Source organism: Stenotrophomonas sp. 78350_Sma (assembly GCF_056482105.1).
Genome location: NZ_CM151182.1, coordinates 171,793 through 284,012 on the forward strand (window position 1 = coordinate 171,793; position 112,220 = coordinate 284,012).

General features: G+C 67.2%; 103 protein-coding genes, 1 tRNA gene, 1 pseudogene and 2 riboswitches (2 of these 107 only partly in view). Of the genes and pseudogenes, 62 read left to right on the forward strand and 43 right to left on the reverse strand.

Annotated features, from left to right (window positions below; translation table 11 throughout):
- A protein-coding gene (locus ACZK4H_RS00710; RefSeq protein ID WP_099551589.1) for a Dyp-type peroxidase crosses the window boundary here: on the forward strand, positions 1-374 show its end. It extends 601 nt beyond the left edge of the window; the window shows 374 of its 975 coding nt (coding positions 602-975); its start codon lies beyond the left edge, outside the window; the stop codon is at positions 372-374.
- A gap of 86 nt (positions 375-460) precedes the next feature.
- Positions 461-877 (forward strand): hypothetical protein, encoded by a 417-nt coding sequence (locus ACZK4H_RS00715; protein WP_099551588.1) that lies wholly within the window; start codon positions 461-463, stop codon positions 875-877.
- A 105-nt stretch (positions 878-982) separates the two neighbouring features.
- Here the strand turns inward: ACZK4H_RS00715 and pnuC are convergent, their stop codons facing one another.
- The 7 genes from pnuC to ACZK4H_RS00750 all read right to left on the reverse strand — a co-directional run bounded on the left by pnuC (position 983) and on the right by ACZK4H_RS00750 (position 9,829).
- A complete protein-coding gene (pnuC, locus tag ACZK4H_RS00720) occupies positions 983-1,552 on the reverse strand; it encodes a nicotinamide riboside transporter PnuC (RefSeq protein WP_099551587.1) in 570 nt (189 codons plus the stop codon).
- A gap of 8 nt (positions 1,553-1,560) precedes the next feature.
- Positions 1,561-3,750: a TonB-dependent siderophore receptor gene (locus ACZK4H_RS00725; RefSeq protein WP_099551586.1), complete on the reverse strand. Its 2,190-nt coding sequence runs from the start codon at positions 3,748-3,750 to the stop codon at positions 1,561-1,563.
- Between the two features lie 70 nt (positions 3,751-3,820).
- Positions 3,821-3,916: riboswitch (TPP riboswitch) on the reverse strand.
- 109 nt (positions 3,917-4,025) lie between these two features.
- Complete coding sequence (locus ACZK4H_RS00730) at positions 4,026-5,150, reverse strand: phosphotransferase enzyme family protein (protein WP_099551585.1); 1,125 nt, start codon at positions 5,148-5,150, stop codon at positions 4,026-4,028.
- Positions 5,151-5,278: 128 nt separating this feature from the next.
- Positions 5,279-5,686, reverse strand: a complete 408-nt coding sequence (locus ACZK4H_RS00735) for a glycine zipper 2TM domain-containing protein (protein ID WP_099551584.1) — start codon at positions 5,684-5,686, stop codon at positions 5,279-5,281.
- A 246-nt stretch (positions 5,687-5,932) separates the two neighbouring features.
- Positions 5,933-7,930 (reverse strand): peptidoglycan-binding domain-containing protein, encoded by a 1,998-nt coding sequence (locus ACZK4H_RS00740; protein ID WP_099551615.1) that lies wholly within the window; start codon positions 7,928-7,930, stop codon positions 5,933-5,935.
- A gap of 111 nt (positions 7,931-8,041) precedes the next feature.
- On the reverse strand, positions 8,042-8,812 hold the full coding sequence (locus ACZK4H_RS00745; protein WP_099551583.1) for a hypothetical protein: 771 nt from the start codon (positions 8,810-8,812) through the stop codon (positions 8,042-8,044).
- 378 nt (positions 8,813-9,190) lie between these two features.
- Positions 9,191-9,829 (reverse strand): response regulator, encoded by a 639-nt coding sequence (locus ACZK4H_RS00750; RefSeq protein WP_099551582.1) that lies wholly within the window; start codon positions 9,827-9,829, stop codon positions 9,191-9,193.
- A gap of 75 nt (positions 9,830-9,904) precedes the next feature.
- Between ACZK4H_RS00750 and ACZK4H_RS00755 the strand changes: the two genes are divergently transcribed.
- Positions 9,905-13,501 (forward strand): ATP-binding protein, encoded by a 3,597-nt coding sequence (locus ACZK4H_RS00755; protein ID WP_099551581.1) that lies wholly within the window; start codon positions 9,905-9,907, stop codon positions 13,499-13,501.
- Here ACZK4H_RS00755 and ACZK4H_RS00760 read toward each other — a convergent pair.
- Both ACZK4H_RS00760 and ACZK4H_RS00765 read right to left on the reverse strand, forming a co-directional pair.
- Positions 13,495-13,896, reverse strand: coding sequence for a c-type cytochrome (locus ACZK4H_RS00760; protein ID WP_099551580.1), 402 nt, complete (start codon positions 13,894-13,896; stop codon positions 13,495-13,497). The two genes, ACZK4H_RS00755 and ACZK4H_RS00760, sit on opposite strands and share 7 nt — an antisense overlap.
- 65 nt (positions 13,897-13,961) lie before the next feature.
- Entirely contained in the window at positions 13,962-15,638 is a 1,677-nt protein-coding gene (locus ACZK4H_RS00765) for an electron transfer flavoprotein-ubiquinone oxidoreductase (RefSeq protein ID WP_099551579.1), read from the reverse strand.
- 257 nt (positions 15,639-15,895) lie between these two features.
- On the opposite strand from ACZK4H_RS00765, the gene ACZK4H_RS00770 reads away from it, so the two are divergent.
- Positions 15,896-17,059, forward strand: a complete 1,164-nt coding sequence (locus ACZK4H_RS00770; protein WP_099551578.1) for an acyl-CoA dehydrogenase family protein — start codon at positions 15,896-15,898, stop codon at positions 17,057-17,059.
- An 83-nt stretch (positions 17,060-17,142) separates the two neighbouring features.
- On the opposite strand, the gene ACZK4H_RS00775 is transcribed toward ACZK4H_RS00770, so the two are convergent.
- Positions 17,143-17,622 carry a tRNA (cytidine(34)-2'-O)-methyltransferase gene (locus tag ACZK4H_RS00775; RefSeq protein ID WP_099551577.1) on the reverse strand — a complete coding sequence of 160 codons (480 nt, stop codon included), beginning with the start codon at positions 17,620-17,622 and terminating at the stop codon, positions 17,143-17,145.
- A gap of 69 nt (positions 17,623-17,691) precedes the next feature.
- Entirely contained in the window at positions 17,692-18,168 is a 477-nt protein-coding gene (locus tag ACZK4H_RS00780; RefSeq protein WP_049402662.1) for an XAC0231 family protein, read from the reverse strand.
- 416 nt (positions 18,169-18,584) lie between these two features.
- Between ACZK4H_RS00780 and ACZK4H_RS00785 the strand changes: the two genes are divergently transcribed.
- From ACZK4H_RS00785 to ACZK4H_RS00800, 4 genes are all read left to right on the forward strand, one after another.
- Entirely contained in the window at positions 18,585-21,434 is a 2,850-nt protein-coding gene (locus tag ACZK4H_RS00785; protein ID WP_099551576.1) for a M16 family metallopeptidase, read from the forward strand.
- A gap of 176 nt (positions 21,435-21,610) precedes the next feature.
- Complete coding sequence (locus ACZK4H_RS00790; protein ID WP_005407628.1) at positions 21,611-21,928, forward strand: DUF4156 domain-containing protein; 318 nt, start codon at positions 21,611-21,613, stop codon at positions 21,926-21,928.
- Between the two features lie 103 nt (positions 21,929-22,031).
- Positions 22,032-23,048, forward strand: coding sequence for a 3-oxoacyl-ACP synthase III (locus tag ACZK4H_RS00795; protein ID WP_004135358.1), 1,017 nt, complete (start codon positions 22,032-22,034; stop codon positions 23,046-23,048).
- Positions 23,049-23,189: 141 nt separating this feature from the next.
- A complete protein-coding gene (locus ACZK4H_RS00800; protein ID WP_099551575.1) occupies positions 23,190-24,080 on the forward strand; it encodes an alpha/beta fold hydrolase in 891 nt (296 codons plus the stop codon).
- Positions 24,081-24,180: 100 nt separating this feature from the next.
- Here ACZK4H_RS00800 and ACZK4H_RS00805 read toward each other — a convergent pair whose 3' ends face one another.
- Positions 24,181-24,612, reverse strand: a complete 432-nt coding sequence (locus ACZK4H_RS00805; RefSeq protein WP_088023282.1) for a YkgJ family cysteine cluster protein — start codon at positions 24,610-24,612, stop codon at positions 24,181-24,183.
- A gap of 104 nt (positions 24,613-24,716) precedes the next feature.
- On the opposite strand from ACZK4H_RS00805, the gene oleC reads away from it, so the two are divergent.
- From oleC to ACZK4H_RS00820, 3 genes are all read left to right on the forward strand, one after another.
- Positions 24,717-26,375 (forward strand): olefin beta-lactone synthetase, encoded by a 1,659-nt coding sequence (oleC, locus tag ACZK4H_RS00810; RefSeq protein WP_099551574.1) that lies wholly within the window; start codon positions 24,717-24,719, stop codon positions 26,373-26,375.
- A complete protein-coding gene (gene oleD, locus ACZK4H_RS00815; protein WP_099551573.1) occupies positions 26,372-27,364 on the forward strand; it encodes a 2-alkyl-3-oxoalkanoate reductase in 993 nt (330 codons plus the stop codon). The genes oleC and oleD overlap by 4 nt, the downstream gene beginning before the upstream one ends.
- 82 nt (positions 27,365-27,446) lie before the next feature.
- The gene (locus tag ACZK4H_RS00820) at positions 27,447-27,602 is read left to right on the forward strand and encodes a DUF1328 domain-containing protein (protein ID WP_049429804.1); all 156 of its coding nucleotides are present in this window, start codon (positions 27,447-27,449) and stop codon (positions 27,600-27,602) included.
- Positions 27,603-27,730: 128 nt separating this feature from the next.
- Here ACZK4H_RS00820 and ddlA read toward each other — a convergent pair whose 3' ends face one another.
- The gene (ddlA, locus tag ACZK4H_RS00825) at positions 27,731-28,816 is read right to left on the reverse strand and encodes a D-alanine--D-alanine ligase (protein WP_099551572.1); all 1,086 of its coding nucleotides are present in this window, start codon (positions 28,814-28,816) and stop codon (positions 27,731-27,733) included.
- A 371-nt stretch (positions 28,817-29,187) separates the two neighbouring features.
- Here ddlA and ACZK4H_RS00830 point away from each other — a divergent pair, with 371 nt between their 5' ends.
- The gene (locus ACZK4H_RS00830) at positions 29,188-29,823 is read left to right on the forward strand and encodes a ubiquinone biosynthesis accessory factor UbiJ (protein ID WP_099551571.1); all 636 of its coding nucleotides are present in this window, start codon (positions 29,188-29,190) and stop codon (positions 29,821-29,823) included.
- Entirely contained in the window at positions 29,820-31,475 is a 1,656-nt protein-coding gene (gene ubiB / locus ACZK4H_RS00835) for a ubiquinone biosynthesis regulatory protein kinase UbiB (protein ID WP_099551570.1), read from the forward strand. Before ACZK4H_RS00830 ends, ubiB begins: the two co-directional genes overlap by 4 nt.
- 52 nt (positions 31,476-31,527) lie before the next feature.
- Here the strand turns inward: ubiB and ACZK4H_RS00840 are convergent, their stop codons facing one another.
- Genes ACZK4H_RS00840 through ACZK4H_RS00855 form a run of 4 tightly spaced genes read right to left on the reverse strand, consistent with a single transcriptional unit; the run spans position 31,528 to position 34,660 of the window.
- Positions 31,528-32,313 carry a YaiO family outer membrane beta-barrel protein gene (locus ACZK4H_RS00840; protein ID WP_099551569.1) on the reverse strand — a complete coding sequence of 262 codons (786 nt, stop codon included), beginning with the start codon at positions 32,311-32,313 and terminating at the stop codon, positions 31,528-31,530.
- A 4-nt stretch (positions 32,314-32,317) separates the two neighbouring features.
- Positions 32,318-32,923 carry an LbetaH domain-containing protein gene (locus ACZK4H_RS00845; RefSeq protein WP_099551568.1) on the reverse strand — a complete coding sequence of 202 codons (606 nt, stop codon included), beginning with the start codon at positions 32,921-32,923 and terminating at the stop codon, positions 32,318-32,320.
- A complete protein-coding gene (locus ACZK4H_RS00850) occupies positions 32,910-34,049 on the reverse strand; it encodes a glycosyltransferase family 2 protein (RefSeq protein ID WP_099551567.1) in 1,140 nt (379 codons plus the stop codon). Before ACZK4H_RS00850 ends, ACZK4H_RS00845 begins: the two co-directional genes overlap by 14 nt.
- A complete protein-coding gene (locus tag ACZK4H_RS00855; RefSeq protein WP_099551566.1) occupies positions 34,049-34,660 on the reverse strand; it encodes a PIG-L deacetylase family protein in 612 nt (203 codons plus the stop codon). The genes ACZK4H_RS00850 and ACZK4H_RS00855 overlap by 1 nt, the downstream gene beginning before the upstream one ends.
- A 165-nt stretch (positions 34,661-34,825) precedes the next feature.
- Here ACZK4H_RS00855 and ACZK4H_RS00860 point away from each other — a divergent pair, with 165 nt between their 5' ends.
- On the forward strand, positions 34,826-35,413 hold the full coding sequence (locus ACZK4H_RS00860; RefSeq protein WP_099551565.1) for an O-methyltransferase: 588 nt from the start codon (positions 34,826-34,828) through the stop codon (positions 35,411-35,413).
- A gap of 130 nt (positions 35,414-35,543) precedes the next feature.
- Positions 35,544-36,287 (forward strand): pseudouridine synthase, encoded by a 744-nt coding sequence (locus tag ACZK4H_RS00865; protein WP_099551564.1) that lies wholly within the window; start codon positions 35,544-35,546, stop codon positions 36,285-36,287.
- A 76-nt stretch (positions 36,288-36,363) separates the two neighbouring features.
- Here the strand turns inward: ACZK4H_RS00865 and ACZK4H_RS00870 are convergent, their stop codons facing one another.
- The gene (locus tag ACZK4H_RS00870; protein ID WP_099551563.1) at positions 36,364-36,900 is read right to left on the reverse strand and encodes a DUF2059 domain-containing protein; all 537 of its coding nucleotides are present in this window, start codon (positions 36,898-36,900) and stop codon (positions 36,364-36,366) included.
- 133 nt (positions 36,901-37,033) lie between these two features.
- Here ACZK4H_RS00870 and arfB point away from each other — a divergent pair, with 133 nt between their 5' ends.
- From arfB to dcp, 3 genes are all read left to right on the forward strand, one after another.
- Complete coding sequence (gene arfB / locus ACZK4H_RS00875) at positions 37,034-37,465, forward strand: alternative ribosome rescue aminoacyl-tRNA hydrolase ArfB (RefSeq protein WP_032962216.1); 432 nt, start codon at positions 37,034-37,036, stop codon at positions 37,463-37,465.
- A gap of 46 nt (positions 37,466-37,511) precedes the next feature.
- Entirely contained in the window at positions 37,512-38,072 is a 561-nt protein-coding gene (locus ACZK4H_RS00880; RefSeq protein WP_239503795.1) for a lysophospholipid acyltransferase family protein, read from the forward strand.
- Positions 38,073-38,183: 111 nt separating this feature from the next.
- Entirely contained in the window at positions 38,184-40,340 is a 2,157-nt protein-coding gene (gene dcp, locus ACZK4H_RS00885; RefSeq protein ID WP_099551561.1) for a peptidyl-dipeptidase Dcp, read from the forward strand.
- Positions 40,341-40,721: 381 nt separating this feature from the next.
- Here dcp and ACZK4H_RS00890 read toward each other — a convergent pair whose 3' ends face one another.
- The gene (locus ACZK4H_RS00890; RefSeq protein WP_004153636.1) at positions 40,722-41,168 is read right to left on the reverse strand and encodes a 3-dehydroquinate dehydratase; all 447 of its coding nucleotides are present in this window, start codon (positions 41,166-41,168) and stop codon (positions 40,722-40,724) included.
- 3 nt (positions 41,169-41,171) lie between these two features.
- Positions 41,172-41,573 carry a hypothetical protein gene (locus ACZK4H_RS00895; RefSeq protein ID WP_099551560.1) on the reverse strand — a complete coding sequence of 134 codons (402 nt, stop codon included), beginning with the start codon at positions 41,571-41,573 and terminating at the stop codon, positions 41,172-41,174.
- A 247-nt stretch (positions 41,574-41,820) separates the two neighbouring features.
- On the opposite strand from ACZK4H_RS00895, the gene lepB reads away from it, so the two are divergent.
- Both lepB and ACZK4H_RS00905 read left to right on the forward strand, forming a co-directional pair.
- A complete protein-coding gene (lepB, locus tag ACZK4H_RS00900; protein ID WP_099551559.1) occupies positions 41,821-42,447 on the forward strand; it encodes a signal peptidase I in 627 nt (208 codons plus the stop codon).
- Between the two features lie 123 nt (positions 42,448-42,570).
- Positions 42,571-43,827, forward strand: coding sequence for an MFS transporter (locus ACZK4H_RS00905; RefSeq protein WP_099551558.1), 1,257 nt, complete (start codon positions 42,571-42,573; stop codon positions 43,825-43,827).
- 118 nt (positions 43,828-43,945) lie between these two features.
- On the opposite strand, the gene ACZK4H_RS00910 is transcribed toward ACZK4H_RS00905, so the two are convergent.
- On the reverse strand, positions 43,946-44,854 hold the full coding sequence (locus ACZK4H_RS00910; protein WP_099551557.1) for a LysR family transcriptional regulator: 909 nt from the start codon (positions 44,852-44,854) through the stop codon (positions 43,946-43,948).
- Positions 44,855-44,927: 73 nt separating this feature from the next.
- Here ACZK4H_RS00910 and ACZK4H_RS00915 point away from each other — a divergent pair, with 73 nt between their 5' ends.
- Positions 44,928-45,242: an immunity protein TriTu family protein gene (locus ACZK4H_RS00915; RefSeq protein WP_099551556.1), complete on the forward strand. Its 315-nt coding sequence runs from the start codon at positions 44,928-44,930 to the stop codon at positions 45,240-45,242.
- A gap of 343 nt (positions 45,243-45,585) precedes the next feature.
- Here ACZK4H_RS00915 and ACZK4H_RS00920 read toward each other — a convergent pair whose 3' ends face one another.
- Complete coding sequence (locus tag ACZK4H_RS00920; protein ID WP_099551555.1) at positions 45,586-46,554, reverse strand: LysR family transcriptional regulator; 969 nt, start codon at positions 46,552-46,554, stop codon at positions 45,586-45,588.
- A 110-nt stretch (positions 46,555-46,664) separates the two neighbouring features.
- On the opposite strand from ACZK4H_RS00920, the gene aceB reads away from it, so the two are divergent.
- From aceB to ACZK4H_RS00940, 4 genes are all read left to right on the forward strand, one after another.
- Entirely contained in the window at positions 46,665-48,302 is a 1,638-nt protein-coding gene (aceB, locus tag ACZK4H_RS00925; RefSeq protein WP_099551554.1) for a malate synthase A, read from the forward strand.
- A gap of 64 nt (positions 48,303-48,366) precedes the next feature.
- Positions 48,367-49,668 (forward strand): isocitrate lyase, encoded by a 1,302-nt coding sequence (gene aceA, locus ACZK4H_RS00930; RefSeq protein ID WP_069118153.1) that lies wholly within the window; start codon positions 48,367-48,369, stop codon positions 49,666-49,668.
- A 418-nt stretch (positions 49,669-50,086) separates the two neighbouring features.
- Positions 50,087-51,127 carry a GGDEF domain-containing protein gene (locus ACZK4H_RS00935; protein ID WP_099551553.1) on the forward strand — a complete coding sequence of 347 codons (1,041 nt, stop codon included), beginning with the start codon at positions 50,087-50,089 and terminating at the stop codon, positions 51,125-51,127.
- A 17-nt stretch (positions 51,128-51,144) separates the two neighbouring features.
- Positions 51,145-53,649, forward strand: coding sequence for a putative peptide modification system cyclase (locus ACZK4H_RS00940; protein WP_185959199.1), 2,505 nt, complete (start codon positions 51,145-51,147; stop codon positions 53,647-53,649).
- Positions 53,650-53,656: 7 nt separating this feature from the next.
- On the opposite strand, the gene ACZK4H_RS00945 is transcribed toward ACZK4H_RS00940, so the two are convergent.
- Positions 53,657-53,968 carry an NHLP-related RiPP peptide gene (locus tag ACZK4H_RS00945; protein ID WP_049452942.1) on the reverse strand — a complete coding sequence of 104 codons (312 nt, stop codon included), beginning with the start codon at positions 53,966-53,968 and terminating at the stop codon, positions 53,657-53,659.
- A 133-nt stretch (positions 53,969-54,101) separates the two neighbouring features.
- Here ACZK4H_RS00945 and ACZK4H_RS00950 point away from each other — a divergent pair, with 133 nt between their 5' ends.
- Positions 54,102-55,277, forward strand: coding sequence for a putative peptide maturation dehydrogenase (locus ACZK4H_RS00950; protein WP_088430670.1), 1,176 nt, complete (start codon positions 54,102-54,104; stop codon positions 55,275-55,277).
- A 21-nt stretch (positions 55,278-55,298) separates the two neighbouring features.
- On the opposite strand, the gene ACZK4H_RS00955 is transcribed toward ACZK4H_RS00950, so the two are convergent.
- From ACZK4H_RS00955 to ACZK4H_RS00965, 3 genes are read right to left on the reverse strand one after another with little or no spacing between them, the layout of a single operon-like run.
- A complete protein-coding gene (locus tag ACZK4H_RS00955; protein ID WP_099551551.1) occupies positions 55,299-57,281 on the reverse strand; it encodes an acetyl-CoA carboxylase biotin carboxylase subunit in 1,983 nt (660 codons plus the stop codon).
- Positions 57,282-57,322: 41 nt separating this feature from the next.
- Positions 57,323-58,933, reverse strand: a complete 1,611-nt coding sequence (locus ACZK4H_RS00960; protein ID WP_099551550.1) for a carboxyl transferase domain-containing protein — start codon at positions 58,931-58,933, stop codon at positions 57,323-57,325.
- A gap of 10 nt (positions 58,934-58,943) precedes the next feature.
- Positions 58,944-60,107 (reverse strand): isovaleryl-CoA dehydrogenase, encoded by a 1,164-nt coding sequence (locus ACZK4H_RS00965; protein ID WP_099551549.1) that lies wholly within the window; start codon positions 60,105-60,107, stop codon positions 58,944-58,946.
- A 159-nt stretch (positions 60,108-60,266) separates the two neighbouring features.
- Between ACZK4H_RS00965 and ACZK4H_RS00970 the strand changes: the two genes are divergently transcribed.
- From ACZK4H_RS00970 to ACZK4H_RS00980, 3 genes are all read left to right on the forward strand, one after another.
- The gene (locus ACZK4H_RS00970) at positions 60,267-60,875 is read left to right on the forward strand and encodes a TetR/AcrR family transcriptional regulator (RefSeq protein ID WP_099551548.1); all 609 of its coding nucleotides are present in this window, start codon (positions 60,267-60,269) and stop codon (positions 60,873-60,875) included.
- Positions 60,876-61,079: 204 nt separating this feature from the next.
- Positions 61,080-61,598 carry a c-type cytochrome gene (locus tag ACZK4H_RS00975; RefSeq protein ID WP_005407662.1) on the forward strand — a complete coding sequence of 173 codons (519 nt, stop codon included), beginning with the start codon at positions 61,080-61,082 and terminating at the stop codon, positions 61,596-61,598.
- Between the two features lie 136 nt (positions 61,599-61,734).
- Positions 61,735-63,180 (forward strand): ExeM/NucH family extracellular endonuclease, encoded by a 1,446-nt coding sequence (locus ACZK4H_RS00980; RefSeq protein ID WP_099551547.1) that lies wholly within the window; start codon positions 61,735-61,737, stop codon positions 63,178-63,180.
- 308 nt (positions 63,181-63,488) lie between these two features.
- Here ACZK4H_RS00980 and ACZK4H_RS00985 read toward each other — a convergent pair whose 3' ends face one another.
- Entirely contained in the window at positions 63,489-64,346 is an 858-nt protein-coding gene (locus ACZK4H_RS00985; RefSeq protein ID WP_099551546.1) for an EamA family transporter, read from the reverse strand.
- Positions 64,347-64,389: 43 nt separating this feature from the next.
- Here ACZK4H_RS00985 and ACZK4H_RS00990 point away from each other — a divergent pair, with 43 nt between their 5' ends.
- Together ACZK4H_RS00990 and zapE are read left to right on the forward strand one after the other, a co-directional pair.
- Positions 64,390-65,061, forward strand: coding sequence for an alpha/beta hydrolase (locus tag ACZK4H_RS00990; RefSeq protein ID WP_099551545.1), 672 nt, complete (start codon positions 64,390-64,392; stop codon positions 65,059-65,061).
- On the forward strand, positions 65,058-66,158 hold the full coding sequence (gene zapE, locus ACZK4H_RS00995) for a cell division protein ZapE (protein WP_099551544.1): 1,101 nt from the start codon (positions 65,058-65,060) through the stop codon (positions 66,156-66,158). Before ACZK4H_RS00990 ends, zapE begins: the two co-directional genes overlap by 4 nt.
- A 102-nt stretch (positions 66,159-66,260) precedes the next feature.
- Here the strand turns inward: zapE and ACZK4H_RS01000 are convergent, their stop codons facing one another.
- Complete coding sequence (locus ACZK4H_RS01000; RefSeq protein ID WP_099551543.1) at positions 66,261-67,067, reverse strand: DUF2884 family protein; 807 nt, start codon at positions 67,065-67,067, stop codon at positions 66,261-66,263.
- Positions 67,068-67,619: 552 nt separating this feature from the next.
- Between ACZK4H_RS01000 and ACZK4H_RS01005 the strand changes: the two genes are divergently transcribed.
- The 3 genes from ACZK4H_RS01005 (at position 67,620) to ACZK4H_RS01015 (ending at position 71,792) form a co-directional block, all read left to right on the forward strand.
- Positions 67,620-70,022 (forward strand): ribonucleoside-diphosphate reductase subunit alpha, encoded by a 2,403-nt coding sequence (locus ACZK4H_RS01005; RefSeq protein WP_032128210.1) that lies wholly within the window; start codon positions 67,620-67,622, stop codon positions 70,020-70,022.
- Between the two features lie 127 nt (positions 70,023-70,149).
- A complete protein-coding gene (locus ACZK4H_RS01010; protein ID WP_004153683.1) occupies positions 70,150-71,169 on the forward strand; it encodes a ribonucleotide-diphosphate reductase subunit beta in 1,020 nt (339 codons plus the stop codon).
- A 296-nt stretch (positions 71,170-71,465) separates the two neighbouring features.
- Positions 71,466-71,792: a hypothetical protein gene (locus ACZK4H_RS01015; RefSeq protein WP_241896737.1), complete on the forward strand. Its 327-nt coding sequence runs from the start codon at positions 71,466-71,468 to the stop codon at positions 71,790-71,792.
- A 39-nt stretch (positions 71,793-71,831) separates the two neighbouring features.
- Here ACZK4H_RS01015 and ACZK4H_RS01020 read toward each other — a convergent pair whose 3' ends face one another.
- Positions 71,832-72,467, reverse strand: coding sequence for a LysE family translocator (locus ACZK4H_RS01020; RefSeq protein WP_099551541.1), 636 nt, complete (start codon positions 72,465-72,467; stop codon positions 71,832-71,834).
- Between the two features lie 153 nt (positions 72,468-72,620).
- Here ACZK4H_RS01020 and ACZK4H_RS01025 point away from each other — a divergent pair, with 153 nt between their 5' ends.
- The 3 genes from ACZK4H_RS01025 (at position 72,621) to ACZK4H_RS01035 (ending at position 75,107) form a co-directional block, all read left to right on the forward strand.
- Positions 72,621-73,022 carry an acyl-CoA thioesterase gene (locus ACZK4H_RS01025; protein WP_049435481.1) on the forward strand — a complete coding sequence of 134 codons (402 nt, stop codon included), beginning with the start codon at positions 72,621-72,623 and terminating at the stop codon, positions 73,020-73,022.
- Positions 73,023-73,078: 56 nt separating this feature from the next.
- Entirely contained in the window at positions 73,079-73,885 is an 807-nt protein-coding gene (locus tag ACZK4H_RS01030; protein ID WP_099603873.1) for an NAD-dependent protein deacetylase, read from the forward strand.
- Between the two features lie 121 nt (positions 73,886-74,006).
- The gene (locus tag ACZK4H_RS01035; protein ID WP_099551539.1) at positions 74,007-75,107 is read left to right on the forward strand and encodes an NADH:flavin oxidoreductase/NADH oxidase; all 1,101 of its coding nucleotides are present in this window, start codon (positions 74,007-74,009) and stop codon (positions 75,105-75,107) included.
- Positions 75,108-75,125: 18 nt separating this feature from the next.
- Here the strand turns inward: ACZK4H_RS01035 and ACZK4H_RS01040 are convergent, their stop codons facing one another.
- The gene (locus tag ACZK4H_RS01040) at positions 75,126-76,037 is read right to left on the reverse strand and encodes a LysR family transcriptional regulator (RefSeq protein ID WP_099551538.1); all 912 of its coding nucleotides are present in this window, start codon (positions 76,035-76,037) and stop codon (positions 75,126-75,128) included.
- A 114-nt stretch (positions 76,038-76,151) separates the two neighbouring features.
- Here ACZK4H_RS01040 and purU point away from each other — a divergent pair, with 114 nt between their 5' ends.
- On the forward strand, positions 76,152-77,003 hold the full coding sequence (gene purU, locus ACZK4H_RS01045; RefSeq protein WP_099551537.1) for a formyltetrahydrofolate deformylase: 852 nt from the start codon (positions 76,152-76,154) through the stop codon (positions 77,001-77,003).
- A 70-nt stretch (positions 77,004-77,073) separates the two neighbouring features.
- On the opposite strand, the gene pncA is transcribed toward purU, so the two are convergent.
- Together pncA and ACZK4H_RS01055 are read right to left on the reverse strand one after the other, a co-directional pair.
- Positions 77,074-77,700 carry a bifunctional nicotinamidase/pyrazinamidase gene (gene pncA, locus ACZK4H_RS01050; protein WP_099551536.1) on the reverse strand — a complete coding sequence of 209 codons (627 nt, stop codon included), beginning with the start codon at positions 77,698-77,700 and terminating at the stop codon, positions 77,074-77,076.
- A 56-nt stretch (positions 77,701-77,756) separates the two neighbouring features.
- A complete protein-coding gene (locus ACZK4H_RS01055) occupies positions 77,757-78,443 on the reverse strand; it encodes an epoxyqueuosine reductase QueH (RefSeq protein WP_428843486.1) in 687 nt (228 codons plus the stop codon).
- Positions 78,444-78,605: 162 nt separating this feature from the next.
- Positions 78,606-78,820: riboswitch (cobalamin riboswitch) on the reverse strand.
- A gap of 261 nt (positions 78,821-79,081) precedes the next feature.
- Here ACZK4H_RS01055 and ACZK4H_RS01060 point away from each other — a divergent pair.
- Entirely contained in the window at positions 79,082-79,879 is a 798-nt protein-coding gene (locus tag ACZK4H_RS01060) for an aspartyl protease family protein (RefSeq protein ID WP_158230200.1), read from the forward strand.
- A 217-nt stretch (positions 79,880-80,096) separates the two neighbouring features.
- The gene (locus ACZK4H_RS01065) at positions 80,097-81,944 is read left to right on the forward strand and encodes a patatin-like phospholipase family protein (protein WP_197577890.1); all 1,848 of its coding nucleotides are present in this window, start codon (positions 80,097-80,099) and stop codon (positions 81,942-81,944) included.
- A gap of 96 nt (positions 81,945-82,040) precedes the next feature.
- Here the strand turns inward: ACZK4H_RS01065 and ACZK4H_RS01070 are convergent, their stop codons facing one another.
- Both ACZK4H_RS01070 and ACZK4H_RS01075 read right to left on the reverse strand, forming a co-directional pair.
- A complete protein-coding gene (locus ACZK4H_RS01070; RefSeq protein ID WP_099551533.1) occupies positions 82,041-82,994 on the reverse strand; it encodes a DUF1028 domain-containing protein in 954 nt (317 codons plus the stop codon).
- A 412-nt stretch (positions 82,995-83,406) separates the two neighbouring features.
- Complete coding sequence (locus tag ACZK4H_RS01075) at positions 83,407-84,774, reverse strand: helix-turn-helix domain-containing protein (RefSeq protein WP_099551532.1); 1,368 nt, start codon at positions 84,772-84,774, stop codon at positions 83,407-83,409.
- Between the two features lie 114 nt (positions 84,775-84,888).
- Between ACZK4H_RS01075 and ACZK4H_RS01080 the strand changes: the two genes are divergently transcribed.
- From ACZK4H_RS01080 to mmsB, 5 genes are read left to right on the forward strand one after another with little or no spacing between them, the layout of a single operon-like run.
- A complete protein-coding gene (locus tag ACZK4H_RS01080) occupies positions 84,889-86,394 on the forward strand; it encodes a CoA-acylating methylmalonate-semialdehyde dehydrogenase (RefSeq protein ID WP_099551531.1) in 1,506 nt (501 codons plus the stop codon).
- 14 nt (positions 86,395-86,408) lie between these two features.
- Positions 86,409-87,575 (forward strand): acyl-CoA dehydrogenase family protein, encoded by a 1,167-nt coding sequence (locus ACZK4H_RS01085; protein WP_099551530.1) that lies wholly within the window; start codon positions 86,409-86,411, stop codon positions 87,573-87,575.
- Positions 87,572-88,369: an enoyl-CoA hydratase gene (locus tag ACZK4H_RS01090; protein ID WP_099551529.1), complete on the forward strand. Its 798-nt coding sequence runs from the start codon at positions 87,572-87,574 to the stop codon at positions 88,367-88,369. Before ACZK4H_RS01085 ends, ACZK4H_RS01090 begins: the two co-directional genes overlap by 4 nt.
- On the forward strand, positions 88,366-89,541 hold the full coding sequence (locus ACZK4H_RS01095) for an enoyl-CoA hydratase/isomerase family protein (protein ID WP_099551528.1): 1,176 nt from the start codon (positions 88,366-88,368) through the stop codon (positions 89,539-89,541). The genes ACZK4H_RS01090 and ACZK4H_RS01095 overlap by 4 nt, the downstream gene beginning before the upstream one ends.
- Positions 89,538-90,428, forward strand: coding sequence for a 3-hydroxyisobutyrate dehydrogenase (mmsB, locus tag ACZK4H_RS01100; RefSeq protein WP_099551527.1), 891 nt, complete (start codon positions 89,538-89,540; stop codon positions 90,426-90,428). The genes ACZK4H_RS01095 and mmsB overlap by 4 nt, the downstream gene beginning before the upstream one ends.
- A gap of 251 nt (positions 90,429-90,679) precedes the next feature.
- Here the strand turns inward: mmsB and ACZK4H_RS01105 are convergent, their stop codons facing one another.
- On the reverse strand, positions 90,680-91,105 hold the full coding sequence (locus tag ACZK4H_RS01105) for an organic hydroperoxide resistance protein (protein ID WP_004153735.1): 426 nt from the start codon (positions 91,103-91,105) through the stop codon (positions 90,680-90,682).
- 111 nt (positions 91,106-91,216) lie between these two features.
- Complete coding sequence (locus ACZK4H_RS01110; protein WP_099551526.1) at positions 91,217-92,197, reverse strand: cation diffusion facilitator family transporter; 981 nt, start codon at positions 92,195-92,197, stop codon at positions 91,217-91,219.
- A gap of 208 nt (positions 92,198-92,405) precedes the next feature.
- On the opposite strand from ACZK4H_RS01110, the gene ACZK4H_RS01115 reads away from it, so the two are divergent.
- Complete coding sequence (locus ACZK4H_RS01115) at positions 92,406-93,860, forward strand: SulP family inorganic anion transporter (protein WP_099551525.1); 1,455 nt, start codon at positions 92,406-92,408, stop codon at positions 93,858-93,860.
- A gap of 56 nt (positions 93,861-93,916) precedes the next feature.
- Here ACZK4H_RS01115 and ACZK4H_RS01120 read toward each other — a convergent pair whose 3' ends face one another.
- From ACZK4H_RS01120 to ACZK4H_RS01130, 3 genes are all read right to left on the reverse strand, one after another.
- Complete coding sequence (locus tag ACZK4H_RS01120; RefSeq protein WP_239503726.1) at positions 93,917-94,126, reverse strand: addiction module antidote protein; 210 nt, start codon at positions 94,124-94,126, stop codon at positions 93,917-93,919.
- A gap of 70 nt (positions 94,127-94,196) precedes the next feature.
- The gene (locus ACZK4H_RS01125) at positions 94,197-95,978 is read right to left on the reverse strand and encodes a peptidoglycan-binding domain-containing protein (RefSeq protein WP_099551523.1); all 1,782 of its coding nucleotides are present in this window, start codon (positions 95,976-95,978) and stop codon (positions 94,197-94,199) included.
- Positions 95,979-96,020: 42 nt separating this feature from the next.
- Positions 96,021-96,440 (reverse strand): lysozyme inhibitor LprI family protein, encoded by a 420-nt coding sequence (locus ACZK4H_RS01130; protein WP_239503727.1) that lies wholly within the window; start codon positions 96,438-96,440, stop codon positions 96,021-96,023.
- Positions 96,441-96,661: 221 nt separating this feature from the next.
- Between ACZK4H_RS01130 and dusA the strand changes: the two genes are divergently transcribed.
- From dusA to ACZK4H_RS01150, 4 genes are all read left to right on the forward strand, one after another.
- Positions 96,662-97,693, forward strand: coding sequence for a tRNA dihydrouridine(20/20a) synthase DusA (dusA, locus tag ACZK4H_RS01135; RefSeq protein WP_099551521.1), 1,032 nt, complete (start codon positions 96,662-96,664; stop codon positions 97,691-97,693).
- Between the two features lie 213 nt (positions 97,694-97,906).
- Positions 97,907-98,281, forward strand: a complete 375-nt coding sequence (locus ACZK4H_RS01140) for a hypothetical protein (RefSeq protein ID WP_049431386.1) — start codon at positions 97,907-97,909, stop codon at positions 98,279-98,281.
- A gap of 73 nt (positions 98,282-98,354) precedes the next feature.
- Positions 98,355-99,038 (forward strand): response regulator transcription factor, encoded by a 684-nt coding sequence (locus tag ACZK4H_RS01145; RefSeq protein ID WP_004136763.1) that lies wholly within the window; start codon positions 98,355-98,357, stop codon positions 99,036-99,038.
- 25 nt (positions 99,039-99,063) lie between these two features.
- Positions 99,064-100,488: an ATP-binding protein gene (locus ACZK4H_RS01150; protein WP_099551613.1), complete on the forward strand. Its 1,425-nt coding sequence runs from the start codon at positions 99,064-99,066 to the stop codon at positions 100,486-100,488.
- 127 nt (positions 100,489-100,615) lie between these two features.
- Here the strand turns inward: ACZK4H_RS01150 and ACZK4H_RS01155 are convergent, their stop codons facing one another.
- Complete coding sequence (locus tag ACZK4H_RS01155; protein ID WP_185959196.1) at positions 100,616-101,407, reverse strand: M90 family metallopeptidase; 792 nt, start codon at positions 101,405-101,407, stop codon at positions 100,616-100,618.
- A complete protein-coding gene (locus tag ACZK4H_RS01160; protein WP_010486993.1) occupies positions 101,374-101,652 on the reverse strand; it encodes a hypothetical protein in 279 nt (92 codons plus the stop codon). Before ACZK4H_RS01160 ends, ACZK4H_RS01155 begins: the two co-directional genes overlap by 34 nt.
- 144 nt (positions 101,653-101,796) lie before the next feature.
- Here ACZK4H_RS01160 and birA point away from each other — a divergent pair, with 144 nt between their 5' ends.
- The 6 genes from birA to ACZK4H_RS01190 all read left to right on the forward strand — a co-directional run bounded on the left by birA (position 101,797) and on the right by ACZK4H_RS01190 (position 105,305).
- Positions 101,797-102,765, forward strand: a complete 969-nt coding sequence (birA, locus tag ACZK4H_RS01165) for a bifunctional biotin--[acetyl-CoA-carboxylase] ligase/biotin operon repressor BirA (RefSeq protein ID WP_099551518.1) — start codon at positions 101,797-101,799, stop codon at positions 102,763-102,765.
- Positions 102,762-103,493 (forward strand): type III pantothenate kinase, encoded by a 732-nt coding sequence (locus ACZK4H_RS01170; protein WP_099551517.1) that lies wholly within the window; start codon positions 102,762-102,764, stop codon positions 103,491-103,493. The genes birA and ACZK4H_RS01170 overlap by 4 nt, the downstream gene beginning before the upstream one ends.
- 9 nt (positions 103,494-103,502) lie before the next feature.
- Positions 103,503-104,357, forward strand: a complete 855-nt coding sequence (locus ACZK4H_RS01175) for an SPOR domain-containing protein (RefSeq protein WP_099551516.1) — start codon at positions 103,503-103,505, stop codon at positions 104,355-104,357.
- Between the two features lie 40 nt (positions 104,358-104,397).
- Positions 104,398-104,473 (forward strand) — tRNA-Thr (locus ACZK4H_RS01180).
- 183 nt (positions 104,474-104,656) lie between these two features.
- Entirely contained in the window at positions 104,657-104,944 is a 288-nt protein-coding gene (locus ACZK4H_RS01185) for a type II toxin-antitoxin system RelE/ParE family toxin (RefSeq protein ID WP_099551515.1), read from the forward strand.
- A 58-nt stretch (positions 104,945-105,002) separates the two neighbouring features.
- Complete coding sequence (locus tag ACZK4H_RS01190) at positions 105,003-105,305, forward strand: addiction module antidote protein (protein ID WP_099551514.1); 303 nt, start codon at positions 105,003-105,005, stop codon at positions 105,303-105,305.
- Positions 105,306-105,474: 169 nt separating this feature from the next.
- On the opposite strand, the pseudogene ACZK4H_RS01195 reads toward ACZK4H_RS01190, so the two are convergent.
- Positions 105,475-105,877: pseudogene (locus ACZK4H_RS01195) on the reverse strand (hypothetical protein).
- A 594-nt stretch (positions 105,878-106,471) separates the two neighbouring features.
- Between ACZK4H_RS01195 and ACZK4H_RS01200 the strand changes: the two are divergent.
- From ACZK4H_RS01200 to ACZK4H_RS01220, 5 genes are all read left to right on the forward strand, one after another.
- Complete coding sequence (locus tag ACZK4H_RS01200) at positions 106,472-107,248, forward strand: DUF3011 domain-containing protein (RefSeq protein WP_099551512.1); 777 nt, start codon at positions 106,472-106,474, stop codon at positions 107,246-107,248.
- A gap of 58 nt (positions 107,249-107,306) precedes the next feature.
- Positions 107,307-108,251, forward strand: coding sequence for an ankyrin repeat domain-containing protein (locus tag ACZK4H_RS01205; protein ID WP_099551511.1), 945 nt, complete (start codon positions 107,307-107,309; stop codon positions 108,249-108,251).
- Between the two features lie 104 nt (positions 108,252-108,355).
- Positions 108,356-109,276, forward strand: a complete 921-nt coding sequence (gene rocF, locus ACZK4H_RS01210) for an arginase (RefSeq protein WP_094001609.1) — start codon at positions 108,356-108,358, stop codon at positions 109,274-109,276.
- A gap of 160 nt (positions 109,277-109,436) precedes the next feature.
- Positions 109,437-109,574 carry an entericidin A/B family lipoprotein gene (locus tag ACZK4H_RS01215; protein ID WP_005407710.1) on the forward strand — a complete coding sequence of 46 codons (138 nt, stop codon included), beginning with the start codon at positions 109,437-109,439 and terminating at the stop codon, positions 109,572-109,574.
- A gap of 206 nt (positions 109,575-109,780) precedes the next feature.
- Entirely contained in the window at positions 109,781-110,002 is a 222-nt protein-coding gene (locus tag ACZK4H_RS01220; protein ID WP_004137109.1) for a CsbD family protein, read from the forward strand.
- 72 nt (positions 110,003-110,074) lie between these two features.
- Here ACZK4H_RS01220 and ACZK4H_RS01225 read toward each other — a convergent pair whose 3' ends face one another.
- Entirely contained in the window at positions 110,075-110,869 is a 795-nt protein-coding gene (locus ACZK4H_RS01225) for a hypothetical protein (RefSeq protein ID WP_099551510.1), read from the reverse strand.
- Positions 110,870-110,977: 108 nt separating this feature from the next.
- On the opposite strand from ACZK4H_RS01225, the gene ACZK4H_RS01230 reads away from it, so the two are divergent.
- Positions 110,978-112,220 carry the 5' portion of a tryptophan--tRNA ligase gene (locus ACZK4H_RS01230; RefSeq protein WP_099551509.1) on the forward strand. It continues 50 nt past the right edge of the window, so the window shows 1,243 of its 1,293 coding nt (coding positions 1-1,243); it begins with the start codon at positions 110,978-110,980; its stop codon lies beyond the right edge, outside the window.

Consider the following 112,220-nt stretch of genomic DNA (forward strand, 5'->3'; position numbering starts at 1 on the left):
ATGCGTGGCGCGCACAGAAGACCGAAGCGCAGGAAGCGATCATCGGCCGCACCAAGCACGACAACATCGAGCTGGACGATGCACCGGCGGATGCGCAGAAGTCGCACAAGACCCTGTGCACCATTGAAGACGCCGACGGCGAGCACGAGATCCTGCGCGACAATATGCCGTTCGCCAACCCGGGCCGTGGCGAGTACGGCACCTACTTCATTGGTTACACCCGCCGCCTGTGGGTGATCGAGAAGATGCTCGAGCGCATGTTCATCGGCAATCCCGCGCCGCTGCACGACCGCATCCTGGACTTCTCCACCGCCACCACCGGCGTGACCTTCTTCGCGCCCTCGCGCAAGGCGCTGGCCGACCTGGGCGATTGATCGCGCCGGGCCATCACGGCCCGCCATCTGCCTGTCATCTATGGCGCCGACCATGGCGCGCTGGATGGGAGTGCAGGAGGCCGGCGATGGCCAAGACTGGGAACGGGACCGGCGTGCGGCGCTGGTGGCGGCCACTGGCCGCGTTGTTCGGCGCGTTGGCACTGGGGAGTGCCAGCGTTTCCGCGCAGGATGCCCCTGCGCACTGGATGGCCTACGCCGCCGCCGTGGGTGGCCAGCTGCAGCAGCGCCTGCAGCAGGAACAGGATCCGCAGGCGCAGCGCGTGCTGGAATGGCTGCAGGCACATCCGGATGCGCCGACGCCGTTGCCGGTGAGCGTGTGGATCGCGGCGGATGGTCGCATTTCGAAGCTGGAATTCGACAGCCTGGGTGATGCCCAGGTCGACGCCGACCTGCGCGCGACCCTGCAGGCCGCGCCGTTGCAGGCGGCCCCACCGGCCGACATGCGCCAGCCACTGCGGCTGGGCCTGCTGCTTACCCAGTAGATCCACGCCATGCGTGGATGTGCCTGGTAACCGACCGTGGTCGGCAGGCGCGCGCCAACCACGGTTGGCGACTACCGGTGTTCCTCAGCCACGCATGGCGTGGCTCTACTGCGTTGCCACCTGCGGCTCGCGCGCGGCGGCGCTCCATGCACGCAGGCCGAACACGGCCAGGCCGAGGAAGAACACGTACAGCGCGGCGGTCACGTGCAGCGACTTGAACAGGTAGGCGCCCACGTAGACCACGTCCACCGCGATCCACACCCACCAGCAGGCCACGTGGCGGCGTGCCTGCCACCACTGGCCAACCAGGCTCAGTGCGGTCAGCATCGCGTCCAGCCACGGCAGCGCAGCGTCGGTGAAGGTGTGCATGCCGGCTCCCAACGCCACGCCACCGCACAGGCCGATGGCCAGGTCGCGCAGCAGCTTGCCGCGAGCCAATGGCACGATGCGGATGCTGCCGTCGTCGGCGGCGTGCTGCCGCCAGTTGAGCCAGCCATAGACCAGGAAGCCACCGAAGGCGATCTGCAGCAGGGTGTCCGAGTACAGCTTGGCCTCGGCGAACACCACGCCATACAGCGTCACCGACAGCAGGCCGACCGGCCACGCCACCAGCCGGCGCCTGGCCATCAGCCAAACGCCGAGGATGCTGCACAGCGCGGCGGTCCACTCCAGCATCGCGCCGCTCACAGCGCGAACGTCACCGACAGGCGGGCCTGTCGCGGTGCGCCGGGGAACAGGTAGTAGTCACCGCCGCTGCTGCCGGTATCGCGCCAGTAGAAGCGGTTGAACACGTTGTCCACCGACAGGTTCCAGGTCACCGCGCGCTCGTGCAGGCGATGCTGGAAACGCAGGCCCGCGTCGAACACCGAGTAGTCGGGCGCGCGCACGCCACCGTCGGCGCGGGCCACGTTGGCACCGGCATAGCGCCAGCCACCGGTCACATCCAGGCCCTGCACGAACGGCAGCGCATAGGCCACGTGCACGCTGGCGCGCACCTTCGGCACGTTCACCAGTTGATGGCCTTCATAGGCCGGTGTGCCGGTGTCGCGCGCGCGCGCCTGCAGCACGCTGGCGCTGGCCACGATCTGCAGCGCATCGGTCAGCTGGCCGTTGGCGGTCAGCTCCAGGCCGGTGTGGGTCTGCGTGCCTTCCTCAACGAAGGTGTAGCCGACGTCGCTGTTGTCGGGCTTGGCGTACTGGTACGGCTGCGAAATGCGGAACACCGCCGCGCCCAGCGTCAGTGCTTCGACCGGCACGTACTTCACGCCCACTTCCAGCTGCCGGGACTGCACCGATGGCAGGAAGGTATCGGCGTTGCTGGTCCAGAACGGCGCTTCCTGGCCCAGCGAAATGCCGCGCACGTAGCTGGCATAGGCGTTGAGCTGGTCGGTGGCCTTCCACACCACGGCGGTCTGCGGCAGGAAGCGCGACAGACGGCTGTGGCGCTGCGGGGTGCCGCGCTTGTCGTAGGCGCGCTCGTCCAGGCGCACGAAGCGGCCGCCGGCCAGCCACTGCCAGTCGTCGCCGAAGCTCATCCGGTCCAGCGCGAAGAACGCGGTCTGGCGGCTGTCCAGGCGCCGTGCGGACGGCCCCGGCATCTTCGGCGACGGCACGAACACCTGCACCGGTGCGTCGTGGATGTTGCTGGTGCCGACGTACTCGTTGACGCTCGGGCGCTTGTCCACGGTGCGGCGGAAGTAGTCGGCACCGAGGGTCAGCTCATGGCCGACGTTGCCGGTCTCGAAGCGGCCACGCAGTTCGGCACGCGCCTGCTGGTTGCGGCGGGTGTCGTCCGGGCTGCGGTAGTCGTAGACGTCGTAGTCGCCATTGGGCGCGAAGTAGTTGCCCGGCACGCTGCCATCGGCGCACTGCGTGGCGTAGTAGCAGCCATAGGCGAAGGCGACGTTGTCATCGATCACCGACCGGCTGTGGCCCACCGACACGCGCGACTGCCAGGCGTCGTTGAAATCATAGGTGTGCAGGGCGGTGATGTTGGTGCTGGCGATATCCACCGGGCGCTGCCACGGCTGGTAGCCGAGCAGGTGCTCGCGGTCGACGCCGCGCGGCAGGTCGCGCGCGCCCAGCAGCTGGTAACCCGACACCGAACGCTGCGAGCTGGTCTGGTAGTTGGCATCCACTTCCAGCTTGCCGCGCTCGCCGATCAGCCAGTCGGCGGCCAACGAGTAGAAATTGCGGCGGCCATCGGCGTGCTCGACATAGGAGTTGCTGGAATCCCACGCGGCATTCAGGCGCAGGCCGAAACGCGGGGTGATCCAGTGGCCGACATCGACGGCGACGTAGCGCGAGCCTTCCGAATCGGTGCCGAGCGTGGCAGTGCGTACCTCGGCCGGGCGCTTGCCGATGTAGTTGATGATGCCGCCCGGTGCCATCACGCCTGCGGCCAGGCCGGCTTCGCCCTTGAGAATTTCCACCGACTGCACATTCTCCAGCGCCAGGCGCTGTTCGCCGGCGATGGACAGGCCGTTGAAGCGGTAGCCGGTGGCGGCGTCCAGGGCGAAGCCACGGATGGCGATGTTCTGGTAGTAGCCCACCGGCGCGTAGGCATCGCCCAGTGAGGCATCGTTGCTGGCCAGCTCGGACAGCGAACGCACCTGGCGGCGGTCGAGGTAGTCACGCTCGAGCACGTTCACCGAGGCCGGCGTGTCCTTCCAGGAACCACCACCGAAGGCATTCACGCGCGAGGTATCGGCCTTCGGTTTGCCGGCCTGCACGCGCACTGCTGCCAGTTCGGTCGGCGAGCGTTCGGCGCCGGTGGCAGCCGCATCGGGGGACGCTTCGGCGTCGCTGGCGTGCAGCGGCAGCGCGGCGCAGAGGGCGAGGGAGAGCAGGGTGGGGCGCAGGCAGCGGTTCATTCGGTTCGTCTTCGGACAACAAGGGAGACGAAGCGACGGCGCGCAGGTGCACCGGCCCATGAAGGGGGTATGGCTGCGGCTCAAAGCTCCCTACGCCGGTGCAAACCGGATCAGGTTCCAAGGGACTCTCTCAGCCTGGCAGATCCAGGCACCCCCGCTTCAGGTGACCATTTCACTACAAATGGTACGGATTTGCGAGCCGGTGCCCTTCAGGCTGCGGGGTCAGATCCCTTTCCGCAGGAAAGGGATCTGACCCCAACGGTGTCCCAACCGGGTCACGCGACGGCATGCAGGGCCTGCAGCAGTGCCTGTCCCGGCGCGCTGTGGAACCATGCCGGATGCCCCAGCATGAAGGGCTGCCACGCTACGTCGGCATTGGCGGTCGAGCCGGTGACGCCTTCGAAGTACTCCACCTCGGACAGTGCGAAGTCGAAATGGACCATCGGCAGCAGGTCGGCCAGCAGGCGCACGCGTGCCGCCGACAGCGGCAGCACCTGGCGATAGCCGTCGAGCAGGGCCAGCGCGATATCGATGCGCACCGCCTCCATGCCGTGCTCCAGTTCCAGCCACGCCACCGCGTTGCGCTCGATCGCCGTGGCGAGGTCGAACAGCGCGCTGGTGGGCGAGGCCAGGCCGAAATCCAGCACGGTACTGATCTGCCCATCGCGCCACAGCAGGTTGGAGACATGCCAGTCGTTGTGCGCCCACAACCGTGGCTCGTCGCGCAGGCGCTGGGCCAGGCCGGCATGCCACGGCAGCACGTCGCGCCGCAGCTGCGCTTCCCATGGAATGCGCGCGAGATAGCGGGCCAGCCCGGGGCGCTCGTGCAGCCCTGCCTTGATGGCCGCGATCGGATCGTCGGCACGGATCAGATCGTCGCGCGCGACCAGCACATGGGTGCTGCGCTGAGGCGCGTGGTAGCTGGCCGCAGCACGGTGCAGCTGCGCGAGTGCACGCCCGGCCTCGCGGGCCTGCGCGACATCGGTCAGCAGCGACCACGACACGGCATCGCGGTACAGGTCCTCGCCGACGCCGATCGCATGCAGCTCGAAGGTCCATTCGCCGTGTTCGACCGCAGTGCGGCCATCGGTCGCCGGCAGCACCTGCACCACCGGTACGCCCGCTGCGGCGAGATGGGCGATGAAGCGGTGCTCTTCTTCCAGGCAGGCCGCGCTGCGCACGCTGTGGTGATGGCGCTTGACGAACACCGCGCCGTCCACGCCGCCGACGATGGCGGCGGCCGACAGCGGTCGCGGGCTGTGCCAGCGGGGATGGCTGTGCTCGTCCAGCTGCGGGTAACGCGCACTCAGCCATGCAATGTCCGCCGCGCTGATCGGCGGCCAGTCGGCAGCGACCTCGTCGTTGTTGAGGCCCTGCACGCGGTGGGAGGAAGAAGTCATGCCGCAGCCCCAGTGGGGAAAGTCACATCCAAGGCTGCGCATTCAACGCCATGCGCGCGGCCAACGCAAACGGGCGGGTCATCGACCCGCCCGTGCCTGCATCAGCTGCGATGATGCCGTCGCGCCGCTTACCAGCCGCGATGGCGGCCGCGGTCGTTGTAGTAGCGGTTGTCGTAGTAGCGCTGGCGCTGCCAGCGACGGTCGTCGCCACGCTCGTAGTAGCCGCTGCGGTAATAGCCACGATCGTAGCGGCGGTCGTAGCGGTTGTCGTAGTAACGGTTGTCGTAATAGCGACGGTCGCGGCGGTCGGACGTGGTCAGGTTGCCGATCGCGCCGCCGGCCACGGCACCGCCGACAGTGGCAGCGGGATCACCGTTGGAGAGCAGGTTGCCGGCCACGCCACCGACCACGGCGCCGACCAGGGTGCGCTTGTCCTTCCTCGACATCGCGCTGGCATCGCTGACCACGGCAACACCGGCCACCAGTGCCAGGGCCATCGCCAGACCACGGAAGCTGAGTGTGGAAGTACTGAGCATGTTCGTTCTCCTGTGGGGTGCATGCCACGCTGGGCAGGGAGGGCGCGGGCGCCCCGGCTGCCGTGGAGACCACGCTGACGTTCCAACATTGCCGGAACATTGCTTGGCCCACCGTGCGGCTTGCGCATTCATCTAGCGGCAGGCGGCATGAAGCAAGGCTGAAAGCGGCCGCGGCCGCTCAGCTGGCAGAAAGGGAAAGGGCCGCGCATGGCGCGGCCCTTCCCTGGTCTGCAAGGCGCCGGGGGCTCAGACGCCCATGGCCTTCTGTGCCTGCCGGGCCTGCTCCTGCTGGGCGTCCAGCTGCTGATGCAGCACGTTCGGCGCGCCCTGCACGGCACCGCTGCTGAGCGCCAGGCTCTGCTCGCTGGCTGCACGGGTCTCCACCGCCACGCGGCTGGCGGCGGGGTCGCCGATCGTGCCCTGCACGGCAAACAGGCGCTCACCGTTCGGGCTCGGCACCACCGTGTCGATGCGCTGCAGGCCGGCGGCATGCGCCTCCTTGGTCAGGGCCGCGGCGGCGCTTTCCAGCGCGTGGCGATCCTTGAAGGTGCCTGCCGGCATCAGTTCCAGCCCCTTGCTGGCCTGGATGAAGAGCGGATTGCGCGGGTGCCGTTCGTCGTTCAGCAGCGGGCGCTCGCGGGCTTCCCTGATTGCCTCCAGCGTCTTGGCCCCGACAATGCCGTCGGCCACCAGGCCGTTGTCCTTCTGCAGCTGGCGCACCGCCGCGTCGGTGTTGCGGCCGAAGCGGCCATCCTCGATCAGCGGCTTGCCGTCGGCACCGACGTAGCCGAGGTGGCCCAGTTGCTCCTGCACTGTGCGCACGCCCTCGCTGTGCGCGCCCTGCTTGTACAGTTCGGCGTGCGGGGTGGCAGCGGCCTTGTGCTCGGCGGCCGGCTTGCCCTGGGTCTGCTCATGCGACTGGGTGCGGTTTTCCAGCAGGTCGCGCGCCTTGGACAGCGGGTCGGAGGCGTACAGCTTCCAGTTCGGGTGGTCCTTCACCTGCTTGAGGTAATCCTCGATGGGCATGGTGTGCACGCCCTTGCTGCCGGTGGACTGGCTGATCAGCAGCTTGTCGGTGTTGGGGTCGCGCACCACCATCACGATGTGGTCGATGCCGTTCCAATGCTCGTGGCGGGTCTTGGCCGTATCCAGGCCGATGATCATGCCTTCCTTCAGCGCATCGGGCTTCAGGATCGCGTCGCGGTCAAGCAGCACGCCGGACTGGTCGAATGCCTTGCGCACGATGCCACCGGAACCCAGGTTGCCCAGGTCGATGCGATCGGCCTTGCTGAAGACCGCATGCCCGGCCTTCTGGTTGATCTCATCCATGGTCCGGTTCTGCAGCGTGCCGACCCAACCGGAACAGTCGATGTAACCCTGTTCCACGTTCTTGCCGCTCTTGCCCGGCACATGCAGCGCGTGGCCCGGAATATTGATGGCGTATTTGACGTGGTCGTACTTCACGCCGGCCTCGTAGGCGGCCTGCAGTTCGATGCCCGGCTTCGGCGCGGCGGCGGCCGAAGCGGTCGCCGCCAGCGCGGCTGCACCGGCTGCCACGGCGGCGCTGGCCTGCACCGGCGCTGCCGGGGTCTGACCCTGGCTCTGGCCTGGGGCCACCGTCTGCGGGGCGATGTTCTTTTCCGGAATGCTGATCGCCGCGTACTTGTGGATGTAGTAGCTGGAGAAGGTGCGCGCCAGGTCGCCATCGTTCATGCCACGCATCTCGGCCAGAGTGTGGCCGGTGAGCGCTTTGGCATCGGAGCCGATCTGGTTGAGTACGTTGCGGCGCATGTTGATCTCTTCACCATGGCCGTTGCGGACCACGCCGAAGGTGCCGGTGGCGATCGCGGTCTGCACCGAACCATAGCCGGCGCTGCCCTGCTGGTGGGCCAGGTACAGGTCCAGGCCGGTCGGCGTACTGCCGCCGGACAGGTACGGGTGACCGGTGCGTTCGTTGCGGCGTGCCATCGAGTCCAGGTTGTCCTGGTACATCTGTGCGGCCGCTTCGGTGTTGCGGGTCGGGTCGAACTCGTGGCCGGTCAGGTGATACTGGCGCGCGGAGCCGGGCACGAACTGGAACAGGCCCTTGGCGCCGGACGAGGTGTTGTGGGCGCGCTCGTTGAAGGTGCCGCCGGTCTCGATGTGCGCGAAGCGCATGAAGTCATCGACCGGAATGCCCTTGTGCCGGGCGACCTGCTCGACGATGTCCAGGACTTCCTTTCTGCTGTAGTCATGCTGTGCCATGACGTCTTCCTCGGGGTTGATGGAGCGGCGCGTGCCGCGAATCGCCAACCGGACTCATCCATGAGTCAAGAACATGTCGGTCAACAGGGAACCCGCGTGTGGCGGGTGCTATCAGGGCGCGATGTACTGCTGGGTCGCGCTGTCGAAGGTGTAGTGCACGGCATCGCTGGCAGCCAGCGCACGGGTCTTGCCCGGGGCGTCGATGGTGGTGCCCTTGAAGGTCACGGTCAGTCGCGGCAGGCCATTGCCGTCGGCAGCGAACGCCAGTTCGCCATCGCTGTCGGTGCAGGGCATCACGTTGCCCTCGTCGCAGGCGGCGCTGTTGTCCTCGCCGGTGCGCACCGAACCGACATAGCGCCAGACCTTGCTGTCCACGTCGTCTTCGCTGCGCTTGGGGTTGAACAGCAGCAGTGCATAGCCGGTGCTGCTGACGCCGCGGTCGAAGCTGCTGGTCGGCACCGCCAGCAGCAGGCGGCCGTCTGCGGTGCGATGTTCAAGCGGCTTGCGCCGGGTATCCACATCGTCGGCCTTGTCATAGGCGCCCAGTGCGCCGATGGTCCATTCCTGGCCACGGAACTTCCAGGGCTTGTTCGCATCGCTGCCGGCCAGCACGAAGGTGGCCTCGGCGAGATTGGCGCGGTCATCCGGGCCGGCCGGCGACTGCTCGCCCGGCTTGCCGTAGTGCTCGCGGGTATCCCAGGAGAAACCCGTGTAATACGTGGTGCCGTCGAGGGTGAAGGTGTGGCCGAACCAGAAGGTCGCCACACTGCCGTTCTGGACCTCGTAGGAGGTCGCGCCATCACCGTCCACCTGGTAGGTGAAATACATCACGGTCGGCGCGTCGGGCGGGGGGACGGCGGTGTCGGGAGAGGTGTTCTGCATCGGGGCAACATCCTGTCGGGGCGCATCGGCAGCCTGCACGGGGGCACCAGGCTGGGAGGACGAGGGGGCCGGATCGGCGGCGCTGCAGGCCGCAGCGGAAAGAGAGACGAGCAGGCACGCCGCGAATGCGCGCAGGGGCCGCAACGGCAGGGTCCAACGTAGCTCGGGGGGGTGATGCATGCGCCTCTCCATGGTCAGCGTTGCCGGGCCAGACGGCCGGCAGGAAACCGCACCCCATCCACCAGGGACGGGAGCGAGGACATGAGCCGGCCGATTCCTTCGACCTCGCATTGAAAACCCATGCCGGGTCATCTTGGCACAGAACGGCGGCCGGTCAAAGAGGGCGGTGACAGATGCCCTTGCAGTGTGATCTGGTTCTCAGATCTTGCCGTCGCGCAGGTAGTCGAACAGCTCGGCGTCGCCCTTCAGGCCCAGCTTGAGCATGGCGTCGCCCTTCTGCCGGCTGATGGTGCTGACGCTCTTGTGCAGCTGCAGCGAGATCTCCTTCACCGTCATGCCGGTGCCGAGCAGCCGCAGCACTTCCACCTCGCGTGGCGACAACGGCTTGCCGTCGCCCTCGCGCATGCGCCAGCTGCCCGCAGCCTCGACCCGCTCACGCAGGCTGCGGCTGATGTAGGGCTGGCCCCGGTAGACCGCCTGGATGGCCTGCGGCAGTTCGTCCATCGACGAGCTCTTGTCGACCAGACCGAGCACACCGCTGTCGAGCACCATGCGCAGGATCGCCAGGTTGTTGGAGACGCTGAGCATCAGCACCGGCAGGTCGGGGTAGCGGCGGCGGATCATGCCGATCATTGCGAAGCCGTCTGCCTGTGGGCTGCCCGGCATGGAATAGTCGGTCACCAGCAGGTCGCAGGGGTGGCTGCCGAGCAGGGCCATCAGCGCCTGCGCGCTGTCGGCTTCACCGACCACGCGACCGACCCCGCTCGATTCGATGACGGCGCGGGTACCGATACGGACCACCGGGTGGTCGTCTGCGATGATGATGCGCAAGCTCATGCTCTAGTATGACCACCGGGCAGGCCGGACCGCGACCATCGCGGACCCTGGCAGGATTCTAGGAGATCGACGCCGATGCGTAGCTGGGCTGTTCGCGGGCTGGTCCTGCTGCTGGCCGCACTGGTGCTGCCGGTGGCGCTGGCACAGGCGGTGCCTGGGCTGTTGCCGCTCAGTCCCCTGCAGCGCGAGTACCTCGCCGCCCATCCAAGCATCGTCGTGGGCCAGTATGACAGCGGCTGGCCGCCGTTCGAGTCCCTCCGTGATGGCCAGCAGGTTGGCCTGGGGCCGGATTATCTGTCGCTTCTTGCCCGTCAGTTGGGCGTGAAGGTCGAGGCCCGGCGATATGCCGACTGGACTTCCGTACTGGATGCGGCCTGTCGTGGCGAGATCGACGTGGTAATGAATGTCGGTCTCAGCGCCGACCGCACCCGGTGCATGGTCTACACCGCTGCCTATGGCGAGGCGCCGTTGGCGCTGGTGGGGAGGCCAGGCGATCTGCGTGCTTCGAACATGCCCGACCTGGACGGATTGCGGGTGGTCATCGAGCAGGATTTCCTGACCGGCCCGCAGGTGCGGGCACGTTTCCCACGTGCGGTGCAGCTTGTCGCAAACAGCTCGTTGGCAGCGCTGCAGATGGTCAGAGACGACAAAGCTGATGTCTACATAGGCAATGCCTACGTCGCCACCGAACTGATCGCTCGCCAGCACCTGCAGGGTGTCGTCCTGCTGCGTCCGAGCGACCTGCCCCCCGAACGGCTGCACTTCGGCGTTCCCAACAGCAAGCAACCGCTGGCCGAAGCGCTGGACCTGGCGCTGGCCGCGACCAGCCAGGCCCAGCGCGATGCACTGGCACAACGCTGGCTGCCCCCGCCGCAGTGGTCGGCATCGGCACAGCTGGCGCTGAGCCAGGCCGAGAAGCGGGTTCTGGAACAGCCGTTGAAGATCGGTTTCGCGCCGAACGCCGCCCCACTGTCGTTCGCCGACGAGGATGGCAAGCCCAGCGGCCTGGCCAGCGAGTACCTGGGGCGGCTGATGCAGGCCGGTGCCAACCTGCAGGCGCAGAACAGCCATGACTGGTACGAGGTGCGCGAGAAGGCGCGTCGCGGCGAGCTGCAGGCGGTGATGGGCATTCCGGTCGATTCGCATTACCTGGGCCCGGACTGGGTGTTCAGCCAACCCTTCATCAGCGTGCCGAACGTGATCATCAGCCGCCACGACAGCCCGGCCCTGCTGGGTCTGTCCGACCTCCAGGACAAGCGTGTGCTGCTGTCCGATCCGGAGCGCGTTCGTGGCTATGTGCTGCAGCAGGCGCCGCAGGCCAGGATCGTCGCCGCGCGCAGTGCCGAACAGGCCATGCAACGCCTGATCGATGGCGAGGCCGACGCCTACGTGGGTAATCTTGCGCTGGTCGACCACCTGCTGCGCACGCGTTTCCCGGGGCGCCTGCAGGTTGCCGCGCCCGCGGGCTTCAACGACCAGCTGGCACTGGCCGTGGAGCGCCGGCATGCGGCGCTCGCCACGACCTTCGATCGCTTGCTGCTGCAGATGACGCCACGCGAGCGCGAAGCGCTGCGCGACGACTGGCTGGCGGTGGAGTACCGTAACGGCGTCGACTGGCGAAGCACGCTGCGCTGGGGTGTACCGCTGCTGCTGGTGCTGCTGACCGCGCTGCTGGTGCATGGCATCGGCTACTGGCGCCTGCGCCGTGAGGTGGCCGGGCGCCGCCAGCTGGAGCAGCGCCTGGCCGAAGTGACCGACAACCTGCCTGCCGTGGTCTACCAGGCCCGTCGCGAGGTTGATGGCACGCTCAGCTTCCCGTTCATTGCCGGCGACCTGCAGGCGCTGTTCGGGATCACCCGGCAGCAGGCCGAGCAGGACGCCAGGACATTGCTGGAACGCGTCGAAGAGGACGATCGCGCGCGCATCCTGCAGGCGGTCGAACAGGCCGCGCACCAGTTCGCACCGCTCATGCTGGAATTCCGCCTGCGCGGCAATGGAACAGGCCCGCGTTGGGTGCGCACCCAGGCGCAACCCTATGCCGCCGAAGCCGGTGTAGTGACCTGGAGTGGCTACTGGGTGGATGCCAGCGAGGCCCGTGCACAGGCGGACGCCCTGACCGCAGCCAAGGCCGAGGCCGAGCAGGCGGCCGAGGCCAAATCCCGCTTCCTGGCCACCATGAGCCATGAGATCCGCACGCCGATGAGTGGCGTGCTGGGCATGCTGGAGGTGCTGGCGCATTCGCCGCTGGATGCCGAGCAGCAGCGCATTCTCGGGGTTATCGAGGACGCGGCGCAGATGCTGCGGCAGATCCTCGACGACATCCTCGACTACTCGCGGCTGGAGGCCGGCGCACTGCGCCTGGAACCGGTGCCGCAGCGGCTGCGGCCATTGCTGGAAAGCGTGTGCCGGTTGTTGTCGGCGCAGGCCAGTGCACGTGGACTGGACCTGCAGGTGCAGATCGACCCGCAGCTGGCGGCGGCGCACGAAGTGGATGGCGTGCGCCTGCGCCAGATCGTGTTCAACCTGCTCAGCAACGCCATCAAGTTCACCGTGCACGGCGAAGTGCGGCTGCAGCTGGAGGTGCTGGGGCCGACCGCCGAAGACGGTAGCCAGCCGCTTCGCCTGAGCGTCACCGATACCGGCATGGGTATCGCGCCGGAAGAGTTGCAGCACCTGTTCGCGCCGTTCACCCAGGCCGGCGCCTACATCCAGCGTGACCACGGTGGTACCGGCCTCGGCCTCAGCATCTGCCATCGCCTGGTGCAGATGATGGAGGGCGAGCTGGAGCTGCACAGCACGCTGGGCGAGGGCACCTGTGCCGAGGTGCGGCTATCGCTGGTGGAAGCGGGCATTGCCGATGCTGAAGCGCTGGTTGCCGAACAGGCACAGGCTGCCCTGCTGCCGTTGGCGCTGCGGCAGGCGCGCGTGCTGGTGATCGAGGATCATCCGACCAACCAGGCGATGATGGCCTGGCGGCTGCAGCAGTTGGGCGTGCCGCATGTGCTGGTCGGTGATGGCCAGCAGGGCCTGGATCATCTGGCATCAAAGTCCTTCGATCTGGTCATTACCGATTGCCGGATGCCGGTGCTGGATGGTTTCGCCTTCACCCGCCTTCTGCGTGAGCGCGAGGGACGCACCGGGCAACCGCGGCTGGCCGTGCTGGCGCTGACCGCCAGCGTGCTGGACGACGATGCGCGTCGCTGCCGTGAAGCCGGGATGGACGAGGTGCTGGCCAAGCCGTTGTCATTGGCCACTCTGCGCGCGGCATTGCTGCGCTGGTTACCGCAGGCGCAGGGGCATTCGTTCGAGGAGCCGGTGCCGGAGTCCGCCGCCGCCGGCGCGATGCTGCCTGATCTGGCCACGCTGCAACAGCGTTTCGGTTCGCAGGCCGTGGCCGAGCAGTTGCGCGACAGCCTGCTGCAGGCCAGTGAAGGTGACCTGGCCGCTGTGCAGTGCGCGCTGCAGGCCGGCGACCGTGAGGCTGCCGCGCTGCACCTGCATCGCCAGGCGGGCGGATTGGGTGCAGTGGGGGCGACGGCACTGGCCGGGCAGGCCAATGCACTGGTCGAGCGCCTGCAGGATGCGGCCGAGACCGATCCGGTGCCATTGTTCGCCGCGGTGGCGGCATTCGTGGCGCGGCTGCAGCAACAACTGCAGCGCCTGGCTCACTGAGCCGACTGCTGCTGCAGGTAGGCGATCACCAGCGCGCGGCGTTCGGCGCTGGGGAAGGCGTTGTACATGCGCGTGCCAGGCACCACGTGGGTGGGCGACTGCAGGAACGCATCCAGCGTCTGCGCGGTCCAGGTGATGTCGGCGCGGCGCATGCCATCGGAGTAGCCGTAGTCGGGCAGGCTGCCGGCGCGACGACCGATCACGCCGTGCAGATTCGGCCCGAAGCGGTGGATGCCCCCGGCTTGCACGGTGTGGCAGCCGGCACACAACTCGAACGCGCGCTGCATGGCCTGTTGGTGCGCCTGTTCCGGCGTGGCCGGTGCCGCAGGCGGACGCTGGCAGGCCGTGGCGACCAGGGCCACGGCAACGGCGATGAGCGGGAGTGATGCACGCATGGGCGGGCAGGATAGCGACGCAGCGGGGCAGACGGGCTGCGACACGCGGTCGCAGCCCGGTGCGATCACATACCCGAGTAGTTCGGGCCGCCGCCGCCCTGCGGGGTCACCCAGACGATGTTCTGGGTGGGGTCCTTGATGTCGCAGGTCTTGCAGTGCACGCAGTTCTGCGCGTTGATCTGCAGCCGCGCGTTGTCGGCGTCGCCGACGAACTCGTACACGCCGGCCGGGCAGTAGCGCGCTTCCGGACCGGCGTACTCGGCCAGGTTCACCTTCACTGGAATGCTCGGGTCCTTCAGCGTCAGGTGGCTGGGCTGGTTTTCGTCGTGGTTGGTGCTGCTCAGGAACACCGAACTGAGGCGATCGAAGGTCAGCACGCCATCCGGCTTCGGGTAGGCGATGCGGGTGTGCCTGGACGCCGGTTCCAGGCAGGCGTGGTCGGGCTGGGTGCGATGCAGGGTCCACGGTGGGTTGCGCACACCCAGCTTGGGAAGCAGCCACTGCTCTACGCCGGTCATCAGCGTGGCCACGGTCTGGCCCTTCTTGAACCACTGCTTGAAGTTCTTGGCCTGCTGCAGTTCGGTGAACAGCCAGCTGGCTTCGAATGCCTTCGGATAGGCGCTCAGTTCATCGTGCTGGCGGTCGGCGGCCAGCGCGTCGAACGCCGCATCGGCGCACAGCATGCCGGTCTTGATCGCCGCGTGGCTGCCCTTGATGCGGCTGGCGTTGAGGTAGCCGGCCTCGCAGCCGACCAGCGCGCCGCCGGGGAAGACCGTCTTCGGCAGCGACAGCAGGCCACCGGCGGTGATCGCACGCGCGCCGTAGCCGATGCGGGTGCCGCCTTCCAGGTGCTTGCGGATGGACGGGTGGGTCTTGAAGCGCTGGAATTCCTCGAACGGGCTCAGCCACGGGTTCCTGTAGTCCAGGCCGACCACGTAGCCGATGGCGACCTTGCCGCCGTCGGCGTGGTACAGGAACGCGCCGCCATAGGTATCGCTGTCCAGCGGCCAACCGGCGGCGTGCACCACCAGGCCCGGCTCATGCTTGGCCGGGTCGATCTGCCACAGTTCCTTGATGCCGATGCCGTAGGCCTGCGGGTCCTTGCCTTCGTCCAGTTTGTAGCGGGCGATCAACTGGCGCCCCAGGTGGCCGCGTGCGCCTTCGGCGAAGATCGTGTACTTGGCCTGCAGCGCCATGCCACGCTCGAAGGCCGGGCCGATGCTGCCGTCCTTCTCGATGCCCATGTCGCCGGTGGCCACGCCGATCACTTCACCGTTGTCGCCATACAGCACTTCGGCGGCGGCGAAGCCCGGGAAGATAGCCACCTCCAGCGCCTCAGCCTGCTGTGCCAGCCAGCGGGTCACTTCGCCCAGGCTGATGATGTAGTTGCCTTCGTTGTGGAAGCACTCCGGCAGCAGCGCGTTGGGCGTGCTGCGTGCGCCGGTTTCGCTGAGGAACAGAAATTCGTCGCGGGTGACCTTCTGCTTCAGCGGTGCGCCACGCTCGGCCCAGTCCGGGAACAGTTCGGTCAGCGCGCGCGGATCCATCACCGCGCCGGACAGCACGTGCGCGCCCGGTTCGGAACCCTTCTCCAGCACGCACACCGACAATTCGCGGCCGGCTTCGATCGCGCGCTGGCGCAGGCGGATCGCGGTGGCCAGGCCGGCGGGGCCGGCACCGACGATCACCACGTCGAATTCCATTACTTCACGCGGGGGCAGGGCGTTGGCTTCAGCGCTCATCGATTGCATGACTCGTGGGTAGGGCCGGCATCGGGGCCACCGGCGGTGCCTGGGAATCGCGCGTGCAGCCACGGGCGAAACGGTTGTTTGAATGTGTCAGGGTACCGGGACGCGCCGGATCCAGCTAGATCGGCGCCGTTCACGCCACGATTGCTGCGTTGCAGCGTAGTGCCGCAGCTCTGGTGGGTGCCGACCCTGGTCGGCACGCTCTGCCCGGATGACCGACAATGGCCGGGTCCTGACTGCGTGTGAGTGCCATGGCTTTGCATCCGTACGATCTGTTTGATGTCCGTTCCCTGCTCAACGAGGAAGAGCGCGCCGTACAGGAGAGCGTCGCCCGTTTCACCAACGAGCGTGTGCTGCCGATCATCGGCGATGCCTTCGACCAGGCCCGCTTCCCCGATGAACTGGTGCCGGAGATCGCGTCACTGGGCCTGCTCGGTGCGACTCTGCCGACCGAGTACGGCGGTGGTGGCCTGGGCGCGGTCAGCTACGGCCTGATCTGCCAGGAGCTGGAGCGCGGCGATTCCGGCCTGCGCAGTTTCGTCTCGGTGCAGAGCTCGCTGTGCATGTATCCGATCTACGCCTATGGCAGCGAGGAACAGCGCCAGCAGTGGCTGCCGGCGATGGCGCGCGGCGAGCTGATCGGCTGCTTCGGCCTGACCGAGGCGCATGGTGGTTCCGATCCGGCCAGCATGAAAACCCGCGCCGTGCGTGACGGCGGTGACTGGCGCATCACCGGCAGCAAGATGTGGATCACCAGCGGTCCGGTGGCCGATCTGGCCATCGTCTGGGCGCAGACCGAGGACGGCATCCAGGGCTTCGTGCTGGAAAAGGGCATGGCCGGTTTCACCACGCAGGAGATCAAGCACAAGATGAGCCTGCGCGCGTCGCTGACCGGCGCGTTGTTCTTCGATGACGTGCGCGTGCCTGACAGCCATCGGCTGCCGAACGTGAAGGGCCTGAAGGGGCCACTGGGTTGCCTGACTCAGGCGCGCTTCGGCATCAGCTGGGGCCCGATCGGCGCGGCGATTGCCTGCCTGGATGAAGCACTGGGCTATGCCAAGGAGCGCGTTCTGTTCGGTCGCCCGCTGGCGGCCACGCAGAGCGCGCAGATCAAGCTGGCCGAGATGGCCCGCCGCATCACCACCGCGCAGCTGCTGGCCCTGCAGCTGGGCCGCCTGAAGGAAGCCGGCCAGCTGCAGCCGCAGCAGGTCAGCCTGGCCAAGTGGAACAACTGCCGCATGGCCATCGACATTGCCCGCGAGTGCCGCGATCTGCTGGGTGGGGCCGGCATCACCACCGAACACGTGGCGATCCGCCACGCGCTGAACCTGGAATCGGTGATCACCTATGAAGGCACCGAGACCGTGCACCAGCTGGTGATCGGGCGGGAGCTGACCGGGATCAGCGCGTTCTGACAGCTATCCACGCATGGCGTGGATCTACTGCCACCCATCCACGCATGGCGTGGATCTACTGCAAATGCCGGTCGTGCGCGGGGTCACGCCCCGCCGGCAAACCCATGCTGCCGCCACGCTTCGTACATCACCACGGCAACGGTGTTGGAAAGATTGAGGCTGCGGTTGTCCGGCCGCATCGGCAGGCGCAGGCGGTGGCCATCGGGCAAAGCATCGAGCACGTCCTGCGGCAGGCCGCGGCTTTCCGGGCCGAACAGGAACGCATCACCGTCTTCGAACGCCACGCTGTCATAGCGGACGCTGGCACGCGTACTCAGGGCGAACAACCGCTTCGGTGCGATCCGCGCCAGTGCAGTGTCAAGGTCGGGGTGCACCTGCAGGCGCGAATACTCGTGGTAGTCCAGGCCGGCGCGCTTGAGCTGCTTGTCTTCCAGTGCGAAGCCGAGCGGCTCGACCAGGTGCAGCTGCGCGCCGGTGTTGGCGCAGAGCCGGATCACATTGCCCGTGTTGGGCGGGATTTCCGGTTGGAACAGGATCACGTGGAACTGGGGCGCGGCATTCATCGGCGCAGTGTACCTGCGACGGCGGCCGCCTTTACGGCGCACGCCCTGCGCTGGGCAGGGCGGCACCGGTTACGGGCGCAGCAGAACCTGGGCGGTTTCGGTGGCCAGGGCCTGCAGGTCGGCGGCGCTCGGACGCACCTGCAGGGCCGGCAGGTTGACGATGACCGAGTTGGCGACGTTGGTGGCGGCAGCAGCCAGGGTCGCGGCGTAGCGCTGGGCTTCCAGTTCGGCGGCCAGGGCGACGCGCTGCTCCAGGCTCGGACGCACTTCCACCGAGGCCAGGGTGGTGATCGGCATCGCGGCGGCGACCGGGGCGGCGACGTAGCCGCTGCGCTCGGCCAGCTGGTCGGCGCTGGGGCGAACTTCCACGGTGGCCAGGGTCGGAATGCCGCTGGCCTGTTCCCAGGCCTGCTGGGCCAGCTGGTCGGCGGCCGGGCGGACCTGCACGGTGGACAGGGTCTTGATGGATTCGGAGGCCTGCACCGACGAAACAACCGCGGTGCCGGCGATCAGGGCGATGGCGATGGCAATGGTCTTGGCGTTCATGACGGGGCCTGTTTAGTGTTGGTGATCAGTGGTGTGGTAGTAAGGTAGTACACCGATTCTGGGCATGCAAGGAAAATTTTCGATTTCCTGCATTTGTTCAGTCTTCAGTCAGCTTTCGTCTGAAGCCCTTCCTGGCGCAGGAAGTACCAAGCAATCCCCGTGCCAACTTTTAGTCGTTGATTTACAAGGGTTTTGTTTGGATCGAAAAGTGTCCGGTGGGCGGACACCTGTCCATTCGATGCGCCGCGGACACTGTCCGGACGCCTGCTGCGGGTGCATGTGACTTCCCACGCCAGCCTGGGAGGGCCGGGCGGATGGCGCACAGGGGCAAACACCCCCAGTGACTGCTGGCTGATTCCTGCCGCTGCGTGCGCAGGCTAGGATCGGGGTTCACCTATGTGACCAAGGATCCGGATATGTCTCTCGCCCTTCGCCCGCGCGCTGCAGTGCTGGCCGTCGCCCTCAGCACCGCCCTGGGCACGCTTGTGCCTTCCCATGCGTTGGCGGCAAAGCCGGCCGCACCGGCCAAGGTCGATATCCCGTATGAGCAGTTCACCCTGCCCAACGGCCTGCGCGTGATCGTGCATACCGATCGCAAGGCGCCGATCGTCGCGGTCAACGTCTGGTATCACGTGGGCAGCAAGGACGAACCGGCCGGCCGTACCGGCTTTGCGCACCTGTTCGAACACCTGATGTTCCAGGGCAGCGAAAACCACGACGGCGAATTCTTCGAACCGTTCAAGCAGGTGGGTGCCACCAACCAGAACGGCACCACCAATACCGACCGCACCAACTACTTCGAGAACGTGCCCACCACCGCACTGGACATGGCGCTGTGGATGGAATCGGACCGCATGGGCCATCTGGTCGGTGCGATCGACCAGGCGGCGCTGGACGAGCAGCGCGGCGTGGTGCAGAACGAGAAGCGCCAGGGCGAGAACCAGCCCTACGGACAGGCCTGGGACCAGCTCAACAAGGCGATGTACCCGGTGGGCCACCCGTACCACCACAGCGTGATCGGTTCGATGAACGATCTGAACGCGGCGTCGCTGGATGACGTGAAGACCTGGTTCCGCACCTGGTACGGCCCGAACAACGCGGTGCTGGTGCTGGCCGGCGACATCGACCTGGCCACCGCCAAGGAAAAGGTCGGCAAGTACTTCGGCAGCATTCCGGCCGGCCCGACCATGGCGCAGCCGGCCGTGAACGTGGCCAAGCGCAGCGCCGACACGCGCGAGACGATGACCGACAAGGTGCCGCAGGCGCGCATCTACCGCGCCTGGAACGTGCCGCAGGTCGGCACCGCCGATGTCGATCAGCTGCAGCTGTTCGCGCAGGTCCTGGGCGGTGCCAAGTCCTCGCGCCTGAGCCAGCGCCTGCAGCACCAGGACAAGCTGGTGGACAGCATCGCGTCGGGCCTGTCGACGTCGCAGCTGGGTTCGAACTTCGTGATCATGGCGACGGTCAAGCAGGGCCAGGACCCGGCCAAGGTCGAGAAGATCATCGACGAGGAACTGGACCGGCTGATCAAGCAGGGCCCGACCGCGGCCGAGCTGGAGCGCGCCAAGACCGGTGCCCGCGCCGGCTTCATCCGCGGCATCGAGCGCATCGGTGGCTTCGGCGGCAAGGCCGACGCGCTGGCCGAGTGCGCGGTGTTCACCGGCGACCCGGGCTGCTTCCGCACCTCGCTGGCCAACATCGAGAAGGCCAGTGCCGCCGATCTGAGCCGTCTGGGCACGCAGTGGCTGGACAAGGGCAGCCACACCCTGGTGATCGCACCGGGTGAGCGCGTGGCGCTGAAGGAAGACCCGAGCCAGGCGCCGAAGCCGTTCAATGTGCCGGCAGTGGACCCCAAGTACAGCACGCTGCCGGAGCAGGTCGACCGCAAGGCCGGCGTGCCGCAGACCCGCGAGTTCCCGCAGCTGAAGTTCCCGGCGCTGCAGCGCGCCACGCTGAAGAACGGCACCCAGGTGATCCTGGCCGAGCGCCACGAGATTCCGGTGGTGCAGTTCAGCTACCAGTTCCCGGGCGGCTTCAGCGCCGACCAGGGCCGCAAGCCGGGCACCGCCAACTTCACCATGAGCCTGATGACCGAAGGCGCCGGCAAGCTCGGCTCGCTGGCCTTCGCCGATGCCGCTGACGCACTGGGTGCCAGCCTGGATGCCTCGGCCGGCCTGGACTCGATGAGCGTGGACCTGTCGGCGCTGAAGGAAAACCTGGCGCCGTCGTTGGCGCTGTATCGCGATCTGCTGCGCGAACCGCGCTTCGAGCAGGGCGAGATCGACCGGGTCAAGGCGAGCTGGATCGCCGGCATCCAGCAGGAGAAGGTCAACCCGGGTGCGGTGGCGATGCGCGTGCTGCCGCCGCTGCTGTACGGCAAGGGCCATCCGTATGCCATTCCGTTCACCGGCAGCGGTGACGAAGCAGCGATCAACGGCCTGACCCGCGAAGACCTGGTCGACTTCCACCACGATTGGCTGCGCCCGCAGAACGGCACCCTGATCGTGGTCGGTGACACCACCCTGGCCGAGATCGTGCCGCTGCTGGACAAGCAGCTGGGCGACTGGAAAGCCAGTGGCGATGCCCCGCAGGTGAAGGCAGCCACCGACGTGGCGTTGCCGAAGGGCCCGCGCGTGTTCCTGATCGACCAGCCAGGCGCGGTGCAGGCCAACCTGTTCGCCGGCCAGGTGGTGGCGCCGTCCAGCGCCGCCAGCTCGACCCGCTTCGACATCGCCAACGGCGTGATCGGCGGCGACTTCACCTCGCGTCTGAACATGAACCTGCGTGAAGACAAGCACTGGTCGTACGGTGCACGCAGCAGCGCGGTCAATTCGGTCGGCCAGCGTCCGTGGATGGCCAGCGCGCCGGTGCAGATCGACAAGACGGGTCCGGCGATGGCGGAAATGCGCAAGGAAATCGCCGCGTTCGCCGATGGCAGCAAGCCGGCCACCGCCGGCGAGGTGAACCGCATCCGCAACATCCAGACGCTGAGCCTGCCGGGTGCCTACGAGACCGCCAGCGCGGTGGCATCGACCATCGGCTCGATCGTCCAGTTCAAGCGTCCGGACGACTACGTGCTGCGTCGCAAGGCCGAGATCGAAGCGATGACCCCGGCGCAGGTGCAGCAGGCCGCCGCCGAGATCAAGCCGCAGGCGCTGACCTGGGTGGTGGTGGGTGACCTCAAGCAGACCGAAGCGGCCGTGCGCGCGCTGAACCTGGGCGAGGTGACGGTGATCGACGCAGAAGGCAACCCGGTCAAGAAGTAAGGCACTACCCGGCCCGCCATGTGGCGGGCCGGCTCCCCCCGGTAGTGCCGGCCGCTGGCCGGCAACCCCGTCATGCATCCCGGGTCCTCGCCCCTGCGAGGGATCCGACCCCCACCGGCTACCCCCGATTCAGGCTGTTCAGGCAGAATCCCTCCATACCCTTCCAGGATCTGCCCATGCGCGTTCTGCTGCTTTCCTCCCTGCTGCTCACCGTCACCGCCTGTACCTGGGTGCCGATCGAACCGGCCGGCAAGGCGACCCGCGTGCTGCCGGCAGGTCCGGTCCCGGCCGGCTGCATCGCCAAGGGCGAGGTGGTGGTGACCGTGAAGAGCAAGGTCGGTTTCTACAACCGCAACCCTCTGCGCGTGCAGGAAGAGCTGGAAACCCTGGCCCGCAACGAGGCCCCGAGTGCCGGCGCCAATGCCGTGCAGGCCGCTGCGGCGCCCGCTGATGGCAGCCAGCGCTTCGCCGCGTTCCAGTGCCCGCCGCGCTGAACGCTTCACCATACGGCCAAGGCTGAATTCGTAAAGATGCGGTGAAGGCCCGGGGGGTTATAGAATAGCGCCCCCTTTTGCCTGAGCCTTGGCGCTAACCTCGATGCTCTTCAAGAATGTCTCGATCGCCGGCCTGGCACACGTCGACGCGCCGCATACGCTGACCACCAAGGAAATCAACGAACGCCTGCAGCCGACGTTGGATCGCCTGGGTATCCGCACCGACGTGCTCGGCGACATCGCCGGCATCCACGCGCGCCGCCTGTGGGACAACGGTGTGCTGGCGTCCGACGCTGCCACCATGGCAGGCCGCAAGGCACTGGAAGACGCAGGCATCAATGCGACGCAGGTTGGCCTGCTGGTCAACACCTCGGTCAGCCGCGACTACCTGGAGCCGTCCACCGCCTCCATCGTCTCGGGCAATCTCGGCGTCAGCGATGAGTGCATGACCTTCGACGTCGCCAATGCCTGCCTGGCCTTCATCAACGGCATGGATATCGCCGCGCGCATGATCGAGCGCGGTGACATCGACTACGCGCTGGTGGTGGACGGCGAGACCGCCAACCTGGTGTACGAGAAGACCCTGGAGCGCATGACCGCCCCGGATGTCACCGCCGACGATTTCCGCAACGAGCTGGCGGCGCTGACCACCGGTTCGGGTGCCGCGGCGATGGTGATGGCGCGCTCGGAGCTGGTGCCGGACGCGCCGCGCTACAAGGGCGGCGTGACCCGCTCGGCCACCGAGTGGAACCAGCTGTGCCTGGGCAACCTGGACCGCATGGTCACCGACACCCGCCTGCTGCTGATCGAAGGCATCAAGCTGGCGCAGAAGACCTTCACCGCCGCCAAGATCGCCCTGGGCTGGGCCGTGGAAGAGCTGGACCAGTTCGTGATCCACCAGGTCAGCCAGCCGCACACCGCCGCGTTCATCAAGAACTTCGGCATCGACCCGAAGAAGGTCATGACCATCTTCGGCGAGCACGGCAACATCGGCCCGGCCTCGGTGCCGATCGTGCTGAGCAAGCTCAAGCAGCTGGGCAAGCTGAAGAAGGGCGATCGCATCGCGCTGCTCGGCATCGGCTCGGGCCTGAACTGTTCGATGGCTGAAGTGGTCTGGTAAGCAGCCCGCTGCCCGACCTCCTGTAGAGCCGAGCCCATGCTCGGCTCACGCGCGCAGCGCGGCTCTTCCGCAGCGGACCGGAGAGCAGCCGAGCATCGGCTCGGCTCTACATTGCGCCGCGACTCTCCCTAGGTACTCCGCATGCGCGATCTTCCCGGTTACCCCGCCCACCCGCAGCGCTTCGAAGTGCGCCCCGGCCTGTCGATGAACTATCTCGACGAAGGCCCGCGCGACGGCGAGGTGGTGGTGATGGTGCACGGCAACCCGTCGTGGAGCTATTACTGGCGCACGCTGGTGGCCGGCCTGTCGGACACGTACCGCTGCATCGTGCCGGACCACATCGGCATGGGCCTGTCGGACAAGCCCGATGACAGCCGCTACGAGTACACGCTGCAGTCGCGCGTGGATGATCTTGATGCGTTGCTGAAGCACCTGGGCATCACCGGCCCGGTGACCCTGGCGGTGCACGACTGGGGCGGCATGATCGGTTTCGGCTGGGCGCTGTCGCACCACGACCAGGTGAAGCGCCTGGTGGTGCTCAACACCGCCGCGTTCCCGATGCCGGCAGCGAAGAAGATGCCGTGGCAGATCGCGCTGGGCCGCCACTGGAAGATCGGCGAGTGGATCATCCGCACCTTCAATGCGTTCTCGTCCGGTGCCTCGTGGCTGGGCGTGGAGCGGAAGATGCCGGCCGACGTGCGCCGCGCCTACGTGTCGCCGTACAACAACTACGCCAACCGCATCAGCACCATCCGCTTCATGCAGGATATCCCGCTGTCGCCGGCCGACAAGGCCTGGTCGCTGCTGGAGCGGGCCGGCAAGGCGCTGCCGTCGTTCGCCGACCGCCCGGCCTTCCTCGGCTGGGGCCTGCGCGACTTCGTGTTCGATCATCATTTCCTGAAGGGCTTCCAGGCCGCGCTGCCGCAGGCCCAGGTACATGCCTTCGAGGACGCCGGCCACTACGTGCTGGAAGACAAGCACGAGGTGCTGGTGCCGGAGATCCGCGCGTTCCTGGACAAGAACCCGATCTGATCGGTTCCCGGGGCGGATCCCGGTAGTGCCGGCCGCTGGCCGGCAAGGGCGCAATGCGCGCCAGGTTCAAGAGGTTGCCGGCCAGCGGCCGGCACTGCCGCTACGCGGCGACCGGCGCCTGCGGCGGCGAGGACGGGCTGTTGCCGTTGTCGTCCGGATGGTCGTCGTCATTGTCGGCCGCGTCGCGCCAGCGCCAGTCGGCCAGCGTCAACGGATCCAGGCCATAGGCGATGCGCGCCTTGTCGCACTGCGGGCTGGCCTTGCCGTACTCCCACGATGCATCCACCTCACGGCACACGCTGGGCCGGTTGGGGTGGATGGTGCAGCGTGAATACACGCCGATCTGCGCATCCAGCGCCACGCAGCGCACCGGCTTGGAATGGGTGCCGCGCATGCACAGGCGATGCGGGTCGAGAACCTCGGTCAGCTGGTGCGGCACGCCGCCGGGGGTGACCTCGTCCGATTCCATCCAGTGGAAGGCCACGCGGTACTGGGTGCAGCAGGCGCCGCAGGTCATGCAGGGATGTTGCATGGGCAAGCCGCCTCGGGCGGCAGTCGGAATCAGGAACGAGGGTGCGGATTTTCCACGAAGTGGGCCGCCGCGCAAGAAATTCCGTAAGCGGCGACAATGAACGGATGAACCGACCCTGCAATATTGCCGCCCGCTTGCCTGAACTGGCGCGTGAACGGCCTGATCAGATCGCCATCCGCTGCCCTGGCCGCCGTGGCGCCGGCAACGGCATGGCCGCCTACGACGTGACCCTGGATTACCGCCAGCTGGACGCCCGCAGCGATGCCATGGCGGCCGGCCTGGCCGGCTACGGGATCGGCCGTGGGGTGCGCACGGTGGTGATGGTACGGCCGTCGCCGGAGTTCTTCCTGCTGATGTTTGCCCTGTTCAAGCTGGGCGCGGTGCCGGTGCTGGTCGACCCGGGCATCGACAGGCGCGCGCTGAAGCAGTGCCTGGACGAGGCGCAGCCGGAGGCCTTCATCGGCATTCCGCTGGCGCATGTGGCGCGGCTGGTGCTGCGCTGGGCACCGTCGGCGACCCGCCTGGTGACCGTCGGCCGCCGCCTCGGCTGGGGCGGGACCACGCTGGCCGCGCTGGAGCGCGCCGGCGCCAGCGGCGGGCCGATGCTGGCGGCCACTGACGGCGAGGACATGGCCGCGATCCTGTTCACCAGCGGCTCCACCGGTGTGCCGAAGGGCGTGGTCTACCGCCATCGCCACTTCGTCGGCCAGATCCAGCTGCTGGGCAGCGCCTTCGGCATGGAAGCGGGCGGGGTGGACCTGCCGACCTTCCCGCCGTTCGCCCTGTTCGATCCTGCGCTGGGCCTGACCTCGGTCATCCCGGACATGGACCCGACCCGGCCGGCGCAGGCCGACCCGGCGCGCCTGCACGACGCCATCCAGCGTTTCGGTGTGACCCAGCTGTTCGGTTCTCCGGCATTGATGCGGGTGCTGGCGAAGCATGGCCGTCCGCTGCCGACGGTGACCCGGGTGACCTCGGCGGGGGCACCGGTGCCGCCGGACGTGGTCGCCACCATCCGTAGCCTGTTGCCCGCCGATGCGCAGTTCTGGACGCCATATGGCGCCACCGAGTGCCTGCCGGTGGCGGTGGTCGAAGGCCGCGAGCTGGAACGCACGCGCGCCGCCACCGAGGCCGGTGCCGGTACCTGCGTGGGCAGCGTGGTGGCGCCGAACGAGGTCCGCATCATCGCCATCGATGACGCACCGCTGCCGGACTGGTCGCAGGCGCGCGTGCTGGCCGTTGGCGAAGTGGGAGAAATCACGGTGGCTGGCCCGACCGCTACCGACAGTTACTTCAACCGCCCGCAGGCCACCGCGGCGGCGAAGATCCGCGAGACGCTGGCCGATGGCAGCACGCGCGTGGTCCATCGCATGGGCGACGTCGGTTACTTCGATGCGCAGGGTCGCCTGTGGTTCTGCGGCCGCAAGACGCAGCGCGTGGAGACCGCGCGCGGGCCGCTGTACACCGAACAGGTCGAGCCGGTGTTCAACACGGTGGCAGGCGTGGCGCGCACCGCGCTGGTCGGCGTTGGCGTGGCCGGTGCGCAGGTGCCGGTGCTGTGCGTGGAACTGCTGCGCGGCCAGTCCGACAGCCCGGCACTGCAGGAAGCGCTGCGTGCGCATGCCGCAGCGCGCACGCCTGAGGCCGGCCTGCAGCACTTCCTGGTGCATCCGGCCTTCCCCGTCGATATCCGTCACAACGCCAAGATCGGCCGCGAGAAGCTCGCCGTCTGGGCCAGCGCCGAACTGGAGAAGCGCGCATGAAGATCCTGGTCACCGGTGGTGGTGGTTTCCTCGGCCAGGCGCTGTGCCGCGGGCTGGTCGAACGTGGCCACCAGGTGCTGGCGTTCAACCGCAGCCACTACCCGGAACTGCAGGCGATGGGTGTGGGCCAGATCCGCGGCGACCTGGCCGATGCGCAGGCGGTGCTGCACGCGGTGGCCGGCGTCGACGCGGTGTTCCACAACGGCGCCAAGGCTGGCGCCTGGGGCAGTTATGACAGCTACCACCAGGCCAACGTGGTCGGCACTGACAACGTGATCGCCGCATGCCGCGCGCACGGCATCAGCCGGCTGGTCTACACCTCCACGCCCAGCGTGACGCACCGTGCCACCCACCCGGTGGAAGGCCTCGGCGCCGACGAAGTGCCTTACGGCGAGGACTTCCAGGCGCCGTATGCGGCGACCAAGGCGATTGCCGAACAGCGTGTGCTGGCGGCCAATGACGCCTCGTTGGCGACGGTGGCGCTGCGCCCGCGCCTGATCTGGGGCCCGGGCGACCAGCAGCTGGTGCCGCGCCTGGCCGAACGTGCGCGGCAGGGCCGCCTGCGCCTGGTGGGCGATGGCAACAACAAGGTCGATACCACCTACATCGACAACGCCGCGCTCGCGCACTTCCTCGCCTTCGAGGCATTGGCGCCGGGCGCTGCATGTGCAGGCAAGGCCTACTTCATTTCCAACGGCGAACCGCTGCCGATGCGCGAGCTGGTCAACAAGCTGCTGGCCGCTGTGGGTGCACCGACGGTGGACAAGGCGATAAGCTTCAAGACCGCTTATCGCATTGGCGCCATCTGCGAGCGGCTGTGGCCGTTGCTGCGCCTGCGCGGCGAACCGCCGTTGACCCGCTTCCTGGCCGAGCAGCTGTGCACGCCGCACTGGTACAGCATGGAACCGGCGCGCCGCGACTTCGGCTACGTGCCGCAGGTCAGCATCGAGGAAGGGCTGCGCAGGCTGAAGGCTTCATCTGCCGCATAGGTCGCCATCACTGGTTGCACACCGCCAGATCGGGAGGATGGACCCACGCCATCCAACGGCCCGGACATCTGCGAGGAGCGCCATGCTGCATTACGCCGTCATCTTTTTCGTCATCGCCATCATCGCCGCCGTACTCGGCTTCTCCGGCATCGCCGGTGCCGCCAGCAACATCGCCTGGATCCTGTTCGTGATCTTCCTGGTGCTGGCGGTGATCTCGATGTTCCGCAAGCGCGGATAGAACCTGCAGGACGTGCCGGTCACCGACCGGTACGCCGCTTCCCGGTGGGTGCCGACCGTTGGTCGGCACGTCTTCTGTAGAGCCGAGCCATGCTCGGCTGCTTCTCATGAGGCGAGCACGGCTCGACGCTACAGCAGCGCCTGGTCCGCAGCATGGCGCTCCAGCGCCAGCTCGATCAACCGCGTGATCAGCGTGGTGTAGTCCACACCGCTGGCGCCCCACAGCTTCGGGTACATGCTGATGCGGGTGAAGCCCGGCAGCGTGTTGACCTCGTTGATGACGATCTCGCCGTCTGCGGTGAGGAACACATCCACGCGGGCCATGCCCGCACACTCCAGCGCCTGGTAGGCCTGCAGCGCGATCTGCTGGACGCGCGCCTGGGTTGCAGCATCGATATCCGCCGGCACCACCACCTCGGCGCCATCCTCGTTGATGTACTTGGTGTCGTAGGCGTAGAACTCGTCGTGCACCACCACCTCGCCGCACAGGCTGGCCTGCGGATGTTCGTTGCCCAGCACCGCGCACTCGATCTCGCGGCCGACCACCGCCGATTCCACCAGCACCTTGTGGTCGTAGCGCAGCGCCAATGCCAGTGCCTCGGTGAAGCCCGCCGCATCCTTGACCTTGCTCACGCCCACCGACGAACCCTGGTTGGCCGGTTTCACGAACAGCGGCAGGCCGAGCTGCGCGATCACCGCATTGGCATCGACCTCCGCGACCTGATGGCGACGGATGCACAGCCACGGCGCGACCTGCAGGCCGGCGTCGCGCAGCAGGCGCTTGGTCACGTCCTTGTCCATCGCCACTGCCGAGCCCAGTACCGGCGAACCGACGAAGGGCAGGTTGGCCATGCGCAGCAGCCCCTGCAGCGCACCGTCTTCGCCGAGTGGCCCGTGCACGATCGGCAACACCACGTCGATCTGGCCGAGCGCGCTGGCCGCATCGCACGGCTGCAGCTGCCCGTGTTCCACACCCGGGTGCACCGCCAGCGACGTGCCGGACCGATGCAGCGCGATGCGCGACGGATCATCGGCATTGATCAGGAAGGTATCCGGCTGGCTCAGATGCCACTGGCCCTGCTTGTCGATACCGACCAGCACCGGCTCGAAGCGCTCGCGATCAAGCGCATCGAGGATGTTCTTCGCCGACTGCAGCGAAACTTCGTGCTCGGAGGACTTGCCCCCGAAGATGATGCCGACCCGGGTCCGTGCCATGGGAAATGCGATGTCCTGTGCGTTGCGTGGCCTCATAGCATGAACCTTCACCGGCCCTCCGGGTGAGGCACAGATGAACCAGAAATCCATCCACGCATGGCGTGGATCTACTGTGTCGACCAAGGTCGACACCCACCAACAGCGCGGAAATCTGTCGAAGGCGGGGTGGGGCCGGTTGCGGGGGTGTCCGCGGCATGGATGCCGCGGCCAAGCCCCCACGGACGGGTTTACGGCGTCCCCCGCAACCGGACCCATCCCGCCAACCCACGGAATGCCCGCTGTTGCTTTGGCCGTTGCCGTTGCCGGTGCCTCTGCGGGTGCCGGGCGGCAGCCCGGCCCAAGCCCCCCACCCACGCAGGTAGAATGCGCACATGGCTCTCTCCCTGCTCAAGTCCCTCAAGCCGGTCGCTGGCCGCGCCCTGCAGATCGCCCTGAACCGCGCACTGGCGTTGGATCCGGATACCCGCCATGCACTGGCCAGCCTCGACGGCCGGCATATCGACCTGACCCTGGAAGCGCCTTCGCTGGCGATGCGCATCAGCGTCGACGGCGACCAGCTGCGGGTCGGCCCGGTGGATGCGCAGGAAGCCGACCTGGCCGTGCGCAGCAGCCTGGCCGGCGTGCTGGCGCAGCTGCCGCTGCTGGCCAACGCACGACGCGGCGACAACAGCGGCAAGGGCCGCGTGCGCGTGGCCGGCGACGCCGAACTGGCGCGGCGGCTGCAGCAGCTGGCCAAGGGCTTCGACCCGGACTGGCAGCAGCCCTTCGTCAGCGTGTTCGGCGAAGTACTGGGCGTGCAGGTGGCCAACACCCTGCGCAGCGCCCTGCAGCATGCACGTCAGGGTGCGATCGACCTGGCCCACAGCGCCGCCGAGTTCATCACCGAAGAATCGCGCGACGTAGTGCCGCGCGCTGAACTGGATGCCTTCCACGATGATGTGGACGTGCTGCGCGACGACGTCGAGCGCCTGGGTGCACGCGTGCAGCGCCTGCGGGGTGCCGCATGAAGGCCGTGCTGCGGGCCAGCCGCATTGGCCGGGTGATCCTGCGTTATCGTCTCGACGACCTGCTGCAGGGCACGCCGGCCGAGCGCTGGCTGCGCCTGGCCAAGCCCTTCGTGCCGCGCGCCTCGGCCAGCATTGCTTCGCAGTCGCGCGGCGCCCGCCTGCGTCTGGCGCTGCAGGACCTCGGCCCGATCTTCGTCAAGTTCGGCCAGATCCTGTCCACTCGCCGCGACCTGGTACCGCCGGACGTGGCCAATGAACTGACCCTGCTGCAGGACCGGGTCAAGCCGTTCGATGGCGAGACCGCGCGTCGCATCGTCGAGGACGCGCTCGGACTGCCGGTGAGCGAGGCCTTCGCCAGCTTCGATACCGAACCGCTGGCTTCGGCCTCGATCGCGCAGGTGCACGCGGCCACCCTGGCTGATGGCCGCCAGGTGGTGGTCAAGGTGCTGCGCCCGGGCATCGAGAAGCAGATCGACGCTGACATCGCCCTTCTCAACTCGCTGGCGGCGCTGGTCGAGCGCACCCACCCACGCGCCGACAAGATCCGCCCGCGCGAAGTGGTGGCCGAGGTCGAGAACACCCTGGCCGCCGAGCTGGACCTGCAGCGCGAAGGCGCCAATGCCAGCGTGCTGCGCCGCTTCTGGGAAAATTCCGACGACCTGTACGTGCCGGAAGTGATCTGGAGCCACACCGCAGAGCGCGCGCTGACCCTGGAGCGCGTGTGGGGTATTCCGTCCGACGACATCGAGGCGCTGGACAAGGCCGGCATCGACCGCAAGGCGCTGGCCGCCAAGGGCGTGCGGGTGTTCTACACCCAGGTGTTCCGCGACAACTTCTTCCACGCCGATGCGCACGCTGGCAACATCTGGGTCGATACCGATCCGGCGCGCCGTGCCAACCCGCGATTCATCGCGCTGGACTTCGGCATCATGGGCCAGCTCTCGCAGGAAGATCAGTACTACCTGGCCGAGAACTTCATGGCCATCTTCAACCGCGATTACCGCCGCATCGCCGAACTGCACGTGCAGGCACGCTGGATGCCGGACCACGTACGCATCGACGATCTGGAAGCGGCCGTGCGTTCGGTATGCGAGCCGTACTTCACACGTCCGCTGTCGCAGATCTCGCTGGCCGAAGTGCTGATGAAACTGTTCCGCGTGGCGCAGCGTTACCAGCTGACCTTGCAGCCGCAGCTGATCCTGCTGCAGAAGACCCTGCTGAACATCGAAGGCGTCGGCCGCCAGCTCGATCCGCAGATCGACATCTGGGCGGTGGCCAAGCCGGTGCTGGCGAAGATCCTGCGCGAGCGCTACAGCCCGCGCCGGGTGGTACGCGAGATCGGCAAGCGCCTGCCGGAAATCATGACCCACGCGCCGGACATGCCGCGCCTGGTACATGCCTGGCTGACCCAGCAGGTGGAAGGCCGACACGAGTTGGCAATGCGGTCGCGCGATCTGGTTGCGCTCGACGCCAGCCTGCAGCGCCTGCAGAAGCGCGCCGTGGGGGCGATCACCGGTGTCGGCCTGCTCGCCATCGCTGCATTGATGTACGTGGTGCAGCCGCCGGGCTGGTACTGGGGCGACCTGCCGATGTGGAGCTGGCTGTCCGGTGCGGTCGGCGTGGTGGCACTGGCGCGCGCGTGGTGGCGCTGACCCCAGCGGATTGAAGATCGGCGGCAATGCATGCCGCCGATCGACCACAGGCTTACCAGTGGTAGCCCAGGCCCAGGTGCGACTGCATGCTCTGGAAGCTGTCCAGGCGCGTCTTGTGCCAGGTCTTGCCGATACCCACGTCCAGCACCAGATGTTCACCCAATGGCTGGCTGCGGCGCAGGAAGGCACGCCGTGCGTCGTGCTCGCGCAGCAGCAGCGGATCGGACTCGGCGGTGTAGCCGGCCGTGCCGCTGCCCAGCCACAGTTGGGTCGAGCCACGGCCTTGCCCATCCTTCAGCCGCAGCGACAGTGTGGTGCCATGCCCATCCGGTCCATTGGACTGGCGGTGCCGTTCGTGGCGCAGTGATGTGGTCACGCGCGGGAAGTAATGCGAGGCACCCACCGACCAGCCGCTCACATAGGCGCCGGCATGGTACTGGGCGTATTTGCCGCCCACGCTCAGTACGGTCTGCGGTGTCACTTTCCACTGGATGTCCTGGTTCACCTGGCGGTTGACGAACACTGGATCATCGTTGGATGCCGTGACGGCGGTGCGGGTGGACAGGCGCGGGCTCCAGCGATGGTGCAGCGAGCCCTGTACGCGGTTGCCGCTGAATCGCCTGCTGCCGTAGTCACGCTCGCCATGGGCCAACCCCAGGTGCCATCGGCTGTCACCACTGCGGCCGGCCACGTCCACGGTCTGTACGTCGCGCTTGCCGAAGCCATCGCTGTAGTCGGCATGGTCCAGCTGCACCGTGACACGGTCGACGCCGGCGTGGGCGCTGGAAACAGCCAGCAGCAGGGCGCACGGCAGTGCGCCGCGGATGATCAATCGCATGGGGTTACTCCAGGGGTTGGGAATGCAGTGACTGCAGCAGGCGGTAGCGGCCGGGCGGCAGGTTTCGTTCCACGGTGATACGCGGCCCGAACTGGCTCCCCGGCGCGACGATGCGGCCGGGCAGGATGATCACGCCGACGCCCAGCGCGGCACCTTCACCGATCCACGCACCGAGCTTGTCGCGTTGGCTGTCGATGGCGGTGCCTTCGATGTGTACGCTGACCGTGGCGCCATCGAGGCGGTGGTTGCTGGTGCGCACAAGGGCGCCGAGATAGACCTGGTCATCGATACGGCTGTCGGCGATGAAGCATTGCGGACCGACGCTGACCTGGTTGCCCAACCGCGCGTTCTTCAGTTCGCTGGCAAACCCGATACGCGTGCCGTCACCGATGCACAGCGGGCCGCGCAGCAGCGCGTTGTTGCCGATCAGGCAGTCGCGGCCGATCGACACCGGACCCTGGACATGGGCGCCGTCGCAGATGCGACTGCCGGCACCGATCTGTACGGCGCCCTGCAGGGTGGCCAGTGGCGAGATCCGTGCGCTGGGATCAGTGTGGGGCGCCAGTGTCGACAGCGCCTCGGCCATGGCGGCGAGGTCATTCCACCACATGCGGATACCTCGTCGGTTTGTCGCGCACGGGCTCACGGCCTGTGAACAGTCCCGCCAGGCCGTGCAGCAGCCAGATCGCATAGGCGAGCAGTACATACAGCATCGAGAAGGCCGCCGCGGGCACCAGCCACGCGCGCCGGTGGTGGATGGCGCTGATCACTGCCAGCAGCATGACGATGCCGATCCAGAACAGCGGCATCACCGACAGTGCAAGGCCACCGGGTCCGTGCAGCCGGGCCGCACCGAACCATACCTGCAGCGACAGCACGATGCCGGCCAGGGCGAGCAGCATCATCGGCAGGATGCTGAAAAGGCCGAAGCGGGTCAGCAGCAGGCGGCGATGCAGGCGCATGCATACCGCATAGCCGACAATCCAGCGTCGCCAGCGCCGCCACTCTTCGACCAGCGTGTTGCATTCCTGCGGGTAGACCACGCAGCGGACGCTCTGGCGAACCCGATAGCCCTGCGCAACCAGCGACCAGGACATGTCCAGGTCTTCCACGCGGGTGCGATCGGAGAACCCGACCTTGCGCAGCACCGAAGTGCGGAACAGGCCACACGAACCGGAGACGATGAACGGTGCGCCGCCCAGCCATTGCTGGAAGCTGCGCTTGATAACGATCATCGGCAGTTTCAGGCTGGCGCGCACATGGGGGAGGAAGCCGGCGCCCTGCAGGCTGGAAGAGGGGACGCCGCCAACTGCATCGGCGCCGCGTTCGATCTCGTCCAGCAGATGGCCCAGGCCATGGCCGCGTGGATCGATATGGGTATCTGCATCGGTCAGGAACACCTGCTCGGCGGTCGCGTGCTGCAGCCCGTGCATCAGTGCACCGCCCTTGCCGGTGTTGGCCTGGTGCACGGCCACCAGCCGCCCGGGCCAGCGTGCCTGCAGCGCATCAAGTACTTGAGCCGTGTTGTCGGTGGAGCCATCATTGACGCAGATCACCCGCGCCACGTACGGGTTTTCCAGCAGGCTGGCCAGCGAGCGCTCAAGGCACGGGGCTTCGTTGTAGGCCGGCACGATCGCGTCGATGCTGTACAGGCGGGTGCTGGGCCGGCGCGAGGCCTGCACACAGATGCGCACCAGGATGAAGGCGCACATGGCCAGGAACAACAGTGTCTTCATCACAGCACCAACCGGTATGGCAGGAAGCCCTCGCTGGGACCGATGCCGATCTGCTGGCCACGGAACTGCGCATGGCAGCGGAGGTGGCTTTCCTGCATGTAGTGGCGATCGCCCTGGCTGGCATGCTCGCGCAGCGCGTGGATCTTCAGCTCCAGCTGCGCACTGATGTCCTCGAACACCTGCGGCGCGAACTGCGGCAGGGTGCTGGGGCTCTCATAACAGAGGATCTGCGGAATGTGGCGGCAGGCGATGATCGATGCTTCATGAACAGTGCGATGGTCCTGGTGATGATCCTCGCCACACATCGTGTAGATGCGGCCTGGTTCTATCACGGCGCAGACCTGTTCGATCGACGCGATGATGTCGTTGCGGCAGGCGGGGAATCGCGTGTCCGGGAAATCCTGCTGGATCACCTCGGCCACCCCGAGTCGGCGCAGGGCGCGATGCGATTCATCGCTGCGATCGATGCCGGCGTGGCAGCCGCGGCCGCCGCGGCTGAGTACCAGTGCATGGATGCGTGAGCCGGCGCGGGCGAGCTTTGCCAGGCTGCCACCGCAACCGAGTTCGATGTCATCTGGATGGGCACCGATTGCCAGAATGTTCAATGTCATGGCTGTGTCCTAGCGGAAGCCGGGTGCGCGGCGGCCAGGCATGCTGTCCCCGCGTGAAGGAGGCGGGAACTATCTCAGCGTGAAAATGCAGCGGCTTTAGGATTAATACGAAAATCCGGGATTCGGGTAAGAATGGACGCTGCCTCATGGCGAGCTCAGCGGAAAATGGCCCTGGAACTGTCGGAACTGAAGGATGAACTGGCCCGGCTTGGTGCCGAAAACGACGCCAGTGAAGTCGAACGCGGCCGTCGCATGCTCAACATCACACCGGATACGGGCGAGTTCCTGGCGGTGCTGGTGCGATTCGGGGTAGCGCGCCGGGTGCTGGAGATAGGCACCTCCAACGGCTACTCCACGCTGTGGCTGGCCGAGGCTGCCGCTGCCATCGACGGCCACGTGACCACGCTGGAGTTCGCCGGGGACAAGGTGGCGATGGCACGTGCGAACTTCGCACGCAGCGGTCTGGCCGAGCACATCACGCTGGTGCACGGCGATGCCGGGCCGTGGTTGGTGCAGGCCGCTGAGGGCAGCATCGACCTGCTGTTCCTCGATTCGGACCGTGGTCAGTACGCCGGCTGGTGGCCGCAGCTGCGGCGCGTGCTGCGCCCGGGCGGCCTGCTGGTGGTGGACAACGCCACCTCGCACGCGGAAGAGATGGAACCGCTGCGGGCGCTGCTGGAGGCCGACGTGAACTTCAGCACCAGTCTGGTGCCGGTGGGCAACGGCGAGCTGCTGGCCGTGCGCAGCGCCTGACCCCGCATTGCCCGCGCCTGATCCGGTAGTGCCGGCCGCTGGCCGGCAACCGCAACAATCCAACGGCCCGGAGGCAGCCGGCCAGCGGCCGGCTCTACCCCATTCAGTGCCCAGCCCCGATAATCCCGCGGTGAGCACCGAACCCGATACCCTCGCCGCGGTCGAGACCGACACCGCGCCCCTGCAGATGCTGCACCTGGATGAACGCCTGGCCGTGGTCAACAAGCCTGCCGGGCTGATGGTCCACGACAGCAAGCTGGCCCGCGGCGAAGATGACTTCCTGGCCGACCGCCTGCGTGAGCAGCTGGGCCGCCCGATCTTCCTCGTGCATCGCCTGGACCGGGCGACCAGCGGCTGCCTGCTGCTGGCCTTCGACCGCGAGACCGCCAGCGCGCTGGGCAAGGCGCTGATGGGCGGCGAAGTGTTGAAGGACTACCTGACGGTCTGCCGGGGCTGGCCGGCCGAACTTTCCTGGCAGGTCGACCATGATCTGGATGGCGGCCCGGGCAAGCCGGTGAAGAAGCCGGCCATCACCGACTTCCAGCGGCTGGCGACCGGCGAGCTGTCGGTGCCGGTCGGTGAGTTCACCAGCTCGCGTTACGCGCTGCTGCGCTGCCAGCCGCAGACCGGGCGTTTCCGGCAGATCCGCCGGCACCTCAAGCACCTGTCGCATCACATGATCGGCGACACCAGCCACGGTGATGGCCGCCACAACCGCATCTTCCGCATGCAGGGCGTGCACCGCATGCTGCTGCACGCCGAGCGCCTGCGCTTCCCGCATCCCGATGGTGGCGTGGTGGATGTACGTGCGCCGCTGGACCGCGAGTTCCAGAAGGCGCTGGACCTGTTCGACTGGCAGGTAGAAACCGCCTGACGGTAGTGCCGGCCGCTGGCCGGCAGCTGCCTGATTCCCGTTGTCCTGGGATTGCCGGCCAGCGGCCGGCACTACCTCACTTCTTTTCCGGCTCGTTGACGATTGCTTCCAGGTCCTTCTGCAGGTCCGCGAACAGCGGCTGCATGCGCGCCTGGATGGCCACCATCACGTTCTGCATCAGGGCCGGGGTCTTGTCCAGCAGGCTCTGTCCGGCCGCGCTCTCGTAGAACTCGGCCATCGCCAGCACGTCTTCCTTGCTGAAGGTCTTCTTGTACAGGTCCACGTACATCGGCCGCAGCTGCTGCCACGACAGGGCCTGGCGCAGGGTCTGGCTGGTCCGTGCCTGGATCCGCTTCAGCTGTTCCTGCTGCTGGGCGTTGAGCTGGCGCTGGGCGGCCACCTGCTGGAACTGCTGCTGCTGCATCGCCTCGATCTGCGGCAGCATGGTGTCGATCATGCTCTGCGCGCGCGAGGCCGACAGCAGGCGGTTGATGTCGCCGTCGGTCGGTGGTGCGGCCAGGGCCGGGACACTGGCCACGGCCAGCGCCAGCAACAGGGCAGCACGGCGCAGCAGGGACGGCAGGGACGGCAGGGCGGGTGCGGAGCGGGTCATGCGAAGCTTCCTGCGGTACATGGGACGGCCAGCATACCCGCAGCCAAGGCGAAGGCGGCGTGTTCGGTACCTGATCGGCGGCATACGGCGCGCGATGCGCACTCCGATACGTGGCTGCCGCTACAATGCGCGGATGGGCAGTGGACCGGTCACCATCAGCGCGCAGCTTGAAATCCCCGACGGCGAGATCGTCGAGCGGTTCGTGCGTGCCAGTGGTGCCGGTGGCCAGAACGTCAACAAGGTCTCCACCGCGGTGGAACTGCGTTTCGATGTGGCCAACTCGCCCTCGTTGCCCGAACCGTTGCGCACGCGCCTGCTGGCGCGGCGTGACCGGCGCATGACCGGCGAAGGCGTGCTGGTCATCGACGCGCAACGTTTCCGCACCCAGGATCGCAATCGCGAGGATGCGCGCGAGCGGCTGGCGGCCTTCATCCAGGCCGGGCTGAGCGTGCCCAAACCACGCAAGGCCACCAAGCCGACCCTCGGGTCGAAACTGCGTCGTCTGGACGCCAAACGCGGGCGCGCGCAGATCAAGCGCGGGCGCTCATCACGTGACTGGGAGTGATTGCTTGAACAAGCCGACTTCGTTGCTGCCGGCCGTGCCGCCGCAGATGCCGCAGGTCAAACCCAACGCCTTCCTGCGCTGGCTGGCGCGCTGCACCCTGCGCATGGGCGGCTGGAAGGTGACCGGCACCCTGCCTGACATCCCGCGCCTGGTGTTCATCATCGCGCCGCATTCGTCCAACTGGGATGGCCTGTGGGGCATGGCGGCCAAGATCGCGCTGGGCATGAAGGTGAAGGTGCTGGGCAAGGCCTCGCTGTTCTGGTGGCCGCTGGGCCCGCTGCTGCACAAGCTGGGCGTGATCCCGCTGGACCGCAGCTCGCCGCAGGGCACGGTGGGCCAGGCGGTGGACCTGCTGCGCAACAACGAGAAGATGTGGTTCGCCATCACCCCCGAGGGCACCCGCAAGGCGGTGAAGGACTGGAAGGCCGGCTTCCTGAAGATCGCCCGGATGGCCGACGTGCCGATCCTGGCCGCCTATTTCCATTACCCGGAAAAAACCATCGGCATCGGCCCGCTGTTCCGGCCGACCGGCGATGACGCCGCCGACATGGCCGCCATCCGCGAGTTCTACCGGCCGTGGATGGGCAAGACCCGCGGCACGGTCTGAGCCGGTCACAGGCCGCCGCATAGACGCCACGTCCGGCACATGCCGGGCGTGCGCGACAGGAGTAGGGTGGAGGGCTGGTATTCCATACCGTCTGCCCAAGGAGCGTTTTACATGTCGCGTACCGTAGTCCTGGCCGCCGCCATCAGCCTGGCGCTGGCGGCCTGTTCCGGCAAGGAGTCCACCCCCGTGTCCGATGCCCAGAAAGCCCCGGCCCAGCAGCCGGCCGAAGCCTCCACCAATCCGCTGCTGAGCGCCAGCACGCTGCCGTTCCAGGCGCCGCAGTTCGACAAGATCAAGGACAGCGACTACCTGCCGGCGTTCGAGGAAGGCATGCGCCAGCACCTGGCCGATGTCCGCAAGATCGCCGACAGCAGTGAGCCGGCCACCTTCGACAACACCATCGTGGCGATGGAGCGCAGCGGCGAGACCCTGACCCGCGTGTCGCGCATCTTCTTCGGCCTGGTCCAGGCCGATACCAACGATGCACGCCAGAAGATCCAGGAAGAAGTGGCGCCGAAGCTGGCCGCGCACCAGGACGAGATCAATCTCGACCCGAAGCTGTTCGCGCGCGTGAAGTCGCTGTACGACCAGCGTGACACGCTGGAACTGGACCCGGTGCAGAAGCGCCTGGTCGAGCATTACTACGACGGCCTGGTGCGCGCCGGCGCGCAGCTGTCCGACGCCGACAAGGCGAGCCTGCGCAAGCTCAACGTGGAAGAAACCACCCTTTCCACCCAGTTCCATACCCGCCTGGTGGCCGCCACTGCCGCTGCGGCCGTCGTTGTCGACGACAAGGCCAAGCTGGCCGGCCTGGACGAGAATGCGATCAACAACGCCGCCAATGCAGCCAAGGATCGCAAGCTGGATGGCAAGTTCCTGCTGCCGTTGCAGAACACCACCCAGCAGCCGGTGCTCGGTTCGCTGAGTGACCGCGACCAGCGCGCCGCCGTGCTGAAGGCCTCGGAAACCCGCGCCGAGCGCGGCGATGCCAACGACACCCGGCAGACCGTGCAGCGCCTGGCCCAGCTGCGCGCGCAGAAGGCCAAGCTGCTCGGCTTCGACACCTTCGCCGACTACCAGCTGGGCGACCAGATGGCCAAGACCCCGGCCGCCGCGCTGAAGCTGCTGACCGACACCGTGCCGGCTGCCACCGCCAAGGCGCGCGCCGAAGCCGGCGAGATCCAGAAGGTGATCGACGCGCAGAAGGGTGGTTTCCAGGTCGCCGCTTCGGACTGGGATTTCTACGCCGAGCAGGTGCGCAAGGCCAAGTACGATCTGGACGAATCGCAGATCAAGCCGTACTTCGAACTGGACAACGTGCTGCAGAACGGCGTCTTCTACGCCGCCACCCAGCTGTACGGCATCACCTTCAAGCCGCGTACCGACATTCCGACCTACAACCCGGACATGAAGGTGTACGAAGTGTTTGACAAGGACGGCACCTCGCTGGCCCTGTTCTACACCGACTACTTCAAGCGTGACAGCAAGTCCGGCGGCGCCTGGATGGACGTGTTCGTCGAGCAGGATGGCCTGACCGGTGCCAAGCCGGTGGTCTACAACGTCTGCAACTTCACCAAGCCGGCCGCCGGCCAGCCTGCGCTGATCAGCTTCGACGACGTCACCACCATGTTCCATGAGTTCGGCCATGCGCTGCACGGCATGTTCTCGAACGTGAAGTACCCGTCGATCGCCGGCACCGCCACCTCGCGCGACTTTGTCGAGTTCCCGTCGCAGTTCAACGAGCACTGGGCGCTGGATCCGAAGGTGTTCGCCAACTACGCCAAGCACTACAAGACTGGCGAAGCGATGCCGCAGGAACTGGTCGACAAGATCCTCAAGGCACGCAGCTTCAACCAGGGTTATGCGACCACCGAATACCTGTCGGCCGCACTGCTCGACCTGGCCTGGCACACGCAGAAGGCTGATGCGCCGCTGCAGGATGTTGGCGCCTTTGAAGCCAGCGCGCTGAAGAAGTTCAAGGTCGACCTGCCGCAGGTGCCGCCGCGCTACCGCACCACCTACTTCGACCACATCTGGGGTGGTGGTTACTCGGCCGGCTACTACGCTTACTTCTGGGCGGAAGTGCTGGACCATGACGCCTACCAGTGGTTCACCGAACACGGTGGCCTGACCGCGGCCAATGGACAGGAGTTCCGCGACAAGATTCTCTCGCGCGGCAACAGCGTGGAACTGTCGACCCTGTACCGCGATTTCCGCGGCAAGGATCCGTCGGTGGAACCGCTGCTGAAGTTCCGCGGGCTGAAATAAGCGCGACCTGAAGTACGAAAGAAATAACGGCGGGGGAAACCCCGCCGTTATTCGTTGAATCGATGCCATCGACAGATTCCGCAGTTTGCCGCTCATCCACGCATGGCGTGGATCCATGTATCGACCAAGGTCGACACCCACCAGAAGCAGGCAATGCCATTCCGACAGTTCGCGGAGATCTGTCGAAGGCGGGGTGGGTCCGGTTGCGGGGGTGTCTGCGGCATGGATGCCGCGGCCAAGCTTACAGGGACGTACTTGCAGCGTCCCCCGCAACCGGACCCACCCCGCCATCCCCCAGGAAACCGGCTGTTGCTGTTGCTGTTGCTGTTGAGGTTGCCGGCCAGCGGCCGGCACTACCGGGTGCCGGGCGCAGCCCGGCCATCACGTCCCCACATGCACCCGGTTCGCCTGTTCGGCCAATCCCAGGTGATCCAGCGCGATATCCAGCGCCAGCACATAGCTCTGTGCGCCATACCCGGCGGCGATGCCCAGGCGCTGGCCGACACCGGCCGGCAGGCACGGCTCGGCGACCGCGCCGTCGTCATGCACTTCCACGTAGGCGTTGTGCAGGTAGGGCAGCAGCCGCTGCAGGCGCAGGCTGTTGGCACAGGCACCCGGGTCAAGCAGCGTCACCTCGCCACGGCTGTGGTCGGCTACGCGCAGCGCATCCAGCAGTTCCTGCTCCGAACCGCAGGCACGGATCGCCACACTGGTGCCGGCGTCGATCGCGCGATGCACCAGCGACTTCAGTACCGGCGCCGGCAGTGGCATGGCGGTGCGGATCAAGGCGCCGGCCGCTTCCGGGCCGCGGATGATGAAGATCGACATGGCTCAGCCCTCCTGTGCCAGGCGGTGGCCAACGATGGCCAGCGACAACGGGTAACCGGCCTGCTGGCTGCGCTGGTCCACCACCACCGCGGCGGGGCCATGCTGCAGGCGCAGGCGCGCCTCCAGGCCGGGCTCGCTGGGTGCCTGCAGTTCGATGTACTGCGCCGGCAGTCGTTCCAATGCCGCCTGCAGCGCGCCACCCTCGGCCTGCCATTGCGCATCATCGGCCACGCCGACATCCAGCAGTACCCAGTCGGCCGAACGCGCGTGCGGCTGGCACAGGCACTGGCGTACTTCGGACAGGCTGGCGCAGTCGCTGCACAGCACGCGATGGCCGGCCAGCTGCGCCGGCAATTGCGGGCGCGGTGCCGACGAAGATGCGTGGCGGATCACCAGGAGGGTCATACAACACCTTGCGGAATGCGCCCTGTGGCGCGGTGGGCACACGATGCGCGCGCTGGCCGTAAAGGTGCGATGCCCGTGGCCGGTCCAGCGCGTAAAACCTGCGTAACCCTGCATCGGTAGCGCCGGGCCATGCCCGGCGAACGCGCCGCATCCCCGTTTCCATCGGCCGACGGGCATGGCCCGGCGCTACCGGGAACCTCTCCCCCCATGTGTGGTCTGATGCAGCTACACCTACCCGGAGCCTGCCATGGATGCCGTTGCCCGCCCTCCCTTTTCCGAACGTGCGCTGGCCTGGCTGAAGAAGGAGGCGTTGCCCCTGCTGGTGATGCTCGGCCTGCTCGCCGCCGCCCGCGATACCCTGGCCAACCACTACGTAGTGCCCAGCGGCTCGATGCAGCCGACCCTGCAGCCTGGTGACCGGGTGGTGGTGGACATGCGTGCCTACGGCCTGCGCCTGCCGTTCACCAGCAAGGAACTGATGGCGACCGGTACCCCGCAGCGCGGCGAAGTGGCGGTGTTCGATTCGCCGGCCGATGGCACCCGCCTGATCAAGCGCGTGGCCGCAGTGGCCGGTGACCATGTGCAGCTGCACGAAGGGCACCTGAGCATCAACGGCCAGCCGCTGCAGACCGCGGACCTGCAGGATGTGGAAGCCTTCGGTGAACGCCGTGCCCGCCTCGATCTGGACATGGGGGGCGGCCCGGACATCGCCGACCTGGTGGTGCCGGACGGCAAGCTGCTGGTGCTGGGCGACCATCGCGGCAACAGCTTCGATGGCCGCTTCTTCGGCTTCGTCGATGCGGACAAGGTCTACGGCCGTGCGGTGGCGGTGTACTACCGCCGTGGCGACGGCTTCGAGTGGCAGCGCCTCTAAGCTGAATTGATACGCCAGACGTATCAATCATGACCTATCAGGTTATGGATCGACTGGATGGGTGGGCCTAGTCTAGGCCCGTTCCCTCCCATGCCCGGCCGACCCCACCGGCCCACCGATCCGATGACTGGCGAAACCGCGGCGGCTGTCGAACGCCGTCCCCACACTGCCGATTCCGGCGCCGAGACCCGCATCCAGCAGGGCACGCCGGCCTTCCGCCGCACCGCGTTGGCGCTGTTCCTGGCCGGATTCTCCACCTTCGGCCTGCTGTACACGGTGCAACCGCTGCTGCCCGAGTTCAGCCGCCACTTCGGCGTTTCTGCTGCCGGCAGCGCGATGTCGCTGTCGCTGACCACCGGCACGCTGGCCGTGGCCATGCTGCTGGCCGGCCTGTTGTCCGATGCGGTCGGCCGTCGTCCGTTGATGATCGTCGCGTTGCTGGCCTCGGCCATGCTGTCGCTGAGCACGGCGCTGGTGAACGACTGGACCACGCTGCTGGTGCTGCGCACCCTGCTCGGCCTGGCGCTGAGCGGCGTGCCGGCAGTGGCGATGACCTACCTGGTCGAGGAAATGGACAGCCGCGCGCTGGGCCTGGCGATGGGCCTGTATATCGGCGGCAATGCCATTGGTGGCATGAGCGGGCGCCTGCTGGCCGGCATCATCGCCGACCACTGGGGCTGGCGCTGGGGTATCGGCGTGGTCTCGATCATCGCCATCGCCAGCACCGTGCTGCTGTGGCTGCAGCTGCCGCCGTCGCGCCATTTCAGCGCGCGCCGCGACGGCCTGCGCCAGTTGCCGTCGCGCTGGCGCACGCTGTTCGCCGACCCGGGCCTGCCGTGGCTGTTCGCTACCTCGTTCGTGCTGATGGGCGTGTTCGTCACCCTCTACAACTACCTGGGCTATCACCTGCTGGCGCCGCCCTACCACCTCAGCCAGACCGTGGTCGGGCTGATCTTCAGCGTCTATCTGGTGGGCACCTTCAGTTCGGCGTGGATGGGCCAGCAGGCCACGCGCTACGGCCGCGGCCGCATCCTGTCGATCTCGTTCGCGCTGATCGGCGTCGGCATCGCGCTGCTGGCGATGCCGTGGCTGAGCACGATGGCGCTGGGTATCGCACTGGTGACCTTCGGCTTCTTCGGTGGCCATTCGGTCGCCAGCAGCTGGGTCGGCAGCCGCGCCGGCACGATGCGCGCGGAAGCGTCGGCGCTGTACCTGTTTGCCTACTACCTGGGGTCCAGTGTGCTGGGTGGTGTCGGTGGCCTGGCCTATGCAGCCTGGGACTGGCTGGGCGTGTGCCTGTTTGCCGCCGTACTGACGCTGATCGGTGGTGGCATCGTCTGGGCCCTGCAGCAGCGCGCCCCGCAGCCGGTTGCTGCCTGACGCCTGCCTCGCGTTCCGCACGGGCGCGGCGTTGCTCTGGTAGATGCCGACCTTGGTCGGCACTCTGGCACGGCAGCCAACCAAGGTTGGCGTCTACCAAACCTGATTGGTCGGCGCCTCACTCTTCGGCAAACGCGCCGCGCAACAATCCGGCGAAGTTGCGGATCAACGGCGTCACCCCTTCGCGGCGCCAGGCCAGCTGTACTTCCGAATGCGCGCCAGCATCGGCCAGTGCCACGAAGCGCGCGCCTTCGACCCGGATGTGATCGCACGACGACGGCAGGATTGCCGCACCCAGGCCGGCAGCAGCAAGACTGATCAGCGTCGAGGCTTCACCCGCTTCCTGCACGATGCGCGGCGTGAATCCGGCAGCCGCACACAACGCGATCATGTGGTCGTGGATGCCCGCGCCCGCGCTGCGCCGGAATGCCACGAACGGTTCCTGCGCGAAGTCGCGCAGCGACAGCGCGCCCTGCTTCGACAGTCTGCGCAGAGCAGGATGGTCGGCATGCACGATCAACGCCAGCGGATCGACGAACAGACTGTGCGCCACCAGTTCCGGCGGCAACGCGCGCTTGCGGATGATGCCCACGTCCAGCGAACCGTCGAGCAGCGCATCGATCTGCTGCAGCGTGTTCATCTCGCTCAGCTGCAGCCGTACCTGCGGGTACTGCTGGCGGTAATGCAGGATCGAACGCGGAATCTGCGGCGACAGTGGCGTGGCGCGGGTCAGGCCGATATGCAGCTCACCCTGCTCGCCGCGCTGCGCACGCTGCACCTCGTCCACCGCCGCTTCCACCTGCTGCACGATGGCGCGTGCACGTTCCTGCAGCAGCTCGCCCGCAGGTGTCAGCTGCACGCGACGATGACTGCGCACGAACAGGCGCGCCCCGATCAGGTCTTCCAGCTGCCGGATCTGCTGGCTGAGCGGCGGCTGCGACATGCCCAACCGCTCCGCCGCCTGGCCGAAGTGCAGGGTATCGGCGACAGCGAGGAAGTAACGCAGGTGGCGGAGTTCGATGGACATGCAGCAGCGGCAGATGACGCGCCCGGTCGGCCCGCCTATCTTACGGTCAGGAATCCACCGTGACCGGAACCCCATGCCCTTCGACCCGCCCATCCATCGCGAATGGTTGAACGCCTTCCTGGCCTGGGCTGCACCCCATGGCATCGCCACGCGCTGTCTCCCCACCGCCAACCCGGCTGGCAGGCTCGACATCGACACCGCGCAGGTCATCGCCCGCATCACCTACTGGAGTTCCGGTGAATGCGATGCTGAGATTCTTGATGTTGAATCAGAGCAGCGGATCTACCAATGCAGCTGGACCAACCTGCAGCCCGAACATTTCGACACCGCGTTCGCGCAATGGCTCGCCATCGTGGACGGCCCCACGGGGCAATCGCTCCCGCCGTGAGCTGCACGTAGGGTCAGAGCCCGTTGCAAGGCAGCGGGATCCGAGCCGCGGATCCAACAGTTCGATCATCTGTACGTCATCCACGCATGGCGTGGATCTACCGTGTCGACCAAGGTCGACACCCACCAACAGCAGCAGCAATCTGTCGAAGGCGGGGTGGGTCCGGTTGCGGGGGCGTGAGCCGCATGGATGCGGCGACCGAGCTTACAGGGACGTACTTGCAGCGTCCCCCGCAACCGGACCCACCCCGCCAACTCACGGAAGCCCGGCTTTTGACGTTGCAGTTGCCGTTGACGTTGACGTTGATTCGGCAGGTGCAGGGCGCAGCCCTGCCGAACACCCCTTACCGCTCCGAATGCCCGCTCTGGTCGTAATCGCGCGGACTGAACAACTCCGGCTGGATCAGCTCCACAAACGCCCGCGCCTGCGCCGACAACGCCTTGCCGCGCCGCACGATCACCCCGTAGCTGCGCTCCGGGAACCAGCGCTTCATCGACCGCGCCGCCAGCCGCTCGCGGTCGGCATCGTTCAGGCACAGCGCCGGCACGATGGAAATACCCATGCCCATCGCCACGTACTGCTTGATCACCTCCCAGCCACCGACCTCCAGCGCCACCGTGTACGCGATGCGGTGGCGCTGGAACACCTGGTCCACCAGCCGGTAGGTGATCTGCCGCTTCGGCGGCAGCACCAGCGGGTAGCGCGCGATGTCGGCCAGTTCCAGCTCACCGCCACTGGCCAGCGGATGGTCGTGCGGCGCGATCAGCACCTGCTCGAAACGATAGGCCGGTGCGTAGCTCAGGTCGGCCGGCACATCGGTCATCGAACCGATGGCCAGGTCGGCCGCGTCCTCGCGCAGCAGGTCGGTGCCATCGGCGCTGATCGCGTTGTGCAGGGTCAGGCGCACGTCCGGGTGGTGCAGGCGGAAGCGTTCGACGATCTTCGGCAGCAGGTACAGGATGGTGGAACTGTTGGCGGCGATGTTCAGTTCGCCTGCGTCCAGGCCGCGCACCTTGTCGCGGAAGCGCGCCTCCAGCCCATCCAGGTTCTCCACCAGTGGCTGTGCCATTTCGTACAGCAGCTGGCCCTCGCGACTGGGCACCAGGCGCCGCCCGCTGCGCTCGAACAACGGCACACCCAGCTCCCGTTCCAACGCCTGCAACTGCAGGCTGATGGCCGGCTGGCTGACGAAAAGTGCCTCAGCCGCCCGTGAGACCGAACCCAGGCGCACCGTCTGGCAGAACGCGCGCAGCGGCTTCAACCGGTCGGATTTGTAGGAAAAACGCGGACTTGGCGAGGGGCGCGTGGTCATGGCGTCACAAGTATTAGCACAATTTATGTAAAGCATTGCAAAAACTGTTTTGCCAAATACCAAGACCCAGCGGCACCGTGGAGACGTTCCCCCACCGCTGGAGTTGCCCCATGTCCGCCGTCGCTTCCGCTGTTCCCACCCCTGCCAGCAAGGCTACCCCCGGCATCGCCCTGGCGACCCGCGTGGCCGGCCAGGAGACCGTGCTGCCGGCACCGCTGCTGGCCCTGCTGGTCTCGCTGCACCGGGCGGTGGAACCGGGCCGGCAGGCGCGGCTGCAGGACCGCCGCAAGCGCCAGGCATTCTTCGACCAGGGCGGCCTGCCGGACTTCCGCGAAGACACCGCCGCGATCCGCAGCGGCGAGTGGCGCGTGGCCCCGCTGCCGACCGCGCTGCAGGACCGCCGCGTCGAGATCACCGGCCCGACCGATCCGAAGATGGTCATCAACGCGCTGAACTCCGGCGCCAAGGTGTTCATGGCCGACTTCGAGGATTCGACCTCGCCGACCTGGCGCAACCTGCTGGCCGGCCAGCAGTCGCTGGCGGCCGCCGTGCGCGGCGATCTGGAATTCACCGCACCGGCCGCCAACGGCAAGCCGGGCAAGCACTACACCCTGCGCCCCTACGACGAACAGGCGGTGCTGATCGTGCGCCCGCGTGGCTGGCACCTGGACGAGAAGCACGTGCGCATCGATGGCCAGTTCATTGCCGGTGGCCTGTTCGACGCGGCGGTGTTCGCCTTCCACAACGCCCGCACCCTGCAGGCGAAGGATCGTGGCCCGTACTTCTACCTGCCCAAGCTGCAGAGCATGGAAGAAGCGGCGCTGTGGGAGACCGCGCTGTCGCACATCGAAGGCATGCTGGGCCTGCCGCACGGCCAGATCAAGGTGACCGTGCTGATCGAAACGCTGCCGGCGGTGTTCGAGATGGACGAGATCCTGCACGCGCTGCGCGAGCGCATCGTCGGCCTCAACTGCGGCCGCTGGGATTACATCTTCTCCTACCTGAAGACCTTCCGCCGCCACGCTGACCGTGTGCTGCCCGAGCGCGGCCAGGTGACCATGACCCAGCCGTTCCTGAAGGCGTATTCGGAACTGCTGATCCAGACCTGCCACCGCCGCGGTGCGCATGCGATGGGCGGCATGGCCGCGCAGATCCCGATCAACAACGATGCCGCTGCCAACGAGCAGGCGATGGCCCGCGTGCGCGCCGACAAGCTGCGTGAGGTCACTGCCGGCCACGACGGCACCTGGGTCGCGCACCCGGCGCTGATTCCGGTGGCGATGGCGATCTTCGACGAGCACATGCCCGGTGCGAACCAGCACAGCGTGCTGCGCCACGATGTGCGCGTCGGTCGCGACGAGCTGATCGCACGGCCGCCGGGCACCATCACCCGCGCCGGCTTCGACGGCAACGTGGAAGTCTGCGTGCGCTATCTGGCCGCCTGGCTGGATGGCAACGGCTGCGTGCCGATCCATCACTTGATGGAGGACGCGGCCACCGCCGAGATCAGCCGCAGCCAGCTGTGGCAGTGGCTGCACACGCCGGGCCAGCAGCTGGACGATGGCACCGCGATCGACCTGGCTCTGCTCGACGCCACGCTGGCGCAGCTGCCAGCACGGCTGGGCGATACCGCCGCGCTGCCCGGTGGCGCACGCATCAGCGAAGCCATCGCCCTGCTCGGTGAACTGAGCCGCAGCGAAGAACTGACCGATTTCCTGACCCTGCCGGCCTACGCGCGCATCGATTGACCGACTGCCCGCAAACCCGTCGTTTCCCTCCCCGCTGCACGCACGAACCGAACTGGAGAAAGACATGAGCAAGCTGCCCACTGCCGAACAGATCCAGCACGACTGGGACACCAACCCGCGCTGGGAAGGCATCCAGCGCAACTACAGCGCCGCCGACGTGGTGCGCCTGCGCGGCACCGTGCACATCGAGCACTCGCTGGCCCGCCTGGGCGCGGAGAAGCTGTGGGCGTCGCTGCACGAGCGCGAGTTCGTCAACGCGCTGGGTGCGCTGACCGGCAACCAGGCCATGCAGCAGGTCAAGGCCGGCCTGAAGGCGATCTACCTGTCCGGTTGGCAGGTGGCGGCCGACGCCAACCTGGCCGGCCAGATGTATCCGGACCAGTCGCTGTACCCGGCCGATTCGGTGCCGGCGGTGGTCAAGCGCATCAACAACACCCTGCTGCGCGCCGACCAGCTGCACCACGCCGAAGGCAAGGATGACATCGACTTCCTGCAGCCGATCGTGGCCGACGCCGAAGCCGGTTTTGGCGGCGTGCTCAACGCGTTCGAGCTGATGAAGGCGATGATCGAGGCCGGCGCCGCCGGCGTGCACTTCGAGGACCAGCTGGCCTCGGTGAAGAAGTGCGGGCACATGGGCGGCAAGGTGCTGGTGCCGACCCGCGAGGCGATCGAGAAGCTCAACGCCGCGCGCCTGGCCGCCGACGTGCTGGGTGTGCCGACCCTGCTGGTGGCGCGCACCGACGCCGAAGCCGCCGACCTGCTGACCAGCGACATCGACGGCAACGACAAGCCGTTCGCCACCGGCGAGCGCACCGTCGAGGGCTTCTACAAGACCCGCAATGGTCTGGACCAGGCGATCAGCCGTGGCCTGGCCTATGCACCGTATGCCGACCTGGTGTGGTGCGAGACCGGAAAGCCGGATCTGGAATTCGCACGCAAGTTCGCCGAGGCAATCCATGCGAAGTTCCCGGGCAAGCTGCTGGCCTACAACTGCTCGCCCAGCTTCAACTGGAAGAAGAACCTGGACGACGCCACCATCGCCAGGTTCCAGCGCGAGCTGGGCAGCTACGGCTACAAGTTCCAGTTCATCACCCTGGCCGGTTTCCATGCGCTGAACTACGGCATGTTCAACCTGGCCCACGGCTATGCACGCCGCCAGATGAGCGCCTTCGTGGAACTGCAGGAGGCCGAGTTCGAAGCAGCCGAGCGTGGCTTCACCGCGGTCAAGCACCAGCGCGAGGTCGGCACCGGTTACTTCGATGCCGTGACCCAGGCGATCCAGCAGGGCCAGTCCTCGACCACCGCGTTGACCGGTTCGACGGAAGAAGAACAGTTCCACGGCGGGCGCAGCGAACGCGCCGCGTGATGCGGTAGTGCCGGCCGCTGGCCGGCGACCATGTGATCTTCCGGGCATTGCAGGGAAGCCGGCCAGCGGCCGGCTCTACCGAAGCCTCGAAATCCGATCAGGGTGGCCAGGGAAGGGCCAGGCAACGCCGGTGGGTCGGGGGACCTGCCGGCGTTGTTGTGTCGATGGGGAACAGATGGAGGCCGCCAGCGTCAATCCGGCGCACCCCACGGCCCGGCAACTTGGCCGAAACCCTGTGAAGGTGGCCATCAGATTGATCCGGAACGACTTTTCCCTCGATCGTGGCGGACAGAACGGCCACCGCGCGCCTTCACATCGGGAAAGCGGACCTCAAGGCTCAAAATGAGATAGGGCGCACATTTTAAAGCGGTGCTATGCTCCGCGGCTCACCAGGGGACGCTGGCGGCGGGTGCAGGGAATGACCGGCAGGGGTGCGGCCGAGAACAGTGATGTGACGTCAGGTATCGCCCGGGTGGCGATGGCCGAGATCGTGCATGCGTTGCTGTCCGATGCCGAAGTCGCATTGTTCGCCAGATTTGCCCGTCCATGCAAGCTTCATGCCGGACAGTGGCTGTTCCAGCGTGGGCATCGTGGCGAGCGCATGTACGTGATCCTGGAAGGCCAGATCGAACTGGACTTCGGCGAGGACCTGGTGATCAAGACTCTCGGGCAGCAGGAGTTCTTCGGTGAGCTGGGCCTGCTGGTGGGTGACCACCCGCGCAGCGCCAGTGCGCGCGCCCTGGTGGACTGCGAGGTGCTTGAGCTGGGGCCCGCCGACTTCCATCGCCTGGTCGAATCCGATCCGGGCCTGGTCGCCTACTTCCTGCGCCGCACGATCATGCGCGTGCTGACCAACGAACAGGCCCTGATCAGCCAGCTGCGCCGGCGCAACCATGACCTGGAAACCGCGCTGGACAACCTCTACATCACCACCCACCAGCTGACCCACACCCGTGAGCTGGTGCGTACCGATGAACTGACCGGACTGCACAACCGCCGTGGCCTCACTCTGTACCTGCAGGAATGCCGTGCCGATGGCAGTGGGCTGCCGCAGGCGCTGCTGCTGATCGACTGCGACCGCTTCAAGCAGATCAATGACCGCCATGGCCATCAGGCCGGCGATCGCGTGCTGCAGAGCATGGGCAACATCCTGCGCTCGATGGCCGGCGAGCAGGACCTGACCTGCCGGCTCGGCGGTGACGAGTTCTGCCTGATCCTGCGTCGTGGCAACCACGAGATCGTGCAGCACGCGGCCGAGTTCATCCTCAGCGCGGTACATGGTCTGCTCGAACGCAGCCACGGCACGCCGCACGTCAGCCTGGTCAGCATCGGCGCCAGCCTGCTGGACCCGGATGCGGGCTGGAGCGAGTGGTACGCCAGCGCGGACCGTGCGCTGTACCAGGCCAAGCGCGATGGTGGCAACTGCCTGCGTTGGGCAGACGCAGTGGACTCACCCTAGATCGGGAGACAGAGGCGATGAATGGCGACAACGGAACGTCGGCGCCGCACAACCAGCAACTGCGCGCCCTGCTGTTCACCGACCTGTGTGACTCGCTGCTGCTGGTCGAGCGCATCGGCGATGTCGCCGCCGCCGAACTGTTCCAGGAACACGACCGGCTGGTGCTGGCGCTGCAGCAGCGCTGGAACGGCCAGCTGATCGATCGCTCCGACGGGTTGTTCATGCTGTTCGAGCGCCCGATCGACGCGCTTGGCTTCGCATTGGATTACCAGCGTGGACTGCAGCCGCTGGGGCAGAGACACGAGATCCATCTGCAGGCGCGGGCCGGTCTGCATGTGGGCGATGTGCTCACCTGGGAGAACAGCGCCGAGGCAGTGCGGGCTGGCGCCAAGGCGATTGAAGTCGAAGGCCTGGCCAAGCCGACGGCGGCGCGCCTGATGCAGTTGGCGCGGCCGGGCCAGATCCTGCTTTCGGCGGTGGCCGAATCCATCGTGCGTCGCTCCAGTGGGTCGCTGGGCGCGATGGCTGAAGGCCTGCAATGGCGATCGTTCGGGCGATGGCGTTTCAAGGGCGTGAGCCAGCCAGCCGAAGTCTACGGCGTGCAGGCGGCGGGCATGCCCACGCCGGGGCGGCTGCGGCACACGGCCAAGGCCCGGCGTGACCTGCCGTTGTGGCGCCGTCCACTGGCGATGGCGGCGCAGGCTGCCGTACTGCTGGCCGCGGTGCTTGGCGTCTGGTTGCTGACCCGGCCACAGCCGGCCATCGCGTTCGCCGAACGCGATTGGGTGGTGCTCGGCGGGCTGCATAACTTCACCGGCAATCGCCTGCTCGATGACGCCCTGGACCAGGCGTTCCGGATCAGTCTCGAGCAGTCCCGCTACGTCAACGTCGTCAGTGACGACCGCGTCGGCCGCACCCTTGAGATGATGCGGAAACCGCTGGATGGTGGCGTCCGCGAACGCGGCGATGCCGCCGCTGTGGCGGTACGCACGGGCGCCCGCCTGGTGTTCGTGCCATCGGCTACCGATGTCGGCGGCCGCACCCGCTTCAGCGTGGAGGTGATCGAGCCGTCGACGCTGCGCACCCTGGCTGTGGTATCCGCCGATGCGAAGGCGGGTGCGGTACTGGCGGCGGTGGACGATGTTTCGCGCCAGCTGCGCGATCGCCTGGGCGAAGAGCCCGCATTGATCCAGCGCGACAGCCAATCCCTGCCTGAGGTGACCACGGGCAGCATGGATGCGCTGCGTGCGTTTGCCTTGGGCCAGAAGCGCTACGTGCGCGGTGACTACAAGGGAGCATTGGCGTTTTACCAGCAGGCCACGGAAATCGATCCAGAATTCGCACTGGCATGGCTGGGACAGACTCGGAGCCATTTCGCGGATGCGGATTTCTCCCGTGCCGCCAGCGTGTTGAAGAAGGCACAGCGATGGTCCCGGCATCTGACCACACGTGAAGCGCTCTACGTACGCAACTGGACCCTTCATCTGGGCGACCCGGACCGCGCAACCGATGGATGGATGCAGATGGCCGAGTTGTATCCGGACTATCTGCCGGCTGCGAACAATGCTGCGATCAGCCTCTATTGCGAGAACCGTTTCAGCGAAGCACTGCCGCTGGCGCAACGCGTTGCGATGAGCCAGGTCGATCTATTGGGCGTTGGCCAGGATCAGTACGGCCGCATCCTGCTGGCAATGGGGCGGTTCGATGAAGCAGACCGCGCGCTTTCCGTTGCAGCGGCCAGCGGCTGGCAGGGAGCACTGATGCGACAGGCGACCGTTGCAGCGGCGCGAGGCGACCTGGCACGGTCCCTGGGCTTGTTGCAGAAGATCGACGCCAGCGACTATCACGCCGACAACATCCGCATTTCCGTCCAGCTGGACAAGGGTGACATCCAGGCCGCGCTGTGGAATGCCGAGCGCGGCATGAAGCGGAGCTACACCATGCCCGGTGTTGACCGCTTCAACTTCTATGTTCCCCTGGCCGTCGCGCGATTGCAGGCGGGCCAGCATTCAAGCGTCGGACCGCTGCTGGATGAGGCGATCCACCGGACATTCGAAGGCATCGAATCAGTTCCCGTGGTCGATGCCGTTGATCGTATCGTCACCGCCCAGGCCGCGGCACTTGTAGGGTTGCGCATGGGGGACGCCCGCTACGCCAGGCAGGTCGAGCGTCGCTGGGCTTCGTTGCAGAGAAAGCCGGAAAGCGCCGTCATCCGCGAATTCGATGCTGTGCTGGGCGCGGAGAGGCTGCGCGCATCAGGTAAACCGCTGCAGGCACTCCAGCTGCTCGAACCCTATCTGGGTGCTCGCTCGCGGGTGCAATCGCGGGTCGCGGCGATGAAGGCGGCCCGCGATGCGGGCTTGGATGCCCAGATGCTCGACCAGAAGCGTTGGCTGGCCTCCAACCCCGGCCTTGCGTACGCAGAGATCGAATGCAGTTACTGCCTGCAGGCGATGAACGTGCTGGATGTGCGCGAGGCTGCCCGGCCTTTGCCCGCAGCGGAGACCAGGCCCGAAGGGTGAGCGGTTCTCAGCGGAGCGTACGCGGGGAATTACCTGTGTTGCCGTTCTCGAGCATTGGCACGGTGTAGGCCGTTCCACTGGACAGCATCGCGACGATCTGCGCGTGTGCCTGCTCGATGACGGCTTTGTCCGCCAGCTCGATGGAGGCACAGCACATGGCGACGAACTGGCTCAGCTCGGCCGGATCTGCAGGAACGTGGCCGGCTTCCAGCAACGCCGCCTCCGGCGACTGGGTGAAGCGGCCGCGGAATGCGTCATCGGTGGCGAGCAGGTTCACAAGATTCTGCGCGACGGCAGGTTCCAGCTGCAGGGTGGGCATGGTGGGGTCCGGAAACGTCGATATGGAACCTTGATGTCGGCGCAGGGGAGCGCTTCTTGAGTGACCGCCGCGCTGCCATCAAGGAATCGCGGTATCGCTCGATAACGTGGCAGGAATATCCAAAGGAAAGAACATGCAGGTCAGGCGCTGTTCGGTACTGATGATGGAGCTGCGGGAAACGGCAACGTTCGACCTGCAGGGCCTGATGCAGGGCGGTGATGGGCTTCGTCGCAGGCAGGCCTGGCTTGCGCTCGCGCCGCACTTGCCCGAACCGGTCGAACTGGATGCCAGGCAGCAGGCCTGGCTGGGTCGGCTCAGCCCCAGCGCATGGCAGGAGGTCGCGGTGGACAGCGAGGAGGCGGGCATGGTGTCGCCCCTGCAGCAGGCAGGGCTGGTGTTTGTCCAGGGCAGCGCGACGGATGCAGCGTCGATTGCCGACGAGGCATTGCGCTCGACCTACTGGCACCCGCTTGCTGCCGTGCTGCACGCATTCTCGCGCTGGGATGGGGTGGATGCCGTCGGCAACATGCGCGCGTCCAGGACCGAGACGGCCGTGCAGATGCGTGAAACACTGGGAGCGCCGCCTGCGACCACGGTGTCACGTTGCAGCGAAGGCGCCATTGCGCTGCCCAGGGCCGAGCCGGCAGCCTTCGACACGCTGCTGGCCCGTCGCGCAACCTGTCGCAACTTCGACTGGCAGCGACCGCTGCCGCTGCCGATGCTGGCGCGGATGTTGCAGCGGACCTTCGGCAGCACCGGAGAACACCGTGTCGGCGAGGACCTGGTGTTCATGAAGAAGAACGTGCCCTCCGGTGGCGGGCTGCATCCCATCGAGGCCTATCTGGTGGTGCAGCACGTCGAAGGGCTGCCGGCGGGCCTGTACCACTATCGCGGCGATACCCATGTGCTGGAGCCGGTGGCCTCGGACAGCGAGGTGGACCGTGACTTCGTGATGGATGTTGTGGGCCAGCAGCACTGGTTTGCCGATGCGCACGTGCTGGTGATCCTGGCGCCGCGCTTCGACCGTACATTCTGGAAGTATCGCCAGCACGCGAAAAGCTACCGCGTCATCGCCCTTGAGGCGGGTCATCTGTCCCAGACACTGTATCTGGCCGCGACCGACGATGGCCTGGGTGCGTTCATCACTGCGGCAATCAACGAGAAAGCAATCGAGCGTGCCCTTTCCTTGGATCCCGTCACCGATGGCGTGCTCGCTGTGTGCGGCTTCGGCTGGCGCGCCGCGACCATGACCACGACCGAGCTGGACCCTGCAGGCACGATCTGGAACCTTGAAGACCGCGCGGGCTGACCCCGCGCGGCCTCTGCTGCATCACGCCGCTTCGAAGTCCACCAGTACCGTGCCATCACCCACCTGGTCGCCGGCCTTGGCGCGATAGCCCTTCACCGTCCCATCCGCCGGTGCCTGCAGGGTGTGCTCCATCTTCATCGCTTCCAGCACCACCAGCGGCGTGCCGCGCTTGACCTCGGTGCCGGCCGCGACCAGTGTCGCGACGATCTTGCCCGGCATCGGCGCCAGCAGGCTGCCGGCATCGGCCACGGCGTGGTCCGATTCGCCCACCGGATCGTGCAGGGTGAAGCGGTGCTGGCCGTCGGCGCCGAACAGGTACAGCTGGTCACCGTCGCGCAGCAGCTGCAGCGACCAGCGGCGTTCGCCCAGCTGCACGGTAAGATGCTGCGCATCGGCTGTGCCGATCACCTGAACCGGCGCGGCGTCATCGCGCTGCACGCGCCAGCCATCGGCCTGTGCCCACACTTTCAGCGTGTGCTTGCGTTCGCCCTGCTGCAGCGGCAGCACGCGCGGTGCCGATGCGCCGAGGCGCCAGCCATCCTGGGCCTGCCATGGCGAATGCGGGTCGCGCGCGTCGGTGCTGGCACCGGCAGTGCCAGCAACCGCGGCCACGGCGGCCAGCTGCCACAGGGCGTCATCCGTGTCGCCCACTGCACTCAATGCCGCCTGTTCGCGTTCGATCAGCGCGGTATCCAGCTTGGCGTGCGCGAACGAATCGGTGTTCACCAGCCGGCGCAGGAAGCCGGCATTGGTGGTCACGCCCACCACCTGGCAGTCGGCCAGCGCCTGGCTCATGCGGCGCAGCGCGGCGTCGCGGTCCACGTCCCAGACGATCAGCTTGGCAATCATCGGGTCGTAGTACGGGGTGATGCTGTCGCCTTCCTCCACGCCGGTATCCACGCGCACATGGGCCGATGGCGTCGGCAGGCGCAGGCGGCGCAGGGTGCCGGTGGACGGCAGGAAGCCACGGTCGGCATCTTCTGCGTACAGCCGCGCCTCGATGGCGTGGCCGTGGATGGCCAGCTGGTCCTGGCGCAGCGGCAGAGGCTGGCCCGAGGCCACGCGCAGCTGCCACTCCACCAGATCGGTACCGGTGATGTACTCGGTGACCGGGTGTTCGACCTGCAGGCGGGTGTTCATTTCCATGAAGTAGAAATCGCCATCCGGGCCGGCGATGAACTCCACCGTGCCGGCACCGACGTAGCCCACCGCACGCGCGGCATCGACCGCGGCCTTGCCCATCGCAGCACGACGTTCCGCGCTCATGCCCGGGGCGGGTGCCTCTTCCAGCACCTTCTGGTGACGGCGCTGCACCGAGCAGTCGCGCTCGAACAGGTAGACCGCCTCGCCGTGGCTGTCGCCAAATACCTGGATCTCGATATGGCGCGGGCGCTCGACGTACTTCTCGACCAGCACGTGGTCGTTGCCGAATGCCGAGGCCGCCTCGCGCTGGCAGCTGGCCAGCGCATCGACGAAGTCCTCGCTGCGCTCGACCTTGCGCATGCCCTTGCCACCGCCGCCGGCACTGGCCTTGATCAGCACCGGGTAGCCGATGCCATCGGCCTGCGCGCGCAGGAAGTCCGGCGCCTGCTGGTCGCCGTGGTAGCCCGGGGTCAGCGGCACACCGGCCTTGGCCATCAGTGCCTTGGCCGCGCTCTTGTCGCCCATCGCGCGGATGGCGCTGGCCGGCGGTCCGATGAAGGTGATGCCGGCGGCGGCGCAGGCGTCGGCGAAATCGGCGTTCTCGGACAGGAAGCCGTAGCCGGGGTGGATGGCCTGCGCGCCGGTCAGGCGTGCGGCGTCGAGCAGGACATCGCCGCGCAGGTAGCTCTCACGTGCAGCGGCCGGACCAATGTGGATGGCTTCGTCGGCCAGGCGCACGTGGCGTGCGTTGCGGTCGGCATCGGAATACACCGCCACGGTGGCGATACCGAGGCGTCGGCAGGTGGCGATGACGCGGCAGGCGATCTCGCCGCGGTTGGCAATCAGGATCTTGGTGAACATGGCAGCGGGCTTCATGTGGGCTTGCTCGGTCATGGCACGGGTCACATGCGGAACACGCCGAAGCGCGTCTGCTGCGGGGCGGCGTTGAGGCTGGCCGACAGGGCCAGGGCGAGCACGCGGCGGGTGTCGGCCGGATCGATCACGCCGTCGTCCCACAGGCGCGCGCTGGCGTAGTAGGGATGGCCCTGTTGTTCGAACTGCTCGCGGATCGGCGCCTTGAACGCATCTTCTTCCGCTGCCGGCCACTGCCCGCCCTTGGCTTCGATGCCATCGCGCTTGACCGTGGCAAGCACGCTGGCGGCCTGCTCGCCACCCATCACGCCGATGCGCGCGTTCGGCCACATCCACAGGAAGTTCGGCGAGTACGCACGGCCGCACATGCCGTAGTTGCCGGCGCCGAACGAGCCGCCGATGACCACGGTGAACTTGGGCACCTTGGCGCAGGCCACGGCCATCACCAGTTTGGCCCCGTCCTTGGCGATGCCGCCCTGTTCGTACTTGCGGCCGACCATGAAGCCGGTGATGTTCTGCAGGAACACCAGCGGGATGTTGCGCTGGGTGCACAGCTCGATGAAGTGCGCGCCCTTCAGCGCCGACTCCGAGAACAGGATGCCGTTGTTGGCGATGATGCCGATCGGGTAGCCGTTCAGATGCGCGAAGCCGGTCACCAGCGTTGCGCCGTAGCGCGGCTTGAATTCATCGAAACGCGAACCGTCCACCAGTCGCGCGATCACTTCGCGCACGTCGTAGGGCTTGCGCGTATCGGCCGGGATCACCCCGTACAGTTCATGCGCCGGCAGCAGCGGTTCTTCGCTGGCCTGCATCGCCATCGCCGGTTCCGGCTTGCGCCAGTTGAGCTGGGCGATGATCGCACGCACCCGTGCGAGTGCCTGCAGGTCGTTGTCGGCCATGTGGTCGGCCACGCCGGAAATGCGCGTGTGCACGTCGGCACCGCCCAGTTCCTCGGCCGTCACCACTTCGCCGGTGGCCGCCTTCACCAGCGGTGGGCCGCCCAGGAAGATCGTGCCCTGCTCGCGCACGATCACGGTCTCGTCGCTCATCGCCGGCACGTAGGCGCCACCGGCGGTGCAGCTGCCCATCACGCAGGCGATCTGCGGAATGCCCTGCGCCGACAGGTTGGCCTGGTTGAAGAAGATGCGGCCGAAATGGTCGCGGTCGGGGAACACCTCGTCCTGCAGCGGCAGGAACGCGCCACCGGAATCGACCAGGTAGATGCACGGCAGGTGGTTCTGCTCGGCGATCTCCTGCGCGCGCAGGTGCTTCTTCACCGTCATCGGGTAGTAGGTGCCGCCCTTGACCGTGGCGTCGTTGGCCACGATCACGCATTCCACGCCGCTCACGCGGCCGATGCCGGCCACCACGCCGGCGGCAGGCACGGCGTCTTCGTACATGCCATGCGCGGCCAGCGGCGCGATTTCCAGGAAGGCGCTGCCGGGGTCGAGCAGGGCATCAATGCGGTCGCGCACCAGCAGCTTGCCGCGTGCGGTGTGCTTGGCGCGTGCGGCTTCGCTGCCACCCAGCGCGGTGCGCGCCAGGGTGGCATGCAGGTCGTCGACCACGGCCTGCATGGCCGCGCGGTTGCTTTCAAACGTTTCGCTGCCCGGTTGCAGCTGGCTGTTCAGGACGGTCATCGCGGTGGCCTTACAGGGTGCGCTGGAACAGTTCACGGCCGATCAGCATGCGGCGGATCTCCGAAGTGCCGGCGCCGATTTCATACAGCTTGGCGTCGCGCCACAAACGGCCGGTCGGGTATTCGTTGATGTAGCCGTTGCCGCCCAGGATCTGGATCGCCTGGCCGGTCAGCCAGGTGGCCTTCTCGGCGGCATACAGGATGGCACCGGCGGCGTCCTGGCGGGTGGTGCGGCCCTGGTCGCAGGCGCGCGCCACGGCATAGACATAGGCGCGGCAGGCGCCCAGGCCCACGTACATGTCGGCGATCTTGCCCTGGATCAGCTGGAAGCTGCCGATCGCTTCACCGAACTGGTGGCGCTCGTGCACGTACGGCATCACCACGTCCATCGCCGCGGCCATCAGGCCCAGCGGACCACCAGAGAGCACCACGCGCTCGTAGTCCAGGCCGGACATCAGCACGCGCACGCCGCCACCGATCTGGCCCAGCACGTTTTCTTCCGGTACTTCGCAGTCCTGGAACACCAGCTCGCAGGTGGGCGAGGAACGCATGCCCAGCTTGTCCAGCTTCTGCGCGGTGGAAAAGCCCTTCATGCCCTTTTCGACCAGGAACGCGGTGATGCCCTTGGCGCCAGCGTCCATGTCGGTCTTGGCATAGACCACCAGCACGTCGGCGTCCGGGCCGTTGGTGATCCACATCTTGTTGCCGTTGAGCACGTAGCGGTCACCGCGCTTGTCGGCGCGCAGCTTCATCGACACCACGTCCGAACCGGCACCCGGCTCGCTCATCGCCAGTGCGCCGATCAGGCTGCCGTTGCACAGGCCCGGCAGGAAGCGCTGCTTCTGTTCTTCGTTGCCGTTCTTGCGCAGCTGGTTCACGCAAAGGTTGGAGTGCGCGCCGTAGGACAGGCCGATGCCGCCGGAAGCACGCGAGATCTCTTCCATCGCCACCACGTGGGCCAGGTAGCCCATGCCGGTGCCGCCGTATTCTTCTTCCACGGTGAGGCCGAGCAGGCCCTGTTCGCCCAGCTTCGGCCACAGGGCCAGCGGGAACTGATTGGTGGCATCGGCCTCGGCGGCCAGCGGTGCGACCTCGGCGGCGGCAAAATGGGCCACGCTCTGGCGCAGCAGGTCGATGTCTTCGCCAAGATCGAAGTTCAGGGATGGCACGTGCATTGTGGTGGCTCCACGGCGGGATGGCAGGAAATGGACGCACCCGGCGGGGGAGCGGGCGGCGGTGTACAGGACCGCCACCCGTACGGGCGATGGCCCCAGCGTAGCGGGGTTCGGGCAAGAAGTGAATACGAATTCAAAAATTGAAACTAGAATCAGAACATGGCCTATAAACGCTCTGCATTGATGGAAGAACGCCTGGCCGGGGCCCGTGAAAGGATCCTGCTGGCCACCCGTGAGCTGGTCGCCACCGGCGGCTGGCGCAATGCCCCGGTGACGGCCGTAGCGACCCAGGCCGGGGTGTCCACCGGCCTGATCTACCGCCACTTCCCGTCCAAGGCCGAACTGTTCGTGGAGGTGCTCAACGCCGCCGTGGCCCACGAGGTCGCGATCATGGAGCGCATCGCCAGTGGCCCGGAAGTGGCCAGCGAGCGTCTGCGGCTGGCGATCACCGCCTTCGTCCGCCGCGCGCTGGCTGGGCCGGGGTTGGCCCATGCCTTCATCGTTGAGCCGGTCGACCCGGATGTGGAAGCCGAGCGCATGCGTGGCCGTCGTGCCTTTGGGGATGTCTTCCTGCGGCTGGTGGAAGAGGGCGTGGCCGCCGGTGAACTGCCGGCGCAGGACGCGCACGCCACGGCCGCGTGCCTGGTCGGTGCCTTCACCGAAGCGATGGTCGGCCCCACCGCGCCCAGCCGCGAAGCGCACCGCGACGAAGACGCGCTGGTGGATGCGATCTGCAGCTTCTGCCTGCGCGCGATCGGCGCCCGGTAATCCGGTAGAGCCGGCCGCTGGCCGGCTTCTGTTGCCGGGGTCAGATCCCTTTTGCGGCGCAAAAGGGATCTGACCCCATCCCCGGGCATGTTGCGCCGCACCAGCAGTGACGCCTGTTGTCGCACGCAAGGCGCGTTCTATACTCGGCCCATCACGCAGTCGCTCAGCCGTGGTCCAACGACTATCAGCCAGGGGTAACGAAGAGTGCGGAATTACGATCTGGAGTTCCTGAAACGCTTCTCCATGGTGATCGCGCTGCTGGCGACCATCACCCTCGGCCTCATCCTCCTTGCCGCCTACATCCACACCCGGATTCCGCCCGAGGTGTCGCCGACCGCGGCCAAGCGCACCGAACAGCGCATCTCGCCCACCGGTGCGGTCTATGCCGGCAGTACCGGCGCCGCCGCGCAGGCAGCGGCCAAGGCCGCCGCGCTGGCCAAGGCGGCGTCGCAGGTGGCCTATGGCGGCACCAAGGACGGCAAGGTCATCTTCGACAACCTGTGCACTGCCTGCCACACCACGGGTGTGGGCATGGCGCCAACGCTGGACCACTCGCACTGGGACAAGCGCATCGCGCAGGGCAAGGACACGCTCTACAAGCACGCCATCGAGGGTTACACCGGCCCGGACGGCGGCATCATGCCACCCAAGGGCGGCAACCCGGCGCTGACCGAGGAGCAGATCCACGCCACCGTGGACTGGATGCTGGGCAACCTGAAGTAGACGATCGTGCCGGCCAGCGGCCGGCACGACCCGGCTTTGCCCACCGAGGCCTGATCGCTCATATGCCCCCGCTGCGCAGGCGGGGTTTCGCATTTCAGGGTTAGTCTGTGCGCCTCTTCCATGGAGTCGCCCGTCGATGCGCCGCCGTTCCCTCGCCCTTGCCCTGTCCCTGCTGCTGCCGGCCGGCGCCTTTGCCCAGGCCCAGCCGCAGGCCGCACCGGTCGCGTCGCCCTCCGCCGCGCGCAGCAGCGGCACCGTGGTGCTGACCGCCGCACCGGCCGACTGGCGCGCGCTGGATGGCCAGCGTGTGCGCATCGCCGCACCGCTCACCCTGGCCGGTACCGACGGCCTGGAGCGCTTCGGCCAGCTTACCGTCGCCTTCGATGGCCGCCTTTGGCAGCCGACCGAAGTGGCCGCGCCGGGTACTGCCGGCTACGAGCAGGTGATGGCCGACAACCTGCGCCGCCGCCTGGTGCTGGACGACGGCAGTGATGCCCGCGATCCGGCCAGCGTGCCGTACCTGCCGGCCAACCCGGTGCTGCGTACCGGGATGCAGCTGCGCAATGTGGAGGGCATCGTGCGCGTGGACGCACAGGGCCGTCCGCGGCTGCAGGTCGAAGGCGCACTGAAGCTGCCGGAACTCAAGCGCCCGGCGGTGCCGACGGTGCCGGGCAGCCTGCACGTGGCGGCCTTCAACCTGGAGAATTTCTTCAACGGTGACGGCCAGGGCGGTGGCTTCCCGACCCTGCGCGGCGCGCGCACGCTGGACGAGCACAAGGCGCAGGTGGCCAAGCTGGTCACCACGGTCAACGCGCTGGGCGCCGACGTCGCCGCGTTGATGGAACTGGAGAACGATGGCTACGGCCCGCAGTCGGCCATCGCCGAACTGGTCGATGCGCTCAACCGCGACCGTGGCGCGCAGGGCGACTGGCGCTTTGTCGACGCGGGCAACGGCCCCGGCGACAACCCGATCCGGGTCGGCATCATCTACCGCAGCTCGCGACTGCAGCCGGTGGGCGCGCCGGCCACGCTGACCGGCGGCCCGTTCGTCGAGCACAGCCGCGTGCCGCTGGCGCAGGCCTTCCAGGGCAAGCACGGTGCACCGTTTGTGGTGGTCGCCAATCATTTCAAGTCGAAGGGCTGCCGCGACGCGGCCGGTGCCGACGCCGACCGCAACGACAACCAGGGCTGCTGGAACGCCACCCGGGTGACCTCGGCGCAGCAGCTGCACGCCTGGCTGCAGACCGACCCGACTGGTACCGGTGCCAAGGACGCGGTGCTGCTGGGCGATTTCAATGCCTACGCGATGGAAGACCCGATCCGCACCCTGCATGAGCTGGGCTGGCAGGACGCGTTCAATGTCGCCAAGGTCGAGCATCCCTACAGCTACGTCTACAACGGCTACACCGGCCGCCTCGACCATGCACTGCTGAGCCCGGGCATGGCCAAGCGCCTGCGCGGGGCCGCCGAATGGCACAGCAATGCCGACGAGCAGGACGCCAGCGGCTACCAGGGCCGCAACGTACAGGGCCCGTGGCGCAGCTCCGACCACGACCCGCTGTTGCTGGGCTTCGACAAATAACCCAGCGGTTGTGCATCCGCTGGGGTGTGGCGTGCACTTGGGGCGGCACTGATCCTGCTGTTGCTTTTGATCTTCCAGTCCGTCTTCAAGCGAGCCGAGCATCGCAGGTGAATCAGGGGCGAAGAGGCGCCGATGTCTGAGCGCAGCGAGTTCGGCGCCGTCCCCTGGTTCATCGAGAAGCGCAGGGTACCGGTGCACAGCACCGGCTCGCGGCTGGCGGCGCGTTTCTTTTGGTTACTTTTCTTTTCGCGCGAAAAGAAAAGTGACATCCCACCGCGGGCGCGGAAATGGCCCGCCGCAACCAACGCTCACCCCCAGGCGATCAATCCGATCGCCAGCACCGCCAGCGCCAGGCCGGCGCGGTTCCACTTCGTGGTGGCCTCGCCGAAGGCGAACACGCCCACCAGTGCACCCAGCACCACCACGCCGATGTTCATGCCGGCGAACACGGTGGCCGGGCTCTCCGGCATCGACTGATGCGCATGCACATAGAAAAGAATGTTGCCGCCATTGAGCAGGCCCAGCAGCGCACCCGCGCCGAGGTTGCGCCAGGCCAGCCGGCTGCGGCCGCTGAAATGCCGCCATAGCTGCAGCGCCAGCATCAGCACGAAGGCCACGCTGAAGCTGGCCAGCACCGCCGCCATCGACGGCGTGCCGGACAGCGCCACCTGCTTGAGCAGCACGTCGACCACCGCGAACCCGGCCCAGACGCCCAGCAGCCAGCCCCAGCCACCGGGCGAGGACGCCACCGCCGGGCCGCGCGGGCGCAGGCTGATGGCTACCATCGCCAGCAGGCCCAGGCCAAGCCCGGCCAGCTTCCATGGCGTGGCGGTCTGGCCGAAGAACAGGAAGGCGGCGGCCAATGACAGCAGCAGCGACAGCCGCTGCGCCACGTCGCTGCGGACGATGCCGGCCACCGCCACCGCGCGGCCCAGCACCAGGAAGATCGACGGCAGCACCACCGCCAGCGCCAGCAATGACAGCCACGGCGCATGCGGCGCGCGCAGTGCGTCCAGTGGCGGTTGCAGTACCACGGCGGTGAGCGTTGCGGCCACCAGATAGTTCCAGGTGACCATCTGCGCAACATCCAGTTGGCGGCGTCCGGCCACCTTCAACAATACTGAAACCAGCACGCTGCAGATCACGGCCAAAGACAGGTAGAGCATGGGTCGGGCACAGGGCAGGGGCAGGGGACGGTATCATGGTGCCATGCACAAGCCTTCGTTCCCCGTCGCCCCCGGCGAAACCGCCTGCCTCGAACTGGACGGCCCGGCCGGCCCGCTGGAAGTGGTCGTCGACCTGCCCAAGGCCGATGTGCCGGTGCAGCCGATCGTGGCCATCGTCTGCCATCCGCTGTCCACCGAGGGTGGCACCCTGCACAACAAGGTGGTCACCATGACCGCCACCACCCTGCGCGAGCTGGGCATTACCACGGTGCGCTTCAACTTCCGCAGCGTGGGTGGTTCGGCCGGTGAGTTCGACCACGGCGTGGGCGAGCAGGATGACCTGAAGGCCGTCGCCGCCTGGGTGCGCAGCCAGCGTCCGGACGACCGCCTGTGGCTGGCCGGTTTCAGCTTCGGCTCGTTCGTGTCGCTGAAGGCCGCCGGCGAACTGCAGCCGGAAGCGCTGATCTCGATCGCGCCGCCGGCCGGTCGCTGGGATTTCGATGGCATTGCACCGCCGGCCCGCTGGCTGGTGATCCAGGGCGAGCAGGACGAGATCGTCGACCCGCAGGCCGTCTACCAGTGGCTTGACACGCTGGACGCCCCGCATGAGCTGGTGCGCATGCCCGAGACCAGCCACTTCTTCCACCGCAAGCTGATCGATCTGCGCGGCGCGCTGACCCACGGCGTCAAGCACTGGCTGGGCGCAGCGGCATGAGTGCGACCGAGTTGACCCCGTCGCAGCGGTACGCGGAAGGGGTTGCCCGTGGCGACTGGCAGAACGACCCGGCCCAGCATGCGGCGCTGGCCGAGCTGGACCGCATCCACCTGGGCCTGCTGGACAGTGCCGAGGACGGTTGGCTGGACCGCCTGTCCTCGTTCTGGAAGAAGCCCGAGCCGGTGAAGGGCCTGTACTTCTGGGGCGGCGTCGGCCGCGGCAAGACCTTCCTGGTTGATCTGTTCTACGACGGGCTGCCGATCAAGCAGAAGTACCGCACCCATTTCCATCGCTTCATGCGCAGCGTCCATGAGCGCCTGCGCGAGCACCAGGGCCAGAGCGACCCGCTGGCGAAGATCGCCCAGGAATGGCGCAGCAACCTGCGCGTGCTGGTGCTGGACGAATTCTTCGTTACCGACATCGGCGATGCGATGCTGCTGGCGCGGCTGCTGGAGCGCCTGTTCGCCGAAGGCGTGACCCTGGTCACCACCTCCAACACCGCGGTGGAGAACCTGTATCTCAACGGCCTGCAGCGCGAGAGCTTCCTGCCGGCCATCGGCCTGCTGCAGCGCTTCTGCGTCGAACTGTACGCCGAGGGCACCGAGGATTATCGGATGCGCGCGCTGACCCGCTCGCCGGTGTACCGCGCACCGCTGGCGGCCGACAGTGACGACTGGCTGGCCACCCGCTGGAACGAGCTGAGCGGCGGCCAGCCGGCCAAGCCCGGCAACATCGAGATCGAGGGCCGCAAGATCTCGGTCCGCGGCCGCGGCAAGAGCATCGCCTGGTTCGACTTCGCCGCGCTGTGCGAGGGCCCACGCGGGCCCTCGGACTACATCGAGATCGCGCACGAGTTCAACACCGTGCTGCTGGGTGGCATCCCCGCCTTCGACCGCTTGAACGAGGATGCCGCGCGCCGCTTCGTCAACCTGATCGACGAACTGTACGACCGCCACGTCAACCTGGTCTGCACCGCCAGCACCTCGCCGATCGAGCTGTACACCGGCCAGCGCCTGCAAGGCGCATTCGAACGCACCGCCTCGCGCCTGATCGAGATGCAGAGCGCCGAGTACCTGGGTACCCCGCACCGGGCGTGAGGGGGCCGCTGGTTGTAGAGCCGAGCCCATGCTCGGCTGCTTCTGAATGACGTGCCGAAAGGCAGCCGAGCGTGGGCTCGGCTCTACAACAGCGCGGCGGGCCTATCGACTCGGCGCCACCGCATCATCCTGCGGCTGCTCGCGCACGCTGGCCGCCACCTGCACGCCCTCACTGCGCTGGATCAGCCGCAGCGGCTGCCCCTGATAGCGGACCTCGAGCGCGTCGTGGGCCTCGGCCACGGCGGCCACCAGCGGGCACAGCGCCTGCGCGCGGGCCTCGATGCGCTCGGCGCGGCCTTCCAGCTGCTGTTCCATCTGCGCGTCCAGGCGGTCGGCGCGCTCCTCCATCGCCTCGCTGCGGCCGGTGACCATCTGCCACAGCATGCTGCGGGCGATGGATGCGGACAGCGACTCGGCCATGTCCTGCACCTTGGCCTCGAAGCCCGGCCCGAACACCGCCTGTTCCCAGTAGCCCTTGCCCAGCGTGCCGCCGATCCAGTCATCGGCCTGCCGGCGCAGGCGCCGGACCTTGCGGCTGTTGGCGGTGCCGGTGAGGCTCTCATAGACCCCGTCGAGCACGTCGAAGCTCAGCCCGCTCACTTCCTGGGCCAACGCCGTGGCTGCCGGCATCAGCTGCCGCGCCCCCGCCTCCATCTGCCGCAGGCGGGCGGCGTCGGCCTCGCTGACCGGCACGACCGTGTCGTCCAGGCTCAGCACGCCATCGTGGAACACCACCTCGTGCGGCGCCTGCGGGCCATGCCGCAGCCAGATGCCGCCGCTGTCCACCAGCACGTCGTAGTCGGTGCGCATGCCGCACTGGTCCGAGCGCAGCTTCGGGGCGTCGCCGGCCATCACCGGGGCGGTGGCCAGGCAGGCCAGCAGGGCCAAGGCGGGCAGGGGCGGGCGCATGGTGGAATCCTTTCCGGTCGGTGCAGGGCCCCAGCATCCCGCGCCCGCACGGTGCCGTCACCGGCCGGAAGTCACTGCCCGATGGCATCCAACCGGCCATACCGGCTTTCCCGCCGGCTGCCCACCACCTATCCACAGGGTTGTCCCTAGCCAGTTTCATCACTGTCATGTGAAGCTGTCATTGTTCCGTTTTCGCGGTGCGTTGTACCACCGCAATGACGCCTTTCGGGCTTGACTGCGCAGCCCGTTCCGGCAGGTCTGAAGCGTCTGATCCGGGCGCCGATGGCACGATCCTTGCGGCGCAAGGGATTGCCGAATTTCACTACATTTGGCGTTGACGGACCCCATTACCCCCACTATCTTGTGGCCGTCGGTCGCAGCAACCCCAATTCCAGGGGGTGCCCGGGGTACCCATCCGCGATCGTCAACGGCAGTGGCAGGCGCAGGGTCTCATCCCCTGCGACGCCGTCCTGCCATCCTGGGCTGTCATGTCCCGGGCTGCGTCACCCGATGCATCGAGCACCCACCAATCACGCCAAGAGGACACACGCCGTGACCACCGAATCCAGCGCCACCATCGAGAAGGAAAGCGAATTCCTGTTGACGTCGCCGCCGACGGCCAACGCGATGAGTGTGACCAAGCGCAATGGCACGACCGAACTGGTGGACCTGAACAAGATCGTGCGCGCGGTGCAGCGTTCCTCCGAAGGCCTGCACGCCGTCGATCCGATGCGCGTGGCCACCCGCACCATTTCCGGCCTGTACAACGGCGCCACCACCCGCGAGCTGGACGAACTGTCCATCCGCACCGCCGCCCTGCTGATCGGTGAAGAGCCCGAGTACGGCCGCCTGGCTGCGCGCCTGCTGGCCAACTACATCGCCAAGGAAGTCTCGGGCCAGGAAATCTACGCGTTCTCGCAGTCGGTCAGCCGTGGCCATGAAGTCGGCCTGATCAACGACCGCCTGCTGAACTTCGTGCAGACCAACGCGCGCAAGCTCAACGATGCCATCGACATCTCGCTGGACCTGAACTTCGATTACTTCGGCCTGCGTACCCTGTACGACCGTTACCTGCTGCGCCACCCGCACACCCGCAAGGTGATCGAGACCCCGCAGCAGTTCTTCCTGCGCATCGCCAGCGCGCTGAGCGAGGACGTGTCCGAGACCCTGGCGCTGTACAAGCGCATGGGCAACCTGGACTACCTGCCGTCCAGCCCGACCCTGTTCAATTCCGGCACCACCCACGAGCAGCTGTCCTCGTGCTTCCTGCTGGACTCGCCGCAGGACTCGCTGGAGTCGATCTATTCCAAGTACGGCGATATCGCCCAGCTGTCGAAGTTCTCCGGCGGCATCGGCGTCAGCTACACCCGCGTGCGCTCGCGTGGTTCGCTGATCAAGTCGACCAACGGCCACTCCAACGGCATCGTGCCGTGGCTGAAGACCATGGATTCGTCCGTGGCCGCGGTGAACCAGGGCGGCAAGCGCAAGGGCGCGGCCTGCGTCTACCTGGAAACCTGGCACGCCGACGTCGAGGACTTCCTCGAGCTGCGTGACAACACCGGTGACGAAGCCCGCCGCGCGCACAACCTGAACCTGGCCAACTGGGTGCCGGACCTGTTCATGAAGCGCGTCGAAGCCGACCAGGAATGGTCGCTGTTCGATCCGCGCGTCGTGCCGGAGTTCACTGACCTGTTCGGCGAAGCCTTCGAGCAGGCCTACCTGCAGGCCGAAGCCCAGGGCAAGGCCAACCGCACCATCTCCGCGCGCAAGCTGTATGCCCGCATGATGCGTACGCTGGCCGAGACCGGCAACGGCTGGATGACCTTCAAGGACAAGTGCAACCGCGCCAGCAACCAGACCCTGCGTCCGGGCAACGTGATCCACCTGTCCAACCTGTGCACCGAAATCCTGGAAGTCACTTCCAACGATGAAACCGCCGTGTGCAACCTGGGTTCGATCAACCTGGGCAACCACTTCGACGAGCACAACGAGTTCGACTTCGAGAAGCTGGCCGAGACCGTGCGCCTGGCCGTGCGCCAGCTCGACCGCGTCATCGACCTGAACTTCTACCCGATCGAAACCGCCCGCCGCGCCAACCTGCGCTGGCGTCCGGTCGGCCTGGGCTGCATGGGCCTGCAGGACGTGTTCTTCCGCAAGCGCCTGCCGTTCGACAGCGCCGAAGCCCGCGCCCTGTCGAAGAAGATTGCCGAAGCGATCTACTTCCACGCGCTGGAAACCTCCTGCGAGCTGGCCCAGGAACGTGGCAAGCACCCGTCGTTCAACGACACCCGTGCCGCCGGTGGTGAACTGCAGTTCGACGCCTGGAACGTGGTGCCGGAAGACACCGCACGCTGGGATGCCCTGCGCGCCCGCATCAAGGAACACGGCCTGCGCAACTCGCTGATGATCGCGATCGCCCCGACCGCGACCATCGCCTCGATCGCCGGTTGCTACGAGTGCGTCGAGCCGCAGGTGTCCAACCTGTTCAAGCGCGAGACCCTGTCCGGTGACTTCCTGCAGGTCAACCGCTACCTGGTGAACGAGCTGAAGAAGCTGGGCCTGTGGACCGCCGACATGCGCGATGCCATCAAGCTGGCCGAAGGTTCCATCGCCGGCGTGGCGCAGATTCCGGAAACGCTGCGCGAGGTCTACCGCACCGCGTGGGAACTGCCGATGCGTTCGCTGATCGACATGGCCGCCGAGCGTGGCGCCTTCATCGACCAGTCGGCCTCGCTCAACCTGTTCATGGAAAGCCCGAACATCGGCGCGATGTCTTCCATGTACATGTACGCCTGGAAGCAGGGCATCAAGACCACCTACTACCTGCGTTCGCGCCCGGCCACCAAGATCGCCAAGACCACGGTGAGCAGCGCAGCCCCGGCCAAGGTGTTCAGCCCGGACGAAGCCATCGCCTGCTCGCTGGAAAACCCGGAAGCCTGCGAGGCCTGCCAGTAAAACGCGCTGTGCCGGCCCCGCCGGCACCTCGCACCTGTAGAGCCGAGCCATGCTCGGCTGCAAAAAAACACCCACGGTAGCGCCGGGCCATGCCCGGCGGCTCACCCAGGAATTCAAGGAAACACCCATGGCCGACAAGCCCAAGCAGATGCTGCTCGATCCCGGTTTTGAACTGACCCTGCGCCCGATGCGCTACCCGCAGTTCTATGACATGTACCGGAATGCGATCAAGAACACCTGGACGGTGGAAGAGATCAACTTCCAGATCGACATCACCGACCTGCACAGCAAGATGTCGCCGGGTGAGCGCCACCTGATCCACCGCCTGGTCGCGTTCTTCGCCACCGGCGACTCGATCGTGTCCAACAACCTGGTGCTGAACCTGTACCAGCACTTGAATGCGCCCGAAGCGCGCATGTACCTGTCGCGCCAGCTGTATGAAGAAGCGCTGCACGTGCAGTTCTACCTGACCCTGCTCGACAACTACCTGCCGGACCCGGAAGAGCGTGTCAAAGCCTTCGCCGCGGTGGAGAACATCGACTCGATCAAGAAGAAGGCCGACTTCTGCTTCAAGTGGATCGACTCGATCCAGGACCTGAAGCGCATCGAGACCCGTGCCGAGCGCCGCCAGTTCCTGCTGAACCAGATCTGCTTCGCCGCTTGCATCGAAGGCCTGTTCTTCTTCGCGGCCTTCGCCTACGTGTACTACTTCCGTTCGCGCGGCCTGCTGCCGGGCCTGGCCTCGGGCACCAACTGGGTGTTCCGCGACGAGAGCGCGCACATGGAGTTCGCGTTCGAGTCGGTGCGTGTTGTCCGCGAGGAAGAGCCGGACCTGTTCGACGAAGAGATGAAGCAGCAGGTCTACGACATGCTGGCCGAAGCCATCGAATGCGAAGTGCAGTTCGCCGAGGACGTGCTGTCCGGCGGCGTGGCCGGTATCTCGACCCGCGACATGCGCCAGTACCTGCAGCACTGCGCCGACCAGCATTTCGCCAAGCTGGGCATGGAAAAGAAGTACAACGTGCGCAACCCGCTGCCGTTCATGGAACTGCAGGACGTGCAGGAACTGACCAACTTCTTCGAACGCCGCGTCTCGGCCTACCAGGTCGGCGTGCAGGGCGAAGTGGCCTTCGACATGAACTTCTGATCGGACCGGTCAGGCCTGTCGCAACGAAGAACCCCGGCCAATGCCGGGGTTTTTTGTTGCGCATCAACAAGATGGGCTATTCTCGCTGGACTCCGGCGGCGGCGGTACGTCGTACCCATGCCGTGCCTGGACAGGAAGAGGGGATGCCACGGCAGGAATGACGCGCGGACAATCCCAGCGCCGCGTTCCCGTACGCGTGTTCCCACCATGGTGGTGGAATTGAATGGACCCTGGAGGTCGCAATGGAGACTGCAGTGCCTGGAACAGCAACCCGCAAGACCGTGTTTCGTGGATGGATGGGAGGACTGTTCGCCGTCCTGGTCGCCTGTCCGTCCCTGGCCCATGGCACGAACTGCGATTCCAAGGTGGCCAACGTTTCCATCGATGCCAGCGGCAAGGTGTTCGTGGCAACCACCGCCTCGCCCATCCACGCGGTCTGCAACATCGTCAGCAAAGGCGATTTCAGCATGCCGACGGAGGTCTGCAAGGCAACCTACGCCATGCTGATGAGTGCGAAGGTCTCCGCCATTCCCATCCGCCTGTACTACACCAGCGTGCCGCAATGTGGCGATATCAAGGCCTGGTCGGCACAACCGAGCTTCTACCACGCCGAACTGTTCTGATCACGGGGCTGGGCGTATCGCCTGGAGGGCACGCCGCGATCAGCGCCGTCCTTCCACCGCCATGCGTACCGCCAGCCCGGCCAGCACCGTGCCCATCAGCCAGCGCTGCACCACCTGCCAGGTCGGGCGCGCAGCCAGGAAGCCGGCGATGCTGCCTGCAGTCAGCGCGATCATGCCGTTCACGCTGACGCTGACCAGGATCTGGGTGGAGCCCAGCACGATCGACTGCATCAGCACACTGCCTTCGCCGTCGGGATGCAGGAACTGCGGCAGCAGCGACAGGTACATCACGGCCACCTTCGGGTTCAGCAGATTGGTCAGAAAGCCCATCGTGAACAGCTTGCGCGGGCTGTCCTGCGGCAGGTCGCGCACCGCGAACGGCGAACGGCCACCCGGCTTGAGCGCCTGCCACGCCAGGTACAGCAGGTACAGCGCGCCGCCGATGCGCAGCGCGTCGTAGGCAAACGGTACCGTCATCAGCAGGGCGGTAATGCCCAGCGCCGCACACAGCATGTAGAACACGAAGCCCAGCGCCACCCCGCCCAGCGAGATCAGCCCCGCCATGGGCCCCTGGCAGATCGAGCGCGAGATGACGTAGATCATGTTCGGCCCGGGCGTGATCACCATGGCCAGCGAGACCAGTGCAAAAGCCAGAAGGTCGGAAGTGGCGGGCATGGGCGGTCCTGGCGGTGGGCGTGGCGCAGTGTAGCGCCTGCCACGGGCGGTGCCTGCGCAGGCACCGCTGCCAGGTGGCCATTGCACATGCGTTCCGATGGCCGTCACGCCGGTCGCATAAAATTACCGGACCCCACACACCGAAGCACCCCCATGACCCCGATCCCCGAGACCGTGCCGCCCACCGAAGTGCGCATGGCCGAAATCGTCTTCCCGAACCACACCAACCACCTCGGCACCCTGTTCGGTGGCCAGGCGCTGGCGTGGATGGACAAGGCCGCCTTCCTGGCCGCTGCGCGCTACTCGCGCCGCACCGTGGTGACCGCGCGCAGCGACCAGGTCGACTTCAAGCTGCCGATCCGCATCGGCCAGATGGTGGAAACCATCGGCCGCATCGTCGAAGTCGGCCGCAGCTCGATGAAGGTCGAGGTGGAGCTGGTCGCCGAAGACCTGCACAGCGGCGAGCGCAAGCTGTGTACCCGCGGCCACTTCGTGATGATCGCGCTGGACGAGGAAGGCCATCCGATCGCAGTGCCGCCCCTGCCGGTGGCCTGACCCGGCCGACTGGACCGGCGCTTGCCGGGGCGCGCATGCGCCCCCATCTGGTACCCATGACCCTGCCGCTGACCGACTTCATCGACCGCGCCCAGCGCCTGTTCGTGCTGACCGGTGCCGGTTGCAGCACCGCCTCGGGCATTCCCGATTACCGCGATACCGACGGCCAGTGGAAACGTACGCCACCGGTGACCTACCAGGCGTTCATGGGCGAAGCGGCCACCCGCCAGCGCTACTGGGCGCGCAGCCTGCTGGGCTGGCCGCGGTTCGGCCTGGCACGGCCCAATGGTACCCACCAGGCCCTGGCCGCACTGGAAAACAGCGGCAAGCTGCAGGTACTGCTGACCCAGAACGTGGACGGCCTGCACCAGCGCGCCGGCAGCCGCAACGTGATCGACCTGCATGGCCGCCTGGACCTGGTGCGCTGCATGGGCTGCGAGCGCCGTAGCGGCCGCGAGGACTTCCAGCAGCGCCTGCTGGACGCCAATCCCGGCTGGGATGCCCTGGAGGCTGGCATCGCCCCCGACGGCGATGCCGATCTGGAGACCGATTTCTCCAGCTTCGTGGTGCCCGGTTGCCCGTACTGTGGCGGCCTGCTGAAGCCGGACGTGGTGTTCTTCGGTGAAAACGTGCCGCGGGAGCGCGTGGAGGCGGTGCATGGGCACCTGCAGCAGGCAGACGCCGTGCTGGTGGTGGGCTCGTCGCTGATGGTCTATTCCGGCTTCCGCTTCGTGCAGGCAGCGGCCAGGGCAGGACTGCCGGTGGCGGCGCTGAACCGTGGCCGCACCCGCGCCGACGACCTGCTGCAGTTCAAGGATGAGCGGGACTGCGCCGAGGCGTTGGCGGGTTTTGCGACCCGGTAGCGCCGGGCCATGCCCGGCGCTACCGGTGACCCGCCCCCGCGAAACAGCGATCCATCCAGACGGTTGATTCGCAGGCCGTGCGGCGGTGCAATACGCACCCCCTTCGTCGTTCATCACCGTCTTGAGCCAGCTGTTTTCGCCGATCTCGTTCGGCCCCCTGACCCTGTCCAACCGCATCGTCATCGCGCCGATGTGCCAGTACTCCGCCGAAGACGGCCGCGCCAGCGACTGGCATGCCATGCACCTGGGCAACCTGGCGCAGTCCGGCGCCGGCCTGCTGATCCTGGAAGCCACCGCGGTCGAGCCGCGTGGCCGCATCAGCTGGGCCGACCTGGGCCTGTGGGATGACGGCACCGAAGCGGCACTGGCACAGGTACTGGCCACCGTCCGCCGCTGGTCGCCGATGCCGCTGGGTATCCAGCTCGGCCACGCCGGTCGCAAGGCGTCGGTGAAGCGCCCGTGGGATGGCGGCGGCCAGCTGCCGGCCGATGATGCGCGTGGCTGGGCCACCGTGGCGCCGTCGCCGCTGCCGTTCCACGCAGCCGATCCGGCGCCGCAGGAACTGGATGAGGCCGGCATTGCCGAAGTCGTCGCTGCCTTCGCCGCCAGCGCCGTGCGCGCCGAGCGCCTGGGCTTCGAGCTGATCGAGCTGCATGCGGCCCACGGTTACCTGCTGCACCAGTTCCTGTCGCCGCTGAGCAACCGCCGCACCGACGGCTACGGTGGCTCGTTGCCGAACCGCCTGCGTCTGCTGGTGGAAGTGTTCGATGCCGTGCGTGCGGCAGTGTCCGACAAGGTCGCTGTGGGCGTGCGCATTTCCGCCAGCGACTGGGTCGACGGTGGTTGGGATCTGGTGCAGAGCGAAGCGCTGGCGCAGGTGATGGATGCGCGCGGCTGCAACTTCCTGCACGTTTCCAGCGGTGGCCTGGACGAGCGCCAGAAGATCACCGTCGGTCCGGGTTACCAGGTGCCGTTCGCGGCGGCGATCAAGGCCAAGGTGCGCATGCCGGTCATCGCCGTGGGCATGATCACCGAACCGGAGCAGGCCGAATCGATCCTGCGCCATCGCCACGCCGATGCGGTCGCGCTGGCACGCGGCATCCTCTACGACCCGCGCTGGCCGTGGCACGCTGCTGCTGCATTGCGCGACAGCGTGGAACCGGCGCCGCAGTACCTGCGCTGCGAGCCGCGCGACGCGCGTGGCGTGTTCAAGGCACGCTGATTCAAGGCACGCTGAGGCTTACACCCGCCAGGCCGGCGTGATGCCGGCCTGCAGGTGCTCGAACAGCGCGCGGATCTTGGCGGTGAAGTCGCGGCGGTCGCTGACGCAGAAGTAGACCTCCATCGGTTCCGGGCGCCACGCGGTGTTGGCACCGAACACCGCCTGCAGGCGGCCATCGCGCAGGTACGGCTCGGCCACGAATGCGGCCAGCCGGGTAATGCCGGCACCGGCCGCCGCCAGCGTCGCCAGCGCATCGATGTCATCACAGACCATGCTCGGTGGCAGCGCGGCGTCCACGCGCTGGCCGTCCTTCAGCAGGCCCCAGCGCAATGGTCGGCCATCGGTGGGGAAGCGGTGCAGCAGACCACGATGGCTGCCCAGGTCGGAGGGTTGCTGCGGGGTACCGTGTGCCGTCAGGTAGGCCGGTGAGGCACAGAACACGAAGGGCACGCGCGCCAGCTGCCGTGCGACTACGCCGTCCTCCAGCTGCGCACCGATGCGGATGCTGGCATCCACCGCTTCCGGCCCGTGCTGCACGGCGCGGTCGGTCAGGCGAAGCTCCAGCTGCAGTTGTGGATAGCGCTGCTGCAGCGACGGCAGCAACGGTGCAAGCACGTGGCGACCGAACGCGCTGCTGCTGGCGATGCGCAGTGGCCCGGCCGGTTCGATGTCGCCGGCGGTGACCATGGCCTGCGCGCGTGCCAGGTCGGCTTCGATGTGGCGCACCTGGGCCAGGTACAGCGCACCGGCCTCGCTGAGGGCCAGCTGGCGCGTGCTTCGGTTCAGCAACCGTACGCCCAGATGGGCCTCCAGACGGTTGATGTTCTGGCCGACTGCGGTGGCGCTGATGCCAAGGATGCGGGCCGCGGCGGCAATGCTGCCGGTCTCTGCGGTGCGGGTGAAGCTGCGGATCAGTTGCAACAGGTTCATGACCGACCAGCTTGCCATGGGGACGCCCAAGTATCGCTTGGGACTGAACCAAGCAGTTCGGTTGCATCGGAGACCATCGATCCGGCAGGCAGGTTGCTGCCCTACACTCGGAAGATGCGCCCCGATTCCATTCTTACCCTGTCCTGCCCCGACCGCACCGGCATCGTCTACCGCGTGTCCGGCCTGCTGTTCGACCACGGCTGCAACATCCTCGACGCGCAGCAGTTCGGCGATGAGGAAAGCGGCCGCTTCTTCCTGCGCGTGCACTTCGACCGCGACGCCAGCCTGCCGCTGGAGACCGTGCACACGGCCATGGCCACGCTCGCCGAAGGCTTCGGCATGGACTGGCAGCTGCACGATGGCCGACGCCGCGCGCGGCTGCTGGTGCTGGTCAGCAAGCAGGGGCACTGCCTCAACGATCTGCTGTTCCGTGCCCACAGCGGCCAGCTGAAGGTGGACATCGCCGCAGTGGCGTCCAACCATGCCGACTTCGCGCCGCTGGCCGCGTCCTACCAGGTGCCGTTCCATCATCTGCCGGTGAACGCGGAAACGCGCGCGGTGCAGGAGCAGCAGATCATCGACCTGGTCGAGCGCGAGCGCATCGACCTGGTGGTGCTGGCGCGCTACATGCAGATCCTGTCGCCCACGCTGTGCCGCGCGCTGGCGGGCCGTGCGATCAACATCCACCACAGCTTCCTGCCCAGCTTCAAGGGCGCGCAGCCTTATCACCAGGCGCACGCGCGCGGGGTCAAGATCATCGGCGCCACCGCGCACTACGTCACCGAGGATCTGGACGAAGGTCCGATCATCGAACAGGACGTCGCGCGTGTGGACCACGCCATGGCACCGCGTGAGCTGGTGCGGCTGGGCAGTGACACCGAATCGCTGGTGCTGGCGCGTGCCGTGCGCAGGCATGTCGAGCACCGCATCCTGCTCAACGGGCACCGCACGGTGGTGTTCCGGTAGTGCCGGCCGCGGGTCGGCAACAGCAGGGATCCCGGGGTTGCCGGCCAGCGGCCGGCACTACCGATGTCGGTCAGGCGATCGCGATTCCCGCCTTCCCCAGCGCCTCGCGCACCATTGCGTCGTTGGCCTCGGTCACCGGTTTGGTCAGCTCCCACAGGAACTTCACCCGGAAGCCGGACTTCACCGCGTCCTGCGCGCTCCACAGCACGCAGTAGTCGCGGGCCAGGCCGCACACGTGCACTTCGCGGATGCGGCGCTCGTGCAGCCAGCCGGCCAGGCCGGTGGCCGGGCGCTCGCCATCGGGGCCGTGGTTCTCGCGGAAGGCGCTGTACGAATCCACCTGTTGGCGCGTGCCCTTGCGCAGGATCAGGTCGGCCACGGTCCAGTCCACGCCCGGGTGCAGCGCGGCGCCATCGCTGCCCTGCACGCAATGGTCGGGCCACAGCGTCTGCGGCTGCGCGTGCAGGAGGATGGTCTCGAACGGACGCTTGCCGGGGTGCTGGCTGGCGAAGGAGGCGTGGCCGGCCGGGTGCCAGTCCTGGGTGGCCACCACCGTGCGGTAGCGGCGCTGTGCCAGCAGTCCGGCAATCGGTGCCACCAGCGCATCGCCCTGGTCGCAGGCCAGCGCGCCACCGGGCATGAAGTCCGGCTGCAGGTCGATCACCAGCAGGGCGACATCGGCGGGCAGGGCGGTCATGGCAGATCCACTACATCACAAGGGGGCGACCAGCGTGGCCGCCCCGGCGGCGCAGGTCAATCGCCCTGCGGCGTCTCAGCGTCCTGCCCGTAGTACAGCAGGCCGATCCTGATCCGCTCCCGGCCGTTCTCGCGGCGATGGCGGTTGGCATCGCGCAGCGAGTACACGCAGCCGCAGTATTCCTGCTGGTAGAACTGCTCGCGCTTGCTGATCTCGATCATGCGGCTGGCACCGCCACCCTTGCGCCAGTTGTAGTCCCAGTACTGCAGGCCTTCATAGCGCGATGCGGCGCGGATGCCGCAGTCGTTGATCTGCGTCATGTTCTTCCAGCGCGAGATGCCCAGCGACGAGCTGATGGTGTCGTAGCCGTGTTCATGCGCGTACAGCGCGGTGCGCTCGAAACGCATGTCGAAGCACATCGTGCAGCGGATACCGCGCTCGGGCTCGTTCTCCATGCCACGCGCACGGCTGAACCAGTTGTCGGTGTCGTAGTCGCAATCGATGAAGGGAATGCCGTGCTGCTCGGCGAAGCGGATGTTCTCCTGCTTGCGCAGCTCGTACTCCTTCACCGGGTGGATGTTGGGGTTGTAGAAGAAGATCGCGTAGTCGATCCCGGAGGCGGTGATCGCCTCCATCACTTCGCCCGAACAGGGCGCGCAGCACGAATGCAGCAGCAGGCGCTTGCCGTCGGCGGGCAGGGTCAGGGTGGGGCGTTGGAGATCGGTCATCGTCAGGTACCGCATGGACCGCCGGCAGCGACGGTGGCCCATGCATCAGCGCGTGGGTGGAACAGGGCGGGCCGGATACCGTGAAAAGGACGCGCGCGGCCGCGCTGCCTGCACGCGCAGGACAACGGCGGCCCCGGCACCCTCCCCGCGGAGAGTCCAGGTCGAATCAGGGGACGGTCGTGTCCCCCGGCCGTGGCCGGTATTCGGGCTGATGGACACGGGCCGCAGCCCACCTACTACCTGCCGCTTCCCAGGCATGTGCCCAGTGCTGTTGGCAGGATTCGTTTCCATTCACCGCTGCGGGGCAGCTCCGGAATGGGCGCGCGAGGCGCCTTCACCGGATTCCCGTTTAAATCCATCCCGTTATCGAAACGTCGGGAAGGATACCTTCGGCGTGTGCACGGTGGACCCGTTGGCGGCGATGGTCAAGGTCCGCAGGGTGCAACCGTGCGGGCCCGTGGCGCATCCATGCTGCAGGACCGCTTGGAACCCTGCCCATGGACAGTCTTGCCGCAACGCCCCCACACGCCCGCACCGGGCATCCAACTGCCCCGACCCGTGCCAGGCGGCGCTGCCTGCCCGTATGGGCGATGGGGCTGCTCTGCCTTTCCGGATGGGCCCATGCACTGCCTTCACCTGGCCCGGCATGTGCATTGGCCACTGCGCCCGGTGAAACCGTCATCGATGTTCCGTTCGAGGTTGTCGATGGGCGCATCTACCTGCAGGTGCAGGTCAATGACGCAGGTACGTTCCGCTTCGCCGTCGATACCGGTGCGAGTGGTGTGGCACGTGCCGATACCCGCCTGGTGCGCGCGCTGAATCTGCCAATGGGGGGCACCGCCTCTCATTCCGATGGCGTGCGCACCGCCGATGCCGCTACGGTCCGCTTCGATGCGCTCGCCCTTGGTGGCGTGCGCCGCCAGGACGTGGTGGCGATCACCCGCGACTACAACGCCCGACAGTCCGAGGCCGCCGCCTTCGATGGGATCCTGGCGCGCGATTTCTTCGACGATGGCCTGCTGGTGCTCGACTTCCCACGCAAGCGGCTGCGCTTTCGCCGCGACCATCGATTGCTGCCGGGGCAGCCGGGTACGCTGGCCTACACGCGGGCCTTCCGCATTCCGGTGCAGATCGGCACGGTTACGACCGAAGCACAGTTGGATACCGGCGCAAACGTGGCGCTGGTGCTGCCTGCTGCACTCCATGAGCGTGCAGCCAGCGGCACGGTTGTCGCGGGCGATCCACTGGCCCTCAGCCACGGCCGGATCCAGAGCGGCCGGGCACGGCTGGACGTGCCGCTGGTGGTCGGTGGCCTGACGCTTCGCAATCTCGACGTGCGCGTCTCTGATCACTACCCGGAGGCGGTGATCGGCGCGCACGCACTGCAGGACGCGGCGGTGCTGATCGATGCGGGCAGCAAGCGCGTGGCGCTCTGTCCGCAGCAGCGTTGATTGCCGGCCGGGCCTGAGCGGTGGATCCACGCCGTGCGTGGATGCCTCGGTTTCATGCTGCCGCCATGTACCGCTGGAGGCGGCCAGTGGCGCTTCCGTGGGCGGGTTCTCAGGCGGTGAGAAGGCTTCGCGTCATACTGCATCCGTAGCGTCGGATGGCATCACGGGCACAGTCAGCGAGGGCAGGGTAGTGGCGGACAAGTACTGCGATCTGGTCATGAAAGGCGGCATCACCAGCGGCATCGTGTACCCCAATGCGGTACTGGCGCTGGCCCGCGAGTATCGCTTCAAGAGCATCGGCGGCACCTCGGCCGGCGCCATCGCCGCAGCGGTGGCGGCTGCGGCGGCCTGCGGTGATCGCCGCCAGCAGGCCGGTGAGCGCCTGCCCGGCGACGCGGGCTATGGCGGCTTGTCGGCGGTGTCGGCGCAGCTGTCGCGGCGCGGTTTCATCTACAGCCTGTTCCAGCCGGCGCGCGGTGCGCGTGCGGCGTATCGGCTGCTGGTGGTGCTGACCGGCAATGCCAGCCTGCCGCACAAGCTGCTGTGCCTGGCCATCGCGGTGTTCGAGATCGCGCCGCTTGAGGTGCTGGTGTCGCTGGCGTTGCTGCTGGGCCTGGGCTGGTGGGGCGGCGGCTGGAGCGGCGTGGCCGCCACGTTGCTGCCGTCGCTGCTGTGCGCCTACGGTGCGGGCGTTGCCGGTGCCGCGCTGCGGGTCGCGCGGGTGGCACGGCGCAACCTGCTGGGCCTGTGCAGCGGTCTCGGCCGCGATGCGCGCAAGCCGGCATTGACCGAGTGGTTGCACACGTGCCTGCAGCAATTGTCCGGCAAGCCGCTGGATGCCCCGCTGACCTTCGCGGACCTGCACGACGCACCGCGCTATGCCGGCGAACCGGACAGCCCGCATGCGATCAGCCTGCAGATGATCACCACCTGCGTGTCGCACAACGAGCCGCGCACGCTGCCGCTGGGTGGCGCGCAGTTCTGGTTCCTGCGCGAGGAGTTCGAGCAGCTGTTCCCGGCCAGCGTGGTGCAGTGGCTGGTGACGCAGGCCGGACCGCCGCTGGACGTGGAGGGACGACAGTACTACCACCTGCCGCCGGGCCCGCAGCTGCCGGTGCTGGTGGCCACGCGCATGAGCCTGAGCTTCCCGCTGCTGATCAGCGCCGTGCCGCTGCACGAACCTTCGCGCCGCGAGCGTCGCTGCGAGCCGACTGCACCGGCGGCCGACCCCGAGCACAACGTGGCCGACAGCATGGAAGGGCTGACCAGCGCCGGGCAGGCCTGCGGCCCGGTGATCACCGCCTTCCGCATCTGCTGGTTCTCCGATGGCGGCATCAGCAGCAACTTCCCGATCCACCTCTTCGACGCGGCCCTGCCGCGTTGGCCGACCTTTGCCATCAACCTGGTCTACCCGCAGCACGCCGAAGACGTGAGTCATGGCAGCAGCGGCCGCCAGGCGCTGGAACATGCGGTGTTCCTGCCGACCGAGAACCGGCATGGCTGGCAGCGCACCTACCAGTCGATCGCCACGCCGCTGGCCGCTGCCGAACTGGGTCGTTTCCTGTTCGCGGTGGTGGCGACCATGCAGAACTGGCGCGACCTGCTGCAGGCGCGCGCGCCGGGCTACCGCGACCGCATCGTGCATGTCAGCCTGCAGGGCGACGAGGGTGGCATGAACCTGGACATGCCACAGGAGGTGCTCTCCCGCATCGCCGACAAGGGCAGCCTGGCCGGTGCGCGCTTCTGTTCGTTCTCGTTCGAGAACCATTACTGGATCCGCTGGCGCAACCTGGCCTCGGCCTACCAGCGCTACACGCTGGAGGTAGCGCGCACCGATGACCCGGCGCAGCAGGTGCTGGCCTACCGTGCGGCCTATTCGATGGTCGCCCGTGGTGAACCGGCACCGCCCTCGTACAAGCTGGGATCGGAGGACAAGCGGCTGGCCTCGCAGCAGCTGTGGGGGTTGATGGTCGAGCAGGGTCGCACCTGGGAGGACCTGGGCCCGGACCTCACTGACGGCGCACCGCGTCCGCTGCCGCAGATGAAGGTGACGCCGATCTACTGAGCCGGTCCTCGGTAGATCCACGCCATGCGTGGATGCATCCCGAATCGGGGTCAGATCCGTTCTCCTACGGAAAACGGATCTGACCCCTGCGTTGCCTCATCGCCACGGCTCCACCACCGCATCGCCCTGCAACGGCGCATACAACGGCAACGCCAGCTCCTGCTTCACCCAGCCCGGATTGAGCGCGCGCAGGCCGGCGAGGTATTCCCGGGCCAGCGCGGTATCACCCTGCCGCATGGCCAGGCGCGCAGCACGCGCCCAGGTGCGGTCCCAGCCGTGGGCCAGTGACAACGACGTTGCCAGCGCCGCGCGCGCACCCGCCACATCACCTGTCTGCCAACGTTCCTCCGCGCGGATGATCGCCTCGTTGGACAGACGCATGTCGTACAGCTCGCGCAGCCTCGCCACCGCATGTGGGTCGGCGTCCACGCGCAGGTCGGTGTCCTGCCAGTCGCCCCCGGGCGTACGCACCAGCAGCGCCGCCGACCACTGTCCGCTGCGTTGACCACCCGCTGCCTGACCCGCTTCCAGCGCCGCCAACAAGCGCGCGGCCAGCGGCCCACGTGAGGTGGCGAAGACGCGTTGCATCGTGGCCAGCACCTCCGGCCCGGCCAGCCCATTGCCCTGCACGCTCAGCATCCCCTCACCCTGCGCACCTGCCCAATCCGCTTGTTGCGCGGTAGCGCCGGTGTACTGCGCATTGCCGCCGCGTGCGCTGACCAGTCCGACCTGTCGTTCGGCAAGCGTGGTGCCATCGAAGTTGCCGTCTTCATCCAGCAGCTGCTTCAGCACCTGCGCAGGCGTGCGTCCTTTGGCCAGCAGCTCAAGGCCTTTGGAGCCATAGGTCGGGTTGGTCTCGAACTGGCTGGCGACCGCGCCCACCTTCGCCTGTGCCCACGGCACCCCCACGCCCCCGACTGCCAGATTGTGCGTAGCCACCGCCACCCCGCAGTCGCCGGCCTCATTGCAGGCCGCAATCGAAAAGGTCGCCCACGCCGGCGCGGCGGTGGCAGCAAGCAGCAGGGCCAGGCAAGAGCGCAGCAAGGACATGGGGTGTCTCCAGGGCGGGCATTGCAATGGGATGCAGCCTACGCACGAAAGGTTTAGTAGATCCACGCCATGCGTGGATGGAACCCCATCGGAATCGAATATTTCGAACATTCATCGAAGAGCATCCACGCATGGCGTGGATCTACCGTGTCGACCAAGGTCGACACCCACCAAGAGCAGCGTGCCGACCAACGGTCAGCACCCACCAACAGCAGCGGGAAACTGTCGAAGGCGGGGTGGGTCCGGTTGCGGGGGTGTCCGCGGCATGGATGCCGCGGCCAAGCCCCCAAGGACGGGTTTACGGCGTCCCCCGCAACCGGATCCACCCCGCCATCCCACGGAAAGCCCGCTGTTGCTTTTGCTGTTGCCTTGGATTGAAGCAGGTGCAGGGCGCAGCCCTGCCGAACCAACCCTATCGCCCCGGCAACTGCGCGAACGCGCGCTGCATGCAGTCCTCGCGCGGGCACACCCGGCAACCTGGCCCGATCGACACCGAATTGCCCGGGCTCTGCACGTCCAACCCCAGTGAATACACCAGCCGTTCGGCATGCTGCAGATCGCAGCCCAGCGCCACGGCGAAGGTCTTGCGCGGCTGCCCATGCCCGACCGGCCCGCTGCTGACCTGCCGCGCGAGCCAGAAATGGCGTCGCCCGTCGGGCATGCGCGCGGTCTGGGTCAGGATGCGGCCGGGCTGGTTGAACGCCTCGTAGACGATCCACAGCGGGCACGAACCACCCACCTGCGAGAAATGGAAATCGGTGGCCGAATGACGCTTTGACACATTGCCGGCGCGGTCCACGCGGATGAAGAAGAACGGCAGCCCGGGCGCGCTGCGCCGTGCCAGCGTGCTCAGCCGATGGCAGACCGCTTCGAAGCCCACACCGAACTGATGCGCCAGCAGTTCGATGTCGTAGCTGCTGGCTTCGGCCGCCCGCAGGAAGCGCATGTACGGCATCACCAACGCACCGGCGAAGTAATTCGACAAGCCAATCCGCGCCTGCGCGATGCGTGCCTCATCGGTGAAGCCGGCGCGTGCCACCACCGCATCGATCTGCGGCAGGTAGCCGTGCAGGGCCAGCTCGGCCGCCATCTGGAACGCCTGCTGGCCCGGCTCCAGGTAGTCCGGCAGCCACAACCGGCGCGTGCCGGCGTCGTACTGGCGCTTTTCGCGCCCGGCCTGCAGCGCGGCCACTTCCACCAGCACGCCATGGCGGTCGGCCAGCAGCTGGCGCAACCGGGGTGCCACATGCCCGGGCGACAACCCCCACTCGGCGAACAGGCGCTCGGCCAGTTCGTCCAGCTCGGGGATGTGGTTGTGCATGCGGTTGAAGAACTCGCGCACCTGGTCACCGGCAGGCAGAGTGCTGCCGGCACCCGGCTCGCCCAGCTGGAATTCCAGGGCGGCGGCATGTTCGCGCAGGGCCAGGTGGCGGCGGTGCAGGTCCAGCAGGGCGCGGCTGACCTGCGGCAGGTTGCCGGCCAGGGCGCGCAGCTCGATGGCGCTCACCTCGGCCAGGCCCAGGTCGCGGAGGGTCTCGCCCAGTGCCTCCTGCAGCGCGGCGGGCTCATCTTCGTCGAACAGTGAGGAAACATCGCCCAATACCTCACCCAGCTTTTTCTGCACCGCCGGCGTCAGTGGGCGCTTGTTGCGCTCGATCTGGTTCAGGTAGCTGGCCGACAGCCCCAGCGCCCGTGCCAGGTCGGCCTGGCTGTAGCCGCGCTGCTCGCGCAGGCGCAGCAGGCGGAGGCCAAGTTGCCGCTGGGTGGCTGAATAATTCACAGAATTAACATGAATCGTCTGGCGTGTTGGCCAGATTAAGCGGATTCAGCCCGGAAATCGAGGTGGGTGCTGTGAATAATGCCAAGCATCTTTCGAGCCCGTGGGATTGTCGTCATGACTGTTGCAGCGCCCCGTATCCGCATGCTGATCGATGGCCAGTTCATCGAATCGGCCACCTCCCACTGGCAGGACGTGATCAATCCGGCCACCCAGGACGTGCTGGCCAAGGTGCCGTTCGCCACCACCGGCGAAGTGGACGCCGCCGTCGCCGCCGCCAAGGAAGCTTTCAAGACCTGGCGCAAGACCCCGATCGGCACCCGCGCGCGCATCTTCCTGAAGTACCAGCAGCTGATCCGCGAGAACATGAGCGAGCTGGCCCATATCCTTACCGCCGAACAGGGCAAGACCCTGCCGGATGCCGAAGGCGATGTGTTCCGCGGCCTGGAAGTGGTCGAGCACGCTGCCGCCATCGGCAACCTGCAGCTGGGCGAGCTGGCCAACAACGTGGCCAATGGCGTGGATACCTACACGATCATGCAGCCGCTGGGCGTGTGCGCCGGCATCACCCCGTTCAACTTCCCGGCGATGATCCCGCTGTGGATGTTCCCGATGGCCATTGCCACCGGCAACACCTTCATCCTCAAGCCGTCCGAGCAGGACCCGATGGTGACCATGCGCCTGGTCGAACTGGCGCTGGAAGCCGGCATTCCGAAGGGCGTGCTGAACGTCGTCCATGGTGGCGAGGAAGTGGTCAACGCGATCTGCGACCACCCGGACATCAAGGCTGTGTCGTTCGTCGGTTCCACCCGCGTCGGCACCCACGTCTACAACCGTGCCTCGCTGGCCGGCAAGCGCGTGCAGTGCATGATGGGCGCCAAGAACCACGCCGTGGTGCTGCCGGACGCCAACAAGGAACAGACCCTCAACGCGATGGTCGGCGCCGCCTTCGGTGCGGCGGGCCAGCGCTGCATGGCCGCCTCCACGCTGGTGCTGGTCGGTGAAGCACGCAACTGGGTGCAGGACCTGGTGGCCAAGGCCAAGACCCTCAAGGTCAGCGGCGGTACCGTGTCCGGCACCGACGTCGGTCCGGTCATTTCCTGCAGCGCCCGCGAGCGCGTGGAAGGCCTGATCGCCTCGGGCGTGGAGCAGGGCGCCAAGCTGGTGCTGGATGGCCGCAAGCCGCAGGTGGATGGTTTCGAGAAGGGCAACTTCGTCGGCCCGACCATCTTTGCGGGTGTCACCACCGACATGCGCATCTACCAGGAAGAAATCTTCGGACCGGTGCTGGTCATCCTCGAAGCGGAAACGCTGGAAGAGGCCATTGCGATGGTCAACAGCAACCCGAACGGCAACGGCACCGCACTGTTCACCCAGTCCGGCGCGGCTGCGCGCAGGTTCCAGGAAGACATCGACGTCGGCCAGGTCGGCATCAACGTGCCGATCCCGGTGCCGGTGCCGCTGTTCTCGTTCACCGGCTCGCGCGCGTCCAAGCTGGGCGACCTGGGCCCGTACGGCAAGCAGGTGGTGCTGTTCTACACCCAGACCAAGACGGTCACCGCACGCTGGTTCGATGACGAGACGCTGAGCCACGGCGTCAACACCACGATCAGCCTGAAGTAACGGCAGGAGCAGCCATGAGCCACTCGATGACGACGGAACTGGACGAAGCACAGCAGGCGTACCGCGAGGCGGCGCGCGACTTCGCACTGGCCGAACTGGCGCCGCACGCCGCGCGATGGGATGCGGAGGGCATCTTTCCGCGCGAGGCGATCGCCAAGGCCGGTGAACTGGGCTTCTGCGGTCTGTACATGGACCCGGAAGTGGGCGGCAGCGGCCTGAGCCGACTGGACGCCGCCGTCGTCATCGAGGAGCTCGCCAACGTCGATCCGTCGACCGCGGCGTACATCAGCATCCACAACATGGCCTCGTGGATGGTGTCCAAGTGGGGCCAGCCGGCACTGCGCGATGCGTGGGGCACTGACCTGTCCTCGGGCAACAAGCTGGCCTCGTACTGCCTGACCGAACCGGGTGCCGGTTCCGATGCGGCCTCGCTGAAGACCACCGCCGTGCGCGATGGCGATTTCTATGTGCTGAACGGCTCCAAGGCCTTCATCTCCGGTGCCGGTGCCACCGAGCTGCTGGTGGTGATGGCACGTACCGGCGGTGCCGGTGCCGGTGGTGTCAGCGCGATCGCGGTGCCGTCGGACCTGCCGGGCATCAGCTTTGGCCGCAAGGAAGAGAAGATGGGCTGGAACAGCCAGCCCACCCGCGGCATCACCTTCGAAAACGTCCGCGTGCCGGTCAGCCACCTTCTGGGAGAGGAAGGCGGCGGCTTCAAGCTGGCGATGAAGGGGCTGGACGGCGGCCGCATCAACATCGCTGCCTGCTCGCTGGGTGCCGCGCAGGGCGCGCTGGATGCCGCACGCCGCTACATGGGCGAGCGCCGCCAGTTCGGCAAGGCGCTGGCCGAATTCCAGGCGTTGCAGTTCAAGCTGGCCGACATGGTCACCCAGCTGGTGGCTGCACGGCAGATGGTGCACACCGCCGCACGCAAGCTCGATGCCGGTGCCAGCGATGCCAACGTGTGGTGCGCGATGGCCAAGCGCTTCGCTACCGATGCCGGTTTCACTGTCTGCAATGAAGCGCTGCAGATCCACGGTGGCTACGGCTACATCCGCGAATACCCGATCGAGCGCCTGCTGCGTGACTGCCGCGTGCACCAGATCCTGGAAGGCACCAACGAGATCATGCGGGTGATCGTTGCCCGTCACCTGCTCAACACCGAAGAGGAACTGCGATGAAGGATTGGCGTACCCAGGAGCACGTGGGCCTGAAGGTCGAGGTCGATGGCCACACCGCCGTGGTCACCCTGCACAACCCGCCCGCGCACACCTGGACCGTGCACAGCCTGTCGGCGCTGCGCGACCTGGTCGGCGCGCTCAATGCGGACCGCGAGATCTACGCGCTGGTGATCACCGGTGACGGCGAGAAGTTCTTCTCCGCCGGTGCCGACCTCAACCAGTTCGCCTCGGGCGACAAGGCCGCCGCACGCGAAGCGGCACGCCGTTTCGGCGAAGCGTTCGAAGCACTGTCCGGTTTCCGTGGCGTGTCGATCGCTGCGATCAACGGCTATGCGATGGGCGGTGGCCTGGAATGCGCATTGGCCTGTGACCTGCGCATCATTGAAGACCACGCCCAGGTCGCGCTGCCGGAGGCCACCGTCGGCCTTTTGCCGTGCGCCGGTGGCACCCAGAACCTGCCGCGCCTGGTCGGTGAGGGCTGGGCCAAGCGCATGATCCTGCTGGGTGAGCGCATCAACGCCGAGACCGCGCTGCGCATTGGCCTGGCCGAAGAAAAGGTCGGCAAGGGCGAAGCCAAGGCACTGGCCCTGGAATGGGCGAAGAAGGCCGGCAAGCAGAGCCCGACCAGCATCGCCGCCTGCAAGACCCTGGTGCAGTCCACCCGCACCGGCACCCACGCCTCGGCGCTGGTGGCCGAGCGTGAAGCCTTCGTCGACCTGTTCGACACCGCCGACCAGGTCGAGGGCGTGACTGCCTTCCTGGAAAAGCGCGCCGCGCAGTGGAAGAACGCATGAGCACCGACACCGCTGCCGACGACGCACCGGTGCTGTTCGAAGAGCGCGTGGCCGGCAACGGCGCGCGCATCGGCATCGCATCGCTCAACGCGCCGCGTACGCTCAACGGTTTCTCGCTGCCGATGGCACACCTGCTGCTGAAGCAGTTGAATGCCTGGGCCGACGACGACGGCATCGCCATGGTGGTGCTGCAGGGCGCCGGTGAAAAAGCATTCTGTGCCGGAGGTGACCTGCACAGCCTGTACAAGAGCATGGTTGCCTTCCGCGAAGATGGCCGCCGCGACATCCGCGAGAACGACTACGCAGCCGAGTTCTTCGACGTCGAGTACCGCGTCGACTACCTCATCCACACCTACGCCAAGCCGATCCTGTGCTGGGGCCACGGCATCGTAATGGGCGGCGGCATCGGCCTGATGTCCGGTGCCAGCCACCGCGTGGTCAGCGAGCGTTCCAAGCTGGCCTTCCCGGAAATTACTGTCGGCCTGTTCCCCGATGTCGGTGGCAGCTGGCTGCTGCCGCGCGTGCCGGGCAAGGGCGGCCTGTTCCTGGCCCTGACCGGTGCGCTGCTCAATCCGGGCGATGCCATCTATGCCGGCCTGGCCGACGTGCACGTGGCCGAAGAACGCCGCAGCGCGGTGTTTGATGCGCTGCTGCAGGTGGCGTGGTCCAGCGATGCCGCGCACAACCACGAACGCCTCAGCCATCTGTTGCAGTCGCACGCCAGCGATGCCGCCACTGGCCCGCTGCTGGCCCATGCCGCGCAGGTCGATGCGCTGTGCGAAGGCGATGACCTGCAGGCCATCGTGGCGCGCATTGCCGGCCTGCAGACCGACGATGCCTGGCTGCAGGCCGCACAGAAGACCCTCGCCGCCGGTGCACCCGGTTCGGCACGGCTGTCGTACGAACTGCAGCGCCGCAGTGCCGGCCAGGATCTGGCCGCAGTCTATCGCCTGGAGTACATCGTCGCCCTGCATTGCGCCGCCCATGGCGATTTCGCCGAAGGCATCCGCGCGCTGCTGATCGACAAGGACCGCAATCCCCAGTGGAACCCGGCCACCCTGGCCGAGGCCACCGGCGCGTGGGCCGACACCTTCTTCGCTTCGCCCTGGGCCGATGCCGCGCATCCGCTGGCCGACCTGGGCACTCCCCTTGTTGAAAGGAGCCTTGCATGAGCCGCATTGCATTCATCGGGTTGGGCAACATGGGTGGCCCGATGGCCGCCAATCTGGTCAAGAACGGCCACACCGTGCGCGTGTTCGATCTGGTCCCGGCCGCTGTGCAGGCCGCCGTCGATGCCGGTGCCAGCGCGGCCGCGTCGGCGCGCGAAACCCTGGCCGATGCCGAGGTGGTGATCTCGATGCTGCCGGCCAGCCGCCATGTCGAAGGCGTGTACCTGGGCGACGACGGCATTCTTGCCGCGATTCCGGCGGGTGCACTGGTCATCGATTGCAGCACCATTGCCCCGGCCAGCGCGCGCAAGGTCTCGGAAGCGGCCGCCGCGCGTGGCCTGCAGATGATCGACGCGCCAGTATCCGGCGGTACCGCCGGTGCCCAGGCCGGCACCCTGACCTTCATCGTCGGTGGCGAAGAGGATGCGCTGGAACGTGCGCGCCCGGTGCTGCAGGCGATGGGCAAGAACATCTTCCACGTCGGTGCCAGCGGCGCAGGCCAGGTGGCCAAGCTGTGCAACAACATGGCGCTGGGCGTGATCATGGCCGTCACCGGTGAAGCCATCGCCCTGGGCGTGGCGCATGGGCTGGACCCGAAGGTGCTGTCGCAGATGATGGCGGTCAGCACCGGCCGCAGCTGGGCCACTGAAGTGTGCAACCCGTGGCCGGGCGTGCTGGAGAACGCGCCGGCCTCGCGCGGCTACAGCGGCGGCTTCGGCAGCGATCTGATGCTGAAGGACATGGGCCTGGCAGTGGAAGCGGCGATGAGTGTCGGCGCCTCGATCCCGCTGGGCGAAGTGGCCCGCAACCTGTACTCGATGAACCACCAGGCCGGCCGCGGCAAGCTGGATTTCTCCAGCGTCGTGCAGCTGATCACCAGCGACCAGTAACTGGTCGCTGGTCCGCGCATTCCACCTTATCCCCGCGCCGTTGGCGCGCCCCCTTGAACAACAAGGGGGCTCTTCTCCAGAACGAAGGGGGCTCTTCTCCAGAAGGATGGATGCGCGCCGCAGCGAATGCGTCCCCGGCCACGTGCCGGGGCCCACCCGAGGTGGGATGGGCGGATGCCCGGTTTCGACCGGCATCCGCCCATTTTTTTGCCCCGCGCGGGTAGTGCCGGCCGCTGGCCGGCATCACCCCATCAGGCAACGATCAGCGTCACGTCGATGTTGCCGCGGGTGGCATTCGAGTACGGGCACACGATGTGCGCCTTCTGCACCAGCTCTTCCACCTGCTCGCGCGGCACGCCCGGCACGTTGATGGTCAGCTCGGCTTCGATGCCGAAGCCGGTCGGGATCTGGCCGATGCCGACCTTGCCGGTCACGGTGGTGTCGGCCGGCAGCGCGACCTTGGCCTGGCCGGCCACGAACTTCAGCGCGCCCAGGAAGCAGGCCGAGTAGCCAGCCGCGAACAGCTGTTCCGGGTTGGTGCCCGGGCCGCCGGCGCCGCCCAGCTCGCGCGGGGTCGACAGCTGGATGTCCAGCACGTTGTCGGAGGAGACGGAACGGCCTTCACGGCCGCCGGTGGAGGTGGCCTGGGCGGTGTACAGAACCTTTTCGATGGACATCGGGATGCTCCTGGTCGGTGGGTGGGTGGTGCGTTGGAGCCTACTTTGCCCGGTTTCCGCGTACGTTGGGTTGCAATGCGTACGAAAAACTTGATCGATCGTCCTGGTGACCTAGATCGTCCATTCGCGGTCGGTGGTGAACATGATGGTCAGCCAGCGGTCCGGTGAGGCCTCGCCCAGCGCATCTCCGATCTCGTCGCGCAGCTGATCCCATTCCACCAAGGGCCGCGGCGGGTCGTTTTCCGGCACCACGAAGAACAGCTCGATCTGCTCGCCACGCCCCACCTGCGCCACGTAGCTGCGGTGCTCGACGAAGCCGTGCTTGGCCACGATCGCGCGTGCCACCGCATCCACGTGCGCCTGCAGTTCCGGCGGGGTGACCAGCAGGATGCCGGCCAGCGCCCGGCGCACGGTACCGAGCGGGGCGATCATCACCAGCACGCAGACGAAGGCGAGGATGGCCGGGTCGATGTACGGCCCGATCCACGCCAGCGAGGTGCCCTGCACCAGCACGCCGCCGAGGAAGGCCAGCAGGTAGCAGGCCGACATGCTGGCCGCGATCACCCAGTTCTTCGCGTCCAACGCGATGAATTCCGAGCCGATGCGGCGGTTGGCGCGCAGGATGAACCAGGCCAGCGCACCTTCGCCCACGATCGACAGCCCGGCGAAGGCAATGGCCGGGCCCAGCGCGATATGGCGGCCACCGGACATCAACGCATCCACCGCATTGACCAGGGCATACAGCGCCGCGCCGATCATCAGCGTGCCGCTCACCCCCAGCACGATCGGCTCCAGATGCCAGAAGCCCATGGTGAAGCGCTGGTTGAGCCGCGATTGCAGCGCATCGGTCTGAGTGGACAGCGCGATCAACCGCGCCACCAGCAGCGACAGCCAGGTCATCACCACGTCGATCAGGCCGTAGATGCCGTCGAAGATGATCAACGAGGAATTGGCCAGCAGGCCGAACACCACGGCCGCAGCGGCCAGCAGCAGCGAGGCGGCAATCGACAGGCGCAGCACGCCCTGTTCGGTGGCGGGGTCGAAGAACTGCGGGCGATCGGTAGCCATGCCCCGATTGTAGAGCGGAGCCATGCTTCGCTGCCGTTGCGGCCTGCCGACGCTGTCCCTGGGCAGCCCCGTGCCGTAGACTGCCTCCCTCCCACGTACCGACGCCCGCCTGCAGTGATCACGCCACCCTGACCCTTGCCGTACATCGGCAGCCGGCCCGCCCGGCTCAGGAACCCGTGTCTTTCCACTGCAGCGCCATGCGGCCACGCCCGCCTGCGCGCGGAGTTTTCCCATGCAAACGTCCTACCCCCTGCGCCAGCAATGGCTCGGTAACATCCGTGGCGACCTGCTCTCCGGCATCGTCGTCGCCCTGGCCCTGATTCCCGAGGCCATCGCGTTCTCGCTCATCGCCGGCGTCGACCCCAAGGTCGGCCTGTATGCCGCGTTCTCCATTGCCGTCATCACCGCCATCGCTGGCGGCCGCCCCGGCATGATCTCCGCCGCCACCGGTGCAATGGCGCTGGTGATGGTCGACCTGGTCAAGGACCATGGCCTGCAGTACCTGTTCGCTGCCAGCATCCTGGCGGGCCTGCTGCAGGTGCTCGCGGGCGTGTTCAAGCTGGGCTCGTTGATGCGCTTCGTCTCGCGCTCGGTCATCACCGGCTTCGTCAACGCGCTGGCGATCCTGATCTTCCTGGCACAGATGCCCGAGCTGATCGGCCGCGGCCCGACGGTGTACGTGCTGTGCGCCGCCGCGCTGGCGATCATCTACCTGCTGCCACGCATCACCCGCGCGGTGCCGTCGCCGCTGGTGGCCATCGTCGTACTCACTGCCGTGGTGATCGGCTTCGGCGTGGAGGTGCGCAGCGTCGGCGACATGGGCCAGCTGCCCGACAGCCTGCCGCATTTCCTGCTGCCCGACGTGCCGCTCACCTGGGAGACGCTGCGCATCCTGCTGCCGGTGTCGGCCACGCTGGCGGTGGTCGGCCTGCTCGAATCGATGATGACCCTGCAGATCGTCGAGGACATCACCGAGACGCCCAGCGAGCGCAACCGCGAATGCGTCGGCCAGGGCGTGGCGAACACGGTCACCGGCTTCCTCGGCGGCATGGCCGGCTGCGCGATGATCGGCCAATCGGTGATCAACGTGACCTCCGGTGGCCGCGGCCGCCTGTCCTGCCTGGTGGCCGGCGTGGTCCTGCTGGTACTGGTGGTGTATGGCAGCGACCTGGTGCGGCAGATCCCGATGGCCGCGCTGGTGGCGGTGATGATCATGGTCAGCATCGGCACCTTCAGCTGGCGCTCGCTGCGCGACCTGCGCACGCATCCGCGCAGCTCGTCTGCGGTGATGCTGCTGACCGTGGTGGTCACCGTGGCCACCCACGATCTGGCCAAGGGCGTGCTCAGCGGTGTGCTGCTGTCGGCCCTGTTCTTCGCGCGCAAGGTTGGCCGCATGCTGGACGTGCGGCGCGACGATGCCGGTGACACGCAGGTCTACCGCGTGCGTGGACAGGTGTTCTTTGCCTCGGCGGGGCAGCTGGGAGCGGCGTTCGACTACCAGCACGTGGCGCCGAAGGTGCAGATTGATCTGCGCGATGCCCACCTGTGGGACCTGACCGCCGTGGCCGCGCTGGAGCGGGCGCAGGAAAAGCTGGCCGCGCACGGTGCCGAGGTGACGGTGGTCGGACTCAATGCGGCCAGCAAGACGTTGATCGAGCAGGTGGGTGGCGCGCGCAGCGCTCACTGATCCGGCCATGTGGCCCGGTAGCGCCGGGCCACGCCCGGCGAATGAAGCGGTCGCGGTCAGGCCTTGCCGGCCTGCACGATCAGGTGCACCCCAAGCGCCGACAGCACACGTTGCACGGTATCGAAGCGTGGGTGTGCTCCGGGGCGCAGCGCCTTGTACAGGCTCTCGCGTCCAAGACCGGAGACCTCGGCAACGCCGCCCATGCCGCGGGCGCGCGCCACTGTTCCGAGCGCCTCCTGGAAGTGGCCCGCATCACCAGCTGCCAACGCCTCGCTCAGATAGGTGGCGATTGCGATGTCATCATCTGCCGACAGCAGGCCCGTGGGCCTGTATTCCTTACGCCATCATGGCCCGCGGCCCATGCTGCTGGGTCTGCTGGTCGATCTTCTGCTGCTCGCGCTGCTGATCGCTCACCTGCAAGGCCCGCTCGCTGTTCTCCTGCACGCTCTGGCGCATCGCGTCAGCGGTCGATACCGGCGCGGTATTGCGGTTCAACGCGCTTTCGTCATGCAGTGCATTGGCCTGCACCGCGCGCGCCATCGAGCCATCCTGGTTCAGCTCAACGCGATCAACCCGGTACAGGCCGGCGCGCGCAGCTTCCACGGTAAGCGCAGCGGCCAGCTTCTCGCTGTGCTCGCCGGAGGGCAGGCCACGCGCTTCCTCGGCGAACTTCACCTGCACCAGGGTCTCGGTGTACAGCCAGTTCTGCGGGCTGCGCGGGTCGGACATCGGGTACACCGTCTCGCGCGCTGGCTCGGCCGCTGCCTGCTGTTCCGGGGTGTTGCCCTGTCCCTGCGCACGCTGCTGCACTTCATTGGCCAGCGCCTGGCGGGTCTCCGCATCGGCGATGCCAGTCGCAGGCAGGCCATGCTGCTGCTGGAAGGTGTTGATCGCGTGGCGGCTGCCGCTGCCCAGATAGCCGTCGCTGCTGATGGCCTGGCCCTTGGCGTCGGTCAGCCCCAGCGCGGCCAGGTTGCCCTGCAGTTCGCGCGCGTCACGGTCGATCGCGGCCAGCGTGGCTGGGCCCGCCTTGCCGTCCACCGGGTCGAGATTGTGCTCGCGCTGGAAGTCTTCCACCGCCTTGCGGGTAGTGGCATCGAAGCGCCGGTCCGGATTCAGCGTCTGCTGGCCGTCAGCACTGGCATGGCCCAGCGTGACCAGGTTGCTTTCCAGCTTCAGCACATCACGGCCGCTGGACCCTTCCTTCAACGTCTGCGAACCGGCCTGCTGGCGCGGTGCGCCGATCTGGCCCAGCGCCACCTGGATATCGGCGTCGTTGTGCTCACCGGCAGGCGAGTAGTCGCGGCTGCTGACCTTGGCATGGGCGCGGTCCATTGCGTCCTTGTTGTTGGCATACGCGTCCTCGTAGCGCACGGCGATGTCGCCGGCCTTGGGCGCATCGAAGTACTGGTAGGTTTCGCGGATCTGCCCGGCCTTGGCGCGCAGCGCCTCGTAGTCACCGCCGTCTTCCAGCACTTTCTGCAGCTTGGGCAGCTGGCTGGGCAACTGGTTGGCGGTCTTGGCGATCAGGCTGATGGCTTCGAAGCGGTTTTCCTCGGCGATGCCGCTGCCGTGTGCGTCCACCATCGTCATGCCGATCCGGGTGGCGTTGCGCACCTGCGGGTAGTCGATGTTGGCGTGGATCCACTGCTTGCCCTCGGCCGAACCGGCCCAGGCGTTGATGCTGTCGCGCGTGTTGGTATCGATGAACTGGATCGAGCTGCGCCCGCTCAGGCCATTGCCGTGGCTGAGCAGGTCGCGGCGCAGGTCGGCGTGGTCCTGGGTGAAAGGCAGGTTGTGCGCCTTGGCATAGCTGCTGGCCTGATCGATCACGGCGTCGACATAGGTCGTTTCGCCGGCCTTCAGTGCATGGCCGTCGATGGCGCCCAGCGCCCATTCGCCACGCTGGCCGAAGTCGACCTGGATCGCGCCCAGGCTGTAACCGCTGTTCTGCGCGACTTTGTTCACCGTGCCCCAGTGCGGTTCGGTCACGCCCTGGGTGATGCCGGCGATGGCCAGATGGTAGGAGGCGGGGCCACCTTCGGTGCCACGGCCGACGGCGAAATACACGGCGCCGGAGGTGGCATCGAGATCGTGGGTATCGATGTTGGTTGGCATGTCTTACATCCTTGTGCAGTCAGAGGGTGTGCCCCTCATGGGTCAGTCCAGCAGCTGGAGATACTTCTGCAGCTGGTCGGCACGCGCGCTCAGGCGCATCACATCGTTCAGCTCGCCCTGCAGGTTGCCGGGCTGCGAATCGTCGTAGAGCGCGGTATCCAGTTCTCCATCGCGGCTGCGCGACTGCAGCCACGCGCGCTGGGCATTCACCAGCTTGGTCTTCTTCGCGCCACTCAGCTTTGCCTGCAGCTGGCGGTAGGCCTGGTTCAGGCGCTGGTCCTGGCGCGCGCTTTCCGAGGTAAGGCAGGCGGCCTGCTCGACCGCACCCTGCGCCTTGTCACGGCAGGTGGTGAAGGTCGGGCTCAGCCCGGTGGCCGCCGGTGCTGCGGTTGCCGTGCCGATGGCCAGGGTGGCGACGGCCAGCGCGGTGGCGAGGGTCCTGCTCAAACGCTTGTGCTGCATCATCTGCTCCACACGTCCAATCCATTGCGAGCGCTGGACTATAACGGCGTCAATATTTCGTCGTCGTCAACGAATCGCGACAACTGTGACCGGTTGCCCGTCATTGCGGGTGGGCGCCGTCCGGTCTGCGTACGGCCCTCGGGCCGGGGGCGCTGCAGCGGTATCCGGGCGCCACCCGCTGCCATTCAGCCACCCGGTGTAAACTATTGATCTCACTGGCAATGCCAGTCTCCACGATCAACACCCCGATGACGTCCGCCACCGCCCGTTACGCCGATTCCCTGCGCCTGTCCGTTGCCCCGATGATGGACTGGACCGATCGCCATTGCCGCGTGTTCCATCGCGTGCTGGCGCCGGGCGCACGCCTGTACACGGAAATGGTGCACGCCAACGCGGTCATCCACGGCGATCGCGAGCGCCTGCTCGGCTTCGATCGCAGCGAACAGCCGCTGGCGCTGCAGTTGGGCGGCAGCGATCCGGCCCTGCTGGCGCAGGCTGCGCGCATCGCCGCCGAGTGGGGGTATGACGAGGTCAACCTCAACTGCGGCTGCCCATCCGACCGCGTGCAGGCCGGGCGTTTTGGCGCTTGCCTGATGCGTGAACCGGTGCTGGTGGCCGAGTGCGTGGCGGCCATGGTCAATGCGGTCGACATCCCGGTGACGGTGAAGTGCCGCCTGGGCGTGGACGAGGACAACGACTACGACGTGTTCGCCGCCTTCGTCGACCGCCAGGTCGCCGCCGGCGCGGCGATGGTGGTGGTGCACGCGCGCAATGCGTGGCTGAAGGGCCTGTCGCCCAAGGAGAACCGCGAGGTTCCGCCACTGAAGTACGACTGGGCCTACCGCCTGAAGCAGGAGCGCCCGGCGCTGCCGGTGGTGATCAATGGCGGCCTGGCCAGCATCGAGGCGGTACAGGCGCAGGCCCCGCACGTCGACGGCGTGATGCTGGGCCGCGCGGCTTACCACGACCCTTACCTGCTGCATCAGCTGGAGGCGCTGCACACAGGCGCCCCGCTGCAGGCCCGTGGCGATCTGCTGCGCGCGCTGCGCCCCTACGTGGAAGCGCGGTTGGGCGAAGGCCTGGCGCTGAAGCACATCACCCGCCACCTGCTCGGCCTGTTCCACGGCCAACCTGGTGGCCGCGCGTTCCGCCAGGTGCTGAGCGAGGGTGCACACCGCCCAGGCGCCGATTGGACCCTGGTCGAGCAGGCGCTGGCGGTCACCGAACGCGAAGCGGATCGTGCTGCAGCGTGATAACGGTCACACTCCTGGCTTGACAAGGCGCGCCGATTCGTCCCGAATGTTCACTTAGCTGAACAACGCAGGGGCGAGGCCGGAAAAGTTCAGACCGGATTCACCGCCCCAAACCAAGAATTTGCAAAGGAATTGTAAAGCGCCGGGTCCCGAACCCGGCTCCCGGATTTACGACTTTTGAACGAATCGCCGAGCTCGGCTAGGATCGCATCGATGTCTTCCGCTCCCTTCCATCGCCGCATTGCCTTCGCCACCTGCGTGGTGCTGTCGGCTGTGCCGCTGTCGTCGGCGCTGGCGCAACAGCCGCCGCGCGGCGACCAGGGGCGGGCGGAGATGATGGAGCGGGGCGAGCGTGGCAACCGTGGCGACGAGCGTTCGCTGTCCGATGCCGTGCGCCGCGTGCAGCGCACCACCGGCGGCCACATCCTCGGCGCCGAGCGCGTGCCGTTCGATGGTCGTGACATCAACCGGGTGAAGTACATGGACGACCGGGGCCGGGTCCGCTACATGGACGACCCTGCACCGTCGCGTTCACAGCCGCGCACGCCGCGGTCGGATATGTCATCACTACGCGGCGATAACCCCTGAACAGGGATAGTTGTCGCTATCAACCCGTACCCCACAGGCCTCCGGGCCACACCCAGGACACTAGGGAGAGTTCATGCGTATCCTTCTGGTCGAAGACGAAGCCCCGCTGCGTGAGACCCTGGCAGCCCGGCTCAAGCGCGAAGGCTTTGCCGTCGATGCTGCGCAGGACGGCGAGGAAGGCCTCTACATGGGGCGCGAAGTTCCGTTCGATGTCGGCATCATCGACCTCGGCCTGCCCAAGATGTCGGGCATGGAGCTGATCAAGGCCCTGCGTGACGAAGGCAAGAAGTTCCCGGTGCTGATCCTGACCGCACGTTCGAGCTGGCAGGACAAGGTCGAGGGCCTGAAGCAGGGCGCCGACGACTACCTGGTCAAGCCGTTCCATGTGGAGGAGCTGCTGGCCCGCGTCAACGCGCTGCTGCGCCGCGCCGCCGGCTGGAGCAAGCCGACCCTGGAATGCGGCCCGGTTGCCCTTGACCTCGCCGCGCAGACCGTCAGCGTGGCCGGCAGCAATGTCGACCTGACCAGCTACGAGTACAAGGTGCTGGAGTACCTGATGATGCATGCCGGTGAACTGGTCTCCAAGGCCGACCTCACCGAGCATATCTACCAGCAGGACTTCGACCGCGACTCGAACGTGCTGGAAGTGTTCATCGGTCGCCTGCGCAAGAAGCTGGACCCGGATGGCGAACTGAAGCCGATCGAGACCGTGCGCGGTCGCGGCTACCGTTTCGCGATTCCGCGCAACGAGGGCTGAGCCGGCTCAGCCTGGCGAGACCATGATGTCCGGCCGTCTGTGGTTCTTCCGACGCTGGCGGCCGCGCTCCCTGCAGGCGCGCCAGATGCTTGCCGCGTCCGTGGGCCTGGTCGCGTTCCTGGCGCTGGCCGGTTACGCGCTCGACGCCGCCTTCGCCGATACGGCGAAGGCAAACCTGCGTGAGCGCCTGAAGAACTACGCCACCGCTTACGCGGCCGGCATCGACTTCACCCGCGACCGCTCGCTGTACATCCGCGAGCAGCCGCCGGATTCGCGCTTCGACGTGCCGGGCAGTGGCCTGTACCTGCAGGTGGTGATGCCGCACGGCAAGGGCAATTCGATGTCCGCCGAAGGCCCGATGCTGCCCACCGTCGGCGGCGGCCTGCTGGCGCCGCGCCAGGAAGTGTTCGAAGGCCCGCTGCCGATGATCCAGATCGACGGCAGCCAGGGCTCGGTGTACCGCTATGGCCTGGGCCTGGTGTGGGACGCCGACGCCGACCCGGCCACCGAATTCCCGTACACCATCTACGTGATGGAAGACTCGCGCGCACTGGGTGCGCAGCTGCGCGTGTTCCGCGGCCGTGTCTGGTTCTACCTGGGCGGCATCGGCCTGATCCTGCTGCTGCTGCAGACCGTCATCCTGCAGTGGAGCCTGCGCCCGCTGCGTCGGGTGATCACCGAGCTCACCAAGGTGCAGCGCGGCGAGACCGAGCGCATGAGCGAGCGCCACCCGCGCGAGCTGGAACCGCTGACCGACAGCATCAACGCCTTCATTGAAAGCGAGCGCGAGAACCTCGAGCGCCAGCGCAACACCCTGGCCGACCTGGCACACAGCCTGAAGACGCCCATCGCCGTGCTGCGCACGCAGATGGACAGCGGCGCCGGCGATGGCGCGCTGCGCGAGGAACTGGACGTACAGCTGCAGCGCATGAACAACCTGGTCTCCTACCAGCTGGCACGTGCCGCATCATCGGGCCACAAGCTGTTCTCCGCACCGCTGCCGATCGAGTCCAACGCCGAGGAAATCGTACGTGGCCTGGAAAAGGTCTACGCCTCCAAGGGCGTGCTGTGCGAGTTCGACATCGACCCGGCCGCGCGCTTCCATGGCGAACCGGGCGACCTGCAGGAACTGCTCGGCAACCTGCTGGAAAATGCCTTCAAGTGGGCCAGTCGCCGCGTGCTGCTGACCGCGCAGCCGCTGCCGGCACCGAACGCCCGTCGTGCGGGCCTGCTGCTGGCGGTGGACGACGATGGTCCGGGCATTGCCCCGGACGACATCGGCAAGGTGTTGCAGCGTGGCGTGCGTGGCGACGAGCGCGTGCAGGGCCACGGCATCGGCCTGTCGATCGTGCAGGACCTGATCAAGGATTACCGCGGCGAACTGGCCGTCGGCCGTTCCAGCGAACTGGGCGGCGCCCGTTTCGAAGTGCGCCTGCCGCCGGGGCCTTGAGCCGCGCGTTCCCGTCCGCCGGGCATCGCCTGGCGCAACAACGCGTGCTGTTCCGGTAGTGCCGGCCGCTGGCCGGCAACCTCATGATCTTCGGTGGCATTGCCAGGGTGCCGGCCAGCGGCCGGCACTACCGTATTTCGATCTTCGGCGGCTCGCCATAGAACCGCCGCAGTTGCGCGGCCACCTCCGGCAACGCCTGCTGCAGCAGATCCGGCGCCGAGAAGTGATACTCGCTGGCCACCGCGAAGAACTCTTCCGGTGCTTCGGCCGCATACGGATCGATCAGCGTTTCTTCGCCTGCGTCCACCTGCGCACAGAAGGCGTCGTAGGCGCGCTGGAAGGTGGCGGCCCACTCGCGCTGCCATTCGCGCGGCAGCGGCGGCGTGCCGTCCATCGCGTCATCCAGCGCATCCAGCTTGTGCACCATCTCGTGCACCGCCACGCAGTAGCCCTCGTGCGGCGCGGCCAGGTCGGCCTGCACGTCGGCCCAGGACAGGATCAACGGACCGCTGTCCCACGACTCGCCGATCAGCTCGTCATCCCACTCGTGCAGCACGCCGGCCGCATCCATGTGGCTGCGGTGCACGCGGAACGCGTCGGGGTAGATCACCAGTTGCGACCAGCCCTCCAGTCCCACCTTGCCGAACTCCAGCAGCGGCAGGCAGCACAGCGCGGCCAGCAGCACGCCATCGCCGGCCTGCAACTGCAGATCACCGATCGGGGTGATGGTCTTCTCGTGCAGGAAGCGCGTGGCCAGCTCGCGCAGGCGCGCGCGGCGTTCGTCGTCCAGGCCGCGCAGCCACGCCGCGCGTTGGCAGGCGTCTTCCCAAAGTGCATCGTCGATCGGCCGCGGCGCAGGCCGCAGCCACTGCAGCAACGACTTGATCAGCGGAACATTCCCGGCAGGTAGCTGTGCCACTTCGGCGCGCGGATGCGCGGCAGCATGTCGTCGTCGCTACCACCGCCGCCGGTGGTGGTGCTGGCCGCCGGGCGTACCGGTGCCGCCTTGGTGCTGGCGGCCGATGCGCTGGCGGTGGGTGCGCGCTGCGAGGCGGCATCGCCGTTGGAGGACACGCAGGCCCCACGGCTGTCGTCCAGCGCTGCCGTCGCAGACGCCGCGAAGGGCATCGTCAGCAGGATCAGGCAATGGGCATAACGGCGCATTGACGACATCCACGTTAAGGGAAGGTGAGTTCCCGATTCTAGCCCGAACCCGGCGCCCCGTTGGAAGCCCTCGCGGAACCCAGCGTGGCGGGCGTCGTTGGCAGCTTTCCCGCATAATTCCGTCCTGACTTCGTGGAAGCTGCCGTGGACGACCGCCAATTGCTGGCCAAACTCGCTGCCGGTCGCCTCTCCGGCGACGCCCTGGCCCGTGAGCTGGGCCAGACCCGGGCGGCCATTTGGAAGCGTATTCAAGGACTTAGAGCCGCCGGTGTGGACATCGAGGGCCGCGCTGGCGAGGGCTATGGCCTGACCCGGCCGGTCGATCTGCTGGACCCGGCCGCGATCCGCGCCGGCCTTCCCGCCGACGCCCAGGCCCTGCTGCATGACCTGCAGGTGGCCTGGACAGTGGACTCGACCAACGCCGAATTGCTGCGTTGCAGCGCGCCCCAGCGCGGGGTGAGCGTCCTGCTGGCCGAACGCCAGACCGGTGGCCGGGGGCGCCGCGGCCGCACCTGGGCCTCGCCGCTGGCAGCGCACGTCTACCTGTCGGTGCTGCGCCTTTACTCCGGTGGCCTCGGCCGCCTGGCCGGGCTGAGCCTGGTGGCCGGCATCGCCGTGGCCGAAGCGCTGCACGATCTGGGGTTTACCCAGGCGCAGCTGAAGTGGCCGAATGATCTGATCGTTGATGGCCGACGCAAGCTGGTCGGCCTGCTGGCCGAGGGCGGTGGCGAATATGCCGGCCCGGCGCGCGCGGTGATCGGCATCGGCATCAACACGCACATGCCGCCGTCGTTCGCCGAGCAGATCACTCAGCCATGGGTGGATCTGGACACGCTGGCTGGCAAGCCGGTGGACCGCAACGTGGTCGTTGCTGCCGTGCTGGCGCGCCTGCTGCCGGCGCTGGAAGAATTCGATCGCGAAGGCCTCGCTCCATTCCTGCCGCGCTACGCTGCCTTCGACATGCTGGCCGGCCGCGAAGTACGGGTGGAGCTGGATGGACAGTGGCAGCACGGCACCGCACTCGGCCTGGCCGATGACGGCGCACTGCGCGTGCGCATCGATGGCCAGGAACGCCTGCTGCACGCCGGCGAAGTCAGCGTGAGGGCGGCATGAGCGATTGGTTGTTCGACCTCGGCAACTCGCGCTTCAAGTTCGCGCCGTTGCAGGGTGACCGTGCCGGCGACGTGCAGGCCTGGGCACATGGCGCCGAAGGCATGGCCGGGCAGCCGCCGCACAGCCTGCCCAGCGGCACCACCGCGTTCGTGGCCAGCGTGGCCGCACCGTCGCTGACCAGCGCCATGCTGGACCAGCTGCAGCGTCGCTTCGCGCACGTGCACGTGGTACGCACCAGCGCCGAATGCGCCGGTGTGCGCATCGCCTACGCCAGGCCGGAAAAGTTCGGCGTCGACCGCTTCCTGGCCCTGCTGGCCGCTGCCAAGGCGCAGCGCCCGGTGCTGGTGGTGGGCGTGGGCACCGCACTGACGATTGATCTGCTCGACGCCGACGGCCAGCACCACGGTGGCCGCATCTCCGCATCGCCCACCACCATGCGCGAAGCACTGCACGCGCGTGCAGTGCAGCTGCCCGCGAGCGGCGGCGACTACAGCGAATTCGCCAACGACACCGCCGACGCGCTGGCCTCCGGCTGCGATGGCGCCGCGGTGGCGCTGGTCGAACGCAGCGCGCAACAGGCGCATGCGCTGCTGGGCGTGGCACCGTCGCTGCTGGTGCACGGTGGCGGCGCACCGGCGCTGATGCCGTTGCTGCCCGGCGCCGACTACCACCCGTCGCTGGTGCTGGATGGCCTCGCCCGCTGGGCGGTGCACCAGCCCGCAGGCTAGTATCCGCGCATGCTGACCCGTGCCCTGATCGTCGTACTGGCCATCCTCAATCTTGGCGTCGCCTGCTGGTGGCTGCTGCGCGATGCACCGCAGAGGCCTGCGCCTGCGCCGCAACCGGCTGGCGTCGCCGAGCTGCGCTGGGTACGCGGTGGCGTGGATGCCAATGCCGCAGCCGAGGTATCCGCCGCCGCCCCGACTGCACCGCTGATGGAGCGCGAACCGGCCGCGAAGACCGCAGTGGCTGCGACGCCTGCACCCGCGACGGCCGTGCCGGCAAAGCCGGAAATTGCCAAGTCGCAGGTGGCTGAGGCTACGCCGGTTGCTGCCGCTGCCAAGCCGGTAACACCGCCTGCAGCCGCCCCGGCGCCAGAAAAACCCGCAACCCCGCCCGTGGCTGCCGAACCGCCGCGCTGCGTCGCGCTGGGCCCATTTGCCGACCGAGCCGCCGCGACCAGCGCGCAGGGCAAGGCCAGCACGCTGCTCAGCCAGGTGCGCCTGCGCGAACAGCCCGCTGCCAGCGGCAGTGCCCGTTACCGGGTGATGCTGCCGGCGGCTGCCAGCCGCGAAGAGGCCCAGGCCACGGTGAAGCGCATCGTCGCCGCCGGCCTGAGCGACTACTACATCATCAGCCAGGGCGAGGACGCCAACGCCGTGGCGCTGGGCCAGTACCGCAACCGCGAAGGCGCCGAGCGCCGCATGGCCGCCGTGCAGGCCGCCGGCTTCCAGCCGCGCCTGGTGGCCAGCGGCGACGCTGGCCAATGGTGGCTGGAAGGGCAGCTGGCGGCGGGTACGCAGCCGGCGCAGGCCCAGCAGCGCAGCGGCGCGGCACAGAGCCGGTCGCTGGAATGCGCAAGGTTGCGCTAGAATCCCCGGACCGCGGCACTGCCGCCGGTGATCCAACCTTGCCGCTTTAGCTCAGTTGGTAGAGCAACTGTCTTGTAAACAGTAGGTCATCCGTTCGATTCGGATAAGCGGCACCATCAAGCAACTGTCGTTGTGCCCGCACAGCCGCGGCACGGTCGTTGGTCGAGCATTGCTCCCTGTCGCGTCTTCTTCCTTCTTTCGTTGCTGATCTGCCATTTGGCGCGCGATCCATGGCTGTGCATTTCCCAGAGCGAGTTCCTCATGGTTGAAAGGGTGTAGCCGGTAGGCTACAGTCCTCCATGAAGATCCAGCGTACCCGTCAGTTCGCGACATGGATTGACGCTCTCAAGGACGTAACCGCACGCGCTCGCATCCTGGCCCGCATCGGTCGGCTCAGCGAAGGCCATCTGGGCGATCACCGCTATCTGGCCGATGGCGTTTCCGAACTGCGCATCGATGTGGGACCAGGTTACCGCGTGTACTACACCCAGCGCGGCAGGCAGTGGGTGATTCTGCTGGCTGGCGGCGACAAGGGTTCACAGCAACGCGATATCGAGAAGGCCAAAGAGATTGCGCGTGCCCTGTAAGCGTCGAACGGGCTGTAGGTGAAACGACTCAATACCGAAGTACAGGAGCTGTCCCATCATGGCCACCAAGAAGAAAGTCGAACTCAAAGCATTTGATGTGGCCGAGCACCTTCGCACACCGCAGGAGATGGCGGCCTATCTCGATGCCTGCATCGAAGAAAGCGATGGCGATTCTGCGTTCATTGCCAAGGCACTTGGCGATATCGCGCGCGCCCAGGGCATGAGCAAGGTCGCGCGTGCGGCAGGCCTGTCGCGGGAGAGCCTGTATCGCGCACTGTCGGGCGAGCGCAGCCCTGATTTTGCGACCATCCTCAAAGTGACCCGCGCCTTGGGTGTACGCCTGCATGCCAGCGCAGCATAAGCACACGCGCCGATCTTGATATGTCAGCACGGCGCCGGTGGCGAAGGCGGTGGAACGAACATGAAAAAACCGCCTTTCGGCGGCTTCTTCGTACGAAGCCGGTGAGTCAGCTCAATGCATGACGTGGGCAGATTCTTCGATCAACGCCGCTGACACTGCCAACGCAGCCTCAGCTACGTACCTGCAACGCCACATACTCCGCCAGCCCCCCGGCAGGCCAGCATCAACCCTTCGCGCGCACCGTCGCCGATATCGTCCTTCTCTTCCCCATCCACGCGAACGCGCTCATTGGCGTGGTGCAGCTCCAGCAGCGACACCAAACCCACCGCGGCACGATCCCTGCGCGCGGCGGCGACCGCTTGGCCGGGCGTGCTTGACGACCCCTGCCACGGCTGTCCATCGGCGGCGTCACCGGCCCGGATGCGCTGCAGGCATCCGGGCAGGTTGATCGGCGCGGGCGCCTCGTTCGCGGCAGCGAACGCAGCTTCCAACGGCTGCGCCAGTTCGGGAGGCAGGCGCAGGGCAGCCTCGCCCAGGGTGGCGGTCAGGTACGGGTGATGGGCCTTGGGCATGCGGGCATCCTCGTCAGGAACAGAGGTGCCACCCGAAGAGGGTGGCGGGCGATGCGTGGCTTCCAAGACCGGGTCAACGAATCGGCGGGCACGAGGCCCCCACGCACCGCCCGCCGTCGATCGGCGAACGGACTGCCAGCCGGCGCCGTACTTGGGAGGACGACGCCGGCTGGCAAGCGTATACATCGTTGACAACACGGGCTTGGAAGTCCCGGCCACCCTTGCAGGTGGCGATTCATCATGCGCACGTGAAATCACCGCCTGCCAGTCGTTTGTTTCGATGGCATCGGGTGATCCAAAAGGAAAAATGAATTATCGCGTTTGGCCCATTTCGAGCATCGCAATGCCAGAAGCGACATTTCGCGCGGGGCTGCAACCAACGATGAATCCTGGTGCGTCATTGCTGTTGCACGGCCCGTCATGACCCAGGAAGTAAAGCTGGCTTGACTTCCCCGGCAGGGCTTCCAGAACACCCTGCCAGACATGAATCCCCACGCGCGCTACCCGGATCTTGATATTCCTCACGGACAGCCCGCAGCGCTCCACCGCATACTGGCGCCACACGCCCATCCTGGGCCCCTTCGGGATCCGCTCATGCGTCGCCATGCCCTGTCGCTCACCGTCGCACTGTTGTCCACCGCTTTCGCTACTCCGGCCATGGCCGCCGTGCCGTTCTTCAACGCCAGCTGCCCGGGCGGCATCGATGTGCACGCCGACGATGGCGGGCCGGTCTACGTGCAGGGCCGCGAGGCCACGCTGAAGCGCTTCAATGACCGCTATTTCGAAGCACGCGATGCCAACAGTGGCATCACGCTGTCGATCAGCAGCAACGAGGACGGCACGCCGCAGATCAGCTACACCGGACGAGGCGGCGCCAATGGCATCTGCCAGGTCAGCGGCGGCGGTGCACCGGTGGCGGGCGAGCGGCACGACCACCGCCGCCACGATGACAGTGACGATGAAGGTGCGGCGCTGCCGCGCGAAGTCACCTGCGAGTCCACCGACCAGCGCCAGGTGTCGTGCGAGATGGACACGCGCGGCAACGTGGAAGTCGCTCGCCAGATCAGCCACACCCGCTGCGAGCAGGGCCAGAACTGGGGCCTGTCGCGGCATTCGGTGTGGGTCAATGGCGGGTGCCGGGCGGTGTTCCGCAATACCTCGCGAATGTCGTATTCAGCCCCAACTGGTGACAGCGCGCTGGGCGCCTGCAACCTGCGCAAGGGCGCGCAGGGCGCGGTGGTGACCCAGGTGCCGGTGGGCAGCGACTACCAAGAGCTGATCATTGATTACCCCGATGGCCGCTACCTGTGCATGATGCGCAACAATGGCGAAGTGCAGAGCGTGACCCCGCTGCGCCGCCGCGGGGGTTGAGTTCGCCGCACCCGCCGTCCTATGGTGGCCGCCCGTACTTCCGTCTGGCAGCAACTTCATGTCCCATCTTCTGGCCAAGGCCGCTGAGAAGCAGGACCTCGACCGTATCGACGCCCTGCTGGATGCTGGTGCCGATATCGAGTGGCAGCACAAGGGTACTGGACGCACTCCGTTGCTTTCGGCCGTAATCGCAGGGAAGAAGGACGCAGTGGTGCGGCTGCTGGATCGCGGTGCCAACATCCAGCATTCCTGCAGTGCACTTGGCTACACCGCGCTGAGTTGGGCTGCAGAGCGAGGCAATGTTGAGATCGGGCGCCTCTTGATCGAGCGCGGTGCCTCGGTGAACACCGCTTCGCCGAAGTCGCGGCACACGCCGCTGATGTTGGCATCTTCAGGTGGGCATCTAACGATGGTCGAGCTTCTGCTGGACCGCGGTGCCGCTGTGGAACCACTGGATTTTTCTGGACGCAATGCGCTGGTGATGGCTGACGCCCGCAACCACGCAGATGTGGTGGTGCATTTGAAGGCGGCAGGTGCACAGCTCCCGCCCGCCCAGGTAGAAGCGCCACCACTGGAGTGGCCCCAGCCCGACGCCGGAGGTGAGCCCGCGTCGGTGGTGCGTGGATACTTGTTGGCTTATCACGAGTGGGAAACGCGTGGCTACAAGGATTCCCGTGCCGGCGGCAGACTTCTGCTCAGCTCGGGCTTCCAACAGGAGAAAGCGGACATCCTTGCCGCCTGGTGTACCAACCGCAAACGGGTCTATTCGACCGGCGTTTCGGTCGGGAACCCCCCGCGGTACGTACCGGAGGATCTCTTGGTGTCAGTTGCGATGCCGACGGTCTCGAGGGCCGAGGTGCTGGTACGCGACGACCCTCAGAAGGCGCGTTCCCTTCGTTACGAACATCTGTTCGTACTCAAGCGTATGGGTGGGCGGTGGCGGATCGACCTGCGGAAGAAGCGTGTGTTCCACATCGAGACCTGGGCGGCAGCCATCCTCTAGTGTGAAAGGACCCTGGACACGAACCCCGCCCTGCTGCACCGCCGCGAGTGGTGTCACATCCCTCTGGCTAGACTGTGCTTCTTTTTCGTTCGCAGGAGGCACCCATGGCCCATCCCATCTCCGTATCCCTGATTGGCGTTCCCACCGATGTAGGTGCGGGCCATCGCGGTGCACGGCTGGGGCCGGAAGCGCTGCGCGTGGCCGGCCTGCCGGAGGCGCTGGAGGCGCGCGGGGTGGACGTACGCGACCTGGGCAACCTGGATGGTCCGCGTAACCCGTGGACCGCACCGGTGGAAGGCTACCGCCACCTGGATGAAGTGGTGGCGTGGAACCACGCGCTGATGGAAGCCAGCTACGCCGAACTGCAGGCCGGCCGCATGCCGATCATGCTCGGTGGCGACCACTGCCTGGGCATCGGTTCGATCACTGCCGTGGCACGCTGGTGCCGCGAGCAGGGCAAGACCCTGCGCGTGCTGTGGCTGGATGCGCATTCGGACTTCAACACCAGCGACGTGACCCCGTCGGGCAACATCCACGGCATGCCGGTGGCCTGCCTGTGCGGCCTTGGCCCCGATGCGTTGACCCGCCTCGGTGGCACCGTGCCTGCGATCACCCCGGCGCAGATGCACCAGATCGGCATCCGCTCGGTGGACCCGGACGAGAAGCGCCTGATCAAGACCCACAAGGTGGATGTCTATGACATGCGCTACATCGACGAGAACGGCATGAAGCGCACCGTGGAGGCGGCGCTGGCCGGCATCGACGAGAACACCCACCTGCATGTCAGCTTCGATGTGGACTTCCTCGACCCGAGCATCGCGCCGGGCGTCGGCACCACGGTGCCGGGCGGGGTGAACTACCGCGAGGCGCAGCTGGTGATGGAGATGATCGCCGACACCGGGCGCATGGGCTCGCTGGACATCGTTGAACTCAACCCCTTGCTGGACAAGCAGAATGCCACCGCCGAACTGGCCGTGGACCTGGTCGAAAGCCTGTTCGGCAAGTCCACCCTGATGCGCGATTGACGGCTCCGCCTGAACGGATCTCTGATCCGTTCACGCCCGCTCCACGCCCCTGCCGCCAGATTGCACTTCACGCGGCGGCAGTGGCATTGGCTTCTTCCGCCGAGCGACCGAACCCCATCCGCGAATGAAGCGGTATAGCGGCGAACCCAAGGAGAAGCCCATGAAGCGCGTTGTTGCCCTGATGCTGTTGTCGATGTTCTCGGTGGCCCTGCTGGCCGGTTGCAACACCGTTGCCGGTGCCGGCAAGGACGTGCAGAAGGCTGGCGAGAAGGTTGAGGATGCCGCCAAGGGCCGTTGAGCCTGAAGTGGAACGGAAAGCGAAAAAGGCCGGGGACTTCCCCCGGCCTTTTTTGTTGCGCGTCTTCTGCAGCGCATGTGTCGAAGCGTAGTGAACCATTCAAGCAGGTGAGCATCTATTTCATTGCCGGTTGACCGGCACTCAACAGCCGCCGCGCGAAGCTGGGGCCACGGTAAGAACGCCGTTGCAGCCGAGGATTCCCAGCAATGAACAAAGACATCATTTCCGGCAAGTGGTCGCAGCTGAAGGGCAAGGCCCAGGCCAAGTGGGGCGATCTGACCAACGACGACTTCGATGTGGCCGAAGGCAATGCCGAGTATCTGGCCGGTCGCCTGCAGGAACGTTATGGCTGGGCCAAGGACCGCGCCGAGAAGGAAGTGCGTGAGTTCCAGGACAGCGTGAGCAAGGACTACCCGGACTACAAGTAAGCGCTACGGTTTCCCCCACAGCACAACGCCCGCACCGTGAGGTTGCGGGCGTTGTGCTGTCTGGACGGGCGATCAGCGCGCTGGCGGGTCCGGCACGTAGCGGTTGGGGAACGCCTGTGGTTCGCGCGGCAGGCGCGACGGCGAATCCACCAGGATGCCGCGTGCGCGCAGGTTGCGGGCGCTGTCGTAACGCAGCTGCAGAACCTGCGCCGGGCTGCGGCTGGCGCGTTCGAAGTCGGTATCGCGCACCGAGGACTGCTCGCGTGCGCCGTGGCCGGTACCCAGCGCCGGCGCCTGCGACTTGCTGGCGTAACCCTCGATACGGCTGGCACTGGCATCGGCCGCTGCTTCGGCCGCCGGGGCGGGTGCTGGCAGGCCACGGCGCAGGATCGGCTGCGGGTACCAACGGCGGGCTTCCTCGAACACCGCCACGCCGACCACACCGATGTTGTCCGGGCGACCAGTGCGGCTGGCATAGCTGCCGCTGGGGCTGCTGAACACGAACTGCGCCACTTCGTCCTGGCTCTTGCGCCAGCCGGTGATGTCGGCGCGCTGGCCGGGGTTGAGCACGTAGCCGGTCTGCGAGGGATCGGCATCTTCGCCGGAGATGGCGTTGATGCCGTCCACCGACAGCACCACCAGCACCCGGCGCGGGCTGTCGTTGTACAGGCGCACGGCGTAGCGGTGGCCGCGCTCACCGGCCACCCAACGCTGGCCCTCGGCGGGGTAGCTGCGCAGTTCGGTGCCGCGGTCGCGGTCGACCAGGGCCATGCGCACCGGGCCGCCCGTGTACACCGGTGGCGGGGGTGGGGCCGGGCGGAAACCGGCCAGGGGCAGGATCAGCAGCAGGGGCAGCAGGCGTTTCATCGGGCGTCTCCAGCGGGGTTGCGTGAATGAACGCGCCGCAGGCCCTGACGGGGTTGGTGGCGTGCAAGGTAAACTGGCCCCGTTCATCGAAGGTTACCCCACGCAGTCATGACGACCCGAGTCCTTACCGGCATCACCCCCTCCGGCACGCCCCACCTGGGCAACTACGTTGGCGCCATCCGTCCGGCCATCGCCGCCAGCCGCGCTCCGGGGATCGAGAGCTTCTTCTTCCTGGCCGACCTGCACAGCCTGATCAAGTCCCAGGACCCGCAGCGCACCCAGCGCGCGACCCTGGAGATCGCGGCCAGCTGGCTGGCCTGCGGCCTGGACCCGGAACACGTGTGGTTCTACCGCCAGAGCGACATCCGCGAGACCACCGAGCTGATGTGGTTCCTGACCGCCATCGCCAGCAAGGGCATCCTCAACCGCGCGCACGCCTACAAGGCGGCGGTGGACAAGAACCGCGAGGAAGGCGTGGACGAGGACGCAGGCGTCAGCGCCGGCCTGTTCATGTATCCGGTGCTGATGGCCGCCGACATCCTCATCTTCAAGGCCAACCAGGTACCGGTGGGCCGTGACCAGATCCAGCACATCGAGATGGCGCGCGATTTCGCCCAGCGCTTCAACCACGTGTACGGCAAGGAGTACTTCCCGCTGCCGGACGTGGTGATCGACGAGCAGGTGGCGACGCTGGCGGGCCTGGATGGCCGCAAGATGAGCAAGAGCTACCACAACACCATTCCGCTGTTCGTGCCGCGCGAGGAGCTGAAGAAACTGGTGTTCTCGATCCTGACCGACTCGCGCACACCCGGCGAGCCGAAGGACACCGAAGGCTCGGCGCTGTTCCAGATGTACCAGGCCTTCGCCACCCCGGAACAGACGGCGGAATTCGCAAAGGCGTTCGCCGCCGGCATCAGCTGGGGCGATGCCAAGCAGCAGCTGTTCGAGCGCATCGACAGCGAGCTTGCACCGCTGCGCGAGCGCTACAACGCGCTGATGGCCGAGCCGGAGAAGATTGAAGCGCTGCTCAAGCGCCGTGGCCAGCAGCTGCGCGAGCAGCTGGCGGCACCGCTGCTGGACGAGCTGCGTCATGCCGTGGGCCTGCGTGACCTGTCCACTGCGGGCGATATCGCCAGCGAGGATGCCGGCGTTGCCCGCGTGGCACCACCACTGTTCAAGCAGTACCGCGAAAAGGACGGCCGCTTCTACTTCAAGCTGACCGCCGGTGACGGCACGCTGCTGATCCAGAGCGAAGGCTTCGATTCGCCGCGCGATGCCGGCCAGTTGATCGCGGTGATCAAGCAGGCCGAGCAGGGCGATCAGCTGCAGAGCGAGCTGTTCAAGCTGGACG

Coding starts and splice junctions, on each gene's coding strand:
- ACZK4H_RS00715 (WP_099551588.1), top strand. CDS start 461: ATGGCCAAGACTGGGAACGGGACCGGCGTGCGGCGCTGGTGGCGGCCA.
- pnuC (WP_099551587.1), bottom strand. CDS start 1,552: ATGCTGGAGTGGACCGCCGCGCTGTGCAGCATCCTCGGCGTTTGGCTG.
- ACZK4H_RS00725 (WP_099551586.1), bottom strand. CDS start 3,750: ATGAACCGCTGCCTGCGCCCCACCCTGCTCTCCCTCGCCCTCTGCGCC.
- ACZK4H_RS00730 (WP_099551585.1), bottom strand. CDS start 5,150: ATGACTTCTTCCTCCCACCGCGTGCAGGGCCTCAACAACGACGAGGTC.
- ACZK4H_RS00735 (WP_099551584.1), bottom strand. CDS start 5,686: ATGCTCAGTACTTCCACACTCAGCTTCCGTGGTCTGGCGATGGCCCTG.
- ACZK4H_RS00740 (WP_099551615.1), bottom strand. CDS start 7,930: ATGGCACAGCATGACTACAGCAGAAAGGAAGTCCTGGACATCGTCGAG.
- ACZK4H_RS00745 (WP_099551583.1), bottom strand. CDS start 8,812: ATGCAGAACACCTCTCCCGACACCGCCGTCCCCCCGCCCGACGCGCCG.
- ACZK4H_RS00750 (WP_099551582.1), bottom strand. CDS start 9,829: ATGAGCTTGCGCATCATCATCGCAGACGACCACCCGGTGGTCCGTATC.
- ACZK4H_RS00755 (WP_099551581.1), top strand. CDS start 9,905: ATGCGTAGCTGGGCTGTTCGCGGGCTGGTCCTGCTGCTGGCCGCACTG.
- ACZK4H_RS00760 (WP_099551580.1), bottom strand. CDS start 13,896: ATGCGTGCATCACTCCCGCTCATCGCCGTTGCCGTGGCCCTGGTCGCC.
- ACZK4H_RS00765 (WP_099551579.1), bottom strand. CDS start 15,638: ATGAGCGCTGAAGCCAACGCCCTGCCCCCGCGTGAAGTAATGGAATTC.
- ACZK4H_RS00770 (WP_099551578.1), top strand. CDS start 15,896: ATGGCTTTGCATCCGTACGATCTGTTTGATGTCCGTTCCCTGCTCAAC.
- ACZK4H_RS00775 (WP_099551577.1), bottom strand. CDS start 17,622: ATGAATGCCGCGCCCCAGTTCCACGTGATCCTGTTCCAACCGGAAATC.
- ACZK4H_RS00780 (WP_049402662.1), bottom strand. CDS start 18,168: ATGAACGCCAAGACCATTGCCATCGCCATCGCCCTGATCGCCGGCACC.
- ACZK4H_RS00785 (WP_099551576.1), top strand. CDS start 18,585: ATGTCTCTCGCCCTTCGCCCGCGCGCTGCAGTGCTGGCCGTCGCCCTC.
- ACZK4H_RS00790 (WP_005407628.1), top strand. CDS start 21,611: ATGCGCGTTCTGCTGCTTTCCTCCCTGCTGCTCACCGTCACCGCCTGT.
- ACZK4H_RS00795 (WP_004135358.1), top strand. CDS start 22,032: ATGCTCTTCAAGAATGTCTCGATCGCCGGCCTGGCACACGTCGACGCG.
- ACZK4H_RS00800 (WP_099551575.1), top strand. CDS start 23,190: ATGCGCGATCTTCCCGGTTACCCCGCCCACCCGCAGCGCTTCGAAGTG.
- ACZK4H_RS00805 (WP_088023282.1), bottom strand. CDS start 24,612: ATGCAACATCCCTGCATGACCTGCGGCGCCTGCTGCACCCAGTACCGC.
- oleC (WP_099551574.1), top strand. CDS start 24,717: ATGAACCGACCCTGCAATATTGCCGCCCGCTTGCCTGAACTGGCGCGT.
- oleD (WP_099551573.1), top strand. CDS start 26,372: ATGAAGATCCTGGTCACCGGTGGTGGTGGTTTCCTCGGCCAGGCGCTG.
- ACZK4H_RS00820 (WP_049429804.1), top strand. CDS start 27,447: ATGCTGCATTACGCCGTCATCTTTTTCGTCATCGCCATCATCGCCGCC.
- ddlA (WP_099551572.1), bottom strand. CDS start 28,816: ATGGCACGGACCCGGGTCGGCATCATCTTCGGGGGCAAGTCCTCCGAG.
- ACZK4H_RS00830 (WP_099551571.1), top strand. CDS start 29,188: ATGGCTCTCTCCCTGCTCAAGTCCCTCAAGCCGGTCGCTGGCCGCGCC.
- ubiB (WP_099551570.1), top strand. CDS start 29,820: ATGAAGGCCGTGCTGCGGGCCAGCCGCATTGGCCGGGTGATCCTGCGT.
- ACZK4H_RS00840 (WP_099551569.1), bottom strand. CDS start 32,313: ATGCGATTGATCATCCGCGGCGCACTGCCGTGCGCCCTGCTGCTGGCT.
- ACZK4H_RS00845 (WP_099551568.1), bottom strand. CDS start 32,923: ATGTGGTGGAATGACCTCGCCGCCATGGCCGAGGCGCTGTCGACACTG.
- ACZK4H_RS00850 (WP_099551567.1), bottom strand. CDS start 34,049: ATGAAGACACTGTTGTTCCTGGCCATGTGCGCCTTCATCCTGGTGCGC.
- ACZK4H_RS00855 (WP_099551566.1), bottom strand. CDS start 34,660: ATGACATTGAACATTCTGGCAATCGGTGCCCATCCAGATGACATCGAA.
- ACZK4H_RS00860 (WP_099551565.1), top strand. CDS start 34,826: ATGGCCCTGGAACTGTCGGAACTGAAGGATGAACTGGCCCGGCTTGGT.
- ACZK4H_RS00870 (WP_099551563.1), bottom strand. CDS start 36,900: ATGACCCGCTCCGCACCCGCCCTGCCGTCCCTGCCGTCCCTGCTGCGC.
- arfB (WP_032962216.1), top strand. CDS start 37,034: ATGGGCAGTGGACCGGTCACCATCAGCGCGCAGCTTGAAATCCCCGAC.
- ACZK4H_RS00880 (WP_239503795.1), top strand. CDS start 37,512: ATGCCGCAGGTCAAACCCAACGCCTTCCTGCGCTGGCTGGCGCGCTGC.
- dcp (WP_099551561.1), top strand. CDS start 38,184: ATGTCGCGTACCGTAGTCCTGGCCGCCGCCATCAGCCTGGCGCTGGCG.
- ACZK4H_RS00890 (WP_004153636.1), bottom strand. CDS start 41,168: ATGTCGATCTTCATCATCCGCGGCCCGGAAGCGGCCGGCGCCTTGATC.
- ACZK4H_RS00895 (WP_099551560.1), bottom strand. CDS start 41,573: ATGACCCTCCTGGTGATCCGCCACGCATCTTCGTCGGCACCGCGCCCG.
- lepB (WP_099551559.1), top strand. CDS start 41,821: ATGGATGCCGTTGCCCGCCCTCCCTTTTCCGAACGTGCGCTGGCCTGG.
- ACZK4H_RS00905 (WP_099551558.1), top strand. CDS start 42,571: ATGACTGGCGAAACCGCGGCGGCTGTCGAACGCCGTCCCCACACTGCC.
- ACZK4H_RS00910 (WP_099551557.1), bottom strand. CDS start 44,854: ATGTCCATCGAACTCCGCCACCTGCGTTACTTCCTCGCTGTCGCCGAT.
- ACZK4H_RS00915 (WP_099551556.1), top strand. CDS start 44,928: ATGCCCTTCGACCCGCCCATCCATCGCGAATGGTTGAACGCCTTCCTG.
- ACZK4H_RS00920 (WP_099551555.1), bottom strand. CDS start 46,554: ATGACCACGCGCCCCTCGCCAAGTCCGCGTTTTTCCTACAAATCCGAC.
- aceB (WP_099551554.1), top strand. CDS start 46,665: ATGTCCGCCGTCGCTTCCGCTGTTCCCACCCCTGCCAGCAAGGCTACC.
- aceA (WP_069118153.1), top strand. CDS start 48,367: ATGAGCAAGCTGCCCACTGCCGAACAGATCCAGCACGACTGGGACACC.
- ACZK4H_RS00935 (WP_099551553.1), top strand. CDS start 50,087: ATGACCGGCAGGGGTGCGGCCGAGAACAGTGATGTGACGTCAGGTATC.
- ACZK4H_RS00940 (WP_185959199.1), top strand. CDS start 51,145: ATGAATGGCGACAACGGAACGTCGGCGCCGCACAACCAGCAACTGCGC.
- ACZK4H_RS00945 (WP_049452942.1), bottom strand. CDS start 53,968: ATGCCCACCCTGCAGCTGGAACCTGCCGTCGCGCAGAATCTTGTGAAC.
- ACZK4H_RS00950 (WP_088430670.1), top strand. CDS start 54,102: ATGCAGGTCAGGCGCTGTTCGGTACTGATGATGGAGCTGCGGGAAACG.
- ACZK4H_RS00955 (WP_099551551.1), bottom strand. CDS start 57,281: ATGTTCACCAAGATCCTGATTGCCAACCGCGGCGAGATCGCCTGCCGC.
- ACZK4H_RS00960 (WP_099551550.1), bottom strand. CDS start 58,933: ATGACCGTCCTGAACAGCCAGCTGCAACCGGGCAGCGAAACGTTTGAA.
- ACZK4H_RS00965 (WP_099551549.1), bottom strand. CDS start 60,107: ATGCACGTGCCATCCCTGAACTTCGATCTTGGCGAAGACATCGACCTG.
- ACZK4H_RS00970 (WP_099551548.1), top strand. CDS start 60,267: ATGGCCTATAAACGCTCTGCATTGATGGAAGAACGCCTGGCCGGGGCC.
- ACZK4H_RS00980 (WP_099551547.1), top strand. CDS start 61,735: ATGCGCCGCCGTTCCCTCGCCCTTGCCCTGTCCCTGCTGCTGCCGGCC.
- ACZK4H_RS00985 (WP_099551546.1), bottom strand. CDS start 64,346: ATGCTCTACCTGTCTTTGGCCGTGATCTGCAGCGTGCTGGTTTCAGTA.
- ACZK4H_RS00990 (WP_099551545.1), top strand. CDS start 64,390: ATGCACAAGCCTTCGTTCCCCGTCGCCCCCGGCGAAACCGCCTGCCTC.
- zapE (WP_099551544.1), top strand. CDS start 65,058: ATGAGTGCGACCGAGTTGACCCCGTCGCAGCGGTACGCGGAAGGGGTT.
- ACZK4H_RS01000 (WP_099551543.1), bottom strand. CDS start 67,067: ATGCGCCCGCCCCTGCCCGCCTTGGCCCTGCTGGCCTGCCTGGCCACC.
- ACZK4H_RS01010 (WP_004153683.1), top strand. CDS start 70,150: ATGGCCGACAAGCCCAAGCAGATGCTGCTCGATCCCGGTTTTGAACTG.
- ACZK4H_RS01015 (WP_241896737.1), top strand. CDS start 71,466: ATGGGAGGACTGTTCGCCGTCCTGGTCGCCTGTCCGTCCCTGGCCCAT.
- ACZK4H_RS01020 (WP_099551541.1), bottom strand. CDS start 72,467: ATGCCCGCCACTTCCGACCTTCTGGCTTTTGCACTGGTCTCGCTGGCC.
- ACZK4H_RS01025 (WP_049435481.1), top strand. CDS start 72,621: ATGACCCCGATCCCCGAGACCGTGCCGCCCACCGAAGTGCGCATGGCC.
- ACZK4H_RS01030 (WP_099603873.1), top strand. CDS start 73,079: ATGACCCTGCCGCTGACCGACTTCATCGACCGCGCCCAGCGCCTGTTC.
- ACZK4H_RS01040 (WP_099551538.1), bottom strand. CDS start 76,037: ATGAACCTGTTGCAACTGATCCGCAGCTTCACCCGCACCGCAGAGACC.
- purU (WP_099551537.1), top strand. CDS start 76,152: ATGCGCCCCGATTCCATTCTTACCCTGTCCTGCCCCGACCGCACCGGC.
- pncA (WP_099551536.1), bottom strand. CDS start 77,700: ATGACCGCCCTGCCCGCCGATGTCGCCCTGCTGGTGATCGACCTGCAG.
- ACZK4H_RS01055 (WP_428843486.1), bottom strand. CDS start 78,443: ATGCGGTACCTGACGATGACCGATCTCCAACGCCCCACCCTGACCCTG.
- ACZK4H_RS01065 (WP_197577890.1), top strand. CDS start 80,097: ATGAAAGGCGGCATCACCAGCGGCATCGTGTACCCCAATGCGGTACTG.
- ACZK4H_RS01070 (WP_099551533.1), bottom strand. CDS start 82,994: ATGTCCTTGCTGCGCTCTTGCCTGGCCCTGCTGCTTGCTGCCACCGCC.
- ACZK4H_RS01080 (WP_099551531.1), top strand. CDS start 84,889: ATGACTGTTGCAGCGCCCCGTATCCGCATGCTGATCGATGGCCAGTTC.
- ACZK4H_RS01085 (WP_099551530.1), top strand. CDS start 86,409: ATGAGCCACTCGATGACGACGGAACTGGACGAAGCACAGCAGGCGTAC.
- ACZK4H_RS01090 (WP_099551529.1), top strand. CDS start 87,572: ATGAAGGATTGGCGTACCCAGGAGCACGTGGGCCTGAAGGTCGAGGTC.
- ACZK4H_RS01095 (WP_099551528.1), top strand. CDS start 88,366: ATGAGCACCGACACCGCTGCCGACGACGCACCGGTGCTGTTCGAAGAG.
- mmsB (WP_099551527.1), top strand. CDS start 89,538: ATGAGCCGCATTGCATTCATCGGGTTGGGCAACATGGGTGGCCCGATG.
- ACZK4H_RS01105 (WP_004153735.1), bottom strand. CDS start 91,105: ATGTCCATCGAAAAGGTTCTGTACACCGCCCAGGCCACCTCCACCGGC.
- ACZK4H_RS01110 (WP_099551526.1), bottom strand. CDS start 92,197: ATGGCTCCGCTCTACAATCGGGGCATGGCTACCGATCGCCCGCAGTTC.
- ACZK4H_RS01115 (WP_099551525.1), top strand. CDS start 92,406: ATGCAAACGTCCTACCCCCTGCGCCAGCAATGGCTCGGTAACATCCGT.
- ACZK4H_RS01125 (WP_099551523.1), bottom strand. CDS start 95,978: ATGCCAACCAACATCGATACCCACGATCTCGATGCCACCTCCGGCGCC.
- ACZK4H_RS01130 (WP_239503727.1), bottom strand. CDS start 96,440: ATGCAGCACAAGCGTTTGAGCAGGACCCTCGCCACCGCGCTGGCCGTC.
- dusA (WP_099551521.1), top strand. CDS start 96,662: ATGCCAGTCTCCACGATCAACACCCCGATGACGTCCGCCACCGCCCGT.
- ACZK4H_RS01140 (WP_049431386.1), top strand. CDS start 97,907: ATGTCTTCCGCTCCCTTCCATCGCCGCATTGCCTTCGCCACCTGCGTG.
- ACZK4H_RS01145 (WP_004136763.1), top strand. CDS start 98,355: ATGCGTATCCTTCTGGTCGAAGACGAAGCCCCGCTGCGTGAGACCCTG.
- ACZK4H_RS01150 (WP_099551613.1), top strand. CDS start 99,064: ATGTCCGGCCGTCTGTGGTTCTTCCGACGCTGGCGGCCGCGCTCCCTG.
- ACZK4H_RS01160 (WP_010486993.1), bottom strand. CDS start 101,652: ATGCGCCGTTATGCCCATTGCCTGATCCTGCTGACGATGCCCTTCGCG.
- ACZK4H_RS01170 (WP_099551517.1), top strand. CDS start 102,762: ATGAGCGATTGGTTGTTCGACCTCGGCAACTCGCGCTTCAAGTTCGCG.
- ACZK4H_RS01175 (WP_099551516.1), top strand. CDS start 103,503: ATGCTGACCCGTGCCCTGATCGTCGTACTGGCCATCCTCAATCTTGGC.
- ACZK4H_RS01185 (WP_099551515.1), top strand. CDS start 104,657: ATGAAGATCCAGCGTACCCGTCAGTTCGCGACATGGATTGACGCTCTC.
- ACZK4H_RS01190 (WP_099551514.1), top strand. CDS start 105,003: ATGGCCACCAAGAAGAAAGTCGAACTCAAAGCATTTGATGTGGCCGAG.
- ACZK4H_RS01200 (WP_099551512.1), top strand. CDS start 106,472: ATGCGTCGCCATGCCCTGTCGCTCACCGTCGCACTGTTGTCCACCGCT.
- ACZK4H_RS01205 (WP_099551511.1), top strand. CDS start 107,307: ATGTCCCATCTTCTGGCCAAGGCCGCTGAGAAGCAGGACCTCGACCGT.
- rocF (WP_094001609.1), top strand. CDS start 108,356: ATGGCCCATCCCATCTCCGTATCCCTGATTGGCGTTCCCACCGATGTA.
- ACZK4H_RS01215 (WP_005407710.1), top strand. CDS start 109,437: ATGAAGCGCGTTGTTGCCCTGATGCTGTTGTCGATGTTCTCGGTGGCC.
- ACZK4H_RS01220 (WP_004137109.1), top strand. CDS start 109,781: ATGAACAAAGACATCATTTCCGGCAAGTGGTCGCAGCTGAAGGGCAAG.
- ACZK4H_RS01225 (WP_099551510.1), bottom strand. CDS start 110,869: ATGAAACGCCTGCTGCCCCTGCTGCTGATCCTGCCCCTGGCCGGTTTC.